Raw genomic sequence first — 88,439 nt, 5'->3', positions numbered from 1 at the left:
AAACTCAGCGACTTTTTAATTGGTTGCGGGGGCCAGATTTGAACTGACGACCTTCGGGTTATGAGCCCGACGAGCTACCAGGCTGCTCCACCCCGCGTCCGTGGAAGCGCACTATACTCTGCCCGGCTTTTGATGCAACCTTTTTTTTAATAAATGCCCGATTTGTCACATGTAGCTGATAATAATTTACTTTAAGTACAGATAGTGAACACATCTGGTCTGTGTGGGGTCCAACACGTTTAATTCTTGCCTGGTGTTTGCTATCTTCCCGTGGCTGCATCTAGAAGTATCCCGGGCCAGGCGCGAAATATAATCAGGGCGAGGAAGTAATGATAGGACGTTGGACGAAGTACATTGTAACTGGAGTAATGGTTGCCATTCTGGCGGGCTGTTCCTCAAAACCGACAGATAAAGGCCAGCAATATAAGGACGGGAAGTTTTCTCAGCCTTTTTCACTCGTCAACCGCCCCGATGCGGTGGGTGCACCGATTAACGGTGGCGACTTTGCTGAACAAGTTAACCAGATTCGTTCTGCATCTCCGCGCCTCTATAATAGCAAGAGCGATGTTTATGGTGCCGTTCAGCAGTGGCTACGTGACGGTGGCGACACCAGCAAGCTGAGCCAGTACGGTATTGATGCCTGGCAGATGGAAGGTGCAGACAACTACGGTAACGTGCAATTCACCGGCTACTACACTCCTGTGGTACAGGCGCGTTACACCCGTCAGGGCGAGTTCCAGTATCCTATCTACCGTATGCCGCCAAAGCGTGGGCGCTTACCGTCTCGTGCTGAGATCTACAGTGGTGCGCTAAGCGACAGCTATATCATTGCTTACAGCAACTCCTTAATGGACAACTTCATTATGGATGTGCAGGGCAGCGGCTATATTGATTTCGGTGACGGCCAGCCATTAACCTTCTTTGGTTACTCGGGTAAGAACGGCCACGCCTACCGCAGTATCGGCAAGGTGCTCATCGACCGTGGTGAAGTCAAGAAAGAAGATATGTCGATGCAGGCGATTCGCCACTGGGGAGAAACCCACAGCCCGGCGCAAGTGCAGGAGCTGCTTGAGCAGAACCCCTCTTTCGTCTTCTTTAAACCAGCAAGCTTCGCACCAGTGAAAGGGGCGAGTGCTGTGCCGTTGATTGGCCGTGCCTCTGTTGCATCTGACCGTTCTATTATTCCTGCGGGCACCACTATTCTGGCAGAAGTCCCGTTACTGGATAACAACGGCAAATTTAGCGGGCAATATGAATTGCGCGTTATGGTTGCGCTGGATGTTGGCGGTGCGATTAAAGGGCAGCACTTTGATATCTACCAGGGGATTGGGGCAGATGCCGGTCACCGTGCGGGTTGGTACAACCATTATGGCCGCGTTTGGGTGCTGAAAAATGCGCCGGGCACCACCAACAGTGTATTCACGGGTTAATCTTCCCGCAGACGGGCTGTATAATCAGCCCGTCATCTATATCTGCAATAACACCTGCAAAGATTTTCCGAGGATAACGTAATGTCTGTAGTTTTGACCGACGCCTGGCTGCAACGCTTTGGTGGTACTGCTCGTTTGTACGGCCGCGATGCTCTGCAACTGTTCGCTGATGCGCATGTTTGCGTGATTGGCATTGGTGGCGTGGGGTCCTGGGCGGCAGAAGCGCTGGCTCGTACCGGTATCGGTGCAATTACGCTTATCGACATGGACGATGTTTGTGTGACGAACACTAACCGTCAGATCCACGCTTTGCGGGCTACGGTAGGGCAGTCCAAGGCAGAAGTGATGGCGGCGCGTATCCGTGAAATTAACCCGGAGTGCCGTGTCACGGTAGTGGATGATTTTATTACCGCTGAAAACACCGCGCAGCTGCTCAACCAGGGTTTCAGCTACGTGATTGATGCTATTGATAGCGTGCGACCGAAAGCGGCTCTTATCGCGTATTGCCGTCGTTATAAGGTTCCGTTAGTGACCACGGGCGGAGCGGGCGGCCAAATTGATCCGACACAGATCCAGGTGACCGATCTGGCGAAAACGATTCAGGATCCATTAGCGGCAAAACTGCGTGAAAGATTAAAAAGCGATTTTGGCGTGGTGAAGAACAGTAAAGGAAAGCTCGGAATTGATTGCGTGTTTTCCACCGAAGCGTTGGTTTATCCGCAGGCTGATGGCTCGGTATGTGGGATGAAAAGTACCGCCGAAGGACCGAAACGCATGGATTGTGCATCCGGTTTTGGTGCGGCAACCATGGTCACCGCCAGCTTTGGTTTCGTGGCGGTGTCCCATGTATTAAAGAAAATGATGGCAAAAGCGGCGCGTAATCAGGCCTGAGCCGCAACGCGCACGGCTTGCGCTAATGACGCAAGCCCGCTGCTGCGTGAAGCACTTAACTGGTTGCGCAGGCCAAGATCATCAAACAGAGCAAGCGGATCTTCATTCCGCAATTGTGCCGCCGTTTTCCCTTCAATAGCGGTGAGTAATACCGCCAGCAAACCCCGAACGATTCGCCCTTCGCTATCACCATAGAAATGCAGCGTGCTATTTGCCTGGAGGCTATACCCCAACCAGACGCGATTTTCACAGCCTGCAATTTCGATTTCATCACTTTTTAAGTCTTCGGGCAGTGCCGGAAGCTGTTTCCCTAACAGGATGAGCTGGCGGTATTTGTCTTCCCATTGCTGCAACGGTGCAAATGTGGCTCGCAGGCTGTCGGCGGTAATTGAGGTACCAAAAGGGTGACTGGCCAGGAATTCATTTGTCATTTAATCCACCAAAATTTCCAGCGCATTGTCGATGGCTTTAACCAACGCATCTACATCGCTTTGTGTATTGTACGGCGCAAAAGAGGCGCGCAGTGTACCGCTCACACCTAATGCTGCGAGCAACGGCTGAGCACAATGTTGCCCGGCGCGCAGTGAAATACCGGCTTCTGCCATCAGAGTGACCATATCATTGTGGTGAACGCCTTCGAAATCGAACGCCAGCAGGCTTGAGTCCTGGCAGCGGAAACTGCGAAAACCAGGGCGCTTAGCCAGCTGCGCTTCCGCTAATGTTGCAAGCCCCCGGCTATAAGTTTCTGCTTCTGTTAAATCAACCGTTTCAAGCCACTCAAGAGCTGCACTCAGGCCAATCACACCCGCAACGTTTGGCGTACCGGCTTCAAAGCGATACGGCACCGGCTGCGTTTTAAACCCCTCAAACGAGACGTGTGTGATCATCTTGCCGCCGCCAAGCCATGGCGACATTTCTTCTAACAGCTCGCTTTTACCGTATAGCGCACCGATACCGGTTGGGCCATAAAGTTTGTGGGCGGAGAAGGCATAAAAATCGATATCCAGCGCTTGTACATCAGGCGGGCAGTGCACCACGCCTTGTGCGCCATCGACCATGACTACGGCACCCGCGGCATGAGCCAGCGTGATGGCCTTAACCAGGTCCGGGCAACCGCCAGTGACGTTAGACATCTGCCCTAATGCCAGAATTTTGGTTCGCTCATTGAGCAACGCTGGCAGTTTGGTTAGGTCGGCGAGGTAATCTTTGCCAAGCGGCAACTTAATGACCTTCGCACCCGTTTGCTCGGCAACCATCAGCCACGGCACAAAATTCGCGTGATGCTCTGCTTCGCTAACGATGATTTCATCGCCTGGTTGCAGGCGAGGGCGTGCATAACACTGAGCCACGAGGTTTATCGCTTCGGTCGTGCCACGCGTCCAGACAATATCTTTGCCTGAAGGTGCGTTGAGGAGAGTCGCGACGCTATCACGGGCGGCTTCATACCGTTCTGTAAGGCGCTGTGCCGCCGCAAATTGGCTGCGGTGAACGTTACCCGCGCTCAGGCTATAAAATTGCTGGCTGGCTTCAATAACGGCAAGAGGCTTGAGTGTCGTGGCGGCGCTATCGAGATAAACACCGGCATCTGCCAGTGCCGGAAACTGGCTGCGAAACTGGGCAGGATTAAAAGTTTTCATGATTTTCCTCGTATCCAATCCGTCGATCGTGGCGCATTTGCTTTAATCGCACAAGGGATCAATGACCTTCGGAATAGTCTGCATAAACTGGCAAGCTCGGGAAAGAGCGTTATGCTAATTAATGTTAGGTGAATGTTTCACCCACTTTATTTTTTAGAGTTAATCAGCATTAAACGCTACTAAGGAGAAGAATATGAACAAGGCAGCCGCAGCAGTATTCGTAGGTGTTATGGCTTTTGGTCTTTCAGGATGTTCTAGCCCGAATTACGTAATGCACACCAACGATGGCCGTACCATTGTGTCCGATGGCAAACCGAAAACTGATGATGAAACCGGGATGATTTCTTATAAAGATGCCAACGGTAACAAACAGCAGATTAACCGTACGGATGTAAAAGAGATGGTTGAGCTGGATCAGTAATCTTTTTGCTCGAATTGCAGTTGTTCAAACTACAGGCAAAAAAAAGCACCGCAATTTGCGGTGCTACATTAATCACTATGGACAGACAGGGTAAATGTACAGGAAGTGAAAAAGGGGTAGCTTAGCTACCGGGGTCTGGAATGCCAGACCAATTGCAAACACAACAACACAACATCACAACCGTAAGCCAAAAGCCCTCCGAAACACGCATTTCAGATAACTTTTCGTTCCGGCTCAGGAAGTGACGCCACTATAGGTATTTGCTGGTGCATCCTCAACGGACAATTTATAATGGCTCAGATAAAAAAAACTAATAGGTTAACTTTGTTCGCCTGTTTGTTAATAGACTTTAACATTTAAGCCAATCAACTATGTCCAAGCGTTTGCCACCACTAAATGCATTACGTGTCTTCGATGCCGCTGCTCGTCACCTGAGTTTTACTAAAGCGGCCGACGAATTGTTCGTCACTCAGGCTGCTGTCAGCCACCAGATTAAGTCCCTGGAAGATTTTCTGGGTCTTAAGTTGTTCCGCCGTCGTAACCGCTCACTATTGCTGACGGAAGAGGGGCAAAGTTACTATCTGGACATCAAAGAGATATTTTCGCATTTGACCGAAGCGACGCGTAAACTTCAGGCACGCAGTGCTAAAGGTGCGCTGACGGTCAGTTTGTTGCCAAGTTTTGCCATTCATTGGCTGGTTCCACGCCTCACTAGCTTTAATACAGCTTATCCGGGAATTGATGTTCGAATTCAGGCCGTCGACCGCCAGGAAGATAAACTTTCTGACGATGTCGACGTCGCGATTTTTTATGGTCGTGGCAACTGGCCAGGTTTGCGTGTAGAAAAACTGTACGCAGAATATTTACTGCCAGTGTGCTCGCCGATGCTGTTGACGGGCGATAAGCCAATCAAAACACCTGAAGATCTTGCTCATCATACTTTGCTGCACGATGCATCCCGCCGTGACTGGCAAACTTACACGCGCCAGTTGGGCGTGAGCCATATCAATGTGCAGCAAGGCCCTATTTTCAGCCACAGCGCAATGGTGCTGCAGGCCGCCATTCATGGGCAAGGTATTGCTCTGGCGAACAATGTGATGGCGCAATCAGAGCTTGAAGCTGGCCGCTTAGTTTGCCCATTCAACGATGTTCTGGTGAGTAAAAACGCGTTTTATCTTGTTTGTCATGACAGCCAGGCAGAACTGGGTAAAATAGCGGCCTTCAGGCAGTGGATTCTGGCGAAAACCGCGAGCGAACAAGAAAAATTCCGTTTTCGCTATGATCAATAAGCAAACCATCGCGTAGCCATGTTGCTACGCCTTACTTTAGGGTGCACCATGACCAGCCGTTTCATGCTGATTTTTGCCGCAGTTAGCGGTTTTATCTTTGTTGCCCTCGGTGCTTTTGGGGCGCATGTCTTGAGTAAAACGCTTGGTGTTGTGGAGATGGGCTGGATTCAAACCGGCCTTGAGTATCAAGCGTTTCATACGTTAGCAATTTTTGGTCTGGCGGTTGCTATGCAGCGCCGGATCAGCATTTGGTTTTACTGGAGCAGCGTATTTATGGCGCTCGGTACGGTTCTATTTAGCGGCAGTCTTTATTGCCTGGCGCTGTCTCATTTACGCCTGTGGGCGTTTGTTACACCGGTTGGCGGGTTCAGTTTTCTCGCTGGTTGGATCTTGATGTTGATTGGTGCAATGCGCCTGAAACGTAGGGGCGTGAGCCATGAATAAAGTTATTTTGTATTGCCGACAAGGTTTTGAGAAAGAGTGCGCGGCGGAGATTACCGATAAAGCCGGGCAGCGTGGCGTTTTTGGTTTCGCGCGCGTTAAAGAAAACAGCGGTTATGTTATTTACGAATGCTATCAGCAAGATGACGCTGACAAGCTGGCGCGTGAGCTGCCATTCAAAGATCTGATTTTTGCCCGTCAGATGATTGTTGCCGGTGAACTGCTGAAAGATCTTCCGACCGACGATCGCATTACGCCTATCACCGGGATGCTGACTGGTGTCGTTGAGAAAGGCGGCGATCTGCGTGTTGAAGTTGCCGACACCAACGAAAGCAAAGAGTTGATGAAGTTCTGTCGTAAGCTGACGGTTCCACTGCGTGCCAGCTTGCGTGACGCGGGGATCCTGACCAATTACGAAACGCCGAAACGCCCGGTTGTGCATGTATTCTTCATCGCGCCAGGCTGTTGTTATACCGGCTATTCCTATAGCAATAACAACTCGCCTTTCTATATGGGCATTCAACGTCTGAAGTTACCTTCTGAAGCGCCAAGCCGTTCAACGCTGAAACTCGAAGAAGCATTCCATACTTTTATTCCGGCTGATGAGTGGGATGAGCGCCTGGCAAACGGGATGCATGCCGTAGACCTTGGGGCCTGTCCTGGTGGTTGGACTTACCAGTTAACGCAACGCAACATGTGGGTTTGTTCTGTTGATAATGGCCCGATGGCGCAAAGCCTGATGGACACAGGGCAGGTGACCTGGTTGCAGGAAGATGGTTTCAAATATAAGCCAAGCCGCAACAACATCTCCTGGATGGTTTGCGACATGGTTGAGAAACCGGCGAAAGTGGCGAGTCTGATGGCAACGTGGTTAATCAATGGCTGGTGCCGTGAAACCATTTTCAACCTCAAGCTGCCAATGAAGAAGCGCTATGAAGAAGTGTCGCAAAACCTGGCATTGATTCATGAAAAACTGGCGGAACATGGTATCAGTGCTGAGATCCAGGCGCGCCAGTTGTACCACGATCGTGAAGAAGTCACCGTACACGTGCGCCGTATGTGGGCAGCTGTCGGTGGTCGTCGCGACGAGCGTTAATTTAATCACCCTCTCCCTCAGGGAGAGGGTGAAAACCCAAGAGCGAAACGGTGGACAGTTCCCTCTCCTGGGGGAGAGGGCTAGGGTGAGGGCGTCCCACCTGGCAATCGTAACTGCTGCAAATTCCCATCCAGCTGTAAATCCGTCTGTAGCTTTGCGACCTGGCGGCTAATAAACGCAATTTCCCGATGCTCTTCTAACTTCTTGCGCCATTTCTCTGGCACTTCATCCAGCCGTTCGTACAGCGCCTCCAGCGTGGAAAATTGATTGATCAATTGCGTGGCACTTTTTGGCCCGATACCCGGAACGCCAGAAATTTTGCTGCTGCTTATCCCTGCAAGCCCCCAAAAATCGGCCAGTTGTTCAGGCTGCACGCCATATTCCTGTGCGATAAAAGGCGCATCAAGCCAGCGCTTTTGAAAATAATCGCGGATTTGAATGGTGGGCGCTAACAGTTGGCAAAAGCCTTTATCGGTCGAAACAATGGTGGCGCGATGCCCACCGACTGCTACTTTTACTGCAAGTGTGGCAGCAAGATCATCCGCCTCATTTCCATGAGAATGCCAGCAAGCCACGCCTCTTTTAGCGAACGCTTCCCGCAACAGTGGCATTTCTTGATGTAAGGTATCTGGCATTGGCGCACGACCGGCTTTATAGTCTGGCAACACCTGGTGTCGCCAGCCTTCGCGGCGGTCTTCGTCGTCAAACACCGCGACAGCGTGCGTGGGCTGACTATGAGTAATCAGCGCATCAAGCGCGTGCAGGCAGGTATCAACACAGGGGGAGCCTTGAACCGCATGAATACGGCGTATTAAGTTCAGGGCATCAACGATAAGTAAATGAATCATCATGAGTATTTCGCTTTCGACATTCGCTTTGCACACACTATCATTTCTGTGGGGTGACCGCGAACCCAGGAAGGGAATTCAGGAAGACGACTCGCAATAAATACATTGCTAATAAATTAGGTTGCTATGTATATTTTCAACGAATAAAAAAATCAGAGACAACAACATGAGTAATAGTTCACACCTCGCGCACCGTATCCAGGCTCTACAACCGTCGGCAATCAGAGAATTATTGAAGCACAGCAAAATGCCTGGCGTGATTTCGCTCGCCGGAGGCATTCCTTCCAGCGAATTGTTTGATACCGAAGGGCTAGGTATTGCGACGCAAAAAGTTGTCGCTGAAAATTTTAATGATGCATTCCAGTATGGCCTGACTGAAGGCAATGTTGAATTGCGCCAGCAGCTGGTCGGTTTGTGCCAGCAACGTGGAATTACCACCAACCCTGAGCAACTGCTGATCACTTCTGGCTCACAGCAGGCGTTGGATTTATTGATGCGCGCGTTGGTGAACCCAGGCGACGTGTTTGTTGTTGAGCGCCCGACCTATCTGGCTACGCTGCAAATTCTCAGCCTCAACGAAGCCGATGTGAAATCAGTGGGCAGCGATGAACACGGTATGATCGTCGATGAATTAGCAGAATTATTGAAAACGACGCGCATTAAAGGCGTCTACCTGGTACCAACTTTTGGTAACCCAAGCGGCACAACGTTAAGTGCCAGCCGCCGTGAGCAACTGGTCAAACTGGCCGAAGAACATCACTTCGTCATCGTTGAAGATGACCCGTACGGCGCAATCAGCTTCACCGATGCACGCGAAAAAACGTTGCTGCAAGTGGCTACCGAACGTGGCAGCGCGGAAAACGTGGTTTATACCTCAACGTTTTCTAAAATTCTGGCGCCAGGCCTGCGTGTCGGCTGGATTGTGTTGCCGGAGTGGATGAAGCAAAAAGTGGCCATCATCAAGCAAGCCACGGATTTACATGCAAACTCCTTTACGCAATCTCTGGTGTCGGCGTATCTCACACTTGACCGCCTGGACCCGCAAATCGAATTGATCCGTGAGGCCTATAAGCAAAAGTGCCTGAAATTGTCTTCGCTGTTGCAGCAGGAATTAGGCGAACACATTACCTTTAACCAGCCGCAGGGCGGGATGTTCTTGTGGGCGAAGTTCCGCTACGAATTTGATACTACCCGCTGGTTGCAGCAGACGCTGGAAAAAGGTGTGGTGTATGTGCCGGGCGAGTTCTTCTTTAGCGATAATGCAGATAAGAGAACATTGCGCTTCTCCTACGCAACCGCCACTGAAGAGCAGCTTTATGATGCGGTGCAACGCTTAAAAGCGGCGCTGTAGTAAGACGAAAAATGGAGCCGCAAGGCTCCATTTTTGTATTAAGTGTTTTAACTATTAATGTGAAAGTTCTACCACATCATCAGTTTCATTCTTTTTAGCCACTTTCCCGCCCATTCGTCTTGAATACAGTGCGGTAATGATTGGTACCAGAATCGCGGTTACAATCACGCTTGCTGCAACCAGTGCTGTTGCAGATGCTGCGACTGGTTCGAATGCCGGGTTAATTTGCGCGATAATCACCGGGTTTGCTACCGCAGCACCTGCTGCAGATGACGCGGCAATCCCCGCCGTACCATTACCGCCGCCGATGTATTTATCAGCCAGAATCAACGGAATACCCGTGATGATGATGACGGCTACACCCAGCAGAATACCCAGCAGGCCAGTATGCATAATCACGGTCAGGTTGATGGTATTACCCAGCGCAAAGCCGAAGAACGGAATCAGAACGGGTGTTGCTTTGCTAAAGAATGTGCGGAAATCGTGGTCCAGGTTGCCCAATGCAAAACCAATCAGGAATGGAAGTACGGCACCAATAAAGTGGTGTGCTTCAAAGGATGCCAGACCCGCAGAACCCAGAATCACCATGGTCATCAGTGGGCCAGATTCCAGTGACATCAGAACGAATGCACCTGATTCTTCTTTAGTTCCGTATTGGTTCATCAGGCTCGCATACAGGCCGCCGTTGGTCATGTCCATCGCAGAAACGAGGGCAAGAACAGAAAGGCCCGCGAACATGCCCGTCTGAATACCGCCTTCAGGAATAAAGGAAGCGGCAATCATTGCCACAACCCAGGCGACGGCAATTTTAGTCAGTACCAGGGTGCCAGACTTGCGAAGAACCGTCCCCGTTGCACGAAGATCAATAGAAGCACCAATACAGAAGAACCAAACAGCCAGAATGGGAACGGTGCCGCTTATCATCCCTTTAGTAAATGAACCAAAATAGGCGCCAGTGTCGGGAGCGAAAGTATTTAAAATAGCTCCAAGAATCAATGGAACCAGCATCATCCCACCAGGAATGCGTTCAATAGTAGCTTTGATCTTCATGGTAATTCCTTATGATTTTTTCATCAATTACAGCGTGTTAATGAAAAAATGCCTTAACAGTTAGCGGTGAAAACCGTTTGTTTTCCCTGATTAATGAGTATGTTGGGTAAGAGATGCTCTTTGCTCTTAATGGCAGTTTCATTAACCTCATTGAGCTAATCACCACGGCTAATGTGCCCCGGTAACGCTTCGTGAGATAAACTATCTACCGATTGGAATTGCACTTCAATCAAATTGAAACGATATTTCAATTTGGATCACATTATTTATTTATTCTGGTGATAAACTGTTTGTGTGGTGCAGTTAAACGTAGCATTTTTGTGAATAACTATATTTTAATTGCTAAATTATTATTAATAGTAACGGGCGTGATTTTGTTTCCGCCTCTTATTCCCTGTAAGGAAAAGTAATGGATATTCGTCAAAGCATTCATAGTGATCACGCAAAAACGCTGGATACTGCCGGTTTGCGTAAAGAGTTTCTGATCGAGACGATTTTTACAGCCGATGAGTACACCATGACCTACAGTCACATCGACCGCATCATTGTGGGTGGCGTTATGCCTGTCAGTCGTACTGTGAGTGTGGGTGGTGAAGTCGGTAAGCAGCTGGGCGTGAGCTATTTCCTCGAGCGTCGTGAGCTGGGTGTGATTAACATCGGCGGCCAGGGCACCATTACGGTTGACGGCACCTGCTACGAAATCGGTACTCGCGACGGTTTATATGTCGGTAAAGGCGCGAAAGAAGTGGTGTTCGCAAGCATTGATCCGGCAAACCCGGCACGCTTCTATTATAACTGTGCTCCGGCACATACCACTTACCCAACCAAGCGTGTAACGCCTGCGGATGTTTCTCCGGTGACGCTGGGCGATAGCGTTACCAGTAACCGTCGTACCATCAACAAGTACTTTGTTCCAGATGTGCTGGAAACCTGCCAGCTGAGTATGGGCCTGACTGAACTGGAACCAGGCAACTTGTGGAACACCATGCCTTGCCACACTCACGAACGCCGCATGGAAGTTTATTTCTACTTCGGTCTGGAGCAGGATAGCTGCGTATTCCACATGATGGGGCAGCCACAAGAAACCCGTCACATTGTGATGCAGAACGAGCAAGCCGTGATTTCGCCGAGTTGGTCAATTCACTCAGGTGTGGGTACGCGTGCGTATACCTTTATCTGGGGTATGGTTGGCGAGAATCAGGTGTTTGATGATATGGACCATGTGAAAGTGGGCGACTTGCGCTAAACCCTCGTCATACTTCGCGTTGCAGATGCGTTGGTTTCACTCGGTCACCCAAATCACTGACTAGAGTAAGCTCATTGGGATTCCCTTACTCACCGCCTTTCTGCAACGCGAATTATTTAGAGTGTCGCCTGGATATAAAACCGCCATTAAAAAAGGCTCTCAGATGAGAGCCTTTTTGGTATTAATCGCAGGATACTTTCATCGCCAGGCCACCGCGCGATGTTTCGCGGTATTTGGCGTTCATGTCTTTGCCTGTTTCATACATGGTGTCGATAACTTTATCAAGGCACACGCGTGGCTCGCTGGTACGACGCAATGCCATACGTGCTGCATTCACCGCTTTCACTGCCGCAATCGCGTTACGCTCAATGCACGGCACCTGGACTTGCCCGGCAACCGGGTCACAGGTCAGGCCAAGATTGTGTTCCATGCCAATTTCTGCAGCAATGCATACCTGGCTTGGGCTACCGCCCAACAGCTCAGCAAGACCTGCCGCCGCCATTGAACAGGCAACACCAACCTCGCCCTGGCAACCGACTTCTGCACCTGAAATTGATGCGTTCATCTTATACAGAGAGCCAATCGCACCGGCAGCAAGGAAGTAACGCGCACACGAGTTCGTATTCACTTCGCGAATGAATTTGTCGTAATAGGCCAGAACTGCAGGAACGATGCCACATGCACCGTTAGTCGGTGCCGTCACAACACGCCCGCCTGCCGCATTTTCTTCATTCACAGCCAGCGCAAACATGTTAATCCAGTCCACAACAGCCATTGGGTCAGAATTATTCTTATCACTGCTGACCAACATTCTGCGCAATGCCGCCGCACGGCGTGGAACACGCATTTTTCCCGGCAGAACGCCTTCGGTGGTGATACCACGTTCAATGCCGCTGCGCATCACATCCCAGATGTTTGCAAAGTGGGTGTCGATTTCAGACTGAGGGCGCAGCGCGCGTTCGTTGAGCATCATCAGGCCAGACAGGGAAAGTCCGCTCTCTTTGCAATGACGCTGCAAATCCGCCGCACTTTTATAGGGATACGGAACGGTAACTTTTTGGCTATCTTCGAGGCCAAAATGTGCTTCATCAACGATAAAACCACCGCCGATGGAGTAATAAGTCTGGCTGTAGATAACGCTTTCACCCGCCAGTGCAGTAATACGCATGCCGTTTTCGTGCAGTGAAAGATTATCTTCGTGGAAGTTCATGCAGCTATCGACCGGGAATTCCACTTCATGCTGGCCGTTTGCCAGCAGCAGGCGACCGTGAGTATTCACGTCCTGAATAAAATGTGGGATGGCGTCGATATCGACGGTGTCCGGCATGTTACCTGCCAGACCCATAATAATGGCGATATCGGTATGGTGACCTTTACCGGTAAGGGAGAGTGAACCGTATACATCAACCACCACACGCGTGACGTTCGGCAAAATCCCTTGCGCGATTAAATCGTCTGCGAATTGAAAACCTGCTTTCATTGGGCCGACGGTATGGGAGCTGGATGGGCCGATACCGATTTTGAAAATATCGAATACGCTAATCATGTTGCGTCCGTTGCCTGAGTAACTTTAGAAAGAAAGCGCCGCCCGAAGGCGGCGAATGTGCGATTAGCTAAAAAGCGAGTAGAAGATAGCAGAGATGGCAATCAGACCCATGATGACAACGAAGATATTGCTCACTCGACCGCTGTATTTTTTCATTGCCGGTACTTTTTGGATGGCGTACATCGGCATCAGGAACAGAATCATGGCAATGATTGGCCCACCCAGGGTTTCAATCATACCCAGAATGCTTGGGTTCATGGTGGCCACAATCCATGTCGTCACCAGCATGAAGATAGCGGTAATGCGGTTCAGCTTATTAACTTCAATGCTTTTACCTTTGCCACGCAGGGATTTAATAATCATCCCGTTGAAGCCTTCACGCGCACCCAGATAGTGGCCGAGGAAGGATTTGGTAATCGCAACGATGGCGATAATCGGTGCCATCCAGGCAATCACTGGCGCATTAAAGTGGTTAGCCAGGTAAGTCAGAATAGAGATGTTCTGCGCTTTCGCTTCTGCCAGATTTTCTGGCGTCAGGCTCAGTACGCAGCTGAACACGAAGAACATCACGGTCAATACCATCATGATGTGTGCGTAGGACAGAATGCGGGAACATTTCTTCTCAGCACCTTCGCCGTATTCATTACGTTTTGCGACAGCAAAGGCAGAGATGATTGGCGAGTGGTTAAAGGAGAACACCATCACCGGGATTGCCAGCCACAATGTCATCCACAGGCCGCTGCCAGTTGCTGGCGTGCTGCTGAAAGACAACGTATCAAAAGCCGCGCTGCTCCAGTTAGGAATCAGGTACAACGCTAGAACCATCAGTGCTGCAACAAACGGGAACACCAGAATACTCATCGCTTTAACGATCATCTGCTCGCCGAAACGCACGATGGTCATCAGACCGACAATCAAAATCAGAGACAGAATTGCACGTGGCGGAGAAACCATACCCAACTGGTGAGTAATGAAGTTATCTACGGTGTTGGTGATAGCAACGCTATAAACCAACAGAATTGGGTAAATAGCAAAGAAGTAGAGCAGGGTGATGAGTTTACCCGCGCCAACACCAAAGTGCTCTTCCACAACTTCAGTAATGTCTTCACCAGGATTTTTACCTGACAGCACGAATCGCGTTAAACCACGGTGTGCAAAGAAGGTCATCGGGAAGGCAAGGATAGCCATGATGAACAGTGGGATCAAGCCGCCAACACCGGCGTTAATTGGCAAGAACAATACGCCTGCGCCGATTGCGGTGCCATATAAGCCCAGCATCCACATGGTATCGGACTTGCGCCACGAACTTTTACTCTCGACCGAGGCAATACTGCCGGTTTGGGTGGTTTCCATCTAGTACTTCTCCAAAGGAACATATGATTCGAAATCTGGGTCAATCGCAATGACTTGCCATTGAGTTCTGAAACTAAATGCTGTTTGCGGGCGATTTTATAGTAATTTTGGCCAGTGATAATCAGCGGGCGGAAAGATACATTCATGGCGTCAATTCATCAGTGATCGAGATCTCAATTGTAAGAATCCACTGTTTGTACGGATATTTGTGGTTTTTCAGTCTGTGACAGGTGTTTTGAGTGATATTTACACCCTGTAATTTCTGGTTTTCTGGTTTATAAAACGGTGTTTTGTTTTATTGCTTCAGTGTAATTGACTGTATAAGCAGAGTTTTTAGAGCACGGATGTGTGGAATCATCAGTTTTCATGAAGATAAAAATTCTGATACCGGTAACATAATTGCGGCAAGATTAGGCTGGGAAATTCAGAAAATAACTGGAAAAAAAAGAAGGGCGGAGTGATTCCGCCCTGGGGATCAGGAGCAAATTTCGTAGCAAGGAATGTAGGCACTGCCTGGTAATTTCATGCGGTGCTGGGCAACGAAGCCCTGAAGCAAGTCATCCATGCGTTTCATCATGAGTGGGTCACCGTGGATTTTATACGGCCCAAACTGTTCAATTGCGCGGATACCGCCCTCTTTAACGTTACCCGCAACAATGCCTGAGAACGCGCGACGTAAAGACGCTGCCAGTTGCTCTGCCGGTTGGTCTGGATACAGATTGAGGTTTGCCATATTTTCATGGGTTGGCTCAAACGGCATTTGTAGGTCAGGGGCGATACGAATCGACCAGTTGAAGCTATAAGCATCACCCGTTTCACGGCGATTCTCTTTCACTTTTGGCATCGCTTTTTTCATCTGGCGTGCTACTTCAGCCGGATCATCGATAATAATCTGGTAATGACGACGAGCCTGCTCGCCCACCGTATTGACGATAAATTCGTCCAGCACGCGGAAGTAGTCCGCACTCTCTTTCGGCCCGGTCAGAATCAATGGCAAGACTTGATCGTGGTTATGCGGGTTCATCAAAATCCCGAGCAGATAAAGCAGCTCTTCAGCCGTTCCCACGCCGCCCGGGAAGATGATGATACCGTGCGCGATACGAACAAACGCTTCAAGACGTTTTTCAATATCAGGCATGATAATCAGCTCATTCACCAGCGGGTTTGGTGGCTCAGCGGCAATAATCGACGGCTCTGTCATACCAATAAAGCGGCTTTCTTTATAACGCTGTTGGGCATGACCTACCGCCGCACCCTTCATGGGTGCTTCCATCGCACCTGGGCCGCAGCCGGTACAAATATTGAGTTCACGCAGGCCCAATTGAGTGCCGACGCGACGAGCGTAGAGATATTCGTTTTCGTTAATTGAGTGCCCGCCCCAGCAAACCACCAGGTTTGGCGCTTCGCCAACGTGTAGCGCGCGGGCATTTCGCAGAATAGAGAACACCATATTGGTGATATTGGCGGGGTCTTCCAGGTCGAGATTCTGGAAACGACCGGCGCTTGAGAGCTGGCCGTTGACGAATAAAATATCGCGCAAAACGGCAAACAGGTTAGCTTGCAAAGCCCGGATGATACGCCCATCGACGAACGCATCTTCAGGTGGATTAATCAGCTCAAGTTTGACGCCACGTTCGCGGCGTAAAATGTTGATATCGAAGTTTTCGTAACGCGACAACAGCTCTTTACTGCTATCCGTCTGGCTTCCTGAGTTAAGTACGGCAAGTGAACAATTGCGAAACAGTTGATAAAGGTCGCTACTGGCCGTGCGTTTAAGCATATCGACTTCCAGTTGCGACAACATATCCATTGAGCCTAGCGGGCTAATATGTGTAATCAAGTTAACTCCTTACGAAGCGAAAAGTGCTGCTCCCAATGATTACAATAGCCCTGGCATCGTCAATTTAACAACCTGAAAACAATAATCCTTCCCCAGGCTGCGAGGTGTTTCGCACTTATTGACGCACCAGGCGGCCAAATGCCGGGTGGAAATCAGTATTTGTGCGCCACGGGTTGATGTCCAGCCCACCACGGCGGGTGTATCGGGCATAGACGCTCAGGCTTTCCGGGCTGCAAAAATGCTGGATGTCGTTGAAGATGCGTTCAACGCATTGTTCGTGGAATTCGTTGTGGTGGCGGAATGACACCAGGTAACGCAGCAGCTTTTCACGGTCGATACGCGGGCCGCGATAGCGAATCTGAACAGAGCCCCAATCCGGCTGATGGGTAATCAGGCAGTTGGATTTCAACAGATGGCTGACCAGCGTTTCTTCGACAATTTCTTCGCCCGCAGCACCATTCAGGTAATCGGCGTTAAATTCGTAGTTATCAATAGTGATATTTTGCTCATCAATGCACTCGCCTGTGAATGCCGCAATTTCCTGGCCTTCGAGTTCACGTAAACGGAACAACACCACGCTGACATCGCCTTGTGCGCAGGCGCTTAAATCACGCTTTAACGTTTCTTCGACGCTTTCCCAGTCTGCGAATTGTGTCTGGTTAAAGCTGTTCAAATAGAGTTTAAAACTTTTGGACTCGACCAGATTTACACTGTTCGCATCAAGCTGTACATGCCCGACGGCGACCTGTGGCAGCCCGTTGCTGTTCAGCCATGACAGCTCGTACAGCGTCCAGATATCACCGCCACTAAATGGCAGGTTATCAGCCTGCAAGCCGAGTGGGTCGCGGTTAAGGCTGCGCGGCACGGCTTGTAGTAAAGAGGGTTGATATTTATCCTGGTAAGCGGTTGGCTTGCCCAGCGTCAGGCCGCTCAGTGCCTGGTGTTTTTCATAAGACATGTGTCACCAATAGAATGCAGGTACAATTGGTCTATATTGTACCGCAGCCTTTAACGAGTGAGAAATTAGTGGATAACGACGTACGTCAGGCACTGGAAGATTTTACGAATCGCTTTTGTCACGCATGGCGTGAACAGATAGGTGGTTGGCCTGCCAGCGAAGAATTATATGGCGTGCCGTCACCGTGTATCGTGACGACAACCGGCAACGATGTGCGCTGGCAACCCCAGCCTTTTACTCCCGAAAACGATCTTAGCGCGGTCGAGCGTGCAATGGATATTGCCTTGCAGCCCGGTGCGCACCAGTTTTACACCACGCAATTTGCTGGCGACATGCCCGCATTGTGTGGCAACCAGGCGTTAACGCTGCTGCAAGCCTGGAGCGAGGACGACTTCCAGCGCGTGCAGGAAAACCTGATTGGCCATCTGGTGACCCAAAAGCGTCTGAAACTGTCACCGACATTGTTCCTTGCTACTACGCCAGATGAAATGGAAGTGGTGTCGCTGTGCAATCTGACGGGTGAAGTGGTGCTGGAGAAAATTGGTACAAAGCAGCGCAAAACACTCGCCCCATCACTGGTTTTGTTCCTTAACGAACTCGAACCACAGGTTAACTAAGCGTAGATCGCTATCGAGTTTGTGAGAGATCTCTTACATAAGCTGTAAGAGATCTCTAACTTTTCATGCAGACTTTTGTGAGTAATAAATAACAAAATCATTATTTATCATTATCTTATGATTGATAGTATCTGCTTTTGAATGAAAGCTATTGTAAGCTTCGCTTGTGAGTACCTTGCCAGAATGAACGAAATGGTAGATTCTATGTCCGTCGACAGGAAGTCGGGAAGTGAAGGAGATGTCAGGATGATGTCACTTCATTGAAGAAGCGGAAAACACCAGGATGGTGTTGCAAGGAAGGCTTCAGGACGAAGCAAGAGGATCACTCAGGAAGAGTAAGGGACACCTCCAGGACGGAGAAAGAGAGCCGAATTTGGATGTTCGGTGGGTCTGGAAGACCAAAGGATAATGCATCAGGATGATGCCGGAACACCACAGGATGATGGTAGCAGGACGCGAGTACGACGGATTGTAGGTCAGGAGACCGCAGGACATAGTTGTCACGGACGAGCAGGGAGCACCAAAAGTAGCCGGATTAGCTGCGAAACGAACCGGGAGCACTGTTTATACAGTGCTCCCTTTTTTTATGCATTTTTTCGCCCGCAGTAAGAAGTGAAGAAAGTAAGAAGTGGTATGCTTGCCGGCTTCTTTTTGACTGATGCTCGAGGTTTTCATGGAACGCCACGCGCTGGTACGCCAGCATCTACACATCATTGAACAGGTTTTGCGTGACCATCAACTTTGGCAGGGCTGTGCTCCAGACGCTGAAGCCTTTGAAAGCACGCAACCCTTTTGCCTGGATACAATGCAACCCCATGAATGGTTGCAGTGGGTTCTGATTCCCCGAATGCACGCACTTCTTGATGCTCAACAACCTTTGCCTGTTGATTTTGCCATCGCGCCTTATTATGAAATGGCGCTGGATGCGACACAAATCGAGCGTGACGTGCTGTTAAAAGCGCTGCAAGATCTTGATGCGATCTTTGCGAGTGACAAATCCTGATGCTGGAAATAATTTATCAGGATGAATGGCTGGTGGCCGTTAACAAACCGTCAGGTTGGTTGGTGCATCGCAGCTGGCTCGACAGGCATGAAACTGTCTTTGTGATGCAGACAGTACGCGATCAAATCGGTAAGCATGTCTTCACCGTTCATCGCCTCGACAGGCCAACATCTGGCGTATTGCTGATGGCGCTTTCCAGCGAAGTCGCCCATTTGTTGTCACAGCAGTTTGAAAACCATCAAATTCAAAAGCGTTACCACGCGGTCACCCGCGGCTGGCTGGAAGATGAGGCGTTGCTCGATTACCCGCTCGTTGAAGAGCTGGATAAAATCGCCGATAAAAAAGCGACGCAGAATAAAGACCCACAGCCTGCGGTAACGCACTATCGCGGTATGGCGACAGTTGAAATGCCTGTTCCGGTTGGTCGCTACCCAACGGCACGTTACAGCCTGGTTGAGCTGGAACCTAAAACAGGTCGCAAACACCAGCTGCGTCGCCATATGTCCCATTTGCGCCACCCGATTATTGGCGATTCCAAACATGGTGATTTGCGCCAGAACCGTGGTGCCGCTGAGCATTTTGGTTGTGAACGTTTAATGCTGCACGCAAGCCAGCTTTCACTCACTCACCCAATAACAGGCGAGGCACTGTGCCTTCGTGCAAGCCTTGATGACACCTGGATGCAGATGATGTCACAGTTTGGCTGGCGCGGATTGCTCAGTGATGTAGAAAGAGTTGAGTTTGTTGCAAGCAACGGCCAGGATGAATAATACCGCCGTAACGCAAGGAGTTAACTGATGGCCGAAGTGGGAATTTTTGTAGGGACAATGTATGGAAACTCGCTCCTGGTGGCAGAAGAAGCCGAAGCGATCCTAAAAAAGAATGGTCATAAAGCAACTGTATTTGAAGATCCTGAGCTTAGCGACTGGCAAAAATTTAGCGACAAGTATGTGCTGATTGTCACTTCAACAACCGGCCAGGGCGATTTGCCAGACAGTATCGTTCCATTGTTTCAGGCGATAAAAGACAAAGTCGGTTATCAGCCTGACTTGCATTATGGTTTGATTGCATTGGGCGACAGCAACTACGAGCATTTTTGTGGTGGCGGAAAGCAATTCGATACCTTGCTGCAAGAGCAGGGCGCTCAACGTGTGGGCACAGTTTTAGCGATTGATGCCAACGATCATCCTGAGCCAGAATCCGTTGCTAACCCGTGGGTTGAGCAATGGGTGACGTTGTTAAAATAACACAATTTTAATTGCAGTCTCGAATCCGGGGCAGGTGATATCACATTTACCTGCCCTCCGAATGAGATTTCCTGACCGTTTCTCACTCTGAGATATCCCTTCATTTTATCCGGCTGTTTCAAAAATCGTGAACCATCCCCCAACGCGTTGTACATACGCCATAAAGTGCTCAATAAGCGCGCGATAAAACTGTGTCTTTGCACGGTGAGGCGTTTTAACTCCCTTCATATACTTTCCATCGGTCACATAAAAACCGCAGATTCAGCACCACAAAAAATACTGCGGATGGGCCGATACCTCATTCTGATACCCTACAAGTGCAGAATGGATCATAGCCAAAAGCTATAATTCAGGAGTGCAACATGAACACAATTAGCCAGGCGGCGAGCGTTGCCGAGAAAAGAACCAACGCTCGTTATTGGATAGTCGTCATGCTCTTTATCGTCACCTCGTTTAACTATGGTGACCGCGCCACGTTATCTATTGCCGGTTCGGAAATGGCAAAAGATATCGGCCTCGACCCGATTGGCATGGGTTATGTGTTTTCCGCATTTTCCTGGGCATACGTCATAGGGCAAATCCCAGGCGGCTGGTTGCTGGATAAATTCGGCTCAAAACGGGTTTATTTCTGGTCCATCTTTATCTGGTCGATGTTCACCTTGCTGCAAGGTTTCGTCGATATCTTCAGTGGTTTTGGCATCATCATCGCGCTGTTTACTTTGCGCTTCCTGGTGGGCCTGGCCGAAGCACCTTCCTTCCCCGGCAACAGCCGAATAGTCGCTGCGTGGTTCCCGGCACAGGAACGCGGCACGGCGGTTTCCATTTTTAACTCCGCACAGTATTTCGCGACGGTTATCTTCGCGCCAATCATGGGTTGGTTGACGCATGAAGTGGGCTGGTCACACGTGTTCTTCTTTATGGGCGGATTGGGCATTATCATCAGTTTTGTCTGGCTTAAAGTGATTCATGAGCCGAACAACCATCCGGGTGTGAACAAGAAAGAGCTGGAGTACATCGAAGAGGGCGGTGCGCTGATCAACATGGATCAGAAGAAGCCAAAAGAGCATATCCCGATGGCGCAGAAGTGGGGCCAGATCAAACAGTTGATCGGATCACGCATGATGATTGGGATCTATATCGGCCAGTATTGTATTAACGCTTTAACTTACTTCTTCATTACCTGGTTCCCGGTTTACCTGGTGCAGGAAAAAGGGATGTCGATTCTGAAAGCCGGTTTTGTGGCTTCCGTTCCAGCGGTGTGTGGGTTTGTCGGCGGTGTGCTCGGTGGTGTGATTTCAGACTGGCTGATGCGTCGCACCGGTTCGTTAAATATTGCGCGTAAAACGCCAATCGTACTGGGGATGTTGCTCTCCGTCAGCATGGTGTTCTGTAACTATGTCGAATCAGAAATGATGGTTGTCGGCTTTATGGCAATGGCGTTCTTCGGCAAGGGTATTGGGGCGCTGGGCTGGGCTGTTATGGCCGATACCGCACCAAAAGAGATCAGTGGCTTGAGCGGTGGCTTGTTTAACATGTTCGGTAATGTCTCCGGTATCGTGACGCCAATTGCTATCGGCTACATTGTCGGCACAACCGGTTCATTTAACGGCGCGCTGATCTACGTTGGGATTCACGCTGTTATCGCGGTACTGAGCTACCTGGTCATTGTTGGCGATATCAAACGTGTTGAACTGAAACCCGTCACAGTAGGGCAATCATCATGAATACTCAGGCAAGCCCGATTATTACTGATATGAAAGTCATTCCGGTGGCCGGGAATGACAGCATGCTGCTGAATATCGGCGGCGCACATGGCGCCTTTTTCACCCGTAACATTGTGGTTCTTACCGATAACGCCGGGCACACCGGCGTAGGTGAAGCACCCGGTGGCGAAGTGATTTACCAGACGCTGGTTGATGCCATTCCGCAAGTCGTCGGCCAGGAAGTCGCGCGAATGAATCGCGTGGTCCAGAACGTTCATAAAGGTAATCAGTCGGCGGATTTCGATACTTTCGGCAAAGGTGCCTGGACGTTTGAATTGCGTGTCAATGCGGTGGCAGCCCTGGAAGCCGCACTGCTCGACCTACTCGGCAAAGCGCTCAATGTTCCGGTGTGCGAACTGCTCGGCCCGGGTAAACAGCGCGATGAAGTGACCGTTCTGGGTTATCTGTTCTATATCGGCGACCGCAGCAAAACCGATTTGCCGTATCTGGACGGGCAAAATGCAAAACATGCCTGGTATGATTTGCGCCACCAGCAAGCGCTGAGCAGCCAGGCGATTGTACGGCTGGCAGAGGCTGCGCAAGATCGTTATGGTTTCAAAGACTTTAAACTTAAAGGTGGTGTCCTGCCTGGCGAACAAGAACTTGATGCCGCCCATGAGCTGAAAAAACGCTTCCCGGATGCCCGTATTACGGTTGACCCGAACGGTGCGTGGTTGCTGGATGAGGCGATAGCACTGTGCAAGGGAATGGGCGATGTACTGACCTACGCTGAAGACCCGTGCGGTGCGGAGCAAGGCTATTCAGGGCGTGAAGTGATGGCTGAATTCCGCCGTGCTACAGGCTTACCTGTCGCGACCAATATGATTGCCACCAACTGGCGCGAAATGAATCACGCGATCATGCTCAACGCTGTGGACATTCCGTTAGCCGATCCACACTTCTGGACGCTCAGCGGTGCGGTTCGTGTCGCGCAGATGTGTGATGAATGGGGGCTGACGTGGGGCTGTCACTCTAACAATCATTTCGATATTTCACTGGCGATGTTTACCCATGTGGGTGCCGCGGCACCGGGTAAACCTACAGCTATCGACACCCACTGGATTTGGCAGGAAGGCGAACAGCGCCTGACCAAATCGCCGCTGCAAATCGTTAACGGCAAAATCGCAGTGCCGGATGCACCAGGCCTGGGTGTTGAGCTTGACTGGGAACAGGTACAAAAAGCCCACGAGGTGTATAAATCCCTGCCAGGTGGCTCACGCAACGACGCGACGGCAATGCAGTATCTGGTTCCGGGCTGGAGGTTTGATCGTAAACGCCCGGCATTTGGCCGCAATTCATACATATGGATGAAAAGGAATAAATAACATGACAACTTCTACTCCGATAGTCACTGCTATGCAGGTTATCCCGGTTGCGGGCCATGACAGTATGCTGATGAACCTGAGTGGCGCACACTCACCATTTTTCACCCGCAACATTGTGATTATCAAAGATAACTCTGGCCATACGGGCGTGGGTGAAATCCCCGGTGGTGAAAAAATTCGCCAGACGCTGGAAGAGGCTGCCGCCCTGGTGATCGGTAAAACGCTGGGCGAATATAAAAACCTTCTCAACCTGGTGCGTGCCGAGTTTGCCGACCGTGATTCCGGTGGCCGTGGTTTACAGACTTTCGATTTGCGCACCACGATCCACGTTGTCACGGGTATTGAATCCGCCATGTTAGATTTGCTAGGCCAGCATCTGGGCGTGAATGTGGCGTCTTTATTGGGCGACGGGCAGCAGCGCAGCGAAGTTGAAATGCTCGGCTATTTGTTCTTCGTGGGTAATCGCAAACAAACTCCGTTGCCTTATCAAAGCCAGCCCGATGAGAAATGCGACTGGTATCGCATTCGCCATGATGAAGCCATGACACCGGATTCTGTCGTGCGCCTGGCTGAAGCCGCTTATGAGAAATATGGCTTCAACGATTTCAAACTCAAAGGCGGCGTATTAGCGGGCAGCGAAGAGGCCGAAGCGGTAACGGCGCTGGCAAAACGTTTCCCGCAGGCTCGTGTAACGCTTGACCCAAATGGTGCCTGGTCGCTCGATGAAGCGATTAGCATCGGTAAGCAATTGCGTGGTGTTCTGGCGTATGCGGAAGACCCGTGCGGCGCTGAACAGGGCTATTCTGGTCGTGAAATTATGGCGGAGTTCCGCCGTGCCACAGGCTTGCCGACCGCAACTAACATGATTGCAACCGACTGGCGTCAAATGGGCCACACGCTTTCTTTGCAATCAGTCGATATTCCTCTGGCTGACCCGCATTTCTGGACCATGCAAGGTTCGGTGCGCGTCGCGCAAATGTGCCATGAATTTGGCCTGACCTGGGGCTCGCACTCCAATAACCACTTCGATATTTCACTGGCGATGTTCACCCACGTGGCCGCAGCCGCGCCAGGCAAAGTCACCGCCATCGACACCCACTGGATCTGGCAGGAAGGCAACCAGCGCCTGACTAAACAACCTTTCGAAATCAAAGGCGGCATGGTGCAGGTTCCAACCACGCCAGGTCTGGGTGTTGAGCTGGATATGGATCAAGTGATGAAAGCGCATGAGCTTTATCAACAGCACGGGCTTGGCGCGCGCGATGACGCCATGGCGATGCAGTATCTGATTCCAGAATGGTCGTTCAATAATAAGCGCCCTTGCATGGTTCGTTAATTTACCCGTCATAATTGAAGCTGCATCTGTGTTGGCTGTGTTCGCTCACTTGCCACCTTGATGCAGCTGCAATTACTTAGGGTAAAATTCGCTCTCATATATCCCATCTTACATAGCGACGGACGGCATATGAAAATTGTCATCGCACCGGATTCTTATAAAGAAAGCCTCAGTGCTCTGGAGGTGGCGACACAGATTGAAGCCGGTTTTCGGGAAGTCTTTCCGAATGCTTGCTATGTAAAGGTGCCCGTTGCTGATGGAGGCGAGGGAACGGTAGAAGCGATGGTTGCGGCGACCGATGGCGAAGTCATTGAAGTGGAAGTCACCGGGCCGCTTGGCGCTCCTGTTCAGGCGTTTTACGGAATTTCGGGCGATCGGCAACGAGCCTTTATCGAAATGGCTGCCGCAAGTGGCCTTGAACAAGTGCCGACGGAACTGCGCAACCCGCTGAATACCACGTCATGGGGCACCGGCGAACTCATTCGCTGTGCGTTAGACCATGGTGTGCAAAGCATTCTCATCGGCATTGGTGGCAGTGCAACCAACGATGGCGGTATCGGCATGGTGCAGGCGCTCGGTGTGCGCTTGCTGGATAATGACGGTGAATCGTTAGGCCCAGGCGGTGGCGAAGTCGCCAGGCTGGCATCCATTGATATTTCAGGGCTTGATCAACGCCTGAAAGATTGCCGTATCGAAGTCGCGTGTGACGTGACTAATCTATTAACGGGTAAAGAAGGGGCATCGGCGGTCTTTGGGCCGCAAAAAGGGGCGACACCTGAAATGGTTCGCGAACTCGATAGCGCTCTGGAGCATTACGCCAGCATCATTTCCCGTGACCTCGACATCGACGTGCTGACGCTTTCTGGCGGCGGGGCTGCTGGTGGCATGGGTGCCGCACTGTATGCTTTTTGCGGTGCACAATTGCGCCAGGGTATTGAGATAGTCACCGAGGCGTTGAATCTCGATGAGCTAGTGCGTGATGCCGATCTGGTGATTACCGGAGAAGGGCGCATCGACAGCCAGTCTATCCACGGCAAAGTACCGATTGGTGTGGCAAAAGTGGCGAAGCGCTACAACATACCCGTCATTGGTATAGCCGGGAGCTTAACGGCGGATGTCGGCGTGGTGCACGGTCACGGCCTGGATGCCGTTTTTAGCGTGCTGTACAGCATCTGCACGTTAGAGGATGCGCTGGCGAATGCCGCAGAAAACTTGCGTATGGCGTCAAGGAATATCGCTGCCACTGTTGCGATAGGCGTTGGGTGTCGTTCGCACTAAGCCCTGGCAAAACAAACACTTGTGAAAATGCGGATGTCGGATTCGCGCAAGCGGCACCCGACATTCCGCACGCAACAATTAATTGAGCATCCGTTGCGCTTCTTTGGCGACATTGTTCATTTCATCGAGTAGCTCAAAGAGTTCCGGCTCCAGGTCTTCGGGCTTCACGCCACTACGCAACTCGTGCTCAAGCTGTCGGCATAAGTTTTTCAGCCGTGGAACACCGCTATAGCTGCAACTGCCGTGAAGTTTATGAATGATCTCGACCAGTTTTTCCGGGTTTTCCCCTACCAACTGTTGTTCAACCGTGTTGCGGACTTCAGGCAAGAACGCTAACAACATTTGCAGCATGTCGCGTGCCAGATCGGGTTTATTCGCTGCCTGTTGCAGCGCCAGCGCCCAGTCTATCGTCAGGTTGGGGTTACTGGCTTGCACAGTCGTTTCTACGCTTGCGGGAAGCGCTGGGGCGGTGATGGCACCAGGCTGATAGCGCATCAGTAAGCTGTAGAGTTTTTTCTCTTCAATCGGCTTCGCCAGATAGTCGTTCATACCGGCACTCAGCAGTTTCTCTTTTTGCCCGGCCATAGCATGTGCGGTTACCGCAATCACTGGTGTTTGCTGGTGGTGCGGCATTTGGCGAATTAACTCGCAGGCGCGGATACCGTCCATTTCTGGCATCTGAATATCCATCAGAATAATGTCTATCTGCATTTGCTTCGCGCGTTCAATGGCTTGCAGGCCACTGTCACACAGCTCGACATTCTGAACATGGTCTTCAAGCAACGCGCCAATCAGCTTAAGGTTGGCCGGGTTGTCATCAACCGCCATCACTGTCAGCGGTAGCTTCCGGTTTTCAATGCTGCTGACTGGCGTGGCACTGGCATCAAACGTATGCTCAGCAAGCAGAGGCAGCAGGCGAGTCGAGGTCACTGGCTTCAGAAGACAGGCGGTAACGCCTTGCTTTTTAAGTGACTCGGCATCGATTTGTGCATGGCTTGGCAACGCAAAAATCAGGCAGTCGGTCATGGTCGACGCTTTCGCAAACTTCGGATTTGAAAGCGTTAGCGTGTCGTGGAATGTGACGGGAATGCCAAGCAGCATAATGTCGTAATGCCCTTCAGCAAGGGTCATAAACGTTGGGCTGTAGACCACTTCAAGCGGCGTATTGGCCAGAATATTAAGCGTGCTTTGTGCGGCAGTGGCATTTTGTTCTACATAAGCAATGCGCTTGCCTGCCAGATTCTCGGTGGAATAACCATCCAGAACCGCGTTGGAATTGAGGTCTAAATTAATATAGAACCAGAAGGTCGAACCCTGGTTTGGCTGGCTATGGAACGAGATATCCCCGCCCATTTCGCTCACCAGTTTCTGCGTAATCACCAGCCCCAGCCCGGTGCCGCCGTGACGCCGTGAAATGCTGGCATCAGCCTGACGAAATGCCTGGAAGAGGCGCGACTGTTCCTGTTCCGGAATACCGATGCCGGTATCGTGAATCCGCATTTCAACCTGGACTTTATTATTCCCTTGCGAGCGTTTCTCAACCACCAGATCGATATTGCCGCTTTCGGTAAACTTAATCGCATTCCCCACCAGATTCGTCACCACCTGCTGCAAGCGCAGTGGGTCGCCAATCACGTTATCCGGCACATCGTTCTTGATGTTAAGCGTCAGTTCCAGACCTTTGTCGTGGGCCGAATGGGCAAGCAAGGTAACGACTTCATCAAGCGCATTACGCAGCGGGAAAGGAATGCTTTCCAGAATGAGTTTTCCGGCTTCCAGCTTCGAGAAGTCAAGCACGTCATTAATGATGGTCAGCAGGTTATTGGCCGAACGCTCAATGGTATGCAGGTGATCGCGCTGGGTGGCGTTCAAATCGGTTTTCAGCGTCAGACGGGTAAAGCCAATCACACCGTTCAACGGCGTGCGCAGTTCATGAGACATATTGGCCAGGAATTCAGACTTAATACGCGCGGCTTCCTGAGCGCGTTTCTTCGCCAGATCCAGTTCAACGTTCTGGATTTCCATCTGCTCGAGAGTTTCACGCAGGTCGGAAGTGGCCTGGTCAATATTGTGCTGCATCTCTTCATGATAAGCGGTGAGCGACATTGCCATCGAATTGATGCCGTTTTTCAGCATATCCAATTCGCCCAGCATAAAGCCTTCCACGCGGCTATCGAGTTGCCCTCGCCGGATACGGTCGACAGTGTTGACCATATTACGAATCGGGCCGGTCACATCGCGCATCAGGCGGTAGGCAAACAGCATCGCAATTCCCACGCAGAACAACATCATCAGCGTCGAAATAAAAATTTCCCGATACTGCTGCAAACGCACGGATTTCAGGTCGAGTTCGATGGCGACATAACCGAGCGTATTGCCCGCAGGTTTCGCATCAGTGACTTCTGATTCGTCCGGCGAGTAGCTTTCGGAAATAATCGGGGTGCGCAAAATAATCGAGTCCCCGAGCCGCGTGATGCTTAAACTGTGTGGAGGTTTTGCATTGTTCGGCAGCTTCAACGCTGAAGCATTGAGCTGATAATTCGAGGTGACAAACAGCTTGTTGTTTTGGTCAAAAACCGAAATCGCTCGCACAATATCTGAATGGCGGCGGTGCAGCACACTGACCAATTGGCTGATGGACTCACGGCTGTGAAAACTCATGCCGTACTCACTTGCGACCGCCAGCGGCTCGATAATATTGGCGCCAGAATCTTCTAACTGGCGCTGCAAGTCGTTGTAACGGTGGACGACAAAAAAGATGCTGAGCAATAAACCGATCATTAATGTCGGTGCCAGAATCAGGATCATCATGCGTGCACGCAGGCTGTAGTTGGTCATGGGGTTCCGATATGGGACAATTGAAGCAATAGTTAATATTTTAAGAGAGCACGACTGGCTCATGGCGCAATTCTACTCTGCAAAGCGACGGGTTACGACTCGTCAAATCATAACTGTGAACGTTAGTGACCTTGATCCATTTGGTCAGGGCGTTGCACGGCACAATGGTAAAGCACTTTTTATCCAGGGCGCACTGCCTGGAGAGCGAGTCGATGTCACCATTACCGATGACAAACGTAACTTTTCCCAGGCTAAAGTTAAGCGGCGTTTAAATGATAGCCCGCAACGCGTTACGCCGCGCTGCCCACATTTTGGTGTCTGCGGCGGTTGCCAGCAGCAACATGCCAGCATCGAATTACAGCAGCAAGCAAAATCCCGGGCGCTTGCGCGCATGATGGGGTCGCGTGAAACCCCGGCTGAGGTGCAGGAAATAATCTCAGGGTCGCCATGGGGTTATCGTCGACGCGCCCGGCTTGGGTTGAATTACCACGCCAAAACGCAAACCTTACAGATGGGTTTCCGTAAATCTCAGGACAACGAACTGGTGAATATTCACCAGTGCCCGGTTCTGGTGCCCCAGCTTGAAGCATTACTGGAACCGTTGCGCGAATGCTTGTCCGGATTAAAAGCGGTTCGGCGTTTAGGGCATGTTGAATTGGTCTGTGCCGATAATGGCCCGCTCATGGTTTTGCGCCATTTAGATGCGCTCCATGATACCGATCGGCAAAAACTGGAACGCTTTTCGCATTCTTTTGGCGTCGCGCTGTTTTTAGCCCCTGACAGTGAGACACTGACTGCTGTGGGTGAGGATGAGCCCTGCTATCACTCTGACGGGCTACGCTTAATGTTCAGCCCGCGCGATTTCATCCAAGTGAATGATGCGGTCAATCAGCAGATGGTTGCGCGTGCCATCGAATGGCTGGATGTACAGCCAACCGACCGCGTGCTGGATCTGTTCTGTGGAATGGGTAATTTTACCTTACCGCTCGCATTACGTGCCGAAAGTGTTGTTGGGGTGGAAGGCGTTGCTGCACTGGTGGCGAAAGGTGAATATAATGCGCGACATAATTCACTGAAAAATGTCACATTCTTTCATGAAAACCTGGAAGATGATGTCACGCGCCAGCCTTGGGCTGCTCAGGGTTTTGACAAGATATTGCTCGACCCCGCACGAGCGGGAGCACCGGGCGTCATGCAGCATGTGATTTCACTTGCTCCTTCACGAGTGGTCTATGTTTCATGTAATCCGACAACACTTGCCCGCGATAGCGAAGCATTGTTGGCGGCAGGTTACCAAATTAGGCGGCTAGCAATGCTCGATATGTTTCCCCACACTGGGCACCTGGAGTCTATGGCGCTATTTGAGCGTATTTAAGCGGTTAATCAAGTCGAGTGAATTGATTCATACCTGAAAGATTTCAAGGTGAAAGAGTGAGGATAAGCCACTTACAGCTCGAAAGATGAAGGGTAGACACAGGAGAGGACAATGGTTGCGGTAAGAAGTGCACATCTCAATAAAGCTGGCGAATTTGCGCCCGACAGATGGATTGCGAGCCTCGGGATCACCAACCAGCTGTCATGTGAACGCTTAGCCGAAACCTGGCGGTATTGCGAGCAACAGACCAAAGGCCATCCGAATGCGGAGCTGCTGCTGTGGCGCGGCGTCGAGATGGTGGAAATCCTGTCGATGCTGAGCATGGACAACGACACGCTGCGAGCCGCACTGCTGTTCCCTCTTGCCGATGCGGGCGTGGTCACCGAAGAGGTGATGCGCGAAAGCATTGATAATCAGGTTGTGACGCTCATACACGGTGTGCGCGACATGGCCGCAATTCGCCAGTTGAAAGCCGCTCATACCGATTCAGTTTCTGCTGAACAGGTCGATAACGTTCGCCGCATGCTGCTGGCGATGGTGGACGATTTCCGCTGTGTGGTCATTAAACTGGCGGAGCGAATTGCTCATCTGCGTGAAGTTAAAGATTCACCGGAAGACGAACGCGTTCTGGCGGCAAAAGAGTGCACCAATATTTATGCGCCGCTCGCTAACCGCCTCGGCATTGGTCAGCTGAAATGGGAGCTGGAAGACTACTGTTTCCGCTACCTGCATCCCGATGAATACAAACGTATCGCGAAATTGCTGCACGAGCGCCGTATCGACCGTGAGCATTACATAGACGAGTTCGTCAGCGCGCTGCGTAAGTCGATGAAAGAAGAAGGCGTTAAGGCTGAAGTGTATGGCCGCCCTAAACACATCTACAGCATCTGGCGCAAGATGCAGAAGAAATCCCTTGCCTTTGATGAGCTTTTTGATGTGCGCGCTGTGCGCGTGGTGGCTGAACGTTTACAGGACTGCTACGCCGCTCTTGGCATTGTACACACCCATTATCGTCATATGCCTGACGAGTTCGATGACTATGTTGCCAACCCGAAACCTAACGGTTATCAGTCGATTCATACCGTGGTGTTGGGGCCAAACGGCAAAACCATTGAAATCCAGATCCGCACCAAGCAGATGCATGAAGACTCGGAACTCGGGGTCGCTGCCCACTGGAAGTACAAAGAGGGCAATGCCAAAAGCGGCAGTTCAGGCCATGAAGATCGCATTGCGTGGCTGCGTAAACTGATAGCCTGGCAAGAAGAAATGGCGGATTCCGGCGAACTGCTCGATGAAGTGCGCAGCCAGGTATTTGACGACCGTGTATATGTGTTTACGCCAAAAGGCGATGTGGTTGACTTACCGGCAGGTTCCACGCCGCTTGATTTTGCTTACCATATTCACAGCGATGTGGGGCACCGTTGTATCGGTGCGAAAATCGGCGGGCGCATTGTGCCGTTTACCTACCAGTTGCAGATGGGCGACCAAATTGAAGTTATCACCCAGAAACAGCCTAACCCAAGCCGTGATTGGTTGAACCCAAACCTGGGCTACATCACCACCAGCCGCGGGCGGGCGAAAATCCACAACTGGTTCCGTAAACAAGATCGCGACAAAAATATTCTCGCTGGGCGGCAGATCCTTGATGATGAAATTGAACATCTGGGTATCAGCCTGAAAGAGGCCGAGAAATCATTACTACCACGTTATAACTTCAACGATATCGAAGAGTTACTGGCGGCAATTGGTGGCGGTGATATTCGTCTTAATCAGATGAGTAACTACTTGCAAGCGCAGTTTAACAAACCGACTGCGGCAGAGCAGGACGAGCAAGCGCTACGCCAGCTGAAGCAGAAAACGCACACGCCGCAATCACGCAGTAAAGATAATGGCCGCGTAGTCGTTGAAGGTGTTGGCAATCTGATGCACCACATTGCGCGTTGCTGCCAGCCGATTCCAGGCGATGAAATCGTCGGTTTTATCACCCAAGGCCGCGGTATTTCAATTCACCGCGCAGACTGCGACCAGCTTGCGGAACTGCAATCTCACGCGCCAGAACGCATCGTGGATGCCGTGTGGGGTGAAAGTTACTCGAGCGGTTATTCGCTGGTGGTACGCGTTACCGCCAACGATCGCAGTGGGCTGCTGCGCGATATCACCACCATTCTGGCCAATGAGAAGGTGAACGTTCTGGGTGTGGCTAGCCGTAGTGACACCAAACAGCAACTGGCGACCATCGATATGAATATCGAGATCTACAACCTGCAAGTGTTGGGCCGGGTATTAGGCAAACTGAACCAGGTGCCGGATATTATCGACGCGAAGCGCTTGCACGGTTAGACGTTTGTGACAAAAGGGTGGGAGCAATCCCGCCTTTAAATTTTGTATTGCAAGGAATTGAAATGAACCAAATCGATCGCCTTCTGGGCATCATGAAGCGCTTGCGCGACCCGGAAACGGGTTGTCCATGGGACAAAGAGCAAACCTTCGCCACCATCGCGCCCTATACGCTCGAAGAAACCTACGAAGTGCTCGATGCCATCAACCGCGAAGATTTTGATGATTTGCGCGGTGAGCTGGGTGACTTGCTGTTCCAGGTCGTCTTTTACGCACAAATGGCGCAGGAAGAAGGGCGCTTTAATTTCGACGATATCTGTAAAGCCATCAGCGATAAACTCGAACGCCGTCACCCGCATATTTTTGCCGACGGTACCGCAGGAAACAGCACCGAAGTGCTGGAGCGTTGGGAGCAAATCAAGAGCGATGAACGTGCTGAAAAAGCCCAACATTCCGCACTCGATGATATTCCTCACGCGCTGCCTGCGTTAATGCGTGCACATAAAATCCAGAAACGTTGTTCAACGGTCGGTTTCGACTGGACCACGCTTGGCCCGGTTTTAGACAAAGTCTATGAAGAGATCGACGAAGTGATGTTTGAAGCTAAACAGGTCGTCGTTGATGAAGCCAAACTGGAAGAAGAGGTCGGTGATTTATTGTTCGCCACCGTCAATCTTGCACGCCATTTAGGGACCAAAGCCGAGACAGCTTTACAGAAAGCCAATATCAAATTTGAGCGCCGTTTCCGCCAGGTGGAAGAGATTATTGCCGCCAGAGGCCTGACAATGACCGGCGTTGACCTGGAAATCATGGAAGATGTCTGGCAAGAAGTTAAACGCCAGGAAACTGATATCTAACGCGTTTTTGTGGTCAAGCGCATCTTATGGCAATTTCGATTTAACAAGCTCTTGATTTGAGTCAAAAACATTTCTACCAGACGGGCTATTTTCAGTGCCCTGACAAAGTGCGAGGTCAGGGCTTTGCAGACGGAATGAAAGTTTGTGGCGCCGATACTGTTCGGGTATACTACTTTCCCGTCCTGGTACTCCCATCGTCTTTAAACCTAACTTCTCAGGTTCAGCATGACAACGAACTATATTTTTGTGACCGGCGGGGTCGTTTCCTCTCTGGGTAAAGGCATTGCCGCAGCCTCCCTCGCAGCTATTCTCGAAGCCCGTGGCCTCAACGTATCCATCATGAAACTCGATCCGTACATCAACGTCGATCCGGGTACCATGAGCCCTATTCAACATGGGGAAGTGTTCGTTACAGAAGACGGCGCTGAAACCGACCTGGATTTAGGTCACTACGAGCGTTTCATTCGCAACAAAATGACACGTCGTAACAACTTTACCACTGGTCGTATTTACTCAGACGTTCTGCGTAAAGAACGCCGTGGCGACTATCTGGGCGCGACAGTCCAGGTTATTCCACACATCACTAACGCTATCAAAGAACGCATCCTTGAAGGTGGCGAAGGTTATGATGTTGTGCTGGTTGAAATCGGCGGTACTGTAGGCGATATCGAATCCCTGCCGTTCCTCGAAGCGATTCGCCAGATGGCGGTAGAAGTGGGTCGTGAGCACACGCTGTATATGCACCTGACTCTGGTGCCATACATGGCTGCTGCCGGTGAAGTGAAAACCAAACCGACTCAACACTCCGTAAAAGAACTGCTTTCTATCGGTATTCAGCCAGATGTGCTGATTTGCCGTTCAGACCGCGTCGTTCCGGCTAACGAACGTGCAAAAATTGCATTGTTCTGTAACGTGCCGGAGAAAGCGGTTATTTCTCTAAAAGACGTTGATTCCATCTATAAAATTCCAGGCCTGTTGAAATCACAGGGGCTGGACGATTATATTTGTAAACGATTCAGCTTGAACGTTCCTGAAGCTAACTTGTCCGAATGGGAACAAGTTATTTATGAAGAAGCGAATCCGACAAGCGAAGTCACGATTGGTATGGTCGGCAAGTACATTGAACTGCCAGATGCCTACAAATCTGTGATTGAAGCGTTGAAACACGGTGGTCTGAAAAATCGTCTGACCGTTAACATCAAGCTGATTGATTCGCAGGATGTTGAAACTCGCGGCGCTGAAGAAGTGCTTAAGGGATTGGATGCTATCCTTATCCCTGGCGGTTTCGGTTACCGTGGTGTGGAAGGCAAAATCGCCACCGCGCGCTATGCTCGTGAGCAGAACATTCCATATCTCGGCATTTGCTTAGGTATGCAGGTTGCGCTGATCGAGTTCGCACGAAACGTTGCAGGCATGGCTAACGCCAACTCAACTGAATTTGTGCCAGACTGTAAATACCCGGTGGTCGCCTTAATCACCGAGTGGCGTGACGAAGAAGGTAACGTTGAAGTTCGTACTGAAAAGAGCGACTTGGGCGGCACCATGCGTCTTGGTGGCCAGCAGTGTCAGTTGACCGATGGTAGTCTGGTACGTCAGATGTACGGTGAACCGACAATTACTGAGCGCCATCGCCATCGTTATGAAGTCAACAACATGTTGTTGCAGCAAATTGAAACAGCAGGTCTGCGCGTTGCGGGCCGTTCCGGTGATGATCAACTGGTTGAAATCATCGAAGTGCCAAACCACCCGTGGTTTGTTGCTTGCCAGTTCCACCCGGAATTTACTTCTACTCCGCGTGATGGGCACCCACTGTTTGCAGGCTTTGTGAAAGCTGCCGGTGAGTACCAGAAGCGTCAGGCGAAGTAATAGATAGTTAGAACGACAACGCGCGAATGTTTCGCGCGTTGTTTGTCTGGAGTTTTAGTTTAACTTGTACTGAGGAAAATCTAATGTCCAAAATCGTTAAAGTCATCGGTCGTGAAATCATCGACTCCCGTGGTAACCCGACTGTTGAAGCTGAAGTTCATCTGGAAGGCGGTTTCGTAGGTATGGCTGCTGCACCATCAGGTGCTTCAACTGGTTCCCGCGAAGCGCTGGAACTGCGCGATGGCGACAAATCTCGCTTCCTGGGCAAAGGCGTTCTGAAAGCCGTTGCTGCAGTTAACGGCCCGATCGCTGCGGCTGTAACTGGTAAAGATGCGAAAGACCAGGCTAACATCGATAAGATCATGATCGACCTGGACGGTACCGAAAACAAATCCAACTTCGGCGCTAACGCAATCCTGGCTGTTTCCCTTGCTGCTGCTAAAGCTGCTGCTGCCTCTAAAGGCCTGCCGCTGTATGCACACATCGCTGAACTGAACGGCACCCCAGGCAAATTCTCTATGCCTCTGCCAATGATGAACATCATCAACGGTGGCGAGCACGCTGATAACAACGTTGATATCCAAGAGTTCATGATTCAACCAGTTGGCGCGAAAACTCTGAAAGAAGCCATCCGTATGGGTTCTGAAGTTTTCCACACTCTGGCTAAAGTTCTGAAATCTAAAGGTATGGGTACTGCTGTTGGTGACGAAGGTGGCTATGCGCCAAACCTGGGTTCCAACGCTGAAGCACTGGCTGTAATCGCTGAAGCGGTTAAAGCTGCAGGCTACGAGCTGGGTAAAGACGTTACTCTGGCTATGGACTGTGCTGCTTCTGAATTCTACAAAGACGGTAAATACGTTCTGGCTGGCGAAGGCAACAAAGCTTTCACCTCTGAAGAATTCACCCACTTCCTGGAAGACCTGACTAAACAGTACCCAATCGTTTCTATCGAAGACGGTCTGGACGAGTCTGATTGGGATGGTTTCGCATACCAGACTAAAGTTATGGGCGACAAACTTCAGCTGGTTGGTGACGACCTATTCGTGACTAACACCAAAATCCTGAAAAGAGGTATCGACAACGGTATCGCTAACTCCATTCTGATCAAATTCAACCAGATCGGTTCTCTGACCGAAACTCTGGCTGCGATCAAAATGGCGAAAGATGCTGGCTACACTGCAGTTATCTCTCACCGTTCAGGCGAAACTGAAGACGCTACCATCGCTGACCTGGCTGTTGGTACTGCTGCAGGCCAGATCAAAACTGGTTCTATGAGCCGTTCTGACCGTGTTGCTAAGTACAACCAGCTGATTCGTATCGAAGAAGCTCTGGCTGCTGCGGGCACACCAGCTCCGTTCAACGGTCTGAAAGAAGTTAAAGGCCAGTAATTCGTTACTGCTTTAAATTCTGATTAAAAAACCCGCTTCGGCGGGTTTTTTTGTGCCCTTTTTTCGCCAAACCTGAGCCACCCTCGCATAAACCGGGAATGCAGTTTGCGGTTGCCTGTGCTCTCGACCAGGATTAGTGGGTTATTTCACTCACAGGTCAGGAGACCGCCATGAAAGCTGCAGTTGTTAACAAAGACCACTCTGTCGGCATCATAGATAAACCCGTTCGTGCCTTGAAACACGGCGAGGCATTACTGACGATGGAGTGTTGTGGTGTTTGCCACACCGATTTGCATGTGAAAAACGGAGACTTTGGTGATGTAACTGGCATTACGCTGGGTCATGAAGGTATCGGGGTGGTGAAGTCTATCGGCCCTGGCGTGACTTCGCTGAAAATCGGGGACCGTGCAAGTGTCGCCTGGTTCTTCCGTGGATGCGGAAATTGTGAATATTGTAATACCGGTAACGAAACACTGTGTCGTAGCGTAACGAATGCGGGATATACCGCTGACGGCGGTATGGCTGAAGAATGCATTGTGGTTGCCGATTACGCAGTAAAAGTCCCTGACGGCCTGGAATCAGCCGCAGCCAGTAGCGTAACCTGCGCGGGCGTCACCACTTACAAAGCGGTGAAAGTTTCCCATATTCAGCCTGGTCAGTGGATTGCGATTTACGGCCTGGGTGGCCTTGGCAACCTCGCGCTGCAATATGCGAAGAACGTCTTTAATGCCAAAGTTATCGCAATCGACGTCAACGATGCACAACTGGATTTCGCGAAAGAGTGCGGAGCAGATTTAGTCATTAACTCGCGCAATGAAGATGCGGCAAAAGTTATCCAGGAGAAAGTGGGCGGCGCTCATGCGGCTGTAGTCACTGCTGTTGCAAAAGCGGCATTTAACTCCGCAGTCGATGCCGTTCGTGCTGGCGCGCGTATTGTTGCCGTTGGCCTGCCTTCTGAGTCTATGAGCCTGAACATTCCTCGCCTGGTGCTCGATGGCATCGAAGTTGTTGGTTCGTTAGTCGGCACTCGCATGGACCTGACTGAAGCCTTCCAGTTTGCTGCCGAAGGCAAAGTGGTGCCTAAAGTCACCATGCGCCCACTTGAAGATATCAATGCAATTTTCAAGGAAATGGAAGAGGGTAAAATCAAAGGCCGCATGGTGATTGATTTTAAAACGAAGAAGTAAGTGTTGCCGGGTAAACTGAATATGGCCGGGTTTTCCCGGCCATTTAATTTAAAGCGACTGAATCACGCGTTTAAGCAGGCGGATCCTTGGCTCAATGCTGTCTATTTCGAGATACTCTGACGGGCTGTGGAAACCAGCACCAATCGGGCCAAAACCGTCCAGTGAAGGAATGCCCAACGCCGCAGTATGGTTAGCATCAGAACCACCGCCGACGGACTTCCAGCGTACATCGATGCCTTCCACTTCACCGGCCTGCTCAACAATCTTCATCAGCTTTTCGGTATCTTCACCCGGAGACATCGCCGGTTTTTGCGCTTGTTGCTGAACAACTGTTTTCACATCACGCTCGAACTCACGCTGGTTGTATGCCTGGATTGCTGCATGCACACGCGCATACTCATTGTTATCCTGGAAGCGGACATCGACGAGCATTTCCGCATGATCGGGCACAATATTCGCCACTGTGCCGCCGGAAACCACACCCGTGTTTATTGTGGTTCCCTTAGCGATATCAGCCAGATCACTAATTTCCAGAACGGCACGCGCCATCGCTTTTATCGCCGAACGACCTGATTCCGGGTCATTTCCGGCATGAGCCGCAACGCCCTTAAACGCCAGTTTGTATCCGGCAATGCCTTTGCGCGCTTTAACTAAAGAACCGTCAGCCCTTGCGGCTTCGCACACCAATACGCAGCGGCTGCGTTTTGCCAGTTCGCCAATCCAGTGATGAGAATGCACTGAGCCGGTTTCTTCATCTGGGTTCATGGCCACGCCAATTGATAGGCGCTCAAGGGTGGCTTTGTCCATCTCGCGCAGTGCCCAGAGAATATTCAGCAACCCGCTTTTCATATCCGAAACACCAGGGCCGTATGCACGGTTTCCTTCAATGCGGAACGGGCGTTCTGCGACGGTGCCAGCCGGGAAGACGGTATCCATATGCCCGACGAGTAACACGTCATAACGTTCAGCATCGGTTTTGTTGGTTGCAAGCAAACCAGGCCCGACTTTTTCACCGAGAGAGATTCGGTCGCACTGCCAGTTTTGGCTCTGATACCACTGCTGAAAAATGCGGCTGACTTCTTCCACGCCATCAATAGTTGCCGTTCCACAGTCGATATTAACGACCTTTTTAAGTTCCTGAAGATACTGTTTTAAATCCATCGGTTACTCCAAAATCATAAGTCGCATAATTAGCATGGCGCCAAAAGCATTCAGCACCGAAATTGCGATCATTAAGGGGATACGTTTAGCCGGGATGCCAACCACGCCAAGGATGCGGCCAGCGTATTGAACCTGCGAGCCCATCAGATAAATGGCAGGGGCGAGAATGGCCAGATGTGCACCAGTGAGAATACCTTTTTCAAACAAAGTGATAGCCACGCCAATGGCACCGCCCATCGACATCCAGCCACCGATGAGCACAGCTGCTGCTTCACCTGGCAGACCAAAGATTTTCATCAGAGGCCCGAACAACCAGGCCAGGCCGTTTAGCGCACCGGTTATCTGTAGTGCATAAATAATAATGAAAGCCATCAGTACGTTAGGCAGCGTACTGGTGGTTGCGATATTCCAGCCTTTACGGGCGCCTGCGACGAACACATCGGTGATCATCGGTTTGGTGGTGGTATCAGCCATGTTGCACCTCCACGCTTTGCTTACGCTCGGTAACGTTCAGAACCAGGCGTATCACGTTCGCCCCAACAATTTTCATGATAAACATCACGGCGACACACAGACCGATTGAGGCAGGAACGGCACTCGTTCCGTCAATGGCAACCAGGGTAAATAGCACCGCACCGGAGGAGAAAAAGTTAGTGATCATGGCGCCCGCGGAAAACTGAAACATGGTAAATATGGTTTTTTCTTTCTCGGTAATTTGCCCTTCGTCGGCCAATACGCGCGTCAAAGATGCGCCGACATCGGTACTTTGCAGGCTGCCAATTAACGCAAGACCCGTTGAACCAGGAATACCAAGAAGAGGGCGTAACAGAGGGGTTAGGATCTTACGCGCGGCGTTAAGCGCGCCGTAATGTTCCAGTACGTTGATCATTCCCAGAGCAAACATGACGGCCGGGATCAGGCCAAAGGCGAACAGGAAACCGTCCATTGCACCATGCCCACCCTTTCCGCGAAAAGCACTTTTGGCGGCGTCAACGGTATCGCCAGAAAGATTGACATCGGTGACAACTTTGCCAAATGCGCCGTTTAGCGTGGTGAAGTCGAACACGCCGTACCACTCTTTGCCTCCCAGCAGGCCAGAAAAGAACACCATCGCAAACAGCAACGCGATATAAGCACCAGGTCCGACGCGTTGGTTCTCTGCATGAACTGAGTTTTCCATACATCACTTCCTTATGTTATTGATTTGGGTAATGCAGGAGTGATGCTAAAAGCGTCTGGCGAAGGGGAACATGACGATGATCAAGCCGTGCGGCATACAGACAAAGCAAGGATGATTGTTGTGATGATAAGCACAATAACCTTGTTTTATTAATGGTTATCGCCGTCATGTTTCGAGTTGCTGGTGCGCTGTCTGCTGGCGCTCACCCACTGCAACTCGAATTATTTGGGGTAGATCAGGCCGGTATTCTGGAACATATGCAGCCGCAGCCGCGTTACGCATGATCTCAACCGTTACTTCTGCGATAATCACTCTTTACGCTTATTATTTGAGAAGACTATGCAGTATCCGATTAACGAGATGTTCCAGACCCTGCAAGGGGAGGGCTATTTTACTGGTGTGCCCGCCATTTTTATTCGCCTGCAAGGCTGCCCGGTGGGCTGCGCGTGGTGCGATACCAAACACACCTGGGATAAACTCGCGGATCGTGAAGTCTCACTGTTCAGCATTCTGGCTAAAACCAAAGAAAGCGATAAATGGGGTTCCGCCAGCGCCGAAGACCTGCTGGCTATTTTCCAGCGCCAGGATTACACCGCACGCCATGTGGTGATTACCGGGGGTGAACCCTGTATTCACGATCTCACACCGTTAACCTCGCTGTTTGAGCACCACGGCTATAGCTGCCAGATTGAAACCAGCGGCACGCACGAAGTGCGCTGCACCGCGGGAACCTGGGTTACCGTTTCGCCTAAAGTGAATATGCGCGGGGGTTATGATGTGTTATCTCAGGCGTTAGAACGTGCCGATGAGATTAAACACCCGGTCGGTCGTATGCGTGATATTGAAGCGCTGGACGAACTGCTGGCAACGTTGATGGATGATAAAAAGCGCATTATCGCGCTACAGCCCATCAGCCAGAAAGAAGATGCGACGCGCCTGTGCATTGAAACGTGCATTGGCCGCAACTGGCGGCTTTCGATGCAGACACATAAATATTTGAACATCGCTTAAAACTAGAAAGGCACCCTTGGGTGCCTTTCTTTTATCCCTTATACACACAACCGGCGGTACAGGTTTCTTTTACCATCACTGAACTGAGCAGTGGCACAATCGGCTTCATCTCATCCCAAATCCATTTTGCCAGCACTTCGCTGGTTGGGTTCTCAAGCCCAGGAATATCATTCAGATAATAATGATCCAGTCTGTCATAAGTCGGTTTAAACGCCGCCTTCAGCTCAGAAAAATCCATGATCCAGCCGGTATAAGGATCAACCTCGCCGGTGATTTCCAGACGCACCATAAAGGAGTGGCCATGCAGGCGACCGCACTTGTGGCCTTCTGGCACATGCGGCAGGTGGTGAGCGGCTTCGAAGGTAAAATCTTTAAACAGAGTGGTGGTCATTATTACTATCTCAATAGGACGAAAAACCGCCGCATAGTACCGGAATCCACTATTTTAAGCATTAACTAAAACTATCATCATTGGCTAAAGCTTCGTTTTAGCCATGTTTGCTAATTTAAGTTGATATAAATCAAAGGATTAATTAACCACTTTTAACGTTATGGATTACCCGTAAAAGCGGTTAGTCATTTTGGTTATTTGATATTTCTATCCCTTCTTTAATTGTTATTATCCTGATGGTTAACCTTACATCATGAATGCTTTTTACCGTTGAATGATGAAAACGGACCTTTTGCTACTGGAACCCAATCAAGCATGACAACTCAGGCCCCACCGACCGCTTTGCTGCCGCTTACCCCGGAGCAACTGGCACGCCTTCAGGCGGCGACAACCGATTTCTCGCAGACGCAACTGGCCTGGTTATCCGGCTATTTCTGGGGGATGATTAATCAACAACCGGGTGCTGTTACCACGGCTCAGCCACCGGCAGCAGACGTTGCGGTTATTACCCTGATTTCTGCATCGCAAACCGGTAATGCACGTCGCGTGAGTGAACAACTGCGTGACGATTTACTGGCAGCAAAACTGAACGTTAATCTGGTTAACGCGGGCGACTATAAATTCAAACAAATTGCCCAGGAAAAACTGCTGGTTGTCGTGACTTCAACGCAAGGTGAGGGCGAACCGCCTGAAGAAGCTGTGGCGTTGCACAAATTCCTGTTTTCGAAAAAAGCACCAAAACTGCCAGGCACTGCATTTGCCGTATTCAGCCTGGGCGACACGTCCTACGAATTCTTCTGCCAGTCAGGTAAAGACTTTGATAACAAATTGGCGGAACTCGGTGGTGAGCGCCTGTTGGACCGCGTGGATTGTGACGTAGAGTTCCAGCCAGCAGCCAGTGAGTGGCGTGCAAAAATTGTCGACGTCCTGAAATCTCGTGTGCCGGCAGAAACGCCAGCCCAAGCAGCGGTCACCGCAACGGGCGTGGTCAACGAGGTTTTCTCAAGCCCGTACACCAAAGAAGCGCCGCTGACGGCAACGCTTGCGGTTAACCAGAAAATCACTGGTCGTGACTCAGAAAAAGATGTGCGCCATTTCGAAATCGATTTGGGTGATTCTGGCCTGCGTTACCAGCCAGGTGACGCACTCGGTGTCTGGTATCAAAACGATCCCGCTCTGGTTAAAGAGCTGGTTGAACTGCTGTGGCTGAAAGGCGATGAAAGCGTCACGGTCGACGGTAAAACACTGCCGCTTACTGAAGCGCTGGAGTGGCATTTCGAGCTGACGATTAACACGGCAAACATTGTTGAGAAATACGCGCAGATTACCCGCAATGCAGCGCTGCTGGATTTGGCGGGTGATAAAACCAAGCTGCAACACTTTGCTCATAACACACCGATTGTGGATATGGTGCGTTACGCCCCGGCTGAATTAACCGCTGAACAACTGATTGATTTATTGCGCCCGCTGACACCGCGTCTGTACTCCATCGCTTCTTCTCAGGCTGAAGCCGAAACCGAAGTGCACATTACCGTTGGCGTGGTGCGTTATGACATTGAAGGCCGTGCCCGTACCGGTGGCGCTTCCGGCTTCCTGGCCGACCGCCTTGAAGAAGACGGCGAAGTGCGGGTGTTTATCGAACATAACGATAACTTCCGTCTACCCGCTAACCCGGAAACCCCGGTGATTATGATTGGCCCAGGCACTGGTATTGCCCCGTTCCGTTCGTTCATGCAACAGCGTGAAAACGACGGCGCAGGTGGTAAAAACTGGTTGTTCTTTGGTAACCCGCATTTTACCGATGACTTCCTGTATCAGGTTGAATGGCAGCGCTACGTCAAAGACGGCCTGCTGACCAACATCGATCTGGCCTGGTCGCGCGACCAGGAACATAAAATATACGTACAAGATAAACTGCGCGAAAAAGGCGCGGAACTGTGGAACTGGATTAATGAAGGTGCCCACATTTACGTCTGCGGCGATGCAAATCGTATGGCAAAAGACGTTGAGCAGGCATTACTGGAAGTGGTAGCTGAGTTCGGTGGCATGGATACCGAAACGGCAGATGAATTTTTAAGTGAGCTGCGCGTTGAGCGCCGTTATCAGCGAGATGTCTACTAATGAGCGAAAAACACCCAGGACCATTAGTGGTCGAAGGCAAGTTAACTGATGCTGAGCGCCTGAAACGCGAAAGTAACTTTCTGCGTGGCACTATCCAGGAAGATTTACAGGATGGGCTGACCGGCGGCTTCCGCGGCGACAACTTTTTGCTGATCCGCTTCCACGGAATGTATCAGCAGGATGACCGAGATATTCGTGCTGAGCGTGCAGAGCAAAAGCTCGAGCCGCGTCATGCGATGATGCTGCGTTGCCGTCTGCCGGGGGGGATTATTACCACCGAGCAATGGCGTGCGATTGATAAATTTGCCGAAGACAAAACCATCTACGGCAGCATTCGCCTGACCAACCGCCAGACTTTCCAGTTCCACGGCATTCTGAAAAAGAACGTGAAACCTGCACATGAAATGCTGCATGAAGTTGGGCTGGACGCACTGGCAACCGCTAACGACGTGAACCGCAACGTGTTGTGTACGTCGAACCCGGTGGAGTCTGAACTGCACCAGGAAGCCTACGAGTGGGCGAAGAAACTCTCTGAGCATTTGCTGCCACGCACCCGTGCTTACGCTGAGATCTGGTGGGATCAAGAGAAAGTCGCGACGACCGACGAAGAGCCAATCCTCGGTTCAACCTATTTGCCGCGTAAGTTTAAAACCACAGTTGTTGTACCGCCGCAGAACGACGTCGATCTTCATGCCAACGACATGAACTTCATCGCCATTGCGAAAGACGGCAAGCTGGTGGGCTTCAACCTGCTGGTGGGTGGTGGTTTGTCTATCGAACACGGTAACAAAGCAACCTATGCCCGTACCGCGAGCGAGTTTGGCTACATTCCGCTGGAGCACACACTGGCGGTGGCGGAAGCGGTTGTCACCACTCAGCGTGACTGGGGTAACCGTACTGACCGTAAAAATGCCAAGACCAAATACACCCTTGAGCGCGTTGGTGTTGACGTGTTTAAAGCGGAAGTTGAACGCCGTGCGGGTATTACATTCGAGCCGACGCGCCCGTACGAATTTACCGGGCGTGGCGATCGTATTGGTTGGGTAAAAGGCATCGACGACAAATGGCACCTGACGCTGTTTATCGAAAATGGCCGCATCCTGGATTACCCGGGGCGCCCACTGAAAACCGGCTTGATGGAGATCGCGAAGATCCACAAAGGCGATTTCCGCCTGACGGCAAACCAGAACTTGATCGTGGCGGGTGTGCCAGCAAGCGAAAAAGCAGCGATCGAGAAGATCGCCAAAGATAGCGGCCTGATGAACGCGGTAAAACCACAGCGTGAAAACTCGATGGCCTGCGTTTCCTTCCCGACTTGCCCGCTGGCAATGGCAGAAGCTGAACGCTTCCTGCCGCAGTTTGTGACTAAAGTTGAAGAAGTGCTGGAAAAACACAACGTGCCGGATGAACACATCGTCACGCGTGTTACCGGCTGCCCGAACGGCTGTGGCCGTGCGCTGCTGGCTGAAATCGGCCTGGTGGGCAAAGCACCTGGGCGCTACAACCTGCACATCGGCGGTAACCGTATCGGTACGCGTATTCCGCGTATGTACCGTGAGAACATCACTGAGCCAGAAATTCTGGCATCTATTGATGAACTGGTTGGGCGCTGGTCAAAAGAGCGCGAAGCGGACGAAGGCTTCGGTGATTTCACTATCCGCAGCGGGATTGTTCGCCCGGTGTTGGATCCAGCCCGGGATTTGTGGGACTAATTTTCCCCTCACCCTAACCCTCTCCCCAAAGGGGCGAGGGGACTGTCCGGTTTTCTCCCTCTCCTGGGGGAGAGGGGCGGGGTGAGGGCAAGCTTAAATAAGCGAGGCACGTATGTCTGTACTCGATCTAAAAGCGTTGAATGAATTGCCAAAAGTTGAACGTGTGATGGCGCTGGCCGAGGTCAACAGCCAGCTCGAAAAGCTCACGGCGCAGCAGCGTGTCACCTGGTCGCTGGAAAACCTGCCGGGCGAGTTTGTGCTCTCCTCAAGCTTTGGTATTCAGGCTGCGGTGTCTTTGCATCTGGTGACGCAACAATTCCCGGATATCCCTGTGATCCTCACCGATACCGGTTATCTGTTCCCGGAAACCTACCAGTTTATTGATGAGCTGACGGATAAGCTGAAGCTTAATCTGAAAGTATTCAGCGCGAAGGAAAGTGCAGCCTGGCAGGAAGCGCGTTACGGGAAACTATGGGAGCAGGGCGTTGAAGGCATTGAGAAATACAATGACATCAACAAAGTTGAACCGATGAACCGTGCGCTGCGCGAGCTAAATGGGCAAACCTGGTTTGCTGGCCTGCGCCGTGAACAATCGGGCAGCCGTGCCAATTTGCCGGTGCTGGCGATTCAACGTGAAGTGTTTAAAATCCTGCCGATTATCGAGTGGGACAACCGCCAGGTTTACCAGTACCTGACCGCCAATGGCCTGAAATACCACCCGCTGTGGGATCAGGGCTACCTTTCTGTCGGCGACACTCACACCACGCGTAAGTGGGAAGAGGGTATGGCAGAAGAAGAAACGCGTTTCTTCGGTTTGAAGCGCGAGTGCGGTTTGCACGAATAAGTTTCTGACAGTTTGAATATTGAAAAGCCCTTCACATGGTGTGAAGGGCTTTTTATTGGGTGCCACAAAAATTATTGCTTCGCCTTCGCCAGCTCTTTTACCAGCGGCAACACCACGCGAACGACATCACGGCTGCGTTTTTCAATACGATGCGGGAGCCACTTATCCAGATACTGTTGGTTATCAATCAACGCATTATGCCAGCTGGTTCCATCGGGGAAGGCTTTGCTTTTGGCGAGCTGCTGATAGCCATCTTTCTTGCCTAACGACCAGTTAGTCGCTTCAACCGCCAGCACCGGAATGCCAGCCTTATCAAATACGTCTTCATCGCTACAGCAGCCCGTTCCTTTTGGGTGTTTTGCGTTAAGGCCCGGGTTAGTCGTGGCTTTGATATTCATCTGGCGTGCCAGCGCTAACGCACGGTCACGCGTTAGTTTGCTCACCGCGGTTGGCGTCGATTTACCGCTGTTGAAATAGAGTTTGTCACCGACAATCAGGTTATCGAGATTAATCACCAGCAGCGTGTTTTTCTTTTCGCTTGCGCTCATGCGCTTGAGGATATCTTCCGCCCCCAGGTTACCCAGTTCTTCACCGCTGGTCGCGATAAAGCGGATTCCGTAGCGAGTGGGAATGCTTTTCAGCCGGGTCGCGAGTTCAAGCATCACACCAAGGCCCGATGCATTGTCATCAACCCCTTGCAGCGTTAACCCACCGAGATTGTTATTTACATCGTTATCACTGAGCGGTGTGTAGGTATCAAGGTGCGCCATAATAATGATCTGCTGCGGCTCAACGCCTTCACGCGCCGCAATGACTGAGCTGGCACTGACGTTATGCCAGTTCTGGTGGCCATCTTTAGTGGTGTAAAGGTAGCGGGTATTAAAGCGGCGAATATCGCTTTGGTAGCCAAGCTGGCTAAATTGCTGTTGTAGGTAATCCGCGGCTAACATTTCCGAAGGGCTGCCGGCCATACGGCCCTGAAAGACTGTTGCGATGTGGCGTGTTTGTTGGTTGGCAATTTCGCCCAATGGAGATGTGCTTGCCAGAGCGGGCAAGGTACAGCAAATGCTTAGCGCCAGGCTGGTTAGCGAATGGCGCAATGCGGAAAACATAGTGAGTCCCTTTTAAACCGGAAAATTTTTAGCCCGCATAGTATGAAACTGTGACGGGCGTTATACAATTTCAATTCCTCTGAAAGCCACGTTATATCGCTGGTTAAGCACATTTTGTGATTTGCATTTTCAGGGCGTTATTCCTTTGTGGAACTACTCATTCCAATTCGTAATTTCATTACAAATAATCCTCAGCCGTATAGTCCCCTAATGATTTTTTAAACGGAGGTTCTATGACTCTCCGTACTAAACCTCGGTTAAGGGAAAGTTATGGACCAAAAACGACTTACACACCTACGGCAGTTGGAGGCAGAAAGCATCCATATCATCCGCGAGGTCGCCGCCGAATTTTCTAATCCGGTTATGATGTATTCCATCGGTAAAGACTCATCGGTGATGTTGCATTTGGCCCGTAAAGCCTTCTATCCAGGCACGCTTCCGTTCCCGCTACTGCATGTCGATACCGGCTGGAAATTCCGTGAGATGTACGAATTCCGTGACCGCACCGCGAAAAACTACGGTTTTGAGCTGCTGGTGCATAAAAACCCGGAAGGTGTGGCGATGGGTATCAACCCATTCGTGCATGGCAGCGCTAAACATACCGACATCATGAAAACTGAGGGTCTGAAGCAGGCACTGAGTCAACACGGTTTTGATGCCGCTTTCGGTGGCGCACGCCGTGATGAAGAAAAATCTCGTGCCAAAGAACGTATTTATTCGTTCCGTGACCGCTTCCACCGTTGGGACCCAAAAAACCAGCGCCCGGAGCTGTGGCACAACTACAACGGTCAGATTAATAAAGGTGAGAGCATTCGCGTGTTCCCGCTTTCTAACTGGACCGAGCTGGATATCTGGCAGTACATCTTCCTGGAAAATATCGAAATCGTTCCGTTGTATCTGGCTGCACCGCGCCCGGTGCTGGAGCGCGATGGCATGCTGTTGATGGTTGATGATGACCGCATTGATTTGCAACCGGGTGAAGTGATTGAGCAGAAAATGGTGCGCTTCCGCACCCTGGGTTGCTGGCCGCTGACCGGCGCCGTTGAATCCGAAGCGCAGACGCTGCCGGAAATCATCGAAGAGATGCTGGTTTCGACCACCAGTGAACGTCAAGGGCGGGCAATTGACCGCGACCAGGCAGGCTCCATGGAGCTTAAAAAACGCCAGGGTTATTTCTAAGGAGCCGCCAGATGAACACCACTATTGCACAACAAATTGCAGATGAAGGCGGCGTTGAAGCCTATCTGCACGCGCAACAAAACAAAAGCCTGCTGCGCTTTCTGACCTGCGGCAGCGTTGATGATGGTAAAAGTACCCTGATTGGCCGTCTTCTGCATGACACGCGCCAGATTTACGAAGATCAACTTTCATCTCTGCACACCGACAGCAAACGCCACGGGACGCAGGGTGAAAAACTGGATCTGGCCTTGCTGGTGGACGGTCTGCAAGCCGAGCGCGAGCAGGGCATTACTATCGACGTGGCGTACCGTTATTTCTCGACGGAAAAACGTAAATTTATTATTGCCGACACGCCGGGGCATGAGCAGTACACCCGTAATATGGCGACCGGTGCCTCGACTTGTGATCTGGCGATCTTATTGATCGATGCGCGTAAGAGCGTGTTGGATCAAACGCGCCGCCACAGTTTTATCTCCACGCTTTTGGGGATCAAGCACCTGGTCGTTGCGGTTAACAAAATGGATCTGGTGAGCTTTAGCGAAGAGACTTTCGAGCAGATCAAACAAGATTACCTGACCTTTGCCGAGCAGCTTCCTGCGGATCTGGATATTCGTTTTGTACCGCTTTCAGCACTGGAAGGTGACAACGTTGCCACGCAAAGTTCGAACATGCCGTGGTACACCGGCCCAACGCTGCTGGAGCTTCTGGAAACGGTTGAAGTGAAGCGTATCGTTGAACAACAGCCGATGCGTTTCCCGGTTCAGTATGTTAACCGCCCAAACCTGGATTTCCGTGGTTATGCCGGAACCCTGGCATCTGGCGTGGTAAACGTCGGGCAGCGCGTGAAAGTTTTACCATCAGGGGTGGAGTCAGCTATTGCGCGAATCGTCACTTTTGACGGAGATTTGCAACAAGCTGCTGCGGGCGAAGCCATTACGCTGGTGCTCAAAGATGAAATCGATATCAGCCGTGGCGACCTGCTGGTTGATGCTAATGACACCCAGCCTGCGGTACAAACGGCGAAAGTCGATGTGGTGTGGATGGCTGAACAACCGTTGGTGCCAGGGCAAAGCTACGACATCAAAGTCGCCGGAAAGAAAACGCGTGCCCGTGTTGATAACATTCACTATCAGGTCGAAATTAACAGCCTGACACAGCGTCTGGTGGAAAGCCTGCCGCTGAATGGCATCGGCCTGGTAGATTTAACCTTCGACGAACCACTGGTGCTGGATAAGTACCAGGAAAACCCGGTTACTGGCGGGTTGATTTTCATCGACCGTCTGACCAACGTGACGGTTGGCGCTGGCATGGTGCGTGAGCCGCAAGAAGAGGTGTATCAGGAGCCGTCAGCGTTTAGCGCGTTTGAACTGGAACTCAATGCGCTGGTGCGTCGTCACTTCCCACACTGGGGCGCACGCGATTTGCTGGGAGGCAAGTAATGGCTGAGCACGACGAAAACGTCGTCTGGCACGCCCATCCGGTCACGGTTGAGCAGCGTGAAAAACTACACCAGCACCGGGGCGCGGTGCTGTGGTTTACCGGGCTTTCGGGCTCGGGCAAATCGACTGTAGCCGGAGCGCTTGAAGAAGCGCTCCATCAGCTTGGTGTGAGCACGTACTTACTTGATGGCGACAATGTGCGTCACGGTTTATGTAGCGACCTGGGTTTTAGCGATGCCGATCGTAAAGAAAACATTCGTCGTGTTGGCGAAGTCGCCAATTTAATGGTCGATGCCGGGCTGGTGGTGCTAACCGCATTTATCTCGCCGCACCGTGCAGAACGCCAAATGGTCCGCGACCGTGTTGGAGAAGGGCGGTTTATAGAAGTGTTTGTTGATACTCCACTTTCCATCTGCGAAGCGCGCGATCCGAAAGGTTTATACAAAAAAGCCCGCGCGGGCGAGCTGCGAAACTTCACCGGCATTGACTCGGTTTATGAAGCGCCAGTGAACCCGGAAATACACTTAGACGGCGAACAATTAGTAACAAATTTGATTGCGCAATTATTAGACCTGTTGCGTCGTGACGTTATTATCAAAACCTGAGACATAACCAGGCGCGTCACGTGCCTGGATTTAGGGTTTACGGATTCGTTATGCGCAATAGCACCAACATCGCTATCACATCGGCTGAAGCAAGCCCTGGCACCGAAGAGACAACCTGGTCATTGGCTGGTGCGTTCATCGGCTTTTTGTCATGGCTGTTGGCATTGGGCATTCCTTTCCTGATTTACGGCCCTAACACCCTGTTTTTCTTCTTGTATACCTGGCCATTTTTCCTGGCACTGCTGCCTGTCGCGGTGGTGGTGGGGATTGCGCTGCACTCGCTCGTGAGAGGCCGTTTGATCTTTAGCTGCATGACGACGGTGCTCGCAGTAACGTTGATGTTTGGCGTCTTATTCTTGTGGCTCATGGGTTAATCTTAAAATATTCATCAAACCGTAACAGACTATTTATGACTGCAACGCCTCTAACTCACCTGCAAACGCGCATGTTGTCGCTTTCTGTGATAAATTCTGCCGCAAATACGAAGGGCCGCTTTGTACCCGGAGCGAGGCTCGATAAAATTTTGTGCGATGATTTTGCCGTTTTTCAGGGGGCGGGATGGGTAAACTAACGCTGCTATTGCTGGCCTTGTTGGTCTGGCTGCAGTATTCGCTGTGGTTTGGAAAAAACGGCGTACACGATTACACGCGTGTGAATGACGACGTTTCCACACAGCAGGCGACGAACGCCAAACTTAAAGCGCGTAACGATCAGTTGTTTGCGGAAATTGACGATCTCAATGGCGGCCAGGAAGCGATTGAAGAACGTGCTCGTAACGAATTAAGCATGACTAAACCGGGTGAAACCTTCTACCGCCTGGTACCCGATAGCTCTAAGCGCTTAAGTAATAGTGCAGGGCAGAACAATCGATAATCAAGCGTAAGTGAATCTACATGGCAGACTCCTCCCCGGACGTAATTGCCGTGGTGCCGGCAGCAGGTATCGGCAGCCGCATGCAAACGGAATGTCCTAAGCAATATCTAACAATCGGCGATAAAACTATTCTTGAACATGCGGTGGCAAGCCTGATGGCTCATCCACGCGTGGCTCATGTCATTATCGCCATTAGCCCCACCGACAGCTGGTTTGCCTCATTGCCTCTTGCTTCGAATCCAGATGTGACCGTGATAAACGGTGGCGCACAGCGTGCTGACTCGGTACTTGCCGGGCTGAACGTGGTGAAAAATGCGCAATGGGTTCTGGTGCATGATGCGGCACGTCCTTGCTTGCATCAGGATGATTTAGCCCGTTTGCTGGCCATCACTGAGACAAGCAAAATTGGCGGTATTCTGGCAGCTCCGGTACGTGACACGATGAAACGTGGCGAACCGGATAAAGCGCAGATTGCGCATACTGTCGATCGTGAAGACCTTTGGCACGCTTTAACACCTCAGCTGTTCCCTCTGGAATTACTGCGTAGCTGCTTGCAGCGCGCACTCGATGAGCATGCCTCTATTACTGATGAAGCCTCGGCTCTTGAGTATTGTGGCTTCCATCCCGAATTAATTAGCGCCCGCGCCGATAATATAAAAGTGACTCGTCCTGAAGACCTGGCGTTGGCGGAGTTTTACCTCACGCGGTTAACCCAAACGGAGAATAAATAATGCGTATTGGACATGGTTTTGATGTACATGCCTTTGGTGGCCCTGGCCCAATTATCATTGGTGGTGTGCGTGTACCTTACGAGCAAGGGCTGCTTGCACACTCAGATGGCGATGTCGCGCTGCACGCATTAACGGATGCTCTGTTGGGGGCTGCGGCACTGGGCGATATCGGCAAATTATTCCCGGATACTGACCCGGCGTTTAAAGGCGCTGACAGCCGTGAATTGCTGCGCGAAGCGTGGCGTCGAATTCAGGCAAAAGGTTTTACCCTCGGTAACGTCGACGTGACGATTATCGCCCAGGCACCAAAAATGGCTCCACATATCCCACAGATGCGTGTGTTTATCGCAGAAGATCTCGGTTGCCATATGGACGATGTAAACGTAAAAGCGACCACCACTGAGAAACTTGGCTTTACTGGCCGTGGTGAAGGCATTGCCTGCGAAGCGGTCGCACTGCTACATAAGGCTCGCAAATAATGGATATGCAGAATCTGACCTGGCTACACGGTAAGCCACAAGGCACCGGGCTAATCAAAGTTAATCCAGAAGACTTCGTGGTTATCGAAGATCTGGGGTTCGGGCCTGATGGTGATGGCGAGCACTTGCTATTACGCATCCTCAAAAATGGCTGCAATACCCGTTCTGTCGCGGATGCGCTGGCGAAATTTCTGAAGGTTCCTGCGCGTGAAGTCAGTTTTGCCGGGCAAAAAGACAAACACGCGGTGACAGAACAATGGTTTTGCGTGCGTCTGCCAGGCAAAGAAATGCCGGATATGAGCGCGTTCCAGCTTGAAGGCTGCGAGGTGCTGGAATATGCACGCCATCGCCGTAAATTGCGACTCGGTGCTCTTAAGGGCAATCGTTTTACGCTGGTGTTGCGTGAAGTCAGCGACCGCGCTGAGCTTGAACAGCGCCTGAATACGATTTTGCATCAGGGCGTGCCGAACTATTTTGGTAGCCAGCGTTTTGGTATTTCGGGCAACAACCTGCATCAGGCGTTGCGCTGGGCGCAAACCAATGCACCAATCCGCGATCGTAATAAACGCAGTTTTTATCTGTCGGCGGCACGTAGTGCCATGTTTAACCAGATTGTCAGCGAAAGGCTGAAGAAGCCTGATTTTAACCAGGCCATCGACGGTGATGCACTGCAACTGGCCGGGCGCGGGAGCTGGTTTGTTGCCATGCCTGAAGAGCTTCCTGAGCTGCAAGGCCGTGTCGACAGTGGTGAATTACTGATTACCGCACCGCTGCCGGGCGACGGAGCCTGGGGTACGCAAAACGCAGCGCTGGAGTTTGAACAGAGTTGTGTTGCGGCAGAAACAGATTTGCAGGGGCTGTTGGTGCGTGAGCGCGTAGAAGCGGCTCGCCGCGCTATGCTTGTGATGCCCAAAGAGCTGAGCTGGAACTGGTTGGATGATACCACCGTCGAGCTGAATTTCTGGCTTCCTGCCGGGAGTTTTGCGACCAGCTTAGTGCGTGAATTGATGAACGCACCGGGTAATTACGCTGATATTGCCGAGTAACGGCAGAACATATTCCACAGCGGGTAATGACATTACCCGCTTTTTTTTGCCTGAATTTCCGCATTAATTTCTCTTCTGCATAGCCCTACAAAGCCTTGTTTTCAGCACAATCCTCAGACCACAGCGCGTGATTTACATGACATTGGATTGTATAGTAGCCCCTGGGCTGGCTTTTGTTGTGAATGTTACAAAAACTGCAACAAATTCATGACAGGTGCACTAAAATCAGCAGAATGGGATAAAACAACAAGTTGGACAGGTTTTTAAGCATAAAAAACGCAGGCAGTTTTTATCTCAAGGAGCCAACATGTGGTTTTATCCTTTTCATATAAAAGAAGCTTTTAATTTAATATGAGAATACTTTTGAGTAACGATGACGGGGTCAACGCGCCGGGCATTCAAGTTCTGGCGACCCGACTAAGGGAATTTGCTGACGTGCAGGTGGTAGCCCCCGACCGTAATCGCAGTGGGGCATCAAACTCACTGACGCTCGAATCTTCATTGCGTACTTTCACTCTCGCAAACGGCGATATTTCTGTGCAGATGGGCACGCCGACTGACTGTGTCTATCTTGGCGTGAATGCATTGATGCGCCCGGCTCCTGACGTTGTCGTTTCCGGGATTAACGCCGGCCCTAATTTGGGCGACGACGTTATCTATTCCGGCACGGTTGCGGCGGCGATGGAAGGGCGGCACTTAGGTATTCCTGCGCTGGCTGTTTCTCTTAATGGCCATGAGCATTATGAAACGGCTGCGGCAGTCACCTGTACGCTTCTGCGCGCGCTGATGCGCGAACCGCTGCGCACCGGGCGCATTTTAAATATTAACGTGCCCGATTTGCCGCTTGAAGAAATCAAAGGCATTCGTGTGACGCGTTGCGGCAGCCGCCATCCGTCAGATAAAGTGATTCCACAAGAAGATCCACGCGGCAACACCCTGTATTGGATTGGGCCTCCGGGCGACAAATTTGATGCAGGCCCGGATACCGATTTTGCCGCTGTTGATGAAGGCTATGTGTCGGTCACGCCATTGCATGTCGACTTAACCGCCCACAGCGCTCGTGAGGTGGTTAGCCACTGGTTGAGCAAGTCAGGAGTGGATGAGCAATGGTAAGCAAACGCGTACAAGCCCTTCTTACACAGCTACGTAATCAAGGCATCAAAGACGACAAAGTGCTTGATGCGATTGCGCAGGTGCCGCGAGAAAAATTTGTCGATGAAGCGTTTGAGCACAAAGCCTGGGAAAATACGGCATTACCCATTGGCTCCGGCCAAACCATCTCGCAACCTTATATGGTCGCCAGAATGACCGAGTTGCTTGAGCTGACGCCTGAATCCCGGGTGCTGGAAATCGGCACGGGTTCCGGGTATCAAACCGCTATTCTGGCGCATCTGGTGCATCATGTTTGTTCAGTTGAACGCATTAAAGGCCTGCAATGGCACGCAAGGCGACGTTTAAAACAGCTTGATCTGCACAATATCTCAACCCGTCATGGTGATGGCTGGCAGGGCTGGCATGCGCGCAGTCCATTTGACGCTATTATTGTTACGGCAGCACCGCCGGAAATCCCCAGCGCACTCTTGTCACAGCTGGATGAAGGCGGAATTTTAGTTCTCCCGGTAGGCGAAGATCAGCAGTTTCTGAAACGCATTCGTCGATTAAGTGGAGAATTTGTCATTGATACGGTAGAAGCCGTTCGTTTTGTGCCCTTAGTGAAGGGCGAGCTAGCATAACCCGGAAATATCTTGTTTTTTTCTAAGGGGTTTGGCGTAACGTAACGCGCAACGAAATTTTGATAGCTGGTTGTATACCCATTAGTATTCGAGTTGCAGCCAACACCCCTGCAGCTTGAAGGATGATGGGGATAAGCACCAGTTTTGCCGTATTTTCATACATAAGCATATGATTGTTTTTGGGGGATAAATGAGCGCGGGAAGCCCAACTTTTACTTTACGCCGTATTGCAGCGTTGTCACTGGTCAGCCTGTGGTTAGCAGGATGCACCAGCAATGATAACCAGGCACCTATCAGCTCGGTAGGTGGTAATAGCAACGCCAGCAGCAGTTCTTCAGGCGGCATGCTGATCACTCCGCCACCGAAAATGTCCACCCAAAGCCAGACCCCGCAAATTCAGCCTGTACCGCAGCAGCCAGCGATTCAGCCGATGCAAACGCAGCCGGTAGTTTCAACGCCAGTACAAACTGAAAATGGCCACATCGTTTATAACCGCAAATATGGTGATATTCCGAAAGGCAGCTACACCGGCGGAAGTACTTACACCGTTAAACGTGGCGATACCCTCTTCTACATCGCATGGATCACCGGGAACGATTTCCGTGACTTAGCCCAACGCAACAACGTACCGGCCCCATATGGCCTGAATGTTGGGCAAACTCTTCAGATCGGTAACGCATCGGGTACGCCAATTACCGGCGGAAATGCTGTAACCACAGCAGATGCCAGTGCACAAGGCGTTGCGCCTATCGCTGCGCAAAATACCACCACAGTGGTTGCTTCCAAGCCGGTAATTACGTATTCTGAGGATTCAGGTGAACAGAGTGCTAACAAAATGTTGCCGAATAATAAAGGTACTGCGACTGTCGTCACAGCACCGGTTACGGCACCTGTGGTTAGCTCTACGACTACTGTACCCACTGCCAGCAGCACGTCCGATAGCGCGCCAATTTCAACCTGGCGCTGGCCGACTGAAGGCAAGGTTATTGAGAACTTCTCTGCTACCGAAGGTGGCAATAAAGGGATCGATATCGCAGGCAGCAAAGGCCAGGCTGTTGTTGCTACCGCCTCTGGGCGAGTGGTGTATGCCGGTAACGCGCTGCGTGGTTACGGTAATCTCATCATCATCAAACACAATGATGATTACCTGAGTGCCTACGCCCATAACGATACAATGCTGGTCCGGGAACAACAAGAAATCACGGCGGGGCAGAAGATAGCTACCATGGGTAGCACCGGAACCAGTTCAACACGTTTGCATTTTGAAATTCGTTACAAGGGGAAATCCGTCAACCCGCTGCGTTATTTACCGCAGCGATAAGCCGGCGAAGTACTTAACTGCAGATCTGTATTTATGCACATAAGTATTTTGCTCAGGGATCACGGGTAGGAGCCACCTTATGAGTCAGAATACGCTGAAAGTTAACGAGTTAAATGAAGACGCGGAATATGATGAGAATGGAGTTGAGGTCTTTGACGAAAAAGCCCTCGTAGAAGAGGAACCCAGTGATAACGACATCGCCGAAGAGGAGTTGTTGTCTCAAGGGGCCACTCAGCGTGTGCTTGACGCGACTCAACTTTATCTTGGGGAGATTGGTTATTCCCCATTATTGACAGCCGAAGAAGAAGTGTATTTTGCCCGCCGCGCACTGCGTGGTGATATCGCTTCTCGCCGTCGCATGATCGAAAGTAACTTGCGTCTGGTGGTTAAGATTGCTCGTCGTTATAGCAATCGTGGTCTGGCTCTGCTGGACCTGATTGAAGAGGGCAACCTGGGGCTGATCCGTGCTGTTGAAAAGTTTGACCCAGAACGTGGGTTCCGTTTCTCAACATACGCAACATGGTGGATTCGTCAGACCATCGAACGGGCAATTATGAACCAAACCCGTACGATTCGTTTGCCGATTCATATAGTGAAAGAGCTGAACGTTTATCTGCGTACTGCTCGTGAACTCTCCCACAAGCTCGACCACGAGCCGAGTGCGGAAGAGATTGCTGAGCAACTGGATAAACCTGTTGATGATGTCAGCCGCATGCTGCGTCTCAACGAGCGCATTACGTCAGTAGACACTCCGCTTGGTGGTGACTCTGAAAAAGCGCTGCTGGACATTCTGGCTGACGAGAAAGACAACGGTCCGGAAGACACCACGCAAGACGATGATATGAAACAGAGCATCGTGAAGTGGTTGTTTGAACTGAACGCTAAACAGCGTGAAGTGCTGGCTCGTCGTTTTGGTCTGTTAGGCTATGAAGCTGCAACACTGGAAGATGTGGGTCGTGAAATCGGCCTGACTCGTGAACGTGTTCGTCAGATTCAGGTAGAAGGTCTGCGTCGTCTGCGTGAAATTTTGCAGACGCAAGGGCTGAATATCGAAGCGTTGTTCCGCGAATAAATGCTCCGCGAATAATCGACTGTTCAAATAAAAAAGCGGTGACTCAGGTCACCGCTTTTTTTATGGTTTTTTCAGCGCGGATGCCGCCTGCAACTGCTATCCCGTAGGTCGGATTAGCGTAGCGACATCCGACATTTCTACACCAGACTCTTCAAACGATAAATCCACTCCAGCGCCTGGCGCGGAGACAGAGAATCTGGATCTAATGCTTCCAGCGCCTCAACCGCAGGCGACGTTTCTTCAGCGACCGACAACAATGACATCTGCGTGCCATCCACTTGTGTCGCCGCCGTATTGTTAGAAAGCGTCTCCAGCTCACGCAGTTTCTGGCGTGCACGCTTAATCACCTCTTTTGGCACACCTGCAAGAGCCGCTACGGCCAGGCCATAACTTTTGCTCGCCGCACCATCTTGCACACTGTGCATAAAGGCAATGGTATCGCCGTGTTCGATAGCATCAAGGTGCACGTTTGCCACACCTTCCATTTTTTCTGGCAGTGTCGTCAGCTCAAAATAGTGCGTGGCAAACAGCGTCAGGGCTTTGATGCGATTTGCCAGGCTTTCGGCACACGCCCAGGCCAGAGACAAACCATCGTATGTGGAAGTGCCGCGGCCAATTTCATCCATCAGCACCAGGCTATTTTCGGTGGCATTGTGCAGAATATTTGCCGTTTCGGTCATCTCCACCATAAAGGTCGAACGCCCGGAAGCCAGATCATCAGCCGCACCTACGCGGGTGAAAATACGGTCGATTGGCCCAATCTCTGCCTGCTGTGCAGGAACAAAACTGCCGATGTAAGCAAGCAATACGATCAGCGCAGACTGGCGCATGTAGGTACTTTTACCGCCCATGTTAGGGCCGGTAATAATCAACATGCGGCGTTGCGGGGCAAGGCTTAGCGGGTTGGCGATAAACGGCTCGCTAAGGACTTGCTCAACAACCGGATGGCGGCCACCCACCACTTTAATACCGGGTTTATCGGTCAGTTGCGGGCATGCGTAATTCAGGCTGTAAGCACGCTCTGCAAGGTTAACCAGCACGTCGAGTTCAGCCAGTGCCGTGGCGCTTTGCTGCAATGCTTCAAGGTGCGGCAACAGCGCATCAAACAGCTGATCGTAGAGCTGTTTTTCCAGCGCCAGTGCTTTGCCTTTCGAGGTGAGCACTTTGTCTTCGTACTCTTTCAGCTCAGGAATGATATAGCGCTCGGCGTTTTTTAGCGTCTGGCGGCGAACATAGTGAATGGGCGCGTGGTGGCTTTGGCTGCGGGAAATCTGGATGTAATAACCGTGTACGCCGTTAAAGCCGACTTTAAGCGTATCCAGGCCGAGCTTTTCACGCTCACGAATTTCCAGTCGGTCGAGATAATCTGTTGCCCCGTCAGCCAGCGCACGCCACTCGTCTAACTCTTCGTGATATCCCGGTGCAATCACACCGCCATCGCGCACAAGCACTGGCGGCGATTCCACCACAGCGCGCTCGAGCAGTTCACGCAGTTCGGTGAATTCACCCATGTTTTCACGCAGCGTTTGTACATAATCCGTTGGTACTTCCGCCAGCATTTCACGCAGTTCGGGTAACTGCTGGAATGCGTGACGCATACGCGCTAAATCGCGTGGGCGTGCGGTACGTAATGCCAGGCGCGCCAGAATACGTTCCAGATCGCCAACCTGGCGCAGTACCGGTTGAATTTCAGCGGTACGGTCTTGCAGTGCGGCAATGGTCTTCTGGCGTTTTTCCAGCACATCGACATTGCGAATCGGCATATGCAGCCAGCGCTTCAACATACGGCTGCCCATTGGCGTGACGGTGCAATCCAGTACGGAAGCCAGAGTATTTTCAAAACCACCGGACAGGTTCTGGGTAATCTCCAGATTACGGCGTGTTGCGGCATCCATAATGATGCTGTCTTGCTGGCGGTCCATCGTGACGGAGCGAATATGCGGTAGGGAAGTGCGCTGCGTGTCTTTCACGTATTGCAGCAAACAGCCTGCGGCGCACAACGCATGATGAGCGTTTTCTACGCCAAAACCTATCAAGTCACGGGTGCCAAATTGCATGTTCAACTGCTGGCGAGCGGTTGATATTTCAAATTCCCATAACGGGCGGCGACGCAGACCTCGACGGCCTTCAATCAGGCGCGTTTCGGCAAAATCTTCGGCATACAGGAGTTCAGCTGGATTGGTGCGTTGCAGCTCTGCTGCCATGGTTTCGATATCTTCAGGCTCTGACAGACGAAAACGCCCGGAGCTGATATCAAGTGTCGCATAGCCAAAACCTTTGCCGTCTTGCCAGATTGCCGCCAGCAGGTTGTCCTGGCGTTCTTGCAGCAGCGCTTCATCACTGATGGTACCAGGCGTAACGATACGCACGACTTTACGCTCGACCGGACCTTTGCTGGTGGCGGGGTCGCCAATTTGCTCGCAGATCGCAGCGGATTCACCGAGATTCACAAGTTTAGCTAAATAGTTTTCGATGGCGTGATGTGGCACGCCAGCCATTGGAATCGGTTCGCCTGCGGATGCACCACGTTTGGTCAGGGAGATGTCGAGCAATTGCGACGCGCGTTTCGCATCGTCATAAAATAACTCGTAAAAGTCACCCATGCGATAGAACAACAGGATCTCAGGATGCTGAGCTTTCAGGCGCAGATACTGCTGCATCATGGGGGTGTGGGCGTCTAAACTTTCCGTTGTACTCATAATGTTATCTTTTTTAATCCATTGAATTAAAAGTTAATTGTGATTTTTATTATTGTTAGTGCTCACATTATCTCATGAAGCTGATGTGTCGTGAAAAGCTTCGCTATTACACCACAGAACCATGCGATCACACATCGTCAAAAGGCAGGAAAACTTCGCGCCGCCTCGCAGAGTCTGTTACTCCCGCTGTGATTTTGATTTACCATAAGGAATACACATTCGTCGTTAGTCATATGGATATCTCAACACATGCGTTACTCCGTCGCGTTACTTCCGCTTATTGTTTTGCTGGCCGCCTGTAGCAGCAAACCGAAAACTGAAACTCCGCCACAGCAAGCTGGTACACCTTCGGGTGGTTTCTTGTTACAGCCACAGCATGATGTGTTTATGCAGACGGGGGATTTTGCCTACAACCCTGAAGCTGAGAAATTCATTGATAAAATGGTGAGTAAGCATGGCTTTGACCGCCAGCAGTTACATGAAGTGCTCTCCCAAACCAAAAAACTCGATTACGTTCTGCGTTTGATGGACCAGCAAGCGCCAACGACGGCACCTCCTGCGGGCCCGAACGGTGCCTGGTTGCGCTATCGTGGCAAATTCATTACGCCTGATAACGTGCAAAACGGAGTGGCGTTCTGGAATCAACATGACGACGCGCTGAAACGCGCATTCCAGGTCTACGGTGTGCCGCCAGAAATTATCGTCGGGATCATCGGTGTGGAAACGCGTTGGGGCCGTGTGATGGGTAAAACGCGCATTATTGATGCGCTGGCTACACTCTCATTTGCTTATCCGCGTCGCGCACAATATTTCTCTGGCGAACTGGAAACGTTCCTGCTGATGGCGCGTAATGAAGGTGATGATCCATTGGCACTGAAAGGATCATTTGCCGGGGCAATGGGTTACGGCCAGTTTATGCCGTCGGCGTTTAAAGAATACGCCGTTGATTTCAACGGTGACGGCCATGTGAACCTGTGGGACCCGGAAGATGCTATCGGCAGTGTGGCTAACTACTTTAAAGGCCATGGCTGGGTGAAAGGCGATTTGGTGGCAGTTCCAGCCAACGGTCAGGTACCGGGGCTTGCGAACGGCTTTAAAACTAAATATTCCGTCTCAGCGCTGGCGGAATCGGGTTTAAGCCCAACCGCTTCTTTGGGTAACCACCAGGAAGCCAGCCTGCTACGCCTGGATATGGGCGACCGTTACCAGTATTGGTACGGCTTGCCGAACTTCTACACCATCACCCGTTACAACCACAGCACGCATTATGCGATGGCGGTCTGGCAGTTAGGCCAGGCAGTGGCGCTGGCTCGCGTTCAGTAATCTTTTCCCCGCCTTGTCCTGAGGCGGGGGCATTTCCTGCGTTCTCTCATGAAGGTTTTTCCTGATCGTCGATCAGGAATTTGTATCACATTCAATTTTATTTATGTTATGTTATAACAAATCAAATTGAGTGGTTTACTTCGCAATGCTTCCTTTACGGACACTTTTCACTGTGGCTGCGCCTGTGCGGTTTTGTGCAGTCTTAATTCTGCTGACCGGGTTATGGCTGGCAATTCATTGGGCGATTGCACTGCCATGATCTCGCTGAATCAACTGGTATTGGGTTATCAGGGAAGGGCGGTAACACAGCCGCTTACCGGCAATATTGCTAAAGGCAGTATGACCGCCATTATTGGTGCGAACGGCACCGGGAAGTCGACCTTATTAAAAACGCTGCTGAAGCTACAGCCGCCAGTAGCGGGCCAGTTATCCTTTACGGGTGGGAAGGCTCCTCGTATTGCCTGGTTGCCACAGCTGGCCGAGATGGACAGGCAATTTCCTGCCACGGTTTATGATGTGGTATGCATGGGGTCCTGGCCTGTACGTGGGTTATTTTCCTCGCTCAATCGCCAGAACAGAAAGCGTATTGCTGATGCCATCGAACGCGTGGGCCTTACGCCATTGACTAAACAACCCATCGAAACGCTTTCTGGCGGGCAATTCCAGAGGATGTTGTTTGCGCGCTTGCTGGTGCAAAACGCACCGTTGGTTCTGCTCGATGAGCCGTTCACCGGGGTTGATTCGCAAACCAGCGATTTCCTGATGACGCTTATCTGCCAGATGCACCAGGCGGGCCAAACGGTGATGGCGGTGCTGCACGATAACGAACGTGTCAGCAGACATTTCCCGCAAGTCTTGCTGCTTACACAAGACCATTTCCATTGGGGCAATACCGTTGACGTATTACCTCACTACTGCAAATCAAGCATCAATCTGGCGTTATCTGCATGATTTATCACTTCTTCTTTGAACCGTTTATTGATTACGGGTTTATGCGACGTGCGCTTGTCGCGTGCCTGGCGCTTTCTATTAGCACTGCTCCGCTGGGGATTTTCTTGCTGCTGCGGCGCATGAGCCTGGTGGGCGATGCACTTTCTCACGCGATTTTACCAGGCGTTGCAGTGGGTTATTTGCTGGCTGGCATGTCGCTGGTCGCCATGGGGATTGGCGGTTTTGTTGCGGGTGTGCTGGTGGCGTTAATTTCGGGGCTGGTCAGTTCGCGCACCACCCTGAAAGAAGACGCCAGTTTTGCCGGTTTCTATCTCGGCTCTCTGGCGCTGGGTGTCACCCTTATTTCGTTACGTGGCTCCAGTGTTGACCTGCTGCATCTTCTTTTTGGTTCGATTCTGGCGGTCGACAACCAGGCCACAATTTTTGTCGGTGCGATTGCCAGCGTGACGTTGCTTATTCTGGCGGGTTTGTATCGCGGGCTGGTGATGGAAACGTTCGACCGCAGTTTCCTGCAGGTCAATAACCGCCTGGCACCTCATCTCATTCACGGCACTTTTCTTGCGCTTTTGGTGCTTAACCTTGTCGCAGGGTTTCAGATCCTCGGCACGCTCATGTCCGTTGGGCTAATGATGCTGCCAGCTGTTTCGGCACGCTGTTGGGCAAAGACGTTGCCTGGCGCGATGATGATCGCTGTGGCCTTTGGTCTGGTGTCGGCGTGGATTGGGCTGGCGTGGTCATTTGCTGCGGCACTGCCCGCAGGCCCGGCCATCGTTTTGACGGCAAGCGTTGGCTTCTTTATCTCGATACTTTTTGGTCCGCGCAGCGGGCTGGCTCGTAGCCTTTGTAGAGGCTTGATAACAACAAGCAAGGGGATTAAATGAAACGTTTTGGGATGATGATGTCACTGGTGCTGGCTTGTTCAAGCCAGGCGGCACTGGCGAAAAACCTCAATGTGGTGACCAGTTTTACCGTATTGGCTGATATGGCAAAACAGGTCGGTGGTGAGCATGTCACGGTAAAAAGCCTGGTGGGGCCAGATGGTGACCCGCATAGTTTTGAGCCGTCACCGCAGGACAGCGTCGCGTTAAGTAAAGCTGACGTCGTGATTGTGAGCGGGCTGGGAATGGAAGGGTGGATGGACCGTCTGGTCAGCGCATCAGGCTATAAAGGCAAAGTGATTGTTGCTTCTGAAGGCATCTCGACGCGGAAAATGGTCGATGATGGTAAACAAATCACCGATCCTCACGCCTGGAACAGTGCTGAAAATGGCGCAATCTACGCACAAAATATTACCAAAGCGCTGGTAGCGGCCGACCCGCAAGATGCGGCTGCGATCACTGACAGCGGCTCCGAGTACGTTACTCGCCTGAAACTGCTCGATAGCTGGGCGAAAACACGTTTTGAAGCGATTCCGAAATCAAAACGTAAAGTACTCACCAGCCATGATGCTTTTGGTTATTTTGGCCAGGAATATGGTGTGACTTTCCTTGCGCCCGTTGGCTTCTCAACCGAAGCGGAGGCTAACGCGAGTGACGTGGCAGGGCTTATCAAGCAACTTAAAAGCCAGCAGATTAAAACTTACTTTATTGAGAACCAGACTGATCCTCGACTGGTAAAACAAATCGCCAGCGCAAGTGGTGCGCAGCCAGGTGGAGAGCTTTACCCTGAGGCGCTTTCAGCCGCAAACGGGCCAGCCAGCACCTACGAGATGGCGTTCAAGCATAACGTAGATGCCATCGCCAACAGCATGAAGTGATTTAATCGGCCAGCCTTCGCTGGCCGTTCTTTTTTCTGGAACTGCCTCGAGTTATCTAATGTAATCCTCTGAAAGAGGGGATAAGTGCTATCGTGTAACCCCTCGATATGTCTACAATCGGAGCAAGCCATGACAGATAAAACATTGCGTCAACTCAGTCGCCAGGTCGGTGAAGCGCTTGGGCATCTCGGCGCTACCGTGACAACGGCAGAATCTTGTACCGGTGGCTGGATTGCCAAAGTGATTACCGATCTTTCAGGCAGTTCTGCCTGGTTTGAACGTGGTTTTGTTACCTACAGTAATGAGGCTAAGCATCAAATGATTGGTGTTGATAGCGCAACGCTGGAAACGCATGGTGCAGTGAGTGAGGCCGTGGTGCGTGAAATGGCGCAAGGCGCACTGTATGCGGCGGTAGCTGATTATGCGGTTGCGGTCAGTGGTATTGCCGGCCCTAATGGCGGCAGTGAAGAAAAACCCGTCGGGACTGTATGGTTTGGCTTTTCCTCAAAGTCTGAAGGTACGATTGCACGCCAGCAGCTTTTCTCAGGCGATCGTGATGCAATTCGACGCCAGGCCACTGAATATGCGCTGCAAACCCTGTGGGAAGAATTTCTCAAAAATAAGCTTGATACTGTATGACCATACAGTATAATTGGCACAACAAAACAGCATAGTAAGCAGCGTGGCGCATTCGTGTTTCACCCTGCATGACAGGAGTAAAAATGGCTATCGACGAAAACAAACAGAAGGCGTTAGCGGCAGCACTTGGCCAAATTGAAAAACAATTTGGTAAAGGCTCCATCATGCGTCTGGGTGAAGACCGTACCATGGATGTGGAAACGATCTCTACCGGTTCACTTTCACTGGATATCGCACTTGGGGCCGGTGGCTTGCCAATGGGCCGTATCGTTGAAATTTACGGGCCAGAATCTTCTGGTAAAACGACGCTGACTTTGCAAGTTATCGCCGCCGCTCAACGTGAAGGTAAAACGTGTGCGTTTATCGATGCTGAGCACGCTCTGGACCCGATTTACGCTAAGAAACTGGGCGTAGATATCGACAACCTGCTGTGTTCACAGCCGGACACTGGCGAGCAAGCGCTGGAAATTTGTGATGCGCTGGCACGTTCCGGTGCAGTTGACGTGCTGGTTGTTGACTCCGTTGCCGCTCTGACGCCGAAAGCTGAAATTGAAGGCGAAATCGGTGACTCTCATATGGGCCTCGCGGCACGTATGATGAGCCAGGCAATGCGTAAACTGGCGGGTAACCTCAAGCAGTCCAATACATTGCTTATCTTCATCAACCAGATCCGTATGAAAATTGGTGTGATGTTCGGTAACCCGGAAACCACTACCGGTGGTAACGCACTGAAATTCTACGCTTCTGTTCGTCTGGATATCCGTCGTATTGGCGCGGTAAAAGATGGCGATAACGTGGTGGGTAGTGAAACCCGCGTTAAAGTCGTGAAAAACAAAATTGCTGCACCATTTAAGCAAGCTGAATTCCAGATCATGTACGGCGAAGGTATCAACTTCTACGGCGAACTGGTTGATTTAGGCGTGAAGCACAAGCTGATTGAAAAAGCGGGTGCCTGGTACAGCTACAACGGTGAGAAGATTGGCCAGGGCAAATCAAACTCCAGTAACTTCCTGAAAGAAAACAAGCCAATGGCTGCTGAAATCGAGAAGAAACTGCGTGATATGCTGCTGAATAATCCAGATGGCACACCAGACTTTGTTGCTGATGACCACGACAAAGACGTTGCTGAAACCAAAGAAGACTTTTAATTCCTAACAAGGGCTGCCGCGGCAGCCCTTGTCTTTATCTGCTTTACTGCAATTTTCTCATAAACAGGTTATCTGTCATGCCTGAATCCGTAACTCCTCGCCGCAGCCCGTATTCCCGTTTATTAGACAAAGCTACTCGTATACTGGCGATGCGTGATCACAGCGAACAAGAACTCCGTCGTAAACTTTCTGCACAACCAACATTCCCTGGAAAACCAAAAGCGGAAGAAGATCCTTTTACGCCTGAAGATATCGATAAAGTCATTGCCTGGTGTTATGAACATCGCTGGCTGGACGATGCTCACTTTGCGTCACGCTTTATTGCAAGCCGTGGCCGGAAAGGTTATGGGCCGCAACGTATTCGCCAGGAACTACAAAGCAAAGGTATCGCGCGTGATATCAGCGAAACCGCAATGCTCAATTGTGAAATAGACTGGCAATCGATGGCACGGGACATTGCCGAGCGTAAATTTGGTGAACCGCTACCTACCGAGTGGAAAGAGCGCGCTAAAGTGCAGCGTTTTCTTCTGTATCGCGGGTTCTTTATGGAAGACATCCAGGCTGTTTATTCTTGATATACCCTTCATACTTAAAGTTGCCTCGGCGTTAGCTTCACTCGTTCACCCGAATCACTTACTGGAGTAAGCTCATCGGGATTTTCTCGCTTGCCGCCTTGACGCAACTTTAATTATTTTGGGTATAAATAGCGAAATTTTGCAGATTAGGTATACACGGGATTTTACTTCCCTGATAAGAAAACTTATCTTATTCCCACTTTTTCCAGGTAAACAGGTCGCGGCCAAAGCATTAAAATGGGCTCCGTCCGGTTTGCAACTCCTCGTTAGCTTGATTTCAGGATAATTATGAGCAAGAGCACCGCTGAGATCCGTCAGGCGTTTCTCGATTTTTTCCATAGTAAAGGTCACCAGGTTGTAGCGAGCAGCTCCCTGGTTCCGAATAACGATCCGACTTTACTGTTTACTAATGCCGGGATGAACCAGTTCAAGGATGTTTTCCTTGGTCTCGACAAACGTAATTATTCCCGCGCAACAACGTCTCAACGTTGTGTCCGCGCGGGTGGTAAACACAATGATCTGGAAAACGTCGGTTACACTGCCCGTCACCACACTTTCTTTGAAATGCTGGGTAACTTCAGCTTTGGTGACTATTTCAAACACGATGCCATCAACTTTGCCTGGGAATTATTGACCGGCGAACAATGGTTTAACCTGCCTAAAGAGCGTCTGTGGGTTACCGTTTACGAGACTGATGACGAAGCATTTGAAATCTGGGAAAAAGAAGTTGGCGTTCCACGCGAGCGTATTATTCGCATTGGCGATAATAAAGGTGGTGCTTACGCATCTGACAACTTCTGGCAGATGGGTGACACGGGTCCATGCGGTCCGTGCACTGAAATCTTCTTCGACCACGGCGACCACATCTGGGGCGGCCCTCCGGGTAGCGCTGAAGAAGATGGCGATCGCTATATCGAAATCTGGAACCTTGTGTTCATGCAGTTCAACCGTCAGCAGGATGGCACTATGCTGCCATTGCCTAAGCCGTCAGTTGATACCGGTATGGGTCTGGAGCGTATTGCAGCCGTTCTGCAACATGTTAACTCCAACTATGAAATCGACTTGTTCAGCAAACTTATCCAGTCTGTTGCCCGCGTCACGGGTGCGACCGATCTGACCAGCAAATCGCTGCGTGTTATCGCTGACCATATTCGTTCTTGTGCATTCCTCGTTGCTGATGGTGTTACCCCGTCGAATGAAGGCCGTGGCTATGTGCTGCGCCGAATCATTCGTCGTGCAATCCGTCATGGCAACATGTTGGGCGCGAAAGAAACCTTCTTCTACAAACTTGTTGGCCCATTGGTTGAAGTGATGGGGGCTGCGGGTGAAGAACTGCATCGCCAGCAAGCGCTGGTTGAACAAGTTCTGAAAACCGAAGAAGAGCAGTTTGCGCGTACGCTTGAACGTGGTCTGGCATTGCTGGATGAAGAACTGGCTAATTTGCAGGGCGATACGCTGGATGGCGAAACCGCTTTCCGTCTGTATGACACCTACGGCTTCCCGGTTGACCTGACTGCTGATGTTTGCCGTGAGCGTAACCTGAAAGTTGACGAAGCGGGTTTTGAAGCCGCAATGGAAGAGCAGCGCCGCCGTGCGCGTGAGTCCAGCGGTTTTGGCGCTGACTACAACAGCATGATCCGCGTTGATTCTGCGACTGCCTTCAAAGGTTATGATCACACTGATTTGACCGCGAAAGTCACTGCATTGTTTGTTGACGGTAAACCCGTTGAGCAAATTGCTGCAGGCCAGGAAGCTGTTGTGGTGCTCAATGAGACACCATTCTATGCAGAGTCTGGTGGCCAGGTTGGCGACAAAGGCGCAATCAAAGGCAATGGTATCGACTTCGCTGTTAACGACACGCAGAAGTATGGCCAGGCAATTGGTCATCTAGGTAAGCTGGTTGCGGGCGTGGTGAAAGTCGGCGACAGCGTTAAAGCTGAAGTTGATGAAGCGCGCCGTTCACGCATTCGCCTGAACCACTCTGCCACTCACTTGCTGCACGCGGCACTGCGCCAGGTTCTGGGCACTCACGTTGCGCAGAAAGGTTCTCTGGTTAACGATAAAGGCCTGCGTTTCGACTTCTCCCATTTCGAAGCAATGAAACCAGCAGAAGTTCGTGCTGTAGAAGATATTGTTAACGCACAGATTCGTCGTAACCTGCCAATCGAAACTAACGTCATGGATCTGGAAGCTGCTAAGGCTAAAGGCGCGATGGCGTTGTTTGGTGAGAAGTATGATGACCACGTGCGCGTTCTGAGCATGGGTGATTTCTCAACCGAATTGTGTGGTGGTATTCACGCGAACCGCACTGGCGATATCGGCCTGTTCCGTATCGTTGCAGAGTCTGGTACTGCTGCGGGTGTGCGTCGTATTGAAGCTGTGACAGGCGAAGGTGCGCTGGCAAACCTGCACGCACAGAGCGAACAGCTCCATGATATTGCTCAACTGCTGAAAGGCGATAGCCAGAATCTGAACGAGAAAGTACGTTCTGTTCTGGAGCGTACCCGTCAGCTTGAGAAAGAATTGCAGCAGTTGAAAGAACAGCAGGCAGTGCAGGAGAGTGCAAACCTTTCCAGCAAAGCCGTCGATGTAAAAGGCGTGAAGCTCCTCGTGAGTGAACTGGCTAACGTTGAACCGAAGATGCTGCGCACCATGGTTGATGATTTAAAAAATCAGCTGGGTTCAGCAATTATCGTTCTGGCGACGGTAGCAGAAGGTAAAGTTTCTCTGATTGTGGGTGTCTCTAAAGATGTGACCGACCGTGTGAAAGCGGGGGAGCTGATTGGGGTTATTGCTCAGCAAGTTGGAGGTAAAGGAGGCGGTCGTCCGGATATGGCTCAGGCCGGTGGCACAGACGCGGCAGCATTGCCTGGCGCGCTGGCAGGCGTTGAGGCTTGGGTTTCGGCTAAGCTCTAAGTAAAAAAATAAAGTGCAGACAGGCGCCATATACCCAAAATGATTCAGGTTATGGCGTCTCATTAATTTGCACACACTCAATAATGATAAAGTCAGGTTAAAGTCCCGTATATCGGCTAGACTTAGTCATAACAGAATGTAGTGTCGTGGCCGTTCACACTTTATGTGTTTGTCACTACTTACTTTTTGGCGTATATGATGGAGAATGCCGGGATACAGAGAGACCCGACTCTTTTAATCTTTCAAGGAGCAAAGAATGCTGATTCTAACTCGTCGAGTTGGTGAGACCCTCATGATTGGGGATGAGGTGACCGTGACAGTACTTGGGGTAAAAGGTAACCAGGTTCGTATTGGTGTAAACGCCCCGAAGGAAGTTTCTGTTCACCGTGAAGAGATCTACCAACGTATCCAGGCTGAAAAATCGCAACAAACGAGTTACTAAAGTTACTGCGTCTCGCTAATCACTAGCGAGACGCTTCCTTTAGCGCACCATTTACCTCGCTTTATCTCGCCAGACCCCCTTCATTTCCTGTTGTCGCCATAATTCCTTATTCATCCTGAACGCGTTCTTTTCGCTATTACCCTCAACTTGTCTGTTGATAAAACACTCTTTTTGCTGTCGATTTGCCCGGATTGTGCGTGAAGTGTGCAATTAAAAATTAGTTGGGAAAAATTGTTTGACTTATAAGTGCAGGAAAGTAATATGTGCGCCACGCAGTGCCGATGAGCAGAAACAAGTTCAACGGTACACCTCGAAAGAGGCGTGTGGTGAGGTGGCCGAGAGGCTGAAGGCGCTCCCCTGCTAAGGGAGTATGCGGTCAAAAGCTGCATCCGGGGTTCGAATCCCCGCCTCACCGCCATTTTGCACCCATAGCTCAGCTGGATAGAGTACTCGGCTACGAACCGAGCGGTCGGAAGTTCGAATCTTCCTGGGTGCACCATTCTTCCTACTACCATTTTGCAACGGTAGTGTTCCAAAGAAAGTTAATTTCTTAGCGAACAATAGGGAGAGTAACGTTGCTTTAGCAACGGCCCATTAGGGCAAGCACCGCGAGTAACGCTCCGGATGCACCATCTTGTTTGATGTTGTTTAGAACAACAAACAGCATTAAGTCAGCAGTAAAAGAAGTAATCCTGTGCACCCATAGCTCAGCTGGATAGAGTACTCGGCTACGAACCGAGCGGTCGGAAGTTCGAATCTTCCTGGGTGCACCATTCTTCTTCAATGTTACAGTAAGTTCAGTGACATTGAGTCAGCAGTTAAAGCAGTACCCCGATGCACCCATAGCTCAGCTGGATAGAGTACTCGGCTACGAACCGAGCGGTCGGAAGTTCGAATCTTCCTGGGTGCACCATTCTTCTTCAATGTTACGGTAAGTTCAGTGACATTGAGTCAGTAGTCAAAGCAGTACCCCGATGCACCCATAGCTCAGCTGGATAGAGTACTCGGCTACGAACCGAGCGGTCGGAAGTTCGAATCTTCCTGGGTGCACCATATTCTTCTCAATATCAACGCTGCACAATCTTCCCTGATAACCTTTCTTCATTGCCTCCGTAAATCACTAGTTATCCATTAGTTACCTTCTGAACTATCTCAATTACAAATAAGCGACAATATTATTGGTTTACGCTAAAGTAACGCCTCAATATTGAGTGATGTGAGGGATGAGATGTACGAACGTTACGAAGGTCTAATTTTCGATATGGACGGAACCATCCTCGATACCGAACCTACACACCGTAAGGCGTGGCGTGAGACGCTAGCAGGCTATAGCATGCAGTTTGACGAACAAGCTATGGTTGCGTTGAATGGCTCCCCAACCTGGCGTATCGCGCAGGCGATTATCGAACTCAATCGTGCAGATCTCGACCCACATCTTTTGGCGCAGGAAAAGACGCAGGCTGTAAGAGCTATGCTGCTTGATACCGTACGCCCGCTCCCCCTTATTGATGTCGTAAAATCCTGGCATGGCCGCCGCCCAATGGCAGTAGGCACAGGCAGTGAAAGCGATATCGCCGAGGCGCTACTTAATCATCTGGGCTTACGGCAGTATTTCTCCGCCGTTGTTGCCGCCGATCACGTCAAAAATCACAAACCTGCTCCTGACACTTTTTTGCTGTGCGCTGAACTCATGGGTGTTGCAGCGAATAAATGTGTGGTGTTTGAGGATGCCGATTTTGGTCTTGAAGCAGCACGTGCTGCCGGTATGGATGGTGTGGATGTGCGTTTGCTGTGAGTGAAGCGCTGTCACTTTTTTCACTGTTTACCAGTAGTTTTCTTAGTGCAACGTTGCTGCCGGGTAGTTCAGAAGCGGTTCTGGTCGCATTATTGGTTGCAGGCTCCGGGCCAACATGGTTACTCATCTTAATAGCAACAATGGGTAATAGCCTTGGTGGCTTAACTAACGTTATTCTTGGGCGTTTTTTCCCGCTGCGTGAACAATCACGCTGGCAAGGAAAGGCGACCGCCTGGCTGGTTCGTTTCGGCCCGGCAACATTATTACTCAGCTGGTTGCCGTTAGTTGGCGATCTGCTGTGCCTGCTAGCTGGCTTATTACGCATGAGCTGGGGGCCAGTAATCTTTTTTTTATGCCTTGGTAAAGCGGTTCGCTATATCGTTGTCGCGGCTGCAACGGTACAAGGTATTGCATGGTGGCACTAATTGTATGGACCGATATACCCATTATCTTTCAAGCTACAGGGGCTTTGGCTGCAACATGAAATCTAAAGGGTATAATTATCATCGCCATCTCTTATGCTTAATAAAAATGAATTCGACAGGCGGGAGGTCAATTTGATCCCGAACGTATCACAGGCGCTGGCCTGGCTGGAACAGCATCCACAGGCAGTAAAAGGTATTCGTCGTGGTCTTGAGCGTGAAACGCTGCGAGTCACGCCAGATGGCCAGTTGGCGACAACAGGTCACCCGGAAAGCCTTGGTTCAGCGCTGACACACAAATGGATCACTACGGATTTCGCTGAAGCGCTACTGGAGTTTATTACTCCAGTTGATGGTGATATCGACCATATGCTGACATTCATGCGCGATATCCATCGCCATACGGCCCGTGAATTGGGCGATGAGCGTATGTGGCCACTGAGCATGCCGTGCTATATCGATGATGGCCAGAATATTGAACTGGCGCAGTATGGCTCTTCCAACAACGGGCGTTTTAAAACGCTATACCGTGAAGGTTTGAAAAACCGTTACGGCGCGTTGATGCAGACCATTTCAGGCGTTCACTACAACTTTTCGCTGCCGCTGGAGTTCTGGCAGGCACGTCTGGGCGTAGAAGATATTCAGAGCGGTAAAGAAGCGATTTCCGCCGGATATTTCCGCCTGATTCGTAACTACTACCGTTTTGGCTGGGTTATTCCGTATTTGTTTGGTGCATCGCCAGCTATCTGTTCCTCCTTCCTGCAAGGGAAAGAGAGCTCGCTGCCGTTTGAAAAAACCGAATGTGGTATGAATTACCTGCCGTATGCGACTTCGTTGCGTTTGAGTGATTTGGGTTACACCAATAAATCCCAGAGCAACCTTGGCATTACGTTTAACGATCTGGAGACTTACGTCGCCGGCTTGAAACGCGCCATTAAAACGCCTTCGGAAGAGTACGCGCAGATGGGTCTTGAGAAGGACGGTAAACGTCTGCAAATCAACACCAACGTGCTGCAAATTGAAAATGAACTCTACGCACCGATTCGCCCTAAGCGCGTCACTGCGGAAGGGGAGTCACCTTCTGACGCGTTACTGCGTGGCGGTATTGAATATATCGAAGTGCGTTCACTTGATATCAACCCGTTCTCACCGATTGGTGTTGATGAGCAGCAAGTTCGCTTCCTTGATCTGTTCATGATTTGGTGTGTGCTGGCTGACGCGCCGGAAATGAGCAGTGACGAATTACTTTGCACTCGCACAAACTGGAATCGTGTGATTCTGGAAGGGCGTAAACCAGGCCTGACGCTGGGTATCGGTTGTGAAACCGCGCAGCATCCGCTGGCAAAAGTCGGCAAAGACTTGTTCACTGATTTACGACGTGTCGCCGAAACGCTGGATGGTATTGCGGGCAATAGCGATTATCAGGACGTTTGTGATCAGCTGGTCGCCTGTTTTGACGATCCGGAATTAACGTACTCGGCACGCATTCTGCGGTCTATGATTGATAATGGCATTGGCGGAACAGGGCTTGCGTTGGCTGAGCAGTATCGTCAGATGCTGACACAAGAGCCGCTTGAGATTTTGACCGAAGACGTGTTGCAGAAAGAACATGATGCTTCATGGCAGCGCCAGCGAGACATCGAAGCCAGTGATACCGAGCCGTTTGATGTGTGGCTTGAGAAACACGCTTAGTAGAAAAGAAAAAGGCCACAATCAGTGTGGCCAAAATATACATCTCTGAATCAGGGATGATGATAACAAATGCGCGTCTTTCATATACTCAGAGTAGTGTGAGAAAGAATGGTTCATTTTTTTTTAAAAAAAATCACTTATCGGAGGTGATCAGATGCCGTTGTTGGATAGCTTCACAGTTGACCATACCCGCATGGGCGCACCAGCAGTGCGTGTGGCCAAAACAATGCATACGCCTCATGGCGATACTATCACTGTATTTGATCTGCGTTTTTGCATCCCGAACAAGGAAGTGATGCCAGAAAAAGGTATTCATACTCTTGAGCACCTGTTTGCTGGATTTATGCGTGACCACCTGAACGGGAATGGCGTAGAGATTATTGATATTTCACCTATGGGCTGCCGTACTGGCTTCTATATGAGCCTGATTGGTGTGCCTGATGAGACGCGCGTTGCCGATGCATGGAAAGCGGCAATGGAAGATGTTCTGAAGGTGAAAGAGCAAAACCAGATCCCAGAACTGAACGTTTACCAGTGTGGTACTTACCACATGCACTCGCTGGAAGAAGCGCAGGATATCGCGCGTCATATTCTTGAGCATGGCGTAAGCGTAAACAGCAACGAAGAGCTGGCTCTGCCGAAAGAGACACTCAAAGAGCTGCATATCTAGTCTTGCTGGACTGTGAGTTAAAAGTAAAAAGGGGCCAATTGGCCCCTTTTGTATTTCTGACTTAGTGCGCGCCGCCGCCACCACCACCGGCACCAAACGGTGGTCTGGCAAACCAGATTAGACCCAGTAACAGAATAAATATTCCTGCAGAAACCCAGAAAATCTCATTGGCTGAGATAATCAGCCCCTGATTGGTAATCTGCTGCGCAATATAGCCAGAGGCTTGTTGCGGCGACATCCCCAGATTTTCCAGTTTTGAATACATCTCCTGCGCATTCGGGTTAAACGGTGAAACGGACTCCGTTAACTGCGAGTGGTGTAACGCCTCGCGGTTAGTCCACAGCGTCGTGGTTATCGACGTACCAATCGAACCGGCAAGGGTTCGGGTAAAGTTCGACAGACTCGACGCTGCGGCCATACGTTCAGGCGGCAGCCCGGAAAGCGTGATTGTCGTCAGTGGCATAAAGAAGCACGCCACGGCGAAGCCCTGAATAAACTGCGGCCAGGCCGACGCACCGAAATCCATTCCCGGCTCGAAGGTATATGCACGCCAGTAGAAACAGACGGCGTACATAATAAAGCTGAACGTCACCAGCCTTCGCATGTCGAGCTTATGAGCAAAGCGCCCGATAATCGGCGACAGCAATACAGGAAGAAGCCCGACCGGTGCCGATGCCAGACCTGCCCAGGTTGCCGTGTAGCCATATACCTCCTGCAACAGCTGCGGCAGCAACACAATTGCGCCGAAGTAGAGCATGTAGGCGAGACTGATACACAAGCAACCAATGGTGAAGTTTCGCGACTTAAACAACGACAAGTCGACTATCGGGTTGTCGTCCGTTAGCTCCCAGACAATCAAGAAACTTATCGTCACCACCGCGACGATTGTCAGAACGACCACTTCCGTTGAGTTAAACCAATCCAGCTCTTTACCGCGGTCGAGCATGATTTGCAGGCTACCAATACCCACCACCAACAGCGCAAGGCCGATGGCATCAATACGGCGCTGCTCGGTTTTGGTTTCACGCCCACGCAAGGTTTGCATCGTCAGCAGAACGACCAGCGCGCCAATAGGCACGTTGATAAAGAAGATCCAACCCCAGTGGTAGTTATCACTGATAAAACCACCGAGAATTGGCCCACAAATCGGCGCCACGATAACCGTCATCGACCACAGCGCCAGCGCGATACTTCGCTTAGCAGGCGGGTAGTTATTGAGCAGCAGGCTTTGCGACAGCGGAATCAACGGCCCGGCAACGATCCCCTGGATAACGCGGAAGAAGATCAGCATCTCCAGACTTTTGGATACGCCGCAAGCCCATGAAGCCAGCACGAAGAGAATCGTCGACCACATAAACAACTTCACTTCACCAAAGCGCTTAGCAAGCCACCCGGTGATAGGAATTGAGATGGCGTTTGCCACCCCAAATGAAGTGATAACCCAGGTCCCCTGGCTCAGAGATGAGCCAAGGTTACCGGCAATGGTCGGAATGGCCACGTTGGCGATGGTAGAATCCAGCACCTGCATAAAGGTCGCCAATGACAAGGCGATGGTCATGATGACCAGCGGTGCCCCTTCTAGCGGTTTTTGTTGTGCCATACAACCTCCGCTTTATTAACCCGCATTAGCCTGGATGATATGATTGATCAGCTCATTAGCAGGCGTCAGGTTGAGTTCGCGCGCATTGCTTTCATATACCGGGGAGTGGCGAGTTTCATTAGCCAGCATGCTGCCTTCGCGGTTACTGGTATCCACTGTGACTAACGTGGACAGGCCGATACGCAGCGGGTGTTGCTCAAGTTGCTTCGCATCTAACTCAATACGCACAGGCAGGCGTTGAACGACTTTGATCCAGTTACCAGTGGCGTTTTGTGCCGGGAGCAGCGAGAACGCGCTGCCGGTGCCCATATCCAGGCCGACAACTTTGCCGGTGTACTCGATTTTGTCGCCGTAGATATCACTGACAACCGTTGCCGGTTGGCCGATACGCATGTGCGCAAGCTGAGTCTCTTTAAAGTTTGCATCGACCCACAAACCACTGGCAGGCACGATAGCCATCAGCGGTGTAGTCGGGCTGATTTGTGCGCCAACCTGTACCACGCGGCGTGAAACATAACCGGTCATTGGGCTGACAATTTTGGTACGTTGCAGCGCCATCCAGGCGTTACGCAACTCGGCAGCAGCCTGTTTAACACTTGGCTGTTCTTCGAGCTTGCTACCCAGAACCATTGCCTGGTTGGCATTGTATTGTTGAATGGCAACATCCAGTTGCGCTTGAGCCGTTGCGACGGCATCTCGGGCGTGTTGCAACTCTTCACGGCCAATCAGGTTTGCGTTACCCAACGGCACGCGGCGATTCAGGTCGCTTTGAGCTTGAGTAAGCGAGGTTTTTTGCAGCTCAATATTGGCCTGCAACTGCTTACTGTTAATCATTAACTGACGTGTCTGACGCACGTTTGAAGCCAGCACGGTCTGTGCCTGTTCAAATGCTTGCTCAGCGTCAGCCTGGTCCAACGTTACCAGCACATCGCCCTGTTTAACGAAGTCGGTATTGTCGGCCCAAACCTTGGTTACGCTTCCGGAAACCTGGGACATAATCTGTACCTGATTACCGGCCACATACGCATCATCCGTATTTTCGTAGTGACGTAATACTAAAAACCAATAAATCCCATATGCCACAGCAATAATGACAAACAGCAAGGTTAAAGCAAGTAAGGCACCTTTACGTTTGCCTTTCTTGTTACCCGGCTGCTGCGGGGTTTGAGTCTCCGCATGTGCGCTCATGCTTATCTCCACACTTTTTTATTATAGTGATCGGCTCAGCCGACCTGTTAGACCCAACAGGCCAGCAAGGTGAGTTGCTGGCCTGTCGTATTCATCTTTTTTGGGGCACTACGATATAACGCGATGACAGCACTTAGCGTACAGCTTCAAGTACAGTCTGGTTTTCATCCATTTCATCAAGGCGGGTGAGCAGTTTGCGGGTAATTTGTTCCAGCTGCTCTTTTTCTGAACCACTCAGCGAGGACCACAATTCATGCAAGCAGTGGTGCTGCGGTGGTAACACCTGACGCAAGAATTCCTGACCCTTTTCGGTCAAATGCAGATGCAGGCAACGGCGATCGTTATCGCTCTCGCGGCGTTCAATCCAGCCACGTTTTTCCAGCTCATCGGCAATTCGGGTCGCGTTGGTACGAGAAGAACCTAAAGCACAGCTTAGTTCAGAAGGCTGGATGCTATGGTTTTCCTGAGATTCAAGAGTGATCAACGCCATAAACAGCGTCTCGTTAATGCCCTGAGCTTTCAGCATCTTATTGCGGTTTTCCAAAAGCTTGCCTTGCATGTGCATGCACAGGCGCGTCAGAAGGACTTCCTGGTATGGGAATTCCTCGTAGCGTTTGGCGCGAAATTTTAGCATTTGTTCAATGGGCGTAAACGAACTATCCATTTTGGCATAACCTCATTAGTTGCGGTCGATATAATAACGATGGTGACAAATAAAGTAAATGTATTGTTTATACGTTTTTTAATCGTCAGACGGAGATCACCATCATGAGTTTCCAGGTTAATCCATAACCCAGAGCACTTAATAATGTCGGGATGATAATGCTGCGGGTCTTATAAAAGCTCAGCCCGAGAATGATAAACCCCATAAGCGTTGGGACCAGACGCTGAGCGTCGTGCATGATTTCAGGCACGCTTGAAACAACCAGTAAGGCACAAATTGACGCTATCCCGATACTGTCGAGCAGCACGCCAGTTGGCCCTCGTTTCGCCGGGCGAGTCGAGTTTGCCCTGATGCGCAGCGGCAAATAGCGAAACAGATAGTTGGCAAGCCCGACCAGCAGACCCAGCAAAAGCACTTGTGTACTCATCCAGGTTCTCCTTGATAAAACGCCTGCACCAGGGCTGCCAGGCAACCACAGACAATGCCTGCAAGAATCGCCGCTGGAATGGAAACCAGCGTGACGCCCAACAATGCGCCAGCAAGCGATGCGGTTACCGTCCAGGACTGCTTACGCTGGAACGATGCCAGCAAGAAGCTCAGGAAAAGCGCCGGTAACATAAAACTTAACGCGGCTTCTACAGCCGGGAACTGGTCAAGCAAACCATTTCCGGACCATGAGCCAAGTGCCGTGCCCAACACCCATGAGAACCACGAACTGAATGCGATACCAATCATCCAGTTTTCGCTCCAGCGGCGGTTATCGCGCACCAGTTTTGCGGTGGCGGCGGCAAAGACTTCGTCCGTCAGGCCAAAGGCCCAAATTGCCGTTTTCGGTTTGCTTAGCTGGCGTGTTATTCGTTGACGCAGGGAAGGGCCGTACAAAACGTGTCGCACATCCATTGCCATGACGGTTAATGCGGCAACCCACAGAGAGCTGCCCGCAGCCAGCAATGCGGTAATCACAAACTGGCTTGCACCCGCATAAATAATGCAGGAGAAAAACAGACTTTCGAATGGGGTGAATCCCAGTTTCGTGGCATTAAGCCCAAATGCAAATGCCACCGGAATGTAACTGATGACAATCGGTAAACTGTCTTTCAGCCCTTCAACCCAGGTAGCATCATTTTGGTTATTATTTAAGTGATCTTCTGCAGGACTATCCATATTAACTATTTATAAGTTTCTGACGTTAATGTCACTCGAATGAACAAACAGGGATAACCTTAACAGACTGGTACGACCCTTAATACCCCAAATTCTCCATAGGGAACGTAAAGGATTAGTGCCATCACGGCTGACGGTGATAACCGCGCCACCACACTACTAAATTTAGTAGGGCGATGATGGCCCCCGCAGCACACACGCCGTTCCACCCTGCATGTTGATAAGCGCTGGCAGAGATAATGGAACCGGCGGCACCGCCAATAAAGTAGCTGGTCATATAGCCTGCGGTCAGGCGGTTTCGCGCATCCGGCATCATGCGATAGATAACGGTTTGGTTGGTGATATGCACACCCTGAACCGTTAAATCCAGCACCAGAATCCCGACAATAAGTGCGATCACAGAGAACTGACCCATGGCGACAGCAATCCACGACAGCAGTAGCAGCACCAGGCCAATCGTGGTGGTGAGATGCGCTTTGCCTTTGTCGGCAAACCCGCCAGCCGGACGTGCACCCAGCGCACCCGCGGCACCCGCCAGGCCAAACAGGCCAATCGTCGCTTCAGAGAAGTTAAATGGTGGGGAGGCGAGCAAAAATGCCATAGACGTCCAGAGAATACTGAAGTTTGCGAATGTCAGGCAGCCCAGCAGTGCGCGTGTACGCAGCAGCGGGTTTTTGATAAATAAGCCGAAGACGGAAGAGAGTAATTGCGGGTAATTCAGATGCGTTTCTGACTTCACTTTTGGCAAGCCGCGCCACAGAGCAATAGCCATAAAGATCATCAGCACACTGGCGACCCAATACACGGTGCGCCAGCCCCCAAGGCTTGCCAACAGCCCGGCAACGGTACGTGCCAGCAGGATCCCCAGCAGCAGCCCGCTCATAATAGTGCCGACCACTTTGCCGCGCTTTTCGGGCTCAGCAAGCGTTGCGGCCAGCGGCACCAGAATTTGCGCCACGACCGAGAACAGACCGGTTAGCGCAGTGCCAAGAATCATCACCCACAGTGTCTGGCTTAGCGCCGTGATAACCATGCCACCTGCCGCCAATAGCGTCATGAAGACAATCAGCCCGCGGCGTTCAAACATATCCCCAAGCGGCACCAGCAACAGCAAACCTGCGGCATAACCCAGCTGTGCGGCGGTAACAATAAACCCGGCCTGGTTAATCGAAAGGGAAAATGCATTAGCGATGGTATCGAGCAGAGGTTGCGCGTAGTAGTTACTGGCAACGGCCAATCCCGTGGCGATAGACATCAGGACGATAAGCGCAGGGCTAAGTCCGTGAGAGGTATTTTTCATTCTTATTCTTCAGCTTTTGATGATGGAGCGCGAATAATAACGAATATTAATATAAGTGGGGGTCGGATTGTGCGGTGAGCGAAAATGCCCTCATCCCGGCCTTCTCCCCCAGGAGAAGGAGAAAACCGTCCAGTTCTCTCTCCTGGAGAAGGAAAGAACCGCCCAGTTCCCTCTCCTGGGGGAGAGGGAACTGGGTGAGGGCGTGAATACTTTACTTCGCGGCTAACGCTTCTTTCACCCAGCCATCAAACTGCGCCTGGTGAGCTTTAATCCAGCCATCAACATGGCTCTGAATATCAGCTTCTGATGATTTACCGTTATGCATCATTGCATTCTCGGCATTGATATCCGCCAGTGGCAGTTTCATCAGACTAAACAATTTCGCCGCCTGTGGGTTTTTCTCAGCCCAGGCACGGTTTGCCACGATATGCATGGTATTGACCGGGAAACCATAGTTCGCGCCATTCGGCAGTTTGGTATCCACGTCTTTCTGCGCACCCGGCATAGAAGAGAATGGAACCTGCAACCACACCACGTCTTTACCTGGCACCATCACGTCACTCACCCAATATGGTGTCCAGGTGTAATACAGAATCGGTTTGCCTTCTTTGTGACGCGTAATGGTGTCGGCAATCATCGCCGAATAGTTACCCTGGTTATGTTCCACGGTATTCGTCAGGCCAAACGCACCAATCTGGTGATTGATAACTGCTTCACAGCCCCAGCCTGGCGTACACCCGGTCAGGTCAGCTTTACCGTCGCCGTTGGTATCAAACAGTTTGGCAATTTTCGGATCTTTTAACTGTTCAATATTAGTGATTTTGTATTGCTCGGCGGTTTTCTTATCGATCAAATAGCCTTGAGCCGCCCCCTGAACATAAGTCCCTTCACGGTAAAATTTCTTATCACCGCCAGCGGCTTTATACATATCGTCGTGCAATGGCTTCCAGTTAGTGGCGATAAACGTAATGTCGCCTGCGGCCATTGAGGTATATGCCACGTTGTAATCCACTTCACTTGGCTTGCTGACGGTATAACCCAGTTTTTCAAGGGCCCGGCCAACTAATAATGTTTGAAATGATTCTTCTGAGATGGTGCTCTGAGCGGGCTGAACGGTAATGCCTTTACCCGGCAGGTCAGCTGCGAAAGCGCTGGTGGTAACGAGTGTGGCGAGTGTTGCGGCGAGAAGCGTCGTGTTTCGCATCGTTAATTATCCTTTTACGGTGATGGGGCGTGAGGCGGCACGAATGCCGCCATCATGTTTATTTGATGAAGGGACGGGTCATAAGACCGATTGGGCCAGTGTTGAACCAGCGGCGGTTGCCACGGCTGCGTGAATCGCGGCCAATGGACTGAGTTAAGCGATCGAGAATAATGGCAAGGATCACAATGCCGACGCCACCGACGGTCGCAAGACCCATATCGAGGCGGCCAATACCGCGCAGCACCATCTGACCCAGACCACCAACGGCAATCATCGAGGCGATAACCACCATCGAAAGTGCCAGCATCAGCGTCTGGTTAACACCCGCCATAATGGTCGGCATCGCCAGCGGTAACTGCACTTTGAACAGCATCTGGCTTGGGCTTGCGCCAAACGAGCGTGATGCTTCAATCAAATCTTCCGGTACCTGCTTAATACCCAGGATCGTCAGGCGCACAATTGGCGGCAGGGCAAAGATAATCGTCACCACCACACCCGGCACGTTACCGATACCAAACAGCATCACGATTGGCACCAGGTAAACAAACGCCGGCGTGGTTTGCATCGCATCCAACAGCGGGCGAATTATCTTCGCGGCACGTTCACTGCGGGCAAGCCAAATCCCCAACGGTAAGCCGATTAACATGCAGAACAGCAGGGCGGTCAGAACCAGCGCCAGTGTCACCATTGCTTGTGACCAGGCGCCAATCGCGCCAATCGCAACCAATGAAATCAGCGTCGCAACACCCATGCCGACGCTCGACATCTGCCAGGCAATCAGCGCAAACAGAATGATGGCAACCGGCGCAGGCATCCCCAGCAAGAAGTGCTGGAAGCCGCTAAGGATGTAATCCACCGGCACGCGAATGCCCTGAAACACCGGGCGAAAGTGAGTGACTACCCAATCAATGCCGTGCGTCACCCAGCTATCGAGCGGGATCAGCGTCTTATGAAACGGGTCGAGAATATTAAAATGCTCTGGCTGCGGTGCTGGTGCTGAATTCAGCCAGTCTGCACTGCTGCTGGCTGCAGGCGTTGAAGTAGCCTGGCTTCCCCACGCATCAGCAGAAGCTGCGGCCTGATGAGTTGTTGTGTCGGCAGCGGCACTGCCGGTATCCCACGGATTTGATGCACTCATTGACTTACCCCCTCACGATCTAACGCCTGTAGCAACACCCCTTTTGAGATGATGCCCACGTACTGACTCTCTTCCCCAATCACCGGAACCGCGCACGGTGCCTGGCCGACATGGGTGAGCAGATCGCTCAGTGACGTATCAGCGGAAACAGCCGCTGGAGATTCGAGGTAAGCCGTGTCCAGACCTTCACCCGCAGCGAGTGCGGCTTTCAGGGAATCTGTCGAGACAATGCCGAGGAATTTTTGACCGCGTTCAATGACATAACCAAATTCACGGTCTTCATCTTGCAGCAATTTAAGTGCCGAACGAGGGCCAAAACCGGCGGTTTTACGCAACAGACCCGCAGGGCTACGACGGGCAATATCTTTGGCGCTAAATACCTGGCTAATATCCACACCACGGAAGAAGGTGCGCACATAATCATTAGCCGGGTTATTCAGAATTTCATCCGGTGTGCCGACCTGCACAACTTCACCACCTTGCATAATGGCAATCCGGTCGCCAATACGCATTGCTTCATCTAAATCGTGGGAAATAAATACAATGGTACGCTGGTGTTTTGCCTGCAATTTAATTAACTCGTCCTGCATTTCAGTACGAATTAATGGATCGAGGGCGGAGAAGGCTTCATCCATCAATAATATATCGGGATTAATGGCTAACGCACGGGCCAATCCAACGCGCTGACGCATGCCGCCCGAAAGCTCATCGGGATAGGCGTGAGAATAATTTTCAAGCCCCACCTGACGCAATGCATCAAGTGCTTTTTCATGACGAACTTTGAGCGGAATACCTGCCAGTTCCATACCGAAAGCAGCGTTATTTAATACCGTCATATGAGGCATTAAAGCAAAGGACTGGAATACCATGGAAATCTTATTTTTACGCACTTCACGCAGTTGCGTATCTGATATCTTGGCGATATCAACACCATCAATCAGCACCTGTCCACGGGTTGGTTCAATCAGGCGATTGAGAAGGCGAACCATGGTGGATTTACCGGAACCCGATAACCCCATGATGACAAAAATCTCGCCTTCTTCAATGGCCAGACTGGCGTCTTTTACGCCAAGCGACAGCCCTGTTTTTTCCAGTAATTCAGCTTTCGAAATACCCTTTTCTATATATTTGAATGCGCGCTGTGGATGCTCACCAAATACTTTATATAAATTCTTCACTTCTAGTTTAATTGCCATGCAATAAAGTTATTCCTGTATTTATATATTTATACACAATTCCTGATGGAAATATTCACTGCATATACCCTAACATACTCAGAATCTGAGACAACCCTCGATTTCCGATATATCCAATATCCACGTGGCTGGTGTGGGTGGAATTTCCCATGAGTAAAGGGCTGAGAGCAAATCAGAGAAAGATGATATTTTTTGTAAGCGAAGGCGAAATTTGCCTGAATAGGACATTATCCAGGCGGAAATGTAAACAGCAATTTTGTCGTATTTACTGAAAATATTAACGCCAGAAATAGCAGGTTATTTGGCTTAATTTACGATAAGAAGCCAAAATAACTCGCGTTGTAGTATCGCGACAAAGCCGCAAGTTCCCAGGAGCATAGATAGCTATGTGACTGGGGTGCACGGGTGCAGTCAATGCACCTGCGGCTCGTAGTATAAAGGTTTTTAGAAATCCCAATCCTCGTCTTGAGTTTCCACCGCTTTTCCCATCACATACGATGAGCCAGAGCCTGAGAAAAAGTCGTGGTTTTCGTCAGCATTGGGTGAAAGTGCTGCCAGAATCGCCGGGTTAACTTCAGCCATTTCAGGCGGAAATAACGCGCTATAACCCAGGTTCATTAGCGCCTTGTTGGCGTTATAACAAAGGAACGCTTTCACCTCTTCCTGCCAGCCGACGCCGCCGTATAGCGCATCGGTATAGGCCACTTCGTTATCGTAAAGATCCATTAGCAAATCGAGGGCGAAGTTTTGTAGCTCGACCTGGCGATCAAGGCTTTGCTGCGCCAGCACTTTCTGAAATTTATAGCCGATGTAATAACCGTGTACTGCTTCGTCACGAATAATCAGGCGAATCAGGTCAGCCGTGTTGGTCAACTTGCCGCGACTTGACCAATACATCGGTAAATAGAAGCCGGAATAGAAGAGGAAGGACTCCAGAAATACACTGGCGATTTTCTTCTTAAGCGGATCGTTGCCGTGATAATGGGTGAGAATAATTTGCGCCTTACGTTGCAGCGGCGGGTTCTCTTCGCTCCACGCATACGCGGCATCAACATCATTGGTCTGGCAAAGCGTCGAGAAAATCGAACTATAGGAACGTGCGTGTACCGCTTCCATAAAGCTGACGTTCGACAAAACCGCCTCTTCATGTGGCGTAATCGCATCAGCCATTAATACCGGCGCACCGACCGTATTCTGAATAGTGTCCAGCAGAGTCAGCCCGGTAAACACGCGGATAGTCAGTTGCTGTTCTTCGCGGCTAAGCGATTGCCATGCCGGGATATCGTTCGATAGCGGAATCTTTTCCGGCAACCAGAAATTGCTGGTTAAGCGGTTCCATACTTCGAGATCTTTCTCATCCTCGATATTATTCCAGTTGATGGCGCGGGCCTGAGTTAGCTGAGTCATGTTCTCTCCTTATAAAGCACAAGACACGCAGCCCTGCACTTCTGTTCCTTCCAGCGCCATCTGGCGTAAGCGAATGTAATAGAGCGTTTTGATACCTTTTTTCCAGGCATATATCTGCGCTCTATTAATATCTCGTGTGGTGGCGGTATCACGGAAAAACAGCGTCAGCGACAAGCCTTGATCAACGTGGCGGGTGGCTTGCGCGTAAGTGTCGATTATTTTTTCCGGGCCGATATCGTAGGCATCCTGGTAATATTCCAGGTTGTCGTTGGTCATAAACGGGGCCGGATAATAAACGCGCCCGGTTTTACCTTCTTTGCGGATCTCAATACGCGAAACAATCGGGTGAATACTCGAGGTCGCGTGGTTGATATACGAGATAGAACCCGTCGGCGGAATGGCCTGCAAATTCTGGTTATACAGGCCGTATTCCATCACATCGTCACGCAACTGCTGCCACTGCTCGCGGGTGGGAATGGCAACGCCTGCGGCGGCAAATAATTCACGCACTTTGTCGGTTTTTGGCAGCCATGTTTCGTGCAGATACGGGTGGAAATATTCGCCAGTGGCGTAGCGCGACTGCTCGAAACCTGCGAAGCGTTGTTTGCGTTCGCGGGCCAGTAAATTCGAGGCTCTGACCGCATGCCAGGTTACGGTGTAGAAATAGATGTTAGTGAAATCCAGCCCTTCGGGTGAGCCATAAGCAATACCTTCGCGAGCCAGATAACCGTGCAGATTCATCTGCCCAAGCCCGATGGCGTGCGAGGCTGAATTTCCCGCTTCAATCGACGGCACTGAACGAATGTGGCTCATATCGGAAACGGCTGTCAGCCCACGAATGGCCGTTTCTATGGTCTGGCCAAAATCTGCGGAGTCCATCGCATGGGCGATATTTAGTGACCCGAGATTGCAGGAAATATCTTTGCCAACCTGTTCATAATCGAGATTTTCGTTATACGTCGACGCACTATTCACCTGCAAAATTTCCGAGCACAGGTTGCTCATATTAATGCGCCCGGCAATCGGGTTAGCGCGGTTCACCGTGTCTTCAAACATGATGTACGGGTAGCCAGACTCAAATTGAATTTCCGCAAGCCGCTGGAAGAAATCGCGTGCATTAATAACGGTTTTGCGAATGCTGTCGTCCGCCAGCATTTCTTCATAAAGTTCGCTAACGGCAATATCCCCAAATGGCTTGCCGTAAATCCGCTCGACGTCATAAGGTGAGAACAGCGCCATCGGCTGGTTATCTTTTGCCAGCTGGAAGGTGATATCCGGGATCACTACGCCAAGGGAGAGTGACTTAATGCGAATCTTCTCGTCGGCATTTTCGCGCTTGGTGTCGAGGAAACGTAAAATGTCCGGGTGATGGGCGTGCAGATAAACCGCCCCCGCACCCTGGCGAGCACCAAGCTGGTTGGCATATGAAAAGGCATCTTCCAGCATTTTCATCACCGGGATAACACCGGATGACTGATTTTCAATACGTTTAATTGGCGCACCGACTTCACGCAAATTCGATAGTAAGAAAGCCACGCCGCCACCGCGTTTGGAAAGTTGCAACGCCGAATTCACCGCCCGGCCAATAGACTCCATATTGTCTTCAATTCGCAACAAGAAGCAGGACACCAACTCGCCGCGCTGCATTTTTCCACAGTTCAAAAATGTGGGCGTGGCAGGCTGGAAGCGACCGCTAAGCATCTCATCCATCAGCTGGTTTGCGAGCTTTTCGTCACCTTGTGCCAGGGTCAGCGCCACCATACACACGCGGTCCGGGAAGTGTTCCAGATACTCTTTGCCGTCATAAGATTTCAGCGTGTAGCTGGTGTAATACTTCCAGGCGCCGAGAAACGTTTTGAACTGGAAACCGCTGTCGTGTGCTTTTTCGAACAGGCTCTCCACAAAACGGCTGTCGTAGCGTTGCAGCACGGCATTATCGTAATAACCTTCGGCCACAAGATAGTCGAGGCGAGCTTGCTGGTGGGGAAACTGGCGCGAACGGGGTAGCACATGTTGTTTATGGAATTGCTCTACCGCCAGCTTATCTTTCTCAAACTGGATGCGCCCCTGCGAATCATAAAGATTCAGCATGGCGTTGAGCGCGTGGTAATCCGCGCTTTGCGTCGCTAAGACGTTGATAGTTTCTGTCGTTGCCAAAATTCTTTGACTCCCTTACGCACGTTTTCAAGGTCCTGGTCAGTGCCGAGTAGCTCAAAACGATAGAGATACGGCACCTGGCATTTTTGGGCTATTACGTCGCCCGCCCGGCAAAACCCTTCGCCGAAGTTACGATTTCCGGAGGCGATCACGCCGCGCAGCAGGCTCCGATTCACCGGGTTATTTAAAAAACGAATCACCTGGGCGGGAACGGCACCCGCAATCCCGCCGCCACCGTAGCTCGGCACAATCAAAATGTAGGGTTCCGTCACTTCTGGCCGCTGTTTGAAATCGAGCGGAATACGCAACGCGGGCAATCCCAGGCGTTCAACAAAACGCAGGGTATTTTCCGAAGTGCTGGAGAAGTAGACGAGATGACTCATGCTGTCGCCAGGTTGCGCAGGCGGTTGATCATATCCGGGCGAAAGCCGCTCCAGCTCTCTTGATCGGTGACGACAACCGGCAGCTGGCGATAACCAAGGGCGCGTAATTCGTCGGCGGCTTCCGGGGTTAAATCGAGATTAATCAGCTCAAAAGTGAACCCACGGCTTTCGATGGCGCGTTTAGTT

79 protein-coding genes and 6 tRNA genes (1 of these 85 only partly in view) are annotated in these 88,439 nt (G+C 51.0%); 56 read left to right on the top strand and 29 right to left on the bottom strand.

All coding sequences use genetic code 11. The annotated features are described in order from the left end of the window. Positions 1 to 20: 20 nt before the first annotated feature. A tRNA-Met gene (locus M975_RS14725) sits at positions 21 to 97 on the bottom strand. Positions 98 to 329: 232 nt separating this feature from the next. Here M975_RS14725 and mltA point away from each other — a divergent pair. Beyond that, the gene (gene mltA, locus M975_RS14720; protein ID WP_064560610.1) at positions 330 to 1,430 is read left to right on the top strand and encodes a murein transglycosylase A; all 1,101 of its coding nucleotides are present in this window, start codon (positions 330 to 332) and stop codon (positions 1,428 to 1,430) included. Between the two features lie 81 nt (positions 1,431 to 1,511). Next, positions 1,512 to 2,321: a tRNA cyclic N6-threonylcarbamoyladenosine(37) synthase TcdA gene (gene tcdA / locus M975_RS14715; protein ID WP_064560608.1), complete on the top strand. Its 810-nt coding sequence runs from the start codon at positions 1,512 to 1,514 to the stop codon at positions 2,319 to 2,321. On the opposite strand, the gene csdE is transcribed toward tcdA, so the two are convergent. Together csdE and csdA are read right to left on the bottom strand one after the other, a co-directional pair. Further along, a complete protein-coding gene (csdE, locus tag M975_RS14710) occupies positions 2,312 to 2,752 on the bottom strand; it encodes a cysteine desulfurase sulfur acceptor subunit CsdE (RefSeq protein ID WP_064560606.1) in 441 nt (146 codons plus the stop codon). The two genes, tcdA and csdE, sit on opposite strands and share 10 nt — an antisense overlap. Then, positions 2,753 to 3,958: a cysteine desulfurase CsdA gene (gene csdA, locus M975_RS14705; RefSeq protein ID WP_064560604.1), complete on the bottom strand. Its 1,206-nt coding sequence runs from the start codon at positions 3,956 to 3,958 to the stop codon at positions 2,753 to 2,755. 193 nt (positions 3,959 to 4,151) lie between these two features. Between csdA and M975_RS14700 the strand changes: the two genes are divergently transcribed. From M975_RS14700 to rlmM, 4 genes are all read left to right on the top strand, one after another. After that, positions 4,152 to 4,379: a YgdI/YgdR family lipoprotein gene (locus tag M975_RS14700; RefSeq protein ID WP_034457528.1), complete on the top strand. Its 228-nt coding sequence runs from the start codon at positions 4,152 to 4,154 to the stop codon at positions 4,377 to 4,379. A gap of 371 nt (positions 4,380 to 4,750) precedes the next feature. Continuing rightward, a complete protein-coding gene (gene gcvA / locus M975_RS14695; protein WP_064560602.1) occupies positions 4,751 to 5,668 on the top strand; it encodes a glycine cleavage system transcriptional regulator GcvA in 918 nt (305 codons plus the stop codon). 48 nt (positions 5,669 to 5,716) lie between these two features. Continuing rightward, a complete protein-coding gene (locus M975_RS14690; protein WP_064560599.1) occupies positions 5,717 to 6,112 on the top strand; it encodes a DUF423 domain-containing protein in 396 nt (131 codons plus the stop codon). Then, positions 6,105 to 7,205, top strand: a complete 1,101-nt coding sequence (gene rlmM / locus M975_RS14685) for a 23S rRNA (cytidine(2498)-2'-O)-methyltransferase RlmM (RefSeq protein ID WP_064560597.1) — start codon at positions 6,105 to 6,107, stop codon at positions 7,203 to 7,205. The genes M975_RS14690 and rlmM overlap by 8 nt, the downstream gene beginning before the upstream one ends. 80 nt (positions 7,206 to 7,285) lie before the next feature. Here the strand turns inward: rlmM and xni are convergent, their stop codons facing one another. After that, positions 7,286 to 8,056, bottom strand: a complete 771-nt coding sequence (gene xni / locus M975_RS14680; RefSeq protein WP_064560595.1) for a flap endonuclease Xni — start codon at positions 8,054 to 8,056, stop codon at positions 7,286 to 7,288. Positions 8,057 to 8,219: 163 nt separating this feature from the next. Between xni and M975_RS14675 the strand changes: the two genes are divergently transcribed. Continuing rightward, a complete protein-coding gene (locus tag M975_RS14675) occupies positions 8,220 to 9,404 on the top strand; it encodes an aminotransferase-like domain-containing protein (RefSeq protein ID WP_064560593.1) in 1,185 nt (394 codons plus the stop codon). 54 nt (positions 9,405 to 9,458) lie between these two features. Here the strand turns inward: M975_RS14675 and kdgT are convergent, their stop codons facing one another. Next, on the bottom strand, positions 9,459 to 10,454 hold the full coding sequence (kdgT, locus tag M975_RS14670; protein WP_064560591.1) for a 2-keto-3-deoxygluconate transporter: 996 nt from the start codon (positions 10,452 to 10,454) through the stop codon (positions 9,459 to 9,461). Between the two features lie 409 nt (positions 10,455 to 10,863). Between kdgT and kduI the strand changes: the two genes are divergently transcribed. Continuing rightward, a complete protein-coding gene (kduI, locus tag M975_RS14665; RefSeq protein WP_064560589.1) occupies positions 10,864 to 11,700 on the top strand; it encodes a 5-dehydro-4-deoxy-D-glucuronate isomerase in 837 nt (278 codons plus the stop codon). Between the two features lie 181 nt (positions 11,701 to 11,881). Here the strand turns inward: kduI and M975_RS14660 are convergent, their stop codons facing one another. From M975_RS14660 to queF, 4 genes are all read right to left on the bottom strand, one after another. Further along, the gene (locus M975_RS14660) at positions 11,882 to 13,246 is read right to left on the bottom strand and encodes an L-serine ammonia-lyase (RefSeq protein ID WP_064560587.1); all 1,365 of its coding nucleotides are present in this window, start codon (positions 13,244 to 13,246) and stop codon (positions 11,882 to 11,884) included. Positions 13,247 to 13,309: 63 nt separating this feature from the next. Beyond that, positions 13,310 to 14,599, bottom strand: coding sequence for an HAAAP family serine/threonine permease (locus tag M975_RS14655; RefSeq protein WP_064560586.1), 1,290 nt, complete (start codon positions 14,597 to 14,599; stop codon positions 13,310 to 13,312). Between the two features lie 475 nt (positions 14,600 to 15,074). Then, positions 15,075 to 16,439, bottom strand: a complete 1,365-nt coding sequence (gene ppnN, locus M975_RS14650; RefSeq protein ID WP_064560584.1) for a nucleotide 5'-monophosphate nucleosidase PpnN — start codon at positions 16,437 to 16,439, stop codon at positions 15,075 to 15,077. Positions 16,440 to 16,554: 115 nt separating this feature from the next. Next, complete coding sequence (queF, locus tag M975_RS14645; RefSeq protein WP_064560582.1) at positions 16,555 to 17,397, bottom strand: NADPH-dependent 7-cyano-7-deazaguanine reductase QueF; 843 nt, start codon at positions 17,395 to 17,397, stop codon at positions 16,555 to 16,557. A gap of 68 nt (positions 17,398 to 17,465) precedes the next feature. Between queF and syd the strand changes: the two genes are divergently transcribed. The 8 genes from syd to M975_RS14605 all read left to right on the top strand — a co-directional run bounded on the left by syd (position 17,466) and on the right by M975_RS14605 (position 25,966). Next, positions 17,466 to 18,014, top strand: coding sequence for a SecY-interacting protein (syd, locus tag M975_RS14640; protein ID WP_064560624.1), 549 nt, complete (start codon positions 17,466 to 17,468; stop codon positions 18,012 to 18,014). 673 nt (positions 18,015 to 18,687) lie between these two features. After that, positions 18,688 to 19,017: a YqcC family protein gene (locus M975_RS14635; protein WP_064560580.1), complete on the top strand. Its 330-nt coding sequence runs from the start codon at positions 18,688 to 18,690 to the stop codon at positions 19,015 to 19,017. Then, a complete protein-coding gene (truC, locus tag M975_RS14630; protein ID WP_064560579.1) occupies positions 19,017 to 19,787 on the top strand; it encodes a tRNA pseudouridine(65) synthase TruC in 771 nt (256 codons plus the stop codon). The genes M975_RS14635 and truC overlap by 1 nt, the downstream gene beginning before the upstream one ends. A gap of 27 nt (positions 19,788 to 19,814) precedes the next feature. Then, a complete protein-coding gene (locus M975_RS14625; RefSeq protein WP_064560577.1) occupies positions 19,815 to 20,264 on the top strand; it encodes a flavodoxin in 450 nt (149 codons plus the stop codon). Positions 20,265 to 20,626: 362 nt separating this feature from the next. Then, positions 20,627 to 21,988, top strand: a complete 1,362-nt coding sequence (locus tag M975_RS14620) for an MFS transporter (RefSeq protein WP_064560575.1) — start codon at positions 20,627 to 20,629, stop codon at positions 21,986 to 21,988. Beyond that, positions 21,985 to 23,352, top strand: coding sequence for an enolase C-terminal domain-like protein (locus M975_RS14615; RefSeq protein ID WP_064560573.1), 1,368 nt, complete (start codon positions 21,985 to 21,987; stop codon positions 23,350 to 23,352). The genes M975_RS14620 and M975_RS14615 overlap by 4 nt, the downstream gene beginning before the upstream one ends. Before the next feature lies 1 nt (position 23,353). Then, the gene (gudD, locus tag M975_RS14610; protein WP_064560571.1) at positions 23,354 to 24,688 is read left to right on the top strand and encodes a glucarate dehydratase; all 1,335 of its coding nucleotides are present in this window, start codon (positions 23,354 to 23,356) and stop codon (positions 24,686 to 24,688) included. Between the two features lie 129 nt (positions 24,689 to 24,817). Next, the gene (locus M975_RS14605; RefSeq protein ID WP_064560569.1) at positions 24,818 to 25,966 is read left to right on the top strand and encodes a glycerate kinase; all 1,149 of its coding nucleotides are present in this window, start codon (positions 24,818 to 24,820) and stop codon (positions 25,964 to 25,966) included. Between the two features lie 78 nt (positions 25,967 to 26,044). On the opposite strand, the gene barA is transcribed toward M975_RS14605, so the two are convergent. Beyond that, on the bottom strand, positions 26,045 to 28,804 hold the full coding sequence (barA, locus tag M975_RS14600) for a two-component sensor histidine kinase BarA (RefSeq protein ID WP_064560567.1): 2,760 nt from the start codon (positions 28,802 to 28,804) through the stop codon (positions 26,045 to 26,047). Between the two features lie 61 nt (positions 28,805 to 28,865). On the opposite strand from barA, the gene rlmD reads away from it, so the two are divergent. From rlmD to adhP, 6 genes are all read left to right on the top strand, one after another. Next, on the top strand, positions 28,866 to 30,179 hold the full coding sequence (rlmD, locus tag M975_RS14595; RefSeq protein WP_064560622.1) for a 23S rRNA (uracil(1939)-C(5))-methyltransferase RlmD: 1,314 nt from the start codon (positions 28,866 to 28,868) through the stop codon (positions 30,177 to 30,179). Positions 30,180 to 30,290: 111 nt separating this feature from the next. After that, positions 30,291 to 32,519, top strand: a complete 2,229-nt coding sequence (relA, locus tag M975_RS14590) for a GTP diphosphokinase (RefSeq protein ID WP_064560565.1) — start codon at positions 30,291 to 30,293, stop codon at positions 32,517 to 32,519. A 62-nt stretch (positions 32,520 to 32,581) separates the two neighbouring features. Then, positions 32,582 to 33,373 carry a nucleoside triphosphate pyrophosphohydrolase gene (gene mazG / locus M975_RS14585; RefSeq protein WP_064560563.1) on the top strand — a complete coding sequence of 264 codons (792 nt, stop codon included), beginning with the start codon at positions 32,582 to 32,584 and terminating at the stop codon, positions 33,371 to 33,373. 225 nt (positions 33,374 to 33,598) lie between these two features. Beyond that, a complete protein-coding gene (gene pyrG / locus M975_RS14580) occupies positions 33,599 to 35,239 on the top strand; it encodes a glutamine hydrolyzing CTP synthase (RefSeq protein WP_064560561.1) in 1,641 nt (546 codons plus the stop codon). Positions 35,240 to 35,322: 83 nt separating this feature from the next. After that, positions 35,323 to 36,627: a phosphopyruvate hydratase gene (eno, locus tag M975_RS14575; protein WP_064560559.1), complete on the top strand. Its 1,305-nt coding sequence runs from the start codon at positions 35,323 to 35,325 to the stop codon at positions 36,625 to 36,627. A gap of 170 nt (positions 36,628 to 36,797) precedes the next feature. After that, positions 36,798 to 37,814, top strand: coding sequence for an alcohol dehydrogenase AdhP (gene adhP, locus M975_RS14570; RefSeq protein ID WP_064560557.1), 1,017 nt, complete (start codon positions 36,798 to 36,800; stop codon positions 37,812 to 37,814). 48 nt (positions 37,815 to 37,862) lie between these two features. Here the strand turns inward: adhP and M975_RS14565 are convergent, their stop codons facing one another. Genes M975_RS14565 through M975_RS14555 form a run of 3 tightly spaced genes read right to left on the bottom strand, consistent with a single transcriptional unit; the run spans position 37,863 to position 40,155 of the window. Next, positions 37,863 to 38,975: a M20 family metallopeptidase gene (locus tag M975_RS14565; protein ID WP_064560554.1), complete on the bottom strand. Its 1,113-nt coding sequence runs from the start codon at positions 38,973 to 38,975 to the stop codon at positions 37,863 to 37,865. Positions 38,976 to 38,978: 3 nt separating this feature from the next. Further along, complete coding sequence (locus tag M975_RS14560) at positions 38,979 to 39,449, bottom strand: YjiG family protein (RefSeq protein WP_064560552.1); 471 nt, start codon at positions 39,447 to 39,449, stop codon at positions 38,979 to 38,981. After that, entirely contained in the window at positions 39,442 to 40,155 is a 714-nt protein-coding gene (locus M975_RS14555; protein ID WP_064560550.1) for a nucleoside recognition domain-containing protein, read from the bottom strand. Before M975_RS14555 ends, M975_RS14560 begins: the two co-directional genes overlap by 8 nt. A gap of 339 nt (positions 40,156 to 40,494) precedes the next feature. Here M975_RS14555 and queE point away from each other — a divergent pair, with 339 nt between their 5' ends. Next, positions 40,495 to 41,166 carry a 7-carboxy-7-deazaguanine synthase QueE gene (queE, locus tag M975_RS14550; protein WP_064560548.1) on the top strand — a complete coding sequence of 224 codons (672 nt, stop codon included), beginning with the start codon at positions 40,495 to 40,497 and terminating at the stop codon, positions 41,164 to 41,166. Positions 41,167 to 41,197: 31 nt separating this feature from the next. On the opposite strand, the gene queD is transcribed toward queE, so the two are convergent. Beyond that, a complete protein-coding gene (gene queD, locus M975_RS14545; protein ID WP_208326137.1) occupies positions 41,198 to 41,560 on the bottom strand; it encodes a 6-carboxytetrahydropterin synthase QueD in 363 nt (120 codons plus the stop codon). A gap of 312 nt (positions 41,561 to 41,872) precedes the next feature. Here queD and cysJ point away from each other — a divergent pair, with 312 nt between their 5' ends. The 3 genes from cysJ to cysH all read left to right on the top strand — a co-directional run bounded on the left by cysJ (position 41,873) and on the right by cysH (position 46,234). Further along, positions 41,873 to 43,678 (top strand): NADPH-dependent assimilatory sulfite reductase flavoprotein subunit, encoded by a 1,806-nt coding sequence (gene cysJ, locus M975_RS14540; protein WP_064560546.1) that lies wholly within the window; start codon positions 41,873 to 41,875, stop codon positions 43,676 to 43,678. Beyond that, on the top strand, positions 43,678 to 45,390 hold the full coding sequence (gene cysI / locus M975_RS14535) for an assimilatory sulfite reductase (NADPH) hemoprotein subunit (RefSeq protein WP_064560544.1): 1,713 nt from the start codon (positions 43,678 to 43,680) through the stop codon (positions 45,388 to 45,390). Before cysJ ends, cysI begins: the two co-directional genes overlap by 1 nt. Before the next feature lie 112 nt (positions 45,391 to 45,502). Next, on the top strand, positions 45,503 to 46,234 hold the full coding sequence (gene cysH / locus M975_RS14530) for a phosphoadenosine phosphosulfate reductase (RefSeq protein WP_064560542.1): 732 nt from the start codon (positions 45,503 to 45,505) through the stop codon (positions 46,232 to 46,234). Between the two features lie 71 nt (positions 46,235 to 46,305). Here cysH and M975_RS14525 read toward each other — a convergent pair whose 3' ends face one another. Then, positions 46,306 to 47,346 carry an aminopeptidase gene (locus M975_RS14525; protein WP_064560540.1) on the bottom strand — a complete coding sequence of 347 codons (1,041 nt, stop codon included), beginning with the start codon at positions 47,344 to 47,346 and terminating at the stop codon, positions 46,306 to 46,308. A 270-nt stretch (positions 47,347 to 47,616) separates the two neighbouring features. Between M975_RS14525 and cysD the strand changes: the two genes are divergently transcribed. From cysD to rpoS, 12 genes are all read left to right on the top strand, one after another. Further along, positions 47,617 to 48,525 carry a sulfate adenylyltransferase subunit CysD gene (gene cysD / locus M975_RS14520; RefSeq protein WP_064560538.1) on the top strand — a complete coding sequence of 303 codons (909 nt, stop codon included), beginning with the start codon at positions 47,617 to 47,619 and terminating at the stop codon, positions 48,523 to 48,525. 11 nt (positions 48,526 to 48,536) lie between these two features. Beyond that, positions 48,537 to 49,964 (top strand): sulfate adenylyltransferase subunit CysN, encoded by a 1,428-nt coding sequence (gene cysN / locus M975_RS14515; RefSeq protein ID WP_064560536.1) that lies wholly within the window; start codon positions 48,537 to 48,539, stop codon positions 49,962 to 49,964. Then, positions 49,964 to 50,569 (top strand): adenylyl-sulfate kinase, encoded by a 606-nt coding sequence (gene cysC, locus M975_RS14510; RefSeq protein WP_064560534.1) that lies wholly within the window; start codon positions 49,964 to 49,966, stop codon positions 50,567 to 50,569. The genes cysN and cysC overlap by 1 nt, the downstream gene beginning before the upstream one ends. A gap of 50 nt (positions 50,570 to 50,619) precedes the next feature. After that, entirely contained in the window at positions 50,620 to 50,943 is a 324-nt protein-coding gene (locus tag M975_RS14505; RefSeq protein ID WP_064560532.1) for a DUF3561 family protein, read from the top strand. Positions 50,944 to 51,127: 184 nt separating this feature from the next. After that, complete coding sequence (gene ftsB / locus M975_RS14500) at positions 51,128 to 51,442, top strand: cell division protein FtsB (RefSeq protein WP_064560530.1); 315 nt, start codon at positions 51,128 to 51,130, stop codon at positions 51,440 to 51,442. A gap of 20 nt (positions 51,443 to 51,462) precedes the next feature. Further along, positions 51,463 to 52,173, top strand: coding sequence for a 2-C-methyl-D-erythritol 4-phosphate cytidylyltransferase (ispD, locus tag M975_RS14495; RefSeq protein WP_064560528.1), 711 nt, complete (start codon positions 51,463 to 51,465; stop codon positions 52,171 to 52,173). Then, entirely contained in the window at positions 52,173 to 52,652 is a 480-nt protein-coding gene (gene ispF, locus M975_RS14490) for a 2-C-methyl-D-erythritol 2,4-cyclodiphosphate synthase (RefSeq protein WP_064560526.1), read from the top strand. Before ispD ends, ispF begins: the two co-directional genes overlap by 1 nt. After that, on the top strand, positions 52,652 to 53,698 hold the full coding sequence (gene truD, locus M975_RS14485; protein WP_083967900.1) for a tRNA pseudouridine(13) synthase TruD: 1,047 nt from the start codon (positions 52,652 to 52,654) through the stop codon (positions 53,696 to 53,698). Before ispF ends, truD begins: the two co-directional genes overlap by 1 nt. A gap of 351 nt (positions 53,699 to 54,049) precedes the next feature. Next, complete coding sequence (gene surE, locus M975_RS14480; RefSeq protein WP_064560522.1) at positions 54,050 to 54,811, top strand: 5'/3'-nucleotidase SurE; 762 nt, start codon at positions 54,050 to 54,052, stop codon at positions 54,809 to 54,811. Beyond that, positions 54,805 to 55,431, top strand: coding sequence for a protein-L-isoaspartate(D-aspartate) O-methyltransferase (locus tag M975_RS14475; RefSeq protein WP_064560520.1), 627 nt, complete (start codon positions 54,805 to 54,807; stop codon positions 55,429 to 55,431). Before surE ends, M975_RS14475 begins: the two co-directional genes overlap by 7 nt. Before the next feature lie 190 nt (positions 55,432 to 55,621). Next, on the top strand, positions 55,622 to 56,752 hold the full coding sequence (gene nlpD, locus M975_RS14470; protein ID WP_064560518.1) for a murein hydrolase activator NlpD: 1,131 nt from the start codon (positions 55,622 to 55,624) through the stop codon (positions 56,750 to 56,752). Positions 56,753 to 56,831: 79 nt separating this feature from the next. Beyond that, complete coding sequence (gene rpoS / locus M975_RS14465) at positions 56,832 to 57,824, top strand: RNA polymerase sigma factor RpoS (protein ID WP_034497934.1); 993 nt, start codon at positions 56,832 to 56,834, stop codon at positions 57,822 to 57,824. Positions 57,825 to 57,961: 137 nt separating this feature from the next. On the opposite strand, the gene mutS is transcribed toward rpoS, so the two are convergent. Continuing rightward, positions 57,962 to 60,523, bottom strand: a complete 2,562-nt coding sequence (mutS, locus tag M975_RS14460) for a DNA mismatch repair protein MutS (protein WP_064560516.1) — start codon at positions 60,521 to 60,523, stop codon at positions 57,962 to 57,964. Between the two features lie 249 nt (positions 60,524 to 60,772). On the opposite strand from mutS, the gene mltB reads away from it, so the two are divergent. The 18 genes from mltB (at position 60,773) to luxS (ending at position 74,852) form a co-directional block, all read left to right on the top strand. Next, entirely contained in the window at positions 60,773 to 61,846 is a 1,074-nt protein-coding gene (gene mltB, locus M975_RS14455; RefSeq protein WP_064560514.1) for a lytic murein transglycosylase B, read from the top strand. A 222-nt stretch (positions 61,847 to 62,068) separates the two neighbouring features. Further along, positions 62,069 to 62,797, top strand: coding sequence for a metal ABC transporter ATP-binding protein (locus M975_RS14450; RefSeq protein WP_064560512.1), 729 nt, complete (start codon positions 62,069 to 62,071; stop codon positions 62,795 to 62,797). Then, the gene (locus tag M975_RS14445; protein WP_064560510.1) at positions 62,794 to 63,678 is read left to right on the top strand and encodes a metal ABC transporter permease; all 885 of its coding nucleotides are present in this window, start codon (positions 62,794 to 62,796) and stop codon (positions 63,676 to 63,678) included. The genes M975_RS14450 and M975_RS14445 overlap by 4 nt, the downstream gene beginning before the upstream one ends. Next, entirely contained in the window at positions 63,675 to 64,553 is an 879-nt protein-coding gene (locus M975_RS14440; RefSeq protein ID WP_064560508.1) for a metal ABC transporter substrate-binding protein, read from the top strand. Before M975_RS14445 ends, M975_RS14440 begins: the two co-directional genes overlap by 4 nt. Before the next feature lie 129 nt (positions 64,554 to 64,682). Beyond that, complete coding sequence (gene pncC / locus M975_RS14435; protein ID WP_064560506.1) at positions 64,683 to 65,192, top strand: nicotinamide-nucleotide amidase; 510 nt, start codon at positions 64,683 to 64,685, stop codon at positions 65,190 to 65,192. A gap of 83 nt (positions 65,193 to 65,275) precedes the next feature. Further along, positions 65,276 to 66,340: a recombinase RecA gene (gene recA, locus M975_RS14430; protein ID WP_064560504.1), complete on the top strand. Its 1,065-nt coding sequence runs from the start codon at positions 65,276 to 65,278 to the stop codon at positions 66,338 to 66,340. Positions 66,341 to 66,417: 77 nt separating this feature from the next. Beyond that, the gene (locus tag M975_RS14425; protein ID WP_064560502.1) at positions 66,418 to 66,915 is read left to right on the top strand and encodes a regulatory protein RecX; all 498 of its coding nucleotides are present in this window, start codon (positions 66,418 to 66,420) and stop codon (positions 66,913 to 66,915) included. A gap of 288 nt (positions 66,916 to 67,203) precedes the next feature. Next, on the top strand, positions 67,204 to 69,831 hold the full coding sequence (gene alaS / locus M975_RS14420) for an alanine--tRNA ligase (RefSeq protein WP_064560499.1): 2,628 nt from the start codon (positions 67,204 to 67,206) through the stop codon (positions 69,829 to 69,831). Between the two features lie 256 nt (positions 69,832 to 70,087). Continuing rightward, positions 70,088 to 70,273, top strand: a complete 186-nt coding sequence (gene csrA / locus M975_RS14415) for a carbon storage regulator CsrA (protein ID WP_013574027.1) — start codon at positions 70,088 to 70,090, stop codon at positions 70,271 to 70,273. Positions 70,274 to 70,598: 325 nt separating this feature from the next. Beyond that, positions 70,599 to 70,691, top strand: a tRNA-Ser gene (locus M975_RS14410). Positions 70,692 to 70,695: 4 nt separating this feature from the next. After that, a tRNA-Arg gene (locus M975_RS14405) sits at positions 70,696 to 70,772 on the top strand. A 197-nt stretch (positions 70,773 to 70,969) separates the two neighbouring features. Further along, a tRNA-Arg gene (locus M975_RS14400) sits at positions 70,970 to 71,046 on the top strand. Positions 71,047 to 71,109: 63 nt separating this feature from the next. Further along, positions 71,110 to 71,186, top strand: a tRNA-Arg gene (locus M975_RS14395). 63 nt (positions 71,187 to 71,249) lie between these two features. Further along, a tRNA-Arg gene (locus tag M975_RS14390) sits at positions 71,250 to 71,326 on the top strand. Positions 71,327 to 71,501: 175 nt separating this feature from the next. Continuing rightward, complete coding sequence (gene yqaB / locus M975_RS14385) at positions 71,502 to 72,068, top strand: fructose-1-phosphate/6-phosphogluconate phosphatase (RefSeq protein WP_064560497.1); 567 nt, start codon at positions 71,502 to 71,504, stop codon at positions 72,066 to 72,068. Next, complete coding sequence (locus tag M975_RS14380) at positions 72,065 to 72,493, top strand: YqaA family protein (protein WP_064560496.1); 429 nt, start codon at positions 72,065 to 72,067, stop codon at positions 72,491 to 72,493. The genes yqaB and M975_RS14380 overlap by 4 nt, the downstream gene beginning before the upstream one ends. A gap of 132 nt (positions 72,494 to 72,625) precedes the next feature. Further along, entirely contained in the window at positions 72,626 to 74,182 is a 1,557-nt protein-coding gene (gene gshA, locus M975_RS14375) for a glutamate--cysteine ligase (RefSeq protein WP_064560620.1), read from the top strand. A gap of 154 nt (positions 74,183 to 74,336) precedes the next feature. After that, a complete protein-coding gene (gene luxS / locus M975_RS14370; protein ID WP_064513284.1) occupies positions 74,337 to 74,852 on the top strand; it encodes an S-ribosylhomocysteine lyase in 516 nt (171 codons plus the stop codon). A 61-nt stretch (positions 74,853 to 74,913) separates the two neighbouring features. Here luxS and emrB read toward each other — a convergent pair whose 3' ends face one another. From emrB to nrdH, 13 genes are all read right to left on the bottom strand, one after another. Next, complete coding sequence (gene emrB / locus M975_RS14365) at positions 74,914 to 76,452, bottom strand: multidrug efflux MFS transporter permease subunit EmrB (RefSeq protein ID WP_064560495.1); 1,539 nt, start codon at positions 76,450 to 76,452, stop codon at positions 74,914 to 74,916. A gap of 15 nt (positions 76,453 to 76,467) precedes the next feature. Continuing rightward, positions 76,468 to 77,640, bottom strand: coding sequence for a multidrug efflux MFS transporter periplasmic adaptor subunit EmrA (gene emrA, locus M975_RS14360; RefSeq protein WP_064560494.1), 1,173 nt, complete (start codon positions 77,638 to 77,640; stop codon positions 76,468 to 76,470). Positions 77,641 to 77,773: 133 nt separating this feature from the next. After that, on the bottom strand, positions 77,774 to 78,304 hold the full coding sequence (gene mprA, locus M975_RS14355; RefSeq protein ID WP_064560492.1) for a transcriptional repressor MprA: 531 nt from the start codon (positions 78,302 to 78,304) through the stop codon (positions 77,774 to 77,776). An 85-nt stretch (positions 78,305 to 78,389) separates the two neighbouring features. Continuing rightward, positions 78,390 to 78,731: an L-valine transporter subunit YgaH gene (ygaH, locus tag M975_RS14350; RefSeq protein ID WP_064560490.1), complete on the bottom strand. Its 342-nt coding sequence runs from the start codon at positions 78,729 to 78,731 to the stop codon at positions 78,390 to 78,392. Next, on the bottom strand, positions 78,728 to 79,468 hold the full coding sequence (locus M975_RS14345) for an AzlC family ABC transporter permease (RefSeq protein WP_064560487.1): 741 nt from the start codon (positions 79,466 to 79,468) through the stop codon (positions 78,728 to 78,730). The genes ygaH and M975_RS14345 overlap by 4 nt, the downstream gene beginning before the upstream one ends. 124 nt (positions 79,469 to 79,592) lie before the next feature. Continuing rightward, a complete protein-coding gene (locus M975_RS14340) occupies positions 79,593 to 80,768 on the bottom strand; it encodes an MFS transporter (protein WP_064560485.1) in 1,176 nt (391 codons plus the stop codon). Between the two features lie 211 nt (positions 80,769 to 80,979). Beyond that, entirely contained in the window at positions 80,980 to 81,972 is a 993-nt protein-coding gene (gene proX / locus M975_RS14335; RefSeq protein ID WP_064560483.1) for a glycine betaine/L-proline ABC transporter substrate-binding protein ProX, read from the bottom strand. 58 nt (positions 81,973 to 82,030) lie between these two features. Then, the gene (proW, locus tag M975_RS14330) at positions 82,031 to 83,110 is read right to left on the bottom strand and encodes a glycine betaine/L-proline ABC transporter permease ProW (RefSeq protein WP_064560481.1); all 1,080 of its coding nucleotides are present in this window, start codon (positions 83,108 to 83,110) and stop codon (positions 82,031 to 82,033) included. Then, complete coding sequence (gene proV / locus M975_RS14325) at positions 83,107 to 84,306, bottom strand: glycine betaine/L-proline ABC transporter ATP-binding protein ProV (RefSeq protein ID WP_064560479.1); 1,200 nt, start codon at positions 84,304 to 84,306, stop codon at positions 83,107 to 83,109. The genes proW and proV overlap by 4 nt, the downstream gene beginning before the upstream one ends. Positions 84,307 to 84,750: 444 nt before the next feature. Next, positions 84,751 to 85,713 carry a class 1b ribonucleoside-diphosphate reductase subunit beta gene (gene nrdF / locus M975_RS14320; RefSeq protein ID WP_064560477.1) on the bottom strand — a complete coding sequence of 321 codons (963 nt, stop codon included), beginning with the start codon at positions 85,711 to 85,713 and terminating at the stop codon, positions 84,751 to 84,753. A gap of 9 nt (positions 85,714 to 85,722) precedes the next feature. Continuing rightward, positions 85,723 to 87,852, bottom strand: a complete 2,130-nt coding sequence (nrdE, locus tag M975_RS14315) for a class 1b ribonucleoside-diphosphate reductase subunit alpha (RefSeq protein ID WP_425339018.1) — start codon at positions 87,850 to 87,852, stop codon at positions 85,723 to 85,725. Further along, positions 87,840 to 88,253: a class Ib ribonucleoside-diphosphate reductase assembly flavoprotein NrdI gene (gene nrdI, locus M975_RS14310; RefSeq protein ID WP_064560473.1), complete on the bottom strand. Its 414-nt coding sequence runs from the start codon at positions 88,251 to 88,253 to the stop codon at positions 87,840 to 87,842. Before nrdI ends, nrdE begins: the two co-directional genes overlap by 13 nt. Then, positions 88,250 to 88,439 carry the 3' portion of a glutaredoxin-like protein NrdH gene (nrdH, locus tag M975_RS14305; protein WP_064560471.1) on the bottom strand. Its footprint extends 47 nt past the window's final position, so the window shows 190 of its 237 coding nt (coding positions 48–237); its start codon lies off the right edge, out of view — the gene reads right to left on this strand; the stop codon is at positions 88,250 to 88,252. Before nrdH ends, nrdI begins: the two co-directional genes overlap by 4 nt.

The organism is Buttiauxella brennerae ATCC 51605, assembly GCF_001654925.1.
GTDB classification, from domain to species: Bacteria; Pseudomonadota; Gammaproteobacteria; order Enterobacterales; family Enterobacteriaceae; genus Buttiauxella; species Buttiauxella brennerae.
Note: the sequence above shows the minus strand (reverse complement) of the source record. Positions and strands in the feature narration are given on the sequence as shown.

What these genes read in the sequence shown, in the direction of transcription:
- pyrG (WP_064560561.1), top strand. Translation starts at nt 33,599, where the DNA reads ATGACAACGAACTATATTTTTGTGACCGGCGGGGTCGTTTCCTCTCTG.
- proX (WP_064560483.1), bottom strand. Translation starts at nt 81,972, where the DNA reads ATGCGAAACACGACGCTTCTCGCCGCAACACTCGCCACACTCGTTACC.
- relA (WP_064560565.1), top strand. Translation starts at nt 30,291, where the DNA reads ATGGTTGCGGTAAGAAGTGCACATCTCAATAAAGCTGGCGAATTTGCG.
- mprA (WP_064560492.1), bottom strand. Translation starts at nt 78,304, where the DNA reads ATGGATAGTTCGTTTACGCCCATTGAACAAATGCTAAAATTTCGCGCC.
- proV (WP_064560479.1), bottom strand. Translation starts at nt 84,306, where the DNA reads ATGGCAATTAAACTAGAAGTGAAGAATTTATATAAAGTATTTGGTGAG.
- csdE (WP_064560606.1), bottom strand. Translation starts at nt 2,752, where the DNA reads ATGACAAATGAATTCCTGGCCAGTCACCCTTTTGGTACCTCAATTACC.
- emrA (WP_064560494.1), bottom strand. Translation starts at nt 77,640, where the DNA reads ATGAGCGCACATGCGGAGACTCAAACCCCGCAGCAGCCGGGTAACAAG.
- gcvA (WP_064560602.1), top strand. Translation starts at nt 4,751, where the DNA reads ATGTCCAAGCGTTTGCCACCACTAAATGCATTACGTGTCTTCGATGCC.
- cysD (WP_064560538.1), top strand. Translation starts at nt 47,617, where the DNA reads ATGGACCAAAAACGACTTACACACCTACGGCAGTTGGAGGCAGAAAGC.
- M975_RS14345 (WP_064560487.1), bottom strand. Translation starts at nt 79,468, where the DNA reads ATGGATAGTCCTGCAGAAGATCACTTAAATAATAACCAAAATGATGCT.
- truC (WP_064560579.1), top strand. Translation starts at nt 19,017, where the DNA reads ATGCTGGAAATAATTTATCAGGATGAATGGCTGGTGGCCGTTAACAAA.
- gudD (WP_064560571.1), top strand. Translation starts at nt 23,354, where the DNA reads ATGACAACTTCTACTCCGATAGTCACTGCTATGCAGGTTATCCCGGTT.
- M975_RS14445 (WP_064560510.1), top strand. Translation starts at nt 62,794, where the DNA reads ATGATTTATCACTTCTTCTTTGAACCGTTTATTGATTACGGGTTTATG.
- M975_RS14555 (WP_064560550.1), bottom strand. Translation starts at nt 40,155, where the DNA reads ATGGAAAACTCAGTTCATGCAGAGAACCAACGCGTCGGACCTGGTGCT.
- M975_RS14635 (WP_064560580.1), top strand. Translation starts at nt 18,688, where the DNA reads ATGGAACGCCACGCGCTGGTACGCCAGCATCTACACATCATTGAACAG.
- ispF (WP_064560526.1), top strand. Translation starts at nt 52,173, where the DNA reads ATGCGTATTGGACATGGTTTTGATGTACATGCCTTTGGTGGCCCTGGC.
- kdgT (WP_064560591.1), bottom strand. Translation starts at nt 10,454, where the DNA reads ATGAAGATCAAAGCTACTATTGAACGCATTCCTGGTGGGATGATGCTG.
- barA (WP_064560567.1), bottom strand. Translation starts at nt 28,804, where the DNA reads ATGACCAACTACAGCCTGCGTGCACGCATGATGATCCTGATTCTGGCA.
- M975_RS14340 (WP_064560485.1), bottom strand. Translation starts at nt 80,768, where the DNA reads ATGAAAAATACCTCTCACGGACTTAGCCCTGCGCTTATCGTCCTGATG.
- csdA (WP_064560604.1), bottom strand. Translation starts at nt 3,958, where the DNA reads ATGAAAACTTTTAATCCTGCCCAGTTTCGCAGCCAGTTTCCGGCACTG.
- M975_RS14450 (WP_064560512.1), top strand. Translation starts at nt 62,069, where the DNA reads ATGGCTGGCAATTCATTGGGCGATTGCACTGCCATGATCTCGCTGAAT.
- cysJ (WP_064560546.1), top strand. Translation starts at nt 41,873, where the DNA reads ATGACAACTCAGGCCCCACCGACCGCTTTGCTGCCGCTTACCCCGGAG.
- cysN (WP_064560536.1), top strand. Translation starts at nt 48,537, where the DNA reads ATGAACACCACTATTGCACAACAAATTGCAGATGAAGGCGGCGTTGAA.
- xni (WP_064560595.1), bottom strand. Translation starts at nt 8,056, where the DNA reads ATGATGATTCATTTACTTATCGTTGATGCCCTGAACTTAATACGCCGT.
- mazG (WP_064560563.1), top strand. Translation starts at nt 32,582, where the DNA reads ATGAACCAAATCGATCGCCTTCTGGGCATCATGAAGCGCTTGCGCGAC.
- csrA (WP_013574027.1), top strand. Translation starts at nt 70,088, where the DNA reads ATGCTGATTCTAACTCGTCGAGTTGGTGAGACCCTCATGATTGGGGAT.
- M975_RS14625 (WP_064560577.1), top strand. Translation starts at nt 19,815, where the DNA reads ATGGCCGAAGTGGGAATTTTTGTAGGGACAATGTATGGAAACTCGCTC.
- emrB (WP_064560495.1), bottom strand. Translation starts at nt 76,452, where the DNA reads ATGGCACAACAAAAACCGCTAGAAGGGGCACCGCTGGTCATCATGACC.
- mltB (WP_064560514.1), top strand. Translation starts at nt 60,773, where the DNA reads ATGCGTTACTCCGTCGCGTTACTTCCGCTTATTGTTTTGCTGGCCGCC.
- proW (WP_064560481.1), bottom strand. Translation starts at nt 83,110, where the DNA reads ATGAGTGCATCAAATCCGTGGGATACCGGCAGTGCCGCTGCCGACACA.
- cysI (WP_064560544.1), top strand. Translation starts at nt 43,678, where the DNA reads ATGAGCGAAAAACACCCAGGACCATTAGTGGTCGAAGGCAAGTTAACT.
- ygaH (WP_064560490.1), bottom strand. Translation starts at nt 78,731, where the DNA reads ATGAGTACACAAGTGCTTTTGCTGGGTCTGCTGGTCGGGCTTGCCAAC.
- ispD (WP_064560528.1), top strand. Translation starts at nt 51,463, where the DNA reads ATGGCAGACTCCTCCCCGGACGTAATTGCCGTGGTGCCGGCAGCAGGT.
- yqaB (WP_064560497.1), top strand. Translation starts at nt 71,502, where the DNA reads ATGTACGAACGTTACGAAGGTCTAATTTTCGATATGGACGGAACCATC.
- surE (WP_064560522.1), top strand. Translation starts at nt 54,050, where the DNA reads ATGAGAATACTTTTGAGTAACGATGACGGGGTCAACGCGCCGGGCATT.
- pncC (WP_064560506.1), top strand. Translation starts at nt 64,683, where the DNA reads ATGACAGATAAAACATTGCGTCAACTCAGTCGCCAGGTCGGTGAAGCG.
- recA (WP_064560504.1), top strand. Translation starts at nt 65,276, where the DNA reads ATGGCTATCGACGAAAACAAACAGAAGGCGTTAGCGGCAGCACTTGGC.
- rpoS (WP_034497934.1), top strand. Translation starts at nt 56,832, where the DNA reads ATGAGTCAGAATACGCTGAAAGTTAACGAGTTAAATGAAGACGCGGAA.
- queF (WP_064560582.1), bottom strand. Translation starts at nt 17,397, where the DNA reads ATGTCTTATGAAAAACACCAGGCACTGAGCGGCCTGACGCTGGGCAAG.
- M975_RS14615 (WP_064560573.1), top strand. Translation starts at nt 21,985, where the DNA reads ATGAATACTCAGGCAAGCCCGATTATTACTGATATGAAAGTCATTCCG.
- M975_RS14690 (WP_064560599.1), top strand. Translation starts at nt 5,717, where the DNA reads ATGACCAGCCGTTTCATGCTGATTTTTGCCGCAGTTAGCGGTTTTATC.
- M975_RS14700 (WP_034457528.1), top strand. Translation starts at nt 4,152, where the DNA reads ATGAACAAGGCAGCCGCAGCAGTATTCGTAGGTGTTATGGCTTTTGGT.
- M975_RS14560 (WP_064560552.1), bottom strand. Translation starts at nt 39,449, where the DNA reads ATGGCTGATACCACCACCAAACCGATGATCACCGATGTGTTCGTCGCA.
- ftsB (WP_064560530.1), top strand. Translation starts at nt 51,128, where the DNA reads ATGGGTAAACTAACGCTGCTATTGCTGGCCTTGTTGGTCTGGCTGCAG.
- M975_RS14675 (WP_064560593.1), top strand. Translation starts at nt 8,220, where the DNA reads ATGAGTAATAGTTCACACCTCGCGCACCGTATCCAGGCTCTACAACCG.
- M975_RS14440 (WP_064560508.1), top strand. Translation starts at nt 63,675, where the DNA reads ATGAAACGTTTTGGGATGATGATGTCACTGGTGCTGGCTTGTTCAAGC.
- M975_RS14505 (WP_064560532.1), top strand. Translation starts at nt 50,620, where the DNA reads ATGCGCAATAGCACCAACATCGCTATCACATCGGCTGAAGCAAGCCCT.
- truD (WP_083967900.1), top strand. Translation starts at nt 52,652, where the DNA reads ATGGATATGCAGAATCTGACCTGGCTACACGGTAAGCCACAAGGCACC.
- cysC (WP_064560534.1), top strand. Translation starts at nt 49,964, where the DNA reads ATGGCTGAGCACGACGAAAACGTCGTCTGGCACGCCCATCCGGTCACG.
- alaS (WP_064560499.1), top strand. Translation starts at nt 67,204, where the DNA reads ATGAGCAAGAGCACCGCTGAGATCCGTCAGGCGTTTCTCGATTTTTTC.
- cysH (WP_064560542.1), top strand. Translation starts at nt 45,503, where the DNA reads ATGTCTGTACTCGATCTAAAAGCGTTGAATGAATTGCCAAAAGTTGAA.
- nrdF (WP_064560477.1), bottom strand. Translation starts at nt 85,713, where the DNA reads ATGACTCAGCTAACTCAGGCCCGCGCCATCAACTGGAATAATATCGAG.
- nlpD (WP_064560518.1), top strand. Translation starts at nt 55,622, where the DNA reads ATGAGCGCGGGAAGCCCAACTTTTACTTTACGCCGTATTGCAGCGTTG.
- M975_RS14525 (WP_064560540.1), bottom strand. Translation starts at nt 47,346, where the DNA reads ATGTTTTCCGCATTGCGCCATTCGCTAACCAGCCTGGCGCTAAGCATT.
- mltA (WP_064560610.1), top strand. Translation starts at nt 330, where the DNA reads ATGATAGGACGTTGGACGAAGTACATTGTAACTGGAGTAATGGTTGCC.
- mutS (WP_064560516.1), bottom strand. Translation starts at nt 60,523, where the DNA reads ATGAGTACAACGGAAAGTTTAGACGCCCACACCCCCATGATGCAGCAG.
- M975_RS14660 (WP_064560587.1), bottom strand. Translation starts at nt 13,246, where the DNA reads ATGATTAGCGTATTCGATATTTTCAAAATCGGTATCGGCCCATCCAGC.
- M975_RS14475 (WP_064560520.1), top strand. Translation starts at nt 54,805, where the DNA reads ATGGTAAGCAAACGCGTACAAGCCCTTCTTACACAGCTACGTAATCAA.
- adhP (WP_064560557.1), top strand. Translation starts at nt 36,798, where the DNA reads ATGAAAGCTGCAGTTGTTAACAAAGACCACTCTGTCGGCATCATAGAT.
- luxS (WP_064513284.1), top strand. Translation starts at nt 74,337, where the DNA reads ATGCCGTTGTTGGATAGCTTCACAGTTGACCATACCCGCATGGGCGCA.
- tcdA (WP_064560608.1), top strand. Translation starts at nt 1,512, where the DNA reads ATGTCTGTAGTTTTGACCGACGCCTGGCTGCAACGCTTTGGTGGTACT.
- nrdI (WP_064560473.1), bottom strand. Translation starts at nt 88,253, where the DNA reads ATGAGTCATCTCGTCTACTTCTCCAGCACTTCGGAAAATACCCTGCGT.
- M975_RS14425 (WP_064560502.1), top strand. Translation starts at nt 66,418, where the DNA reads ATGCCTGAATCCGTAACTCCTCGCCGCAGCCCGTATTCCCGTTTATTA.
- queE (WP_064560548.1), top strand. Translation starts at nt 40,495, where the DNA reads ATGCAGTATCCGATTAACGAGATGTTCCAGACCCTGCAAGGGGAGGGC.
- M975_RS14565 (WP_064560554.1), bottom strand. Translation starts at nt 38,975, where the DNA reads ATGGATTTAAAACAGTATCTTCAGGAACTTAAAAAGGTCGTTAATATC.
- rlmM (WP_064560597.1), top strand. Translation starts at nt 6,105, where the DNA reads ATGAATAAAGTTATTTTGTATTGCCGACAAGGTTTTGAGAAAGAGTGC.
- M975_RS14620 (WP_064560575.1), top strand. Translation starts at nt 20,627, where the DNA reads ATGAACACAATTAGCCAGGCGGCGAGCGTTGCCGAGAAAAGAACCAAC.
- M975_RS14605 (WP_064560569.1), top strand. Translation starts at nt 24,818, where the DNA reads ATGAAAATTGTCATCGCACCGGATTCTTATAAAGAAAGCCTCAGTGCT.
- kduI (WP_064560589.1), top strand. Translation starts at nt 10,864, where the DNA reads ATGGATATTCGTCAAAGCATTCATAGTGATCACGCAAAAACGCTGGAT.
- eno (WP_064560559.1), top strand. Translation starts at nt 35,323, where the DNA reads ATGTCCAAAATCGTTAAAGTCATCGGTCGTGAAATCATCGACTCCCGT.
- M975_RS14655 (WP_064560586.1), bottom strand. Translation starts at nt 14,599, where the DNA reads ATGGAAACCACCCAAACCGGCAGTATTGCCTCGGTCGAGAGTAAAAGT.
- rlmD (WP_064560622.1), top strand. Translation starts at nt 28,866, where the DNA reads ATGGCGCAATTCTACTCTGCAAAGCGACGGGTTACGACTCGTCAAATC.